A 91,123-nucleotide genomic window follows, 5' to 3' on the forward strand; every position below is an offset into this window, starting at 1 on the left:
CCGCTGCTACAGGGCTGGACGGTCAACGCCCCTTGAACCGCGCCTCGCGCTTGGCGATGAACGCCGCCATGCCCTCTTTCTGGTCCTCGGTGGCAAACGCCGCATGGAACACCCGACGCTCGAAGCGCACGCCTTCGCTGAGGCTGACCTCGAAGGCGCGGTTGACGCTTTCCTTGACCATCATGGCCACCGGCAGCGACTTGGCGGCGATCTGCGCGGCGCAGGCCATGGCTTCCTCCAGCAGCTGCTCGGCCGGCACGATGCGCGCGACGATGCCGGCGCGCTCGGCCTCCACCGCGTCCATCAGCCGGCCGGTGAGGCACAGTTCCATGGCCTTGGCCTTGCCCACGGCGTGGGTCAGACGCTGGGTGCCGCCCATGCCCGGCAGCACCCCGAGCTTGATTTCCGGCTGGCCGAAGCGCGCGGTGTCGGCGGCCAGGATGAAGTCGCACATCAGCGCCAGCTCGCAGCCGCCGCCCAAGGCAAAACCGGCCACCGCGGCGATCATCGGCTTGCGCCGGTTGGCGATGCGGTCGGTCTCGCTGAACAGGTCGTCGAGGTAGATCTGCGGGTAGGTGCGCTCGGCCATTTCCTTGATGTCGGCGCCGGCCGCAAAGGCCTTGGCCGAGCCGGTGATGACGATGCAGCCGATGTCACGGTCCGCGTCCAGCACGTCGAGGGCCTGGTTCAGCTCACTGATCAGCTGGGCGTTGAGGGCGTTCAGCGCCTCGGGCCGGTTGAGGGTGACCAGGCCGACACGGCCACGGGTTTCCAGCAGCAGGGTGTGGTACGCCATCAAGCTATCTCCTTGTTATAAGTTGCGCGCAATGACCATCCGCTGGATGTCGCTGGTGCCTTCGTAGATCTGGCAGATGCGCACGTCGCGGTAGATGCGTTCCAGCGGAAAGTCATTGAGATAACCATACCCACCCAGGGTCTGCAACGCGTCCGAACAGACCTTTTCGGCCATTTCCGAGGCGAAAAGCTTCGCCATCGATGCCTCCACCAGCGCCGGTTGGCCGGCATCGCGCAACGCCGCGGCGTGATAGACCATCTGCCGGGCGACGCTGATCTGGGTGTGCATGTCGGCCAGGCGGAAGGCCACGGCCTGGTGTTCGAGCAGCGGCTTGCCGAAGCTTTCGCGTTCGCGGGCGTAGTCGCGCGCCACCTCGAACGCGGCGCGGGCCATGCCCACCGCCTGGGCGGCGATGCCGATGCGCCCGCCCTCGAGGTTGGCCAGGGCGATCTTGTAGCCCTGCCCTTCGCTGCCCAGCAGGTTCGCCGCCGGTACGCGCAAATCCTCGAACACCAGCTGGCAGGTGTCGGACGCATGCAGGCCGAGCTTCTCTTCCACCCGCACCACCTGGTAGCCGGGGCTGTCGGTGGGCACGATGAAGGCGCTGATGCCGCGCTTGCCCGCCTGCGGGTCGGTGACGGCGAAGACGATGGTCATGCCGGCGTTGCTGCCCGAGGTGATGAACTGCTTGCTGCCGTTGATCACGTAATGGTCGCCGTCGCGGCGCGCGCGGGTGCGCAGGTTGCTGGCATCGGAACCGGCCTGGGCCTCGGTGAGGGCGAAGGCGCCGAGCATGGCGCCACTGGCCAGGGGTTGCAGGTACTGGGCCTTCTGCGCCTGAGTGCCAAAGTTGAGGATCGGCACGCAGCCCACCGAGTTGTGCACGCTCATGATGGTAGAGCAGGCGCCGTCACCGGCGGCGATTTCCTCCAGGGCCATGGCGTAGGCCAGGTAGCCGGTGTCACAGCCGCCCCACTGCTCGGGCACCAGCATGCCGAAGAAGCCCAGCTCGGCCATCTCGGCCAGGGCTTCGCGGGGGAAGGTGTGGTCGCGGTCCCATTGGGCGGCGAACGGCCGCAGGCGCTCCTGGGCGAACTGGCGGGCGGCGTCGCTGATCTGGCGTTGTTCGTCATTGGCTAGCATGGCAATTCCTTAATAGACGCATTCGATGGCCACGGCAGTGGCTTCGCCGCCGCCGATGCAGATGGCAGCAATGCCGCGGTGCAGCTGGCGTTGGCGCAGGGCGTTGAGCAACGTCACCAGGATGCGCGCGCCCGAGGCGCCGATGGGGTGCCCCAGGGCGCAGGCGCCGCCGTGCACGTTGACCTTGGCGTGGGGCAAGTCCAGGGCCTGCATGGTCACCAGGGTGACCACGGCGAAGGCCTCGTTGATCTCGAACAGGTCGACCTCGGCCAGGTCCCAGCCGGTGCGTTTGACCAACTGCTGGATGGCACCGATGGGCGCGGTCGGGAACAACCCCGGGGCGTCGGCGAATGCCGCATGGCCATGGATGATCGCCAGCGGTTGCAAGCCACGACGGCGCGCTTCGCTCTCGCGCATCAACACCAGCGCGGCGGCGCCATCGGAGATGGAGCTGGCGTTGGCAGCGGTCACCGTGCCGCCCTCACGGAACGCCGGCTTGAGGCTGGGGATCTTGTCCAACCGCGCCTTGGGCGGCTGCTCGTCGTCGCTGACCAGCCGGGTGTCCTTGCCCACCCGCACGCTCAGCGGCACGATCTCGTCCTTGAACTGGCCGTTGGCGATGGCCTGCTGGGCGCGGGTCAGCGAGGCGATGGCGAAGTCGTCCTGCTGCTGGCGGCTGAAGCCGTTGGCCTGGGCGCAGTCCTCGGCGAAGGTGCCCATCAGCCGGCCCGGCTCGTAGGCGTCCTCCAGGCCGTCGAGGAACATGTGGTCCAGCACCCGGCCGTGGCCCATGCGGTAGCCGCTGCGGGCCTTGTCCAGCAGGTAGGGGGCGTTGCTCATGCTCTCCATGCCGCCGGCCACCACCACGCTGGCGCTGCCGGCCAGCAGCTGGTCGTGCCCGAGGATGACCGCCTGCATGCCCGAGCCGCACATCTTGTTCAGCGTGGTGCAGGGCGTCGCCTGGGGCAGCCCGCCGCCCAGCGCAGCCTGGCGTGCCGGGGCCTGGCCCAGGCCTGCGGGCAGCACGCAGCCCATCAGCACCTGGTCGACGGCGTCGGGCGCCAGGCTCGCGCGGCTGACAGCGGCGCGGATGACCTCGGCGCCCAGCTGCGGCGCGGTCAGGCTGTGAAGGTCGCCCTGCAGGCCGCCCATGGGCGTGCGCGCGGCGCTGACGATGACGATGGGGTCGTGGTTCATGGTGCTCTCCTTCATGTTGCGGTCCTTCATGTCGCGGCCCTTCATTTAGCGGCCATGCGCAGGGCGCCGTCGAGGCGGATCACCTCGCCGTTGAGCAGGCGGTTTTCAAGGATGTGGCGCACCAGCGCCGCGTATTCGCTCGGCTGGCCCAGGCGCGGCGGGAACGGCACGCCGGCGGCCAGGGAGGCGCGCACCTCGTCGCTCATGCCGGCCATCATCGGCGTCTCGAAGATGCCCGGGGCGATGGTCATCACGCGGATGCCGAAGCGCGCCAGCTCGCGGGCGGCCGGCAGGGTCATGCTGACGATGGCGCCCTTGGAGGCGGCGTAGGCGGCCTGGCCGACCTGGCCGTCGTAGGCGGCGATGGAGGCGGTGTTGATGATCACCCCGCGCTCGCCGTCCTCGCCCGCCTCGGCCTCGGCCATGGCCGCAGCGGCCAGGCGCATCAGGTTGAAGCTGCCGACCACGTTGATGTCCAGCAGGCGGCTGAAGCTGTCGAGGGCGTGGGGGCCCTGCTTGCCGAGGATTTTTTCGCCGGTGACCACGCCGGCGCAGTTGACCAGGCCGTGCAGGCCGCCGTAATGGCTGAGCGCCAGTTGCACGGCGGCCTCGGCCTGGTCTTCGCGGCGGATGTCGGCCACGGCGCAGCGGCTACGGTCGCCCAGTGCCTGGGCCTGGGCGGCCACGGCGTCTGCGTTGAGGTCGACCAGCACCACGTTGGCGCCGGCCTCGACGAGCATGCGCGCAGTGGCGGCGCCGAGCCCCGAGGCGGCGCCGCTGACCAGGAAAGTCCGTTGGGCAAGTTGCATGGAGCGCGTCCTTATTGTTGTTGGCGTCTCCCTGAAATATGGCCCCGCCCTGCCCGCGTGGCAATGGCCAAAGCGCTCAGCCGGGGTGAGCGGTTTGGCCAGTGCCGGCCAGGATCAGGCTGCGGTACTGCCCCGGGCTTGCCCCCGACCATTTGCGGAAGGCCTTGTAGAACGAGCTGGCATCGGCAAAGCCCAGGCGCTCGGCGATGCTCTCGAACGACAGCGGTGCCTCGGCCAGCCAGGCCATGGCCAGCTCGCGGCGCACGCTGTCCTTCAGGCCCTGCCAGGTCTGCCCTTCCTCGGCCAGGCGGCGGCGCAGGGTGGCCGCCGACAGGTGCAGCTGGCGCGCCAGCTCCTCGGCCTCCGGCCAGCTGTGCGGCGGCTGCTCGCGCAGCTGCTGGCGCAGGCGCCGGGCCAGGCTGTCGGGGTCGCGGTACTTGACCAGGATGTTGGCCGGGGCGCGGTTGAGGAAACGCTGCAGCTCCTGCGGCGTGCGCCGCACCGGCAGGTCCAGGCAGTCGGCGGCGAAAATGATGCGCGTGCGCGGCCGCTCGAAACGCAGGTTGTGCGAGAACATCACCCGGTAGTCGTCGCAATAGGCCGGCGCCGGGCCGCGCAGCTCCACCGCCAGGATGGGAATGCGCCGCCCGGCCAGCCAGCAGGCCACGCCGTGGACGATCATCCAATAGGTGAAATAGGTGAACGCGCGGCGCGGTGGCCGCGCGGCGTCGTCGATGACGATGGCCGCCAGGCCGTGCTCGCGCAGCAATCGCGCGGGCAGGTCCTGGAGCATCAGCGACAGGAAGCCCAGGGCGCTGTCCAGCGCCGCCGCCAGGGTCGGCTGGGCCATGGCGCCGCGGCACAGGAACGCCAGGCTGCCGGAGCGCAGTGGGCGTGGGTCCATGCCGAAGAACTCATCGTCCCGGCGCAACGCCAGGTGGCGCCACAGCCGCGCGTAGAGCAGCACCGGCACGCGGGCGTCGGCCTGCTGCAGCAGCGCCGGGTCGATGCCGACTTCCGCCAGCAAGGCCACGGGGTCGACGCCGCTTTGCTGCAAGGCTTCGCGGACCATTTGCATGGAGATGGTGTCTTTTTGCGCCATGGGCGAACTCGTCGGACGGATAACGCATCCTACCCCATCGCGTAGCCGCTGCCGAAGGCTGCGCTGGCCCTGTGCCTCACGGCAGATTTGCAGTGCACATGAGGGCCAGCGCAGCCTGGCGGCAGCGGCTACGGTGCGGTGGTGGTTTCGGACTTGGGGCCCGGCGCGGTAAAGTCCAGCCTACCGCTCCCCTGCAAGGACCACCCATGCTGCGCCTGCCCGCCTTCCTCCTCACCTGCCTGCTCGCCGGCGCCACCCACGCCGCCACCCAGACGCCGGTCTACGGCCCGGAACTGCAAGGCTTCGACTACCCCTACCCGCTCAAGCACTTCGAATTCGACTCCCAGGGCAAGTCCCTGCAGATGGGCTACATGGACGTGCCCGCCAAAGGCCACGCCAACGGCCAGACCGTGCTGCTGATGCACGGCAAAAACTTCTGCGCCGCCACCTGGGGCACCTCGATCAAGGCGCTGACCGAGGCCGGCTACCGGGTGGTGGCCGCCGACCAGATCGGCTTCTGCACCTCCAGCAAGCCCGACTACTACCAGTACAGCTTCCAGCAACTGGCCAACAACACCCACGCGCTGCTGGCGTCTCTGGGTGTGGACAAGGTCACGGTGCTGGGCCACTCCACCGGCGGCATGCTGGCCACCCGCTACGCCCTGCTCTACCCCGACCAGGTGCAGCGCCTGGCCATGGTCAACCCCATCGGCCTGGAGGACTGGAAAGCCCTGGGCGTGCCCTACCGCACTGTCGACCAGTGGTTCGCACGCGAGGCCAAACTCAACGCCGACGGCATCCGCAACTACGAGCGCAGCACCTACTACGCCGGGCGCTGGAAGCCCGAGTTCGAGCAATGGGTGACCATGCTCGCCGGCTTGAACGAGGGCCCGGGGCACAACCTGGTGGCGTGGAACTCGGCGCTGATCTACGACATGATCTTCACCCAGCCGGTGGTCTACGAGTTCAAGGACCTGAAGATGCCGACCCTGCTGCTGATCGGCGACGCCGACACCACCGCCATCGGCAGCGACATCGCGCCGCCCGAAGTGAAGGCGCGCATCGGCCACTACGCGGTGCTGGGCAAACAGGTGAGCCAGGTCATCCCCCACGCCACCCTGGTGGAGTTCCATGGCCTGGGCCACGCCCCGCAGATGGAAGAACCCGAGCAATTCCACAAGGCCCTGTTGGCCTGGCTGTCGAAAAACTGACCTTCAAGGAGCAAACACCGTGCGCATAGCCGTGATTGATGACTGGCAGGACGTGGCCAGTGACGTGGTGGATTGGGCGCCGTTGCAGGCGCTGGGCCAGGTGGATTTCCTGCCGGACTACCCGGCGGACACCCAGACCATGGTGGCGCGCCTGGCGCCCTATGAGGTGATCTGCGTGATGCGCGAGCGCACCCTGTTCGACGCGGCGCTGCTGCGTGGCCTGGGTAACCTCAAGCTGCTGGTGACCGGCGGCATGCGCAACGCCGCCATTGACCTGGCCGCCGCCAAGGCGCTGGGCGTGCAGGTGGTGGGCACCGACAGCTACAAGCACGCCGCGCCCGAGCTGACCTGGGCGCTGATCATGGCCTCGACCCGCAACCTGCTGGCCGAAGCCACCTCGCTGCAGGCCGGCGGCTGGCAGATCGGCCTGGGTGGCGACCTGCACGGCAAGACCCTGGGCATCCTCGGCCTGGGCAGCATCGGCCAGAAGGTGGCGAACTTCGGCAAGGCATTCGGCATGAACGTCGTTGCCTGGAGCCAGAACCTCACCGCCGAGCACGCTGCCAGCGTCGGCGTGCAGTGGGTGAGCAAGCAGGAGCTGTTCGCCCAAGCCGATATCCTCAGCGTGCACCTGGTGCTCAGCGACCGCACCCGCGGCCTGGTGGACCGCGAGGCGCTGGGCTGGATGAAACCCCGGGCGCTGCTGGTGAACACCGCGCGCGGGCCGATCGTCGACGAAGACGCGCTGGTGGAGGCCCTCAAGGCCAACCGCCTGGGCGGCGCCGCGCTGGACGTGTTCAGCGTCGAGCCGCTGCCCGCCGGCCACCCGTTCCGCACCCTGCCCAACGTGTTGGCCACGCCCCACGTGGGCTATGTCAGCGGCAACAACTACCGGCTGTTCTACAGCCAGATGATCGAGGACATCCTCGCCTGGCACGCCGGCGCGCCCATCCGCCTACTGGCCTGACCACACCTGGGCCTCGGTCCAGCCTAGCTCGGCGAAGTCGCGGGCGCGCAGGTGCGCCTCGCCCTCGCAGAAGAATTCGTCGAGCTGCGGCGGCTTGATGTCGGTGTCGGCCAGCATGGCGTGGACCTGGCCGCGATGGTGCACCTGGTGCTCGAACAGGTGCGCCAGCAGGCGCACGCGGGTGTCGCGCTGGGTGCGGTCGGGGCGCAGGATGGTCACGTGGCGGCCCAGGCTGTCGTCCTTGAGCAGCCGGCAATAGGCGATCAGCCGGTGGTCGGCCTGGGCCTGCTCGCGGTGCAGGGCCAGGCAGGTGTTGAACGGCTCCTCGGGCTCGAAGAAGCGCTCGCTGTCCAGCTCCGGGGCATCGCCGCCCTGTTCGCATTCCAGCGCCTGCAGGTAGAACCAGTCCACCGTGAGGATGTGGTTGAGGGTGGCCTTGATCGACGGAAAGAAGCTGCTGCGCGGCGCCAGGAACTCGTCCTGGCTCAGTTGCAGGCAGGCCTTGTACAGGCGGTGGTTGGCCCAGCCGTTGTTGTAGGCCTGGGCCAGCAGGTAATGGGACAAGGGGTCGGCCATCGCGTGCTCCTCCTCAGCTGAAGCGTTGCAACTGCATCTCGCGCAGCCGGCTCAGGGTGCGCCGGAACGGGAATGCCAGGTACCCTTGAGTGTAGAGCGCATCCAGCGCCACCCGCGCCTCGATGTACAGCGGCACCTTGCGGTCGTAGCACTCGTCGACCAGGGCGATGAAGCGACGCACGCCGTCGTCGTTGGGCGACAGCTGCGGCAGCTCGCGGTCGCCGGCCACCACCCGCTCCACGCCGTCCTCGGTGCCGCGGGCGATTTTCGCCGCGCGCTGCTCGGCGCCCAGGGCCGGAACTTCGCCCAGCAGGATGACGCTGAAACGATCGCACAGCTGCATGAAATCCATGGCCGCCCACGGCTGCTCGCACAGCTGCGCGTAGGTGCACCACAGCACGTGTTCACTCGCCCGCACCACCGGCAGCTGGCGATAGCCCACCGCCAGCGGCTGCGGCGAGACCGCCTCCTCGCCCCTCAGCGCCTCGAACGTGCTGGCCAGGGCGCCGGGGTCGTTGACCCAGTAGCGCTGCAACGCGGTGCCGGGGTGCAGGCGGTGGTCCTGGTCGCCGTCCACCGCCACCACCTGCATGTGCGCCTGGATGGCGCGGATGGCTGGCAAGAAGCGCTCGCGGTTGAAGCCGTCGGCGTAGAGCTGTTCGGGCGGCTGGTTGGAGGTGGCGACCACCGTCACCCCGGCGTCGAACAGCGCGGTCATCAGCCCGCCGAGGATGATGGCGTCGGCAATGTCCGTGACGAAAAACTCGTCGAAGCACAGCACGCGGATGTCCTTGGCCAGGCTACCGGCCAGCACCTTCAGCGGGTCGCGCACGCTGTCCAGCTGGAACAGGTGCTGGTGCACCCAGGCCATGAAATGGTGAAAATGCTGGCGCCGCGCGGGCACGGTCAGGCAGCCGTGGAACAGGTCCATGAGCCAGGTCTTGCCGCGCCCCACCGGGCCCCACAGGTACACGCCGGGGCACGGCTGGCCGGCTTCCACGGCGGTGAAGCAGGCCTGCAACGCCTGGGCGGCGCGGGCCTGGGCGGGGTCGTCGGCGTAGCCGCGGGCGCTGAGGGCTTGCTGGTAGGCGGTGAGTGGCTCAAGCATAAAACGTCCTGGTCGAATGCGAAAAACACCGCGCCGTACCCGCTGCCGCAGGCTGCGCTGGCCCTGTGCCTCCCTGGAAATCCACAGTGTACATGAGGGCCAGCGCAGCCTGGCGGCAGCGGCTACGGGCTCATTGTTGCAGCCCTACTTTAAGCAGCTGGCCGTCGTCCGCATCGGTGAGCACGTAGAGGAAGCCGTCCGGGCCCTGGCGCACGTCGCGGATGCGCGCCTTCAGGCCGCCCAGCAGGCGCTCCTCGTGGCTGACCTTGTCGCCGTCGAAGGTCAGGCGGATCAGTTCCTGGTCGGCCAGCGCGCCGATGAACAGGTCATGCTGCCAGGCCTTGAAGCGGTCGGCGTCGTAGAAGGCCATGCCGCTGATGGCCGGGGACTTCTGCCAGACGTGCAGCGGGTCCTTGGCGCCCTTGAGCGTCTTGCCCTGGGCCTCGGGAATCGGCGCCAGGTTGTAGTTGATGCCGTGGGTGGCCAGCGGCCAGCCGTAGTTCTGCCCGCGCTCGATGACGTTGATCTCGTCGCCGCCGCGTGGCCCGTGCTCGTGGGTCCACAGGGTGCCGGTCCAGGGGTTCAGCGCGGCGCCCTGCTGGTTGCGGTGGCCGTAGGACCAGATCTCCGGGCGCGCGCCCTTCTGCCCCACGAAAGGGTTGTCGTCGGGCACGCGGCCGTCGGGGAAGATGCGCACCACCTTGCCCTGCAGCTTGCCCAGGTCCTGGGCGGTGGGCCGCTGGTTGTTCTCGCCCAGGGCGATGAACAGGTAGCCGTCGCGGTCGAACACCAGCCGCGAGCCGAAGTGCTCGCCGGTGGACAGCTTGGGCTGCTGGCGGAAGATCACCTGGAAGTTGTCCAGGCGGGTCAGGTCATCCGACAGCTTGCCGCGGCCCACGGCGGTGCCGGCCTTGCCGTCCGGCCCGGCCTCGACGAAGGACAAATAGACCAGGCGGTCTTCCTTGAACTGCGGCGACAGCGCCACGTCCAGCAGGCCGCCCTGCCCGTGCGCCCACACGCTGGGGCCGCCGCTGATGGGCGCCGACAGCTTGCCCTCGGGGCTAACGACGCGCAGGGTGCCCGGGCGCTCGGTCACCAGGAAGCCTTTGTGGTCGGGCAGGAAGGCCAGGGCCCAGGGGTGGTGCAGGCCCTCGGCCACCGGGGTAACGCTCAAGGGCCCCTGCTCGCTGGGGTAGGTGGCAGGCGCCGTGGCGGCGTGTACGGCGAGGGGCAGGCTTAGCAAGGCACTCAACAGAATCTGACGAAGCATGGGCTATTCCTTTCAGCGGTTGTCATCGCGCGCGGGGCGCTGGCTGTCGAAGTCGGGCTTGGCGGGGGTGCTGCGCAGGTTGTTGCCGTTGCCGATGCCGCCGTTCTGCAGCGTCGGCGGGTTCGGGTTGACCTGCTGGCGCAGGGCCGGCGAGGTGGGCGTGACCGGGCGGGTGCCCTGCATGCTATTGGGGTTGGCGCGGCGCACGGCGCTGTTGTAGGGGTTGCTGGTGTCGGCCCAGGCGCTGGCGGCTGTGGCGGCCAGCAGCAGGGCGAGGATGGGCGGTAATGCTCGCATGGTGCCTTCTCCCGTTGACGAATCCTGACTATAGGCCCATTGGAACCGCTGCCTGGATGAGCGTTCGATGAAACCTGCGTCAGAGTCGTAACATTTTGTGGCCAGCATCGGGCTACTGCGGCGAACGCGGGGCCTTGGCGGTGGTCTGACGCAGACAACAACACCTGTCTCGAGAATGTGAACATGCGTCGATTCGTACTGCCCGCCCTGCGCCACTACCTGCTGCTGATGCTGGTGGTGGGCCTCAGCGCCTGCACCCTGCTGCCACCCCAGGACCCGATCAACATCAACGTGGTGGGCATCGAGCCGTTGCAGGGCCAGGACCTGGAAGTGCGCTTCGCGGTGAAGATCCGCCTGCAGAACCCCAATGAAGACAGCTACACCTACAACGGCGTGGCCCTGAACCTGGACGTCAACGGCCGCCCGCTGGCGTCGGGGGTCAGCAATGAAAGCGGCACCCTGGCGCGGTTCTCCGAGACCATCGTCACCGTGCCGGTCAGCGTCACCGCCTTCAGCGTGCTGCGCCAGACCCTGGGCCTGAGCCAGACCCAGTCGCTGGACAACCTGCCCTACGAGCTGCACGGCAAGCTGGCCAATGGCGTGTTCGGCACCGTGCGCTTCAGCGACCACGGCACCCTGTCGCTGGCGCCGCTGGCGGGTGACAGCGCCCCGCAGCCGTCGCAGAACCCGTACAAGAACAGCCGTTGGCCTGCCGCCACCCCTTGATTACACTGCGGGGACTGACACGGAGTCCCCGCCATGCCCCCCGAACTGCACACCGAACGCCTGCTGCTGACGCCGCTGCAACTGAGCGACGCCGCCGACATCCAGCGCCTGTTTCCCCACTGGGAAGTGGTGCGCTACCTGGACAGCCACGTGCCGTGGCCCTACCCCGCCGATGGCGCCTTGAGCTGGGTGCGTGATTGCGTGCTGCCGGCCGTGGCCGCGGGCAAGCAGTGGGAGTGGGCGATTCGCCTGCGCAGCGCGCCGCAGTCGCTGATCGGCTGTATCGGCCTGATGGATCAAACCGACAACCACCGGGGCTTCTGGCTGGCGCCCGCATGGCAGGGCCAGGGCTACATGAGCGAGGCGTGCAGCGTGGTGACCCGCTACTGGTTCGAGGTGCTGGACCGGCCCGTGCTACGGGTGCCCAAGGCGGTGGCCAACGCCGGCTCGCGACGAGTCTCGGAGCGCGAGGGGATGCGGCTGGTGGGTGAGGCGCAGGGGGAGTTCGTGTGCGGGAGGCTGCAGCGCCAGTTGTGGGAATTGCGCCGTGAGGAGTGGCGACGCGGCCTTGTGGCCGCTGCTACAACAGGTTCATGACGACGACGCGGCCTTCGGCCGCTGCTACGGGACCTGTAGCAGCGGCCAAAGGCCGCGTCCAGCGATCATTGATCGCGGTACGGCATATCTTCTTCCGGCCCCAGGTACACCGGCACGCGCCAGCCCACTTCACGCAGGGAATGCTGCACCTGGTTCTCCACGCCCAGCAGGGTGGCAAAGATGGCCATGCGCACGGCGATGCCGTTGTCGGTCTGCTTGAAGATGGCCAGGCGCGAGTCGTGGTTCAGGTCCACGCTCAGGTCGTTGGCGCCCGGGCGCGAGTCGCGCGGCAGCGGGTGCATGATCAGCGTGTGCGGGCCGCAGGTGGCGTTGACCAGGGCCTGGTTGATCTGGAAATCGGCGCTGTAGCCTTCCAGGGTCTCGTCCTGGGCGAAGCGCTCTTTCTGGATGCGCGTGGCGTACACCACGTCGGCGCCCTTCAGCGCGGTGTGCAGGTCGTGGGACTGCTCCACGTGGTGGCCGTGGCTGGCCAGGTATTCCACCAGGTGGGTCGGCAGCATCAGCGACTGCGGCGACACCAGGGTGATGCGCAGGTTGCGGTACAGCGCCAGCAGCTTGCTCAGCGAGTGCACGGTGCGGCCGTACTTGAGGTCGCCGGCGAAGACGATGTGCGCGCCGTCGATCAGCTTGTCCAGGCGCGAGAACTCGCGCTGGATGGTGTACAGGTCCAGCAGCGCCTGGCTGGGGTGCTCGCCAGGGCCGTCACCGGCGTTGATCACCGGCACATGGGTGGCCTGGGCAAATTCGGCAACTGCGCCCAGGTCGGGGTGGCGCACCACGATGGCGTCGGCGTAGCCGGCGATGACGCGGCTGGTGTCGTGGATCGACTCGCCCTTGGCCATGGACGAGAAGGTGAAGCCGGTGGTGTCGCACACCGAGCCGCCCAGGCGCGCGAACGCCGAGCTGAAGCTCAGGCGCGTGCGGGTGCTGGCCTCGAAGAACAGGTTGGCCAGTACCGCGCCTTCCAGCACGCGGGTGGTCTTCTGGCGGCGGGCGATGGGTTGCATGATATCGGCCACGCGCAGCAGGTCTTCCACCGAGTCGCGGGTGTAGCCGTCCACGGAAAGCAGGTGATGGCCCATTTCGCTGTTGGCGGCGTGAACGTGTACACCCTGTGTATCCAGCGCCACACCTTTCAGAATCTCCAGCATGAAGCGCTGGGCGATGTCGGGCATCTTGCGCATTTCCGGCGACTCGTCCGGTAGCAACCAGCTGTCCAACGCCCGGCGAGACACGCCAATGCGCTGCGCCAAGGCGTCGCGGGTGAAGTTGAGGCGGCGCATGGCATCGCGCAGGAAGACTTGCTGGGACATGGAGGGCGGACTCGGCTGGATATACACGCTGCGGATTATCCGCGCGTGCCTTGGCTGATGCAAGCGGTGTTGCTGGACGCGGCCTTTGGCCGCTGCTACACCCTGCGCCGTTCGTCTCAGGGCCGAGTCGATGACGAAACCACGAGCAGTCGAATTTCATCCTCCACGGGTTGACGCCCCCGCCCGGCATGGGGCACCGTAAGGCCATGAACAACGCCCTGCGCACCACCTCGCCCCGTACCACCACGACCGCCACCGGCGGGCCGTGCGGCGAGGCGTGAGCAACACCTGACACGCAACACCCAAGGCCCCGCCAGCAATGGTCGGGGCCTTTTTTGTGCCGCACCGGCGCTGGTCATTTCAAGGAGCAACACCATGGCTGCATTGAAGCTCAACCGCCCCGCCCTGCTGATCGTCGACGTCCAGGTTGGCTTGATCCACGGCCCGCAAAAGCCCTGGCAAGGCGAACGCCTGCTGGCCACCATCAATCAGGTCATCGCCAAGGCCGTGGACGCCGGCGCGCCGATCCTGGCGGTGCGCCACACGGGTCCCGCCGGTTCACCCATCGCCCAAGGCAGCCCGTTCTGGCAGGTGGCGCCCGAGCTGAACCTGGCCCACGCCAACGTGCGCCTGTTCGACAAGCAGGCCTCCAGCGCCTTCCAGGGCACCGACCTTGAGCAGTGGCTCAAGGCCGAGCAGGTGGAGGACCTGGTGATCGTCGGCCTCAAGACCCAGTACTGCGTCGACAGCGCCTGCCGCGCCGCCTCGCAGCTGGGCTTCAAGCCGGTGCTGGTGGCCGACGGCCACAGCTGCATGGACACCGACCTGCTGGCCGCCGAGGTGATCATCGCCCACCACAACCAGACCCTGCACGGCCCGATCGCCCGCGTGGCAGCGGCAGCCGAGCTGCAGTTCTGAGCCACTGGCGATAAAAAACCTGCTTGCAGGCCATGAAAAAACTGGCCTGCAAGCCCCCCACGGCAGCCCCTGGGGTTGGTATTGTTCCAGCTGGTCTGGAGCCGTGGTACGCGACTTGCTGGTTGCCTGCCACTTGCCAACATCGAGGTCCGCCGTGGCTGCCTACAACCTGCGTCAACTGAAGTACTTCATCACCACCGTCGAATACGGCAGCGTCGCCGAGGCGTCGCGCAAGCTCTACATCGCCCAGCCGTCGATCTCTACCGCCATCAAGGCGCTGGAAGACAGCTTCGGCGTGCAACTGCTGATCCGCCATCACGCCCAGGGCGTGTCCCTCACCCCCAGCGGCGCGCGCTTCTACCGCAAGGCTCAGGAACTGCTGCGCATGGCCCGCGAGTTCGAGCAGAACGCCCTGGCCGACAATGACGTGGTGGCCGGGCAGATCGACATCGGCTGCTTCGAGACCGTGGCGCCGCTGTACCTGCCGCAGCTGATCGCCGGTTTCAGCGCGCTCTACCCCGGCGTCGAGATCCGCATCCGCGACGGTGAACAACAGGAGCTGGTGCAAGGCCTGACCTCGGGCAGCTTCGATTTGGCCATCCTCTACAAGCACGACCTGGACAGCACCATTGAAACCGAACCGCTGATGCCAGCCCAGCGCCCCTACGCCCTGTTGCCCGCCGACCACCGGTTCGCCCAGCAGGCCCAGGTGTCGCTGCGCGACCTGGCCACCGAACCGATGATTTTGCTCGACGTGCAGCCCAGCCGTACCTATTTCGTCAGCCTGTTCGAAGAGCTGGGCCTGACCCCGCGCATCGCCTTCAGCTCGCCGTCCATCGAGATGGTCCGCGGCATGGTCGGCCAGGGCTTCGGCTTCTCGATCCTGGTCACCCGCCCGCACTCGGAATGCACCTACGACGGCAAGAAGGTAGTGTGCGTGGACATCGTCGAGGACGTCACCGGCTCCGGCCTGGTGGCCGCCTGGCTCAAGCGCGGGCAGTTGACCAAGCCGGCACAGCTGTTCGCCGACTACTGCCGCGAACAGCTCACAGCCAAGGCCCCCCCCGCCCCGTAGCAGCTGCCGAAGGCTGCGTCCGCAACACCGCGGTGCCTGGGACGCAGCCTGCGGCAGCTGCTACGTGGGAAAGCGGCTATCATGCTTGGCACCCGGCCCTAAAAGGACTCCAGCCGCCCAATGCCGTTCTTCGCCAAGACCCCGCGCCCGCCCCGCCCCCTGCGCCTGCTCGCCCCCTGGCTGGCCGCCGCGCTGCCGCTGCTGTTGGGCCTGGGCATCCTGTATTGGCAGGCCGAGCGCGACCTTGCGGCCAATGCCCAGGACACCGCCGAGCAGGCCCTGGCGCAGTTCGACCTGATGCTGGACAACGTGGCCGAATCCGCCAACGCGCTGCTGCCCCTGGCTGGCCAACCCTGCGCCGACGCCACCCTGGCCCTGCGCGAGCAGGTCACCCGCAGGCCCTTCGTGCGCTCCACCAACCTGGCGCTCGACGACCACCTGTATTGCAGCTCGTTGTTCGGCGAGTTCAGCGAGCCCATCAACCCCGGCGACTACGTCGACGGCCACCTGTGGCTGATGGACGGCAACCCGGTCACCCCCGGCCACGCGCTGCTGGTGTACCGCGCCTTCGATGACGACCAGACCGCCCTGGCGACCCTGGACGGCTACCACCTGGCCAACGCCCTGCGCATGATCGGCCGCGACCAGCCAGTGCTGCTGCAGGTGGGCAACAGCTGGCTGGCCCCCGACGGCCAGGTGCACGACGCCCCCGTGCCGGCGTTCCCGGTAGCGCCCACGCACCTGGACTCCAGCCGCTACCCGCTGAGCGTGAGCACCGGCTACCCCGCCGGCGAGCCCTGGCGCTGGGTCAGCGCGCAATACCCCTTGCTGCTGGCCCTGCTGGTGCTGCTCGGCGTGCTGGCCGGCGGCCTGTGCCGCTGGCTGCTGAACCGCCCACAGTCGCACCGCGCGGAAATCGCCCGGGCGCTGGAGGCCGACGAGTTCCTGCCCTATTACCAACCGGTGGTGCGCAGCCTCACCGGGCGCTGGTCCGGCGCCGAGGTGCTGATGCGCTGGCAGCACCCGCGCGAAGGCCTGGTGCCGCCGGACCTGTTCATTCCCTTCGCCGAGCACTCGGGGCAGATCGTGCCCATGACCCGCCGCCTGATGCGCCAGGTGGCCGAGGACCTGCGCCCCCACGCCGAGCTGCTGGAAGACGACTTCCACCTGGGCATCAACATCAGCGCCGAGCACTGCCAGGACCTGGCCCTGCTGGACGACTGCCGCGACTTCCTGCAAGGTTTCCCACCGGGGCGCATCACCCTGGTGCTGGAACTGACCGAACGCGAACTGATCCGCCCCAGCGCCGTCACCCACCAGCTGTTCGAGGCTTTGCACAACCTGGGCGTAATGATCGCCATCGACGACTTCGGCACCGGCCACTCCAGCCTGGCCTACCTGCGCGAGTTCAAGGTGGACTACCTGAAGATCGACCAGAGCTTCGTCGCCACCATCGGCAAGGACGCGCTGTCGGGGCATATCGTCGACAGCATCATCGAACTGTCCGGCAAGCTCGACCTGGGCATCGTCGCCGAGGGCGTGGAGGATGAGGTGCAGCGCGAGTACCTGGTGCAGCGACGGGTGGAGTTCCTGCAGGGCTACCTGTTCGGCAGACCAATGCCCATCGACGCCTTCCTGCAAACCCTGGCCGAAACAACGCCTACCGCGTAGCCGCTGCCGCAGGCTGCGCTGGCCCTGAGCCTTGCTGCAGATCTCCAGCGTACTCAGGGGCCAGCGCAGCCTGGCGGCAGCGGCTACGGTCTCGCAACGCCAGCTTTTGCTCCAATATGGACCACTGCGCCCCATTTTGGTGACACGCCCTGCCCCACAATGAGATCATTGCCGGCCTTACCTGCCCGTTCCACCCCGCGCTCCAGAGGCTCTCTTGTCCAAAGGCATCATCTCGTCCGTCACAGCGTCCAGCCTGTTCGCCGTGATGTACTTCTATACCTCGCTGCTCACCCCGCTCACCGGCGAAGAAATCTTCGGCTGGCGCATCCTGCTGACCGTGCCCTGCGTGACGCTGTTCCTGCTGATCACCCGCGACTTCAAGCTGGCCGTGGGCCTGCTCAAGCGCATGCGCGAGCGGCCGATTCTGCTGCTGGGCAGCATCGGCACCGCGTCGCTGCTGGGCGTGCAACTGTGGCTGTTCCTCTGGGCGCCCCTGCATGGCCGCAGCCTGCCCGTGTCGCTGGGCTATTTCCTGCTGCCGCTGACCATGGTGCTGACCGGGCGGCTGGTCTACGGCGAACGGCTGTCGTACCTGCAGAAGGTGGCGGTGGGCTTCGCCCTATGCGGCGTAGGGCATGAACTCTGGGTGCACGGCAGCTTCGCCTGGGAAACCCTGCTGGTGGCGTCCGGCTACCCGGCCTACTTCGTGCTGCGGCGCAAATGCCAGACCGACCACCTGGGCGGCCTGTGGACCGACATGTGCCTGATGATGATCCCGGCCACCTGGTTCGTCACCACCGGCCCCCTGTCGGCTGCCGACATGCTCCAGCACCCTGCCCTGTACGGCTTGATTCCGGTGCTGGGCATGATCAGCGCCCTGGCCCTGGTGTCCTACGTCATGGCCAGCCGCCTGCTGCCGTTCAGCCTGTTCGGCCTGCTCAGCTACGTGGAGCCGGTGCTGCTGGTGGGCGTGGCGCTGCTGCTGGGCGAAAGCATCGCACGTGACCAGTGGTGGACCTATATCCCGATCTGGCTGGCGGTGGTGGTGCTGATCATCGAAGGCTTCAAGCACCTGGTGCGTTCGCGGCGGCGCAGCATGTAATTCAAGGATGCACCAGCAGCAACACCGCGCTGATGCTCAGAAATGACGCCAGCGTGGTCAGCACCAGCGCCGCCGCGCAGCGCCCTTCCAAACCGAAGCGCTGCCCCAGGATGGGGTAGACGCTCATCATCGGCGCGCTGGCGATCACCACGCCGGCCAGCATCATCGGCGCCGGCACGTCGGCCAGCAGCCAGAACATCAGCCCCAGCAGCAGCGGGTGCACCAGCAGCTTGCCGGCGCCGATCAGGCCCAATTCGTTGAGCTGCCCGCGCACCTTGGTGCCGTACAGCACGCCGCCGATCACGAACAGCGCCGCTGGCGCCGAGGCCTGGGCCAGCATGTCGATGACCTTCAGCGGCGCCACCGGGATCTGCACCCGCGCCAGCGACAGCGCGCCGCCGACGATGATCGACACGATCAACGGGTTGCGGCCCAGGCGCTTGAGGGTTTCGACAATTACCCGCCGCGCCGAGCCGCCCTGCTGCTCCCCGGCCTCGGCCATGGCCAGCGCCAGCGGGATCATCACCAGGTTCTCGATGACCATGCCCAGCGCCAGCGCCACCACCGCTGGGGGCCCGGCGACCATCGCGGCGATTGGGTAGCCGATGAAGCCGCTGTTGGACACCGACATGCCCATGCCCGCGATGGCGGCGTTGGCCACGCTGGCCTGGCGCAAGCGGCGGAAGACCAAAAAGCCTGCGGCGAAGCTGCCCAGCGACGCCAGGCCGTAGGCCAGCAGGTAGTGATAGTTGAAGACCTCGCTGATGGGCCGCTGGGCCAACGCGCGGATCACCAGCGCCGGCAGGCAGAAGACGATGACGAAGGTGCCGACGCCGCGCACCTGTTCGCGGCTCAGCAGCTTGAGCGCCGTGGCCAGGTAGCCCAGGGCGATGATGATGAAGATCGGTGCGGTGATGGCAAGCACGTCTAGCAACGACTGGTTTCCTTTTGGACGCGGCCTGCGGCCGCTGCTACGGGAGCCTCGCGATCAATCCTGGCGCACGTCGACCTGCCCATGACTGTGGCACGCCTGGGCGATGGCTTCCACCACCCGCAGGTTCTGCAACCCGTCGCGCACGCTCACCAGCGGCTGCGCCTGGCCGCGGATCACCTGGCAGAAATGCGCCAGTTGGCGCGCCAGCGGGTCGGCGCGGTCCTGGCGCAGCTGCTCGCTGATGAACGGCTTCCACCACGAGCGGTCCTCGGGGCTGCCATAGCGCTTGAGGCGCATGGTGGGCACCGACAGCTGGCCGAAGGTGCCGGTGATCACGTAGCAGTCCTCGTCATCGTAGTGGCTGTAGGTCTTGTTCTCCTGGCTGGTCTGCTCCCAGCTGCGCGGGCTGGCGGCGGTGTCCGAGAGCAGGAAACTGCCCAGCGCGCCGCTGGCGAAGCGCAGGCTGATGGCCACTGTGTCTTCCACCTCGAAGCCACGGGTGGCGTGGGAGGCCATGGCCTGCACCGCGACGATCTCGCCGCATAGCGAGCGCAGGTTGCCGATCTCGTGGATCAGGTTGAGCAAAATCGGCCCGCCGCCCACCTGGGTGCGCCACGGGCCAGCCGCGAAGTATTCATCGGGCTTGTAGAACAGCGCCGTGCCCATCACCGCCACCAGGTTGCCCAGCAGGCCGTCGGCGATCACTTGCCGGGCCTGGGCCAGGATCGGGCTGTGGGCGCGGTGATGGCCCACCAGCAACGGCGTGTCCGCGGCGCGACTGGCCGCGTACAGCCGCTCGCCCTCCTCCAGGGTGTGCGCCAGCGGCTTCTCGATCAGCGCCGGCACCCGCGCGGCCAGGCACTCGAACGCCTGGGGCACGTGCAAGGCGTTGGGCGTGGCGAGAATAACGCCATCAGGACGAAACTCGGCGAACAGCGCCTCCAGCGAGGTGAACAGCGGCACCTGCAGGCGCGCGGCCAGTTCCACCGCGGCGGGCGATGGGTCGACAATGGCCGCCAACTGGCATTCATGGCTGGCCTGGATCTGTTCGATATGGAAGTGGCCGATGGCACCGGCGCCGGCTACGGCAATGCGAAGAAGGGACATAAGGGGCTCTGATTATTTTTGGGGGTTCTGGCTGAGCAATGGCCATAGCTTAATCAATAGCGATCAGGACATAATCGGCCATTATGAAGATTCAGAATGCGCAATTAGCGAACAATGCGCCGTTCCTGCGCGACCTGCAGTTGTTCTGCAGCGTGGCCCGGCATGCCAGTTTTGTCACGGCGGCCCAGGAAAGCGGCATCTCCCCGGCCCACCTGAGCAAGCGCATCGCGCTGCTGGAGGCATCGCTGGGGGTCAAGTTGTTCCAGCGCACCACGCGCCGGGTCAACATCACCGCCGACGGCGAGACCGCCTTCACCTGGGCGCAGACCCTGCTGGGCAACGTCGACGACATGCTGCAGGCGCTGTCCGGGGTGCGCAACGAGCCGCGCGGCGCCCTGCGCATCAGCACCAGCCTGCGCCTGGGCCGCGAGTACATCGCGCCGGTGATGGCACGCCTGCGCCAGCGCTACCCGGCGCTGGAGGTGTGGCTGGAACTGCTGGACCGGCGCGCCGACCTGATCGCCGAGAACTTCGACATCGACATCCGCGTGGGCGAGGTGCTGGAGCAACACCTGATCGCCCACCGCATCACCAGCAGCTACCGCATCCTCTGCGCCGCCCCCGCCTACATCGAACGCATGGGCAGCCCGCGCAGCCTGGCCGAACTGGCCCAGCACGACTGCCTGCTGTTCCGCGAGCGCGACCAGCGCTTCGGCCTGTGGCGCCTGCACGGCAGCGCCGGCGAGGAAAGCGTGAAGGTCACCGGGCCCATGGCCTCCAACCACAGCGACGTGGTGCGCCAGTGGGCCCACGAGGGCTACGGCATCATCATGGCCTCGGTGTGGGACGTGGCCGCCAGCCTCAAGGCCGGCGAGCTGGTGCAGGTGTTGCCCGGCTACCGCCAGCCGGCGGACGTGTGGGCGGTGACCACCGCGCGCGGCGGCGAGTCGGAGAAGATTCGCGTGTGTATCGAATTCCTCAAGGAAGCCCTCACCCAGGGCCCGCAAACCCTGCTGACGCCACAATAACGCCCCGCGAACCCACCGTAGCCGCTGCCGCAGGCTGCGCTGGCCCTTGCCCACGCTGGAGATCTTCAGTGTATTCGAGGGCCAGCGCAGCCTGGCGGCAGCGGCTACGCAGCGGTGTCGCGGCCGTGGGCATCGAAGTATTCCTGACCTTTTATTCAATTCTGGTACGAAGGTGCAACAATTGGCACACTTCTTTCTAATGGTTTTCGACCGCGGTGTCAGGATCCCCTTTTCATTGGATCCGCAGGTGCACACAATGCACCATTTGCTAACAACGGGCAGCTACCCTGTCCATTACCAGTGCAGAAATTCCGCCAAAAGCGGTAGAACAGGAAGTCGGATCTATGTTCGAAGTGCCGTCCTCAATCAGGTTGTTGCTGTCCCGCTTCAGCCAGGCCCACGCGGGCCATTTCCACTCCCTGCGCTACGTCCGCCAGGACAGCCTGGGCCTGTCGGTCACCCGTAACGTCGTCGACCCACCGCGCCGCCACCGCAGCAGCGGCGTGATGCTGTGCGTGCGGGTCAACGGCAACGAGGCGTTCGCCGCCACCAGCGACCTCACCGAAAAAGGCCTGGAGCACGCCTACGACCAGGCGCTGCTGCTGGCCCACGCCATGGGCCAGCGCGCCCTGCTGAGCCTGCCGCCGTTGCAGGGCAACGCCGTGCACACCCGCTACAGCTCGCCGGCCGCCGACCAGCCGCTGCCCGATGCCGGGCACTGGCTGGAGGTGCTGCGCGCCGAATCGGCGCGCGTGCCGCAGCACGAGCGCCTGGTGAACTGGTCGGCCAGCCTGGGCATCACCGACAGCCAGCAGCTGTACGTGGACAGCACCGGCAGCGAGATCGCCAGCCACAAGCGGCTGTTCTTCCCCGAACTGGACGTGACCGCCTTCGACGGCCAGCAAAGCCAGCGCCGCACCTGGGCCATCGCCCGCCAGGGTGGCAGCGAGCTGGTGCATGAGTCGGGCTTCATCGGCCAGATCGAGCAGGTGGCCGACCAGGCCCTGCAACTGCTGGCCGCGCCCAACACCCCGGAAGGCCCGCGCGACCTGCTGCTGATGCCTGACCAGATGATCCTGCAGATCCACGAATCCATCGGCCACCCGCTGGAGCTGGACCGCATCCTGGGCGATGAGCGCAACTACGCCGGCACCAGCTTCGTCACCCAGGACATGTTCGGCAGCTACCAGTACGGCTCGCCGCTGCTCAACGTCAGCTTCGACCCGCAAGTGCCGGACGAGCTGGCCAGCTACAGCCACGACGACGAAGGCACGCCAGCGCACAAGCATTTGCTGATCGAAGCCGGCGTACTCAAGCGCCCCCTGGGCGGCGCCCTGTCCCAGGCCCGCAGCGGCCTGGCCGGGGTGGCCAACAGCCGCGCCTGCGACTGGAACCGCCCGCCCATCGACCGCATGGCCAACCTCAACGTCGAGCCCGGCGACCAGAGCCTGGCGCAGATGATCGGCAACATCGAACACGGAATCCTCATGGCCACCAACCGCTCCTGGTCCATCGACCAGGCCCGCAACAAGTTCCAGTTCGGCTGTGAATGGGCCCAGCTGATCGAGAACGGCGAGCTGGCCGGCGTGGTCAAGAACCCCAACTACCGCGGCATTTCCTCGCAGTTCTGGCGCAACCTCAGCGCGGTCGGCGACCGTTCCACCTTCGAGGTGATGGGCACCCCCAACTGCGGCAAGGGCGAACCCAACCAGGCGGTCACCGTGGGGCACGCGTCACCGCCCTGCGTGTTCAAGCAGATCGACGTGTTCGGGGGGCAAGCGTGATGAACCACACTCTCTACCGCCGCTCCTTCGACATGCTGGAACAATGGCTGCACACCCAACTGGCCGCCGGCGAGCACTTCTCGCTGTGGTTCAGCGCCGAAGACTCGCAGTTCATCCGCTTCAACCACGGCCAGGTGCGCCAGGCCAGCCAGGTGCTGCAGATCGACGCCACCCTGCGCCTGATCCACAACGAGCGCCATGCCAGCGACACCCTCAACCTGACCGGCGACGTGGCCACCGACCGCGAGCGCCTGGGCGAAGCCCTGGCTGGCCTGCGCACGCTGCTGCAAGTGCTGCCGCCCGACCCGTACCTGCAACTGGACAACCAGGTGTTCGCCAGCGACCGCGTGCCCGACGGCAGCCTGCCCAGCGCCGACGCGCTGATCGAGCAAGTGGGCGCGCTCAGCCACGGCCTGGACATGGTCGGCATCTACGCCGGCGGCCCGATGTACCGGGGCTTCGCCAGTTCCTGGGGCGGCCGCGGCTGGCACGTGGCGATCAGCGCCAGTCTGGACTTCAGCCTGTTCCACGACAACGGCGAGGCGGTGAAGATCACCTACGCCGCCAGCGAATGGGACGCCGACGAACTGGCCGCGCAATTCGCCCAGGGCCGCGAGCAACTGGCGCACCTGGGCAAGCCACGCAAGACCCTGGCGCCCGGCCAGTACCGCGCCTACCTGGCACCGGCCGCCGTGGAAGAAATCATCGGCATGCTGCAATGGGACGGTTTCTCCGCCCGCGCCCTGGCCACCCGCCACAGCCCGCTGCAGGCCCTGCAGCTGAAAACCGCCAGCCTGTCGCCCCAGGTCAGCATCAGTGAAATGGCCTCCACTGGCCTTGAGCCACTGTTCAACAGCGAGGGCAGCCTGCGCCAGGACCAGGCGCTGATCGAGCACGGCCACCTGGTGGGCCAGATGGTCAGCTCGCGCTCGGCCCAGGAATACCACCTGGAAGCCAACGGCGCCGACACCTATGAAAAGCCTTCGTCGCTGGTGATGGCCGGCGGCGACCTGCCCAGCGCCGAGGTGCTGCAAGCGCTGGGCACCGGCCTGTACATCGGCAACCTGTGGTACCTGAACTACTCCGACATTGGCCTGGCGCGCATGACCGGCATGACCCGCTTCGCCAGTTTCTGGGTGGAAGACGGCAAGATCGTCGCGCCCATCGACACCATGCGTTTCGATGACAGCGTCTACGACCTGTTCGGCGCCAACCTGCTGGCCCTGACCCGCGAGCAGAGCCTGCGCATCAGCACCAGCACCTACTCGCAACGCGACGCCCAGACCCTGCTGCTGCCGGGCGCGTTGATCGAGCGTTTCACCCTCACGCTGTAGACCGTGCGGTAAACCCCGGGGCCATGCCTGGCCCCAGGGGCTTTTTATTACTGTTATTCGCCTGTGTGCCTGACGCCAACTTGAAAGACTGTTTTCACTAACGGTCGCAGGCCTTTATTTTTTACAACTTCACTTCAGCACAACTCTGGGCCTAACTATTGAATAAATAAACACCTCAAGCACGCACCAAATAAAACCGCACTTGCCGGTTTGGTGCACACCCAATCAATACCCTGCACCGTGCCGATTCGATGTTTAACCCACATCGTGATCACGGCCTCGTGCAGCCCGAAACTTGCCGAGTGATGGCCGCTCGATTGCCCGTCAGGACCCCGTGCGGCCTGGTGCTGGAACAAACGTACAAGAATGCGACATGGTGTGCGTAAATTGGCGCCAAACGCTCTACAGCGCAGCTTATGGCACAGCGGTTGCTCTGTATTAACTCAGCCACAGTCCCGTACAACCTTGTACATACGATAAAAAGGAAGGCGTCATGAAACCGTACACAGCCACCTCTACTTAGTTGCAGAAGACTGAATTCTGACACGTGCTGGCAGACTTCAGTATGACCGCCTACTTGCGCCGCCCACAGTCGAACATTAATTAAATGTTTGAGCGGTACCGCTTTGCCCTTCTTTTTATTCGAGGGAGACTTGATGAATGACGCGGTAAAAAAGAAGCCACCCCAGGTGCCCACTTCAATAGTCCCCGCCACGCCGTGGCCCGGTATTCCATTCCGGCCCAATACGTCGCGCCCGGGCATATTGAAGAAACAACAGGTGCTGATATTGGTGGCGGTGTCCGTGCTGTTGCACGGTGGCGCCTGGTGGCTGATGCAACAGGCCAAGGCGCCCGTGCCGGAAGTTGCCCCGCAAGTACCGGAAATGACCGTGGAGCTCACCAGCCCGACGCCCCCCACGCCCGAGCCGCCACCTCCGGAACCACCACCGCCGCCGCCCCCTCCGCCGCCACCGGCGCCCGAGGAAGACCCGGACGCGGTGAAACCGCCGCCCAAGCCGGTGGAGAAGAAGGTCGAGAAGCCCAAGCCGGTGCCCAAGCCGCAGCCGCTGAAAAAGCCTGCGCCACCGACCCCGCCCGCCCCGGCGCCGACGCCTGCGCAGAGCGCGCCGCCCAGCCCCACCCCGGCACCGGCGGCGCCTGCGGCAGCGCCCGGCCCGGTGAAAGAGTCGGCGGCCATTTCCGGCCTGGCCAGCCTGGGCAACCCGCCGCCCGAATACCCGTCGCTGGCCCTGCGCCGCAACTGGGAAGGCACGGTGGTGCTGCGCATCAAGGTGCTGGCCAACGGCCGCGCCGGCAGCGTCGAGGTGACCAAATCCAGCGGCAAGCCGCAGCTCGATGAAGCGGCGGTGGAAGCGGTGCGCAACTGGAAGTTCATTCCGGCCAAGCGCGGCGACACGCCAATCGAAGGCTTCGCCACCCAGACCATCGACTTCAAGTTGCCGCAGTAAACGAACTCAACCCTATTCACGTTGTGCGAGGTAGAAATCATGAATGCTTCAATGTCCGCAATGATCGTCCCGGGCGTGCTCTGGGCCCTGGTGTTGTTCTCCGTGCTCAGCTGGGGCCTGCTGCTGATCAAGTCGGCCCAGTACCTGCGCCTGAAATCGCAGAACAAGCAGTTCACCCGCGCCTTCTGGGCCGCCCCCGACCTGCTCACCGCCGCCGAGCACTCCACCCAGTACCCCGGCGCCCTGGCGCGCATCGCCAACAGCGGCTTCGAAGCCATGGCCAGCGATGACAACCCGCGCAACGCCCAGCAACTGGCGCACACCATCAACCGCCAGGACCGCCTGGAGCGCAACCTGCGCCAGCAGATCCAGAAGGAACGCCGCGCCCTGGAAGCCGGCCAGGCGATTCTGGCCAGTATCGGCAGCACCGCGCCCTTCATCGGCCTGTTCGGCACCGTGTGGGGCATCATGGAAGCGCTGCAGAGTATCGGCGCCAGCGGTTCGGCGAGCCTGGAAACCGTGGCCGGGCCCATCGGCCATGCGCTGATCGCCACCGGCGTGGGCATCGCCGTCGCCGTGCCGGCGGTGCTGATCTACAACTTTTTCCTGCGCCGCCTGAAGCTGGCCATGGCCGACATGGACGACTTCGCCCATGACTTCGACAGCCTGGCCCAGCGCAGCGCCTTCGCCGTCAGCCGCGAGCCCATCGCCCACAAGCACGCCGCCCGCGTGCAGGAGGCGAGCTGACATGGCCTTCTCTACCCAAGACAGCGACGAAGTACTCAGCGAAATGAACGTCACGCCGCTGGTGGACGTGATGCTGGTGCTGCTGGTGGTGTTCATCGTCACCGCGCCGCTGATGACCAACGCCATCAAGGTCAACCTGCCGAAGACCGACGCCGTGGCCCCCGCCGAGAAGAAGGACCCGGTGGTGGTCAGCGTCGACCAGGACGGCAAGTTCTTCCTGGCCAAGAGCGAAATCGCCCCCGAGCTGCTGGAAAAAAGCCTCTCGGACGTGAAGGCCAAGGACCCCGAAGTCCGGGTGCAGTTGCAGGCCGACACCAGCGTCAACTACGGGCAAGTGGCCAAGGCCATGGCCTCCATCGAGCGCTCGGGCATCACCAAAATCTCGGTGATGACCTCCCGGTGACACGCCGGCCGGGCGGGGGATGAGACAGCCCGGCCAGGCGTTGCGGTAAACGGTCGTTCCACACCTGTGCGGTGCCCCTTTGGGCGCTGCAGGGGAGCGGCTGGCTTGAAGCAGAGGAGTTTCGTCCGGGGCCGGCATAACCCATCCGGAACAAGAGGGCTCACAAGGCCATTTCACTAAACGTCTGAAAAAGTCGGAAATTACCATGTTGATGAGTTTGCAACGTTTTACCCTCAAACCACTGGCGGCCACCCTGCAACGGCGCAGCATGGTGCCGCTGTGCGTGATGGCCATGGGCATGAGCACCGTGCAGGCAGCCGAAACCAGCGATGACGCCGGTACCGCCGCCGCGGCCGTGGTCGCGCCGGCCACCACCCAGTTGCAGAAGGTCGAAGTGACCGGCTCGGCCATCCGCCGGGTCGACGCCGAGACAGCCGTGCCGGTGACCATCCTGCGCGCCGCCGACCTCGAGAAGCAGGGCGTGACCACCACTGCCGAGCTGATGCAGCGGGTGACGGGCAACAACTCCATCAGCAACGCCGCCGGTTCCGTGGGCGCAGCCACCGGCGGTGCCAGCTTCGCCGACATGCGCGGCATCGGCGCCAACAAGACCCTGGTGCTGCTCAACGGCCGGCGCCTGGCCAACAACGCCATGTCCGGCACCAACAGCCAGGGCGGCGCGGTGGACCTGAACATGATTCCGTTCGCCGCCATCGACCGCGTGGAAGTGCTGCGCGACGGCGCCTCGGCGCTGTACGGCACCGACGCCATTGGCGGGGTGATCAACTTCATCACCAAGAAGTCCCTCACCGACGGCACCCTCACCCTGGGCGGCGAAGACCCCACCAACAGCGGTGGCGGCGGCAGCAAGGACATGAGCGGCAGCTGGGGCTACGGCGACCTCGACAAGGACCGCTTCAACGTGATGGGCGTGTTCAACTACCGCACCCAGCAGAACCTGGAAGCCAAGGACCGCAGCTTCGACCAGGACTACGTGCCCGGTCGCGGCCTGGACAACACCTCGGGCACCGCCTTCCCGGCCAACTACAGCCAGAACGGCAACGCCGCCAACCCGCTGGGCAGCGCCTGCAGCGGCGCCAACCTGATCGCCAGCAACGGCGTGTGCCGCTACAGCACGCGCAACTCCATCGACCTGCTGCCGCAGACCGAATCCACCTCGTTCTTCGGCAAGGCCACCGGCAAGCTGGCCGACGACCACAACGTCAACCTCGAATACTTCTGGAGCCGCAACGACAACAGCACCACCGTGGCCCCGGCGCCGCTCACCGGCCTGAGCCTTGCGCCCAGCTCGCCCTACTACCCCGGCAACGGCATCACCCCGCTGCCCACCGGCTTCGCCCTCGACCCCACACAACCGGTGGGCGTGAACTGGCGTGAAACCGCCGCCGGTGACCGCGAATCGAAAGACCAGAACACCAGCCAGCGCCTGCTGCTGAGCTTCGACGGCACCGTCGGCGGCTGGGACTACAACGTCGGCGCCGGCTACAACCAGAACCGGGTGGTCAACAGCGTCACCGGCGGCTACGTCAGCGACTCGGCGCTGACCGCCGGCCTCGACAGCGGCCTGCTCAACCCGTTCGGCGCCCAGAGCGCGGCTGGCCAGCAGTACATCGACGACAACGCCTACCACGGCGCCTACGCCGTCTCCACCGGCCGCGTGGCCTCGCTGGACGGCAAGGTCACCCGCGAGATCGGCGACTGGTTCGGCGCCGGCCCCGTGGGCCTGGCCCTGGGCGGCGAGTACCGCAAGGAGAAATACCACGAGTCGGTGGCCGACTGGGCCGGTGACCTGTCCAGCCTGGGCGTGGACCCCAACAGCTCGGTGTCGGGCGAGCGCAGCATCAGCGCCGAATACGCCGAGATCAACGTGCCGGTGATCGACAGCCTGGAACTGGGCGCCGCGATCCGCCACGACAAGTACAGCGACTTCGGCAGCACCACCAACCCCAAGTACACCTTCCGCTTCCAGCCGTTCAAGGAACTGGTGATGCGCGGCGCCTACAGCGAAGGCTTCCGTGCCCCGTCGCTGTATGAGCTGAACAACCCCACCTACACCACCTTCACCCAGGGCAACTACAACGACCCGACCCTGTGTGCCGGCGGCGTGGTGCGCCCGGGCGGCAACGGTGGCCGCGACTGCAACCAGCAATTCCTCAACAGCACCGGCGGCAACCAGGACCTCAAGCCCGAGACCGCGCGCAACGTCACCCTGGGCTTCGTCTACCAGCCAGTGCGCAACCTGTCCATGGGCCTGGACTTCTGGTGGATCAAGATCGCCGGGCAGATCGAGGAGTTCCCCGAGTCGGAAGTGTTCGCCCACCCCGACGAGTACGCCGACCGCATCGTGCGCGCCGCCGACGGCTCCATCGACCACATCATCACCGGCCTTGCCAACCTGGGTAACGTGAAGACCAGCGGTATCGACGTCAACCTCAACTACCGCTTCCCGCAGACCACCATCGGCCAGTTCGGCCTGGACCTGACCGGCACCTACGTCACCCGCTACGACTACCAGCAGACCATCGGCGGTGCCTACACCGACCGCGTCGGCGACTTCCAGGGCGACCAGGTGGCGCAACGCTGGAAACACAACATCACCGGCAGCTGGAACTTCGGCGCCTACCGCGCCTCGGTCACCAACCGCTTCACCACCGGCTACAACGACTACGACCCCACCACCAACAGCCGCGTCAGCTCGTACTCGCTGTGGGACCTGTCGGCCGGCTACACCTTCAACAAGGTGCTGGACGTGGACCTGGGCGTGAAGAACGTGTTCGACCGCGACCCGCCGTTCTCCAACCAGGCCTACACGTTCCAGAGCGGCTATGACCCGCGCTACACCGATCCGTTGGGGCGCACCCTGTTCGCGCGCATGACCTACCACTTCTGATCGGGATCGACGGGGGCTGAGCTCCGGCCCCCGGCACGATCCGCCTGCGATATCGCACCCCCGGCGTCCCTCCGCGCCGGGGGCTTTTTCCAGGCCTGTGTTAACGCGGTTCGAGGAATTCCAAGCATGTCACAGCCCCTCAAGTTTCTGCTGGCCAGCCTGTTCTGCCTGGCCAGCCTGCCGGCGCACGCGGCACCCGTCGGCGCCATGACCGTGTACGGCGACGCGCCCAGATACCCGGCCAACTTCCAGCATTTCGACTACGTGAACGCCGACGCGCCCAAGGGCGGGTCCCTGAGCCGCTCGTCCATGGAGATCGGCCAGTTCAACTACATCCTGCCCTACGTGGACCAGGGCACCGGCGTGGTCCAGGTCGACACCTGGCTGTACTCGCCGCTGGCCTACCGTTCGCTGGACGAGCCCTACACCGTCTACGGCCTGGTGGCCGAGAAAATGGAACACGACCCCGACGGCCTGTGGATGCGCTTCTACCTCAACCCCAAGGCCACTTTCGCCGACGGCACGGCCATCACCGCCCAGGACGTGGCCTTCACCTTCAACCTGCTGATGACCAAGGCCAGCCTGAGCTTCCGGCTGCTGTACGGCGACGTGCAGGACGTGGTGGTGGAAGGCCCGCGCCAGGTGCGCTTCAACTTCAAGAACAACCTCAACCGCACCCTGCCCCTGGACCTGGCGTCCATGCGCGTGCTGCCCGAGCACTACTGGAAGGACCACGACTTTGCCAGCGGCGGCGGCTTCACCCCGCCCCTGGGCAGCGGCCCCTACCGGGTGACCAAGGTCGACCCGGGCCGCAGCATCACCTTCGAGCGCAACAAGGACTGGTGGGCCCGCGACCTGCCGGTGAGCCGCGGCCTGTACAACTTCGACAGCCTGACGGTGAATTTCTACGCCGACACCGAGATCGCCCGGCAACTGCTGCAGGCCCAGGCCTACGACTACAACCGCGAGTTCTCCTCGGGCGGCTACGTGGTGGGCTACCAGAGCCCGGTGCTGGACGACGGCCGCCTGCAACGGCAGATCCTCGCCCCCGCGCAGCCCAAGGGCGCCCAGGGCTTTGTCTTCAACCTGGAGCGGCCGGTGTTCAAGGACCGCCGGGTGCGCCAGGCGCTGACCCTGCTGTGGGATTTCGACTGGGCCAACCGGCAGATCATGCGCAGCTTCTACACCCGCCAGGACAGCTACTTTCCGAACAGCGACCTGGCCGCCACCCAGCTGCCCGATGCCCAGGAGCTGGCGATCCTGGAACCGCTGCGCGGCAAGGTGCCGGACGAGGTGCTCACCCAGGTCTACCACTCGCCGCGCACCGACGGCAGCGGCAACATCCGCCCGCAGCAGTTGCAGGCGCTGAAGCTGCTGGCCGAGGCCGGCTGGCACCCCGAGCATAACCGCCTGGTCAACGCCCAGGGCGAGCAGCTGAAATTCACCTTCCTCGACGGCCAGGGCGGCTTCGACCGCCTGCTGCTACCGATGAAGCGCAGCCTGGCGCAGATCGGCATCGACCTGGAACTGCGGCGCATCGACCCCGGCCAGTACAACAACCTGATGAACGCCCGCGACTACGACTTCACCGTGGTGCAGTTCCCGCGCAGCGGCGACCCGATCATTTCCCCCGGGCGCGAGCTGTACAGCCTGTACGGCAGCGCCAGCGCCACCCAGCCGGGTAGTTCGAACTTCATGGTGCTGCGCGACCCGGCGGTGGACAGCCTGATCGATGGCCTGGTCAAGGCCACCACCCGCAACGACATGGTCCACTACGCCCGCGCCCTGGACCGGGTGCTGCAGTGGGGTTACTACTCCATCCAGAACTACTACAGCGAAGGCACGCCCACGGTGTTCCTCAACCGCTTCGGCAGGCCCAAGGTGGCGCCCACCTACGACGTCGGCCTGGACACCTGGTGGCAGGTCAGCCCCACGCCCCTCACCACCCTGCAAATGAGCGCGCTGGCGCACAATTCCGAGGAGCACTGAGATGCTGCGCTATATCTGTCGGCGGCTGCTGCTGATCATTCCCACCCTGCTGTGCATCCTGGTGGTCAATTTCGTCATCGTCCAGGCCGCGCCCGGCGGCCCGGTGGAACAGGCCATCGCCCGCCTGCAGGGCGCCGGCGGCCACGGCGTGGGCGGCGGTGGCGGGGAAAGCGCCGGGGGTGGCGGCAGCCGCTCCAGCCGCGGCCTGGACCCGGCGCTGATCGAGGAGATCAAGCACCACTACGGCTTCGACCAGCCCATGCACGCGCGCCTGTGGCTGATGCTGAAGAACTATGCCCACCTGGACTTCGGCACCAGCTTCTTCCGCGGCGCGCCGGTGACCGAGCTGATCGCGCAGAAGCTGCCTACCACCCTGTCCCTGGGGCTGTGGGCGACGCTGATCACCTACCTGATTTCCATTCCCCTGGGCATTCGCAAGGCGGTGCACCACGGCACGCGCTTCGACGTGTGGACCAGCACCGCGATCATCATCGGCTACGCCATGCCGGCGTTTCTGTTCGCCATCCTGCTGATCGTGGTCTTTGCCGGCGGCAGCTACGTCAACTGGTTCCCGGTGCAGGGCCTGGTGTCGAGCAACTTCGACCAGCTGTCCACCCTGGGCAAGGTCGGCGACTACCTGTGGCACCTGGTGCTGCCGGTCAGCGCCCTGGTGATCGGCGGCTTCGCCACGCTCACCATCCTCACCAAGAACAGCTTCCTCAACGAGATCAGCCGCCAGTACGTGACCACGGCGCGAGCCAAGGGCCTCACCGAGCAGCGCATGCTCTACGGCCACGTGTTCCGCAATGCCATGCTGCTGGTGCTGGCGGGCATTCCCCAGGCGCTGATCGACGTGTTCTTCGCCGGCTCGCTGCTGATCGAGACCATCTTCAACCTCGACGGCATCGGCCGCATGAGCTACGACGCCGCCGTGTCGCGCGACTACCCGGTGGTGTTCGGCACGCTGTTCCTGTTCACCCTGTTCGGCCTGTTGATCAAGCTGCTGGGCGACCTGTGCTACACCCTGGTCGACCCGCGCATCGACTTCTCCGCGAGGACTGCCTGATGTTCCGGATCTCCCCTTTGGGCCAGCGCCGCCTGGCCGCGTTCAAGGCCAACCGCCGTGGCTGGTGGTCGCTGTGGCTGTTCATCGCGCTGCTGCTGACGTGCCTGTGCAGCGAGTTGCTGGCCAACGACAAGCCGCTGCTGATCCACTACCAGGGCAAGATGTACTACCCCATCCTCCACGAATACCAGGAAACCGATTTCGGCGGCCAACTGCCGTTCGAGCCCGACTACAGCAGCCAGTACGTGCGCGAGCTGATCAGCGCCAAGGGCGGCTGGATGCTGTTCCCGCCGATTCCCTTCAGCGACCAGTCGGTGAACTATGACCTCAGCCAGCCCTCGCCCAGCCCGCCCACGCGCGACAACTGGCTGGGCACCGACCAGCAGGCCCGCGACGTGCTGGCGCGGGCGCTGTATGGGGCGCGGGTGTCGATTCTGTTTGCGCTGATACTGACCGTGGTCAGCACCCTGATCGGCGTGTGCGCCGGCGCCGTGCAGGGCTTCTATGGCGGCTGGGTGGACCTGATCGGCCAGCGCCTGCAGGAGATCTGGTCGGGGCTGCCGGTGTTGTACCTGCTGATCATCCTCTCCGGCTTCGTCGCCCCCGGCTTCTGGTGGCTGCTGGGGATCATGGCGCTGTTCTCCTGGTTGGCGCTGGTGGACGTGGTGCGCGCCGAATTCCTGCGCGGCCGCAGCCTGGAGTACGTGAAAGCCGCCCGCGCCCTGGGCGTGACCGACGGCGCGCTGATGCGCCGGCACATCCTGCCCAACGCCATGACCAGCACCCTCACCTACCTGCCCTTCATCGTCACCGGCGCCATCTCCACCCTCACCGCCCTGGACTTCCTGGGCTTCGGCATGCCCGCCGGCAGCGCCTCGCTGGGCGAGCTGGTGGGCGAGGCCAAGCAGAACCTCGAGGCGCCCTGGCTGGGCATCACCGCCTTCTGCGCCCTGGCGCTGATTCTTTCGCTGCTGGTGTTCATCGGCGAAGCCTGCCGTGACGCGTTCGACCCAAGGACCTGAGCATGACCGACAACCTGATTGAAATCCGCCACCTGAGCGTGGCTTTCGGCGAGCGCGAAGTGGTGCACGGCATCGACCTGGACATCCGCCGCGGCGAGTGCCTGGCGCTCGTGGGCGAGTCCGGCTCGGGCAAGTCGGTGACGGCCCACTCGATCCTGCGCCTGCTGCCGGGCAAGAGCGTCAACACCGGCGGCAGCATCCGCTTCAACGGCGAGGAACTGGTGGGTGCCAGCGACAAGCAGCTGCGCAACCTGCGCGGCAACCGCATCGCCATGATCTTCCAGGAACCCATGACCTCGCTGAACCCGCTGCACACCGTGGAGAAGCAGATCGGCGAGGTGCTGGCGGTGCACAAGGGCCTGAACGGTCGCGCAGCGCGGGCGCGGGTGCTGGAGCTGCTGGAACTGGTGGGCATCACCGAACCTGCCAAGCGCCTCAAGGCCTACCCGCACCAACTGTCCGGCGGCCAACGCCAGCGCATCATGATTGCCATGGCCCTGGCCAACGAGCCGGACCTGCTGATTGCCGACGAGCCGACTACGGCATTGGACGTGACCGTGCAGCAGAAGATCATGGAGCTTTTGCGCTCGCTGCAGGCGCGCCTGGGCATGTCGCTGCTACTGATCAGCCACGACCTCAACCTGGTGCGGCGCGTGGCCCAGCGGGTGTGCGTGATGCGCGGTGGCGAGATCGTCGAGGAGGCTGACTGCGAGACGCTGTTCGAGCGCCCTGCCCATCCCTACAGCCGCCAGTTGATCGACGCCGAGCCCGACGGCCGGCCGGTGCCGGTGATGTTCGACCAGTACCTGCTGGAAGTGGACGACGTGCGCGTGTGGTTCCCGCTGCCCAAGCCGCTGTTCAGCCGCCAGCGCGACTACATCAAGGCGGTGGACGGGGTGAGTTTCAAGCTGCTCAAGGGCAAGACCCTGGGCATTGTCGGCGAGTCGGGCTCGGGCAAGTCCACCCTGGGCCAGGCGATTCTACGGCTGGTGGAATGCCAGGGCAGCATCCGCCTGGGCAACAAGGAACTGACCCTGCACAGCCAGCGCCTGATGCGGCCATTGCGGCGGCAGATGCAGATCGTCTTCCAGGACCCGTTCGCCAGCCTCAGCCCGCGCATGTCGGTGCAGCAGATCATCGCCGAAGGCCTGGAGACCCATGGCATCGGCACGCCGGCCGAGCAGGAGGCGGCGGTGATCCGCGTGCTGGAGGAAGTGGGCCTGGACCCGGCCACCCGCCACCGCTACCCGCACGAATTCTCCGGCGGCCAGCGCCAGCGCATCGCCATCGCCCGCGCCCTGGTGCTTGAACCTGCGCTGATCCTGCTGGACGAACCCACCTCGGCGCTCGACCGCACCGTGCAGAAACAGATCATCGAACTGCTGCGCAGCCTGCAGCTGCGCCATGGCCTGACCTACCTGTTCATCAGCCACGACCTGGCGGTGGTGCAGGCCCTGGCCCATGACCTGATGGTGATCCGCCACGGCCGCGTGGTAGAGCAAGGCCCGGCCCGACGCGTATTCGCCGACCCGCGGCACGCCTACACCCAGGAGCTGCTGAAGGCCTCCAGCCTTCACAAACGCACACCGCAAATCGCGTAGCCGCGGCCGCAGGCCGCGTCATGGACGCTGCGGTGTGCCTGATGCACCGCATAAAGCAAACGCAGCCTGGCGGCAGCTGCTATGCGAACGTGGATACCCCATGGACCGCGTCGCCTGCATCGCGGCCAAGGCCGGCTCCTACCACGAATAGTGTAGGAGCCGACTTTAGTCGCGATGTAGGCGACGCCATTTCAAGACAGTTGCTGCTACGCGAGTGCGTGTACCACCCGGCCGCGTCATGGACGCTGCGGTGTGCCTGATGCACCGCATAAAGCAGACGCCGCCTGGCGGCAGCTGCTACGCCGAATGCCTTTAAAACCGCGTCAGGCCTTTACGTAGACCCAGGCCGTCAGGCCCGAGGCCAGGGGCACGGCGACGCGCTTGTAGTCGGACACCTCGTAGGCGTCGGCAGCCGCCAGTTCGGCATCGCTGATCTGGAAGACCATGCCCGCCACGCTGTCGCCCGGCGCGGTGCTGGGGCTGACAATGGGGTGGTGGGTCTGGCCGCTGGTGGCCAGCACGGCCGGGTCGGTGATTTCCACCCAGTCCTGGCGGTAGCCTTGCATGTGATCGGCCTGGCCGCTCAACTCGCGGCCGAAGTTGGCCAGTTGCACGGACTTGTCCTGCAGGGTGCCGTAGGAGAACAACAAAACAGGGTGATCAGCAGAAGGGGTCACGAGGCTCGTATCCTTTGACGAGGGAAAGGAGCGCCATTTTACCCCACCGGCAGCAGGTCAAAAAAATGAAAAAGGCCGCCCCTTTTCGGGGGCGGCCTTCGGTTTTGCAGGCTTGACGCCTTACAGCTTGTCGCCCTGCAGCACCAGCGGCGGGTTAGGCAGCCCCTGGTCCTTGCGTAGCTTGGCCACCTGCTTGGCGTCGACGGTCGCCGCCGCCGGGTTGCCGAACTGGGTGAAGACGTAGTTGGTGACCTGGGCCACCTGCTCGTCCGTCAGGTCTTCGGCGAAGGATGGCATCAGGATCTCGCCCTTCTCCATCTTGCGGTTCACCGAACCCAGGATCACCGAAACCACGTTCTTGGCGTCCGCCGCACCGGTGGTGGTGTGGTTGAACAACGCCGGGTAGGCGCCGAAGCCGCTGCCCGCGCCCTGGCCCTTGGCGCCGTGGCAGGTGGCGCAGTTGCCCATGAACAACGCACGGGCCGGGTCCTGGGCGAGGATCGCCGGGCTCTGGCCGCGCAGGTCGACGTAGCCCTCGCTCGGCTTGCCGAAGCTGGACCGCGAACCTGGCTGCTTGTCATCGGCAATGGCCGGCACCGACTGCAGGTAGGTGGCGATGGCCGTCAGGTCAGTGTCAGGCAGGTACTGCAGGCTGTGCTCGATGGCCTCGGCCATGGGCCCGGAAGCGGTGGCACGACCGTCAACGTGGCCGGTCTTGAGGTAGGTGACCAGCTCGGCCTGGGTCCAGTTGCCGATGCCGGCGACCTTGTCCGGGGTAATGTTATAGGCCACGAAGCTGCCCAGGTCGCCACCGGCGAACGGCTTCTTGGTGTCCATGCCCATGGTCAGGTTGCGCGGCGTGTGGCAGGTGCCGCAGTGCGCCAGGGCTTCCACCAGGTAACGGCCCTGGTTCCACTGGGCAGTCTGGCTCGGGTCAGGCTTGAGCTCGCCGGCCTTGAAGTTGAAGAACTTCCAGAACGTCATGCCCCAGCGCTGGTTGAACGGGAACGGCAGGTCGGTCTTGGGCGACGCCTCGGCCACCGGCGGCAGCGACATCAGGTAGGCCTTGATGGCCAGCACGTCGTCGCGCGACATCTTGGTGAACGAGTCGTAGGGCATGGCCGGGTACAGCTGTTCGCCGTCCTTGCCCACGCCGTCACGCACCGCGGCGACGAACTGGTCATCAGTCCAGTTGCCGATGCCGTGCTCCTTGTCCGAGGAGATGTTGGTGCCGTAGATCACGCCGAACGGCGTGCCCACCGGGTAGCCGCCGCCGAACGCCTTGCCCTTGGGCGCGGTGTGGCAGGCGGTGCAGTCGGCGGCGTGGGCCAGGTATTCGCCACGGCTGATCAGCGCCGCGTCGGGGGATTGTTCGGCGGCCTGGGCACCCAGGCTGGCCACCAGCGGCAGTACCGCCATGAGGAATTTTTTCATCGATAGCTCCCGGTTCATGCCAAGCTCTTGAGCACGGTGTCGGCCATGCGCAGCGCCAGCGCGGTGCCGGTCAGGGTCGAGTTGACGATGGCGGCGGTCGGCATCACGCCGGTGCCGGCCATGAACAGGTTCTCGTGCTCGTGGCTGCGCAGGTCGCGGTCCACCACCGACGTAGCCGGGTCTGCGCCCATGCTCAGGGTGCCGGTGATGTGCTGGTTGTTGTCGTACACGCCACGCTTGCTGAACACCACTTCGGTACCGCCCATGGCGCTGGCGATTTCCTTGTAGACGTCGATGGAGTGGTCGTAGCCCTTGTGCACGTATTCCGGGAACTTGTAGTGCACCTCGATGCGCGGCAGGCCCCAGGCGTCCTTCTCGGTCTTGCTGAGCATGACGCGGTTGTCGCGGTCGGGCAGGATTTCCATCATGCCTTTCAGCAGCACGTAGTGGTCGGCCTGGTACTTGAGCTTCTCGTTCAGCGCCTTGCCGTAGTAGCCCTGCTTGATCAGGCGCTCGGTGAGCATGCGCGTCGGGTTGGTGTTGGCAAGGTCGATACGCAGGCCCGAACGGTCGGCGCGGAAGGCGCCGTCGCGGATGTTGTTGATGCTGCTCGGGCGCATCGGGCCACGGCCGAAGTAGATCGGCTCGTCGGCCAGGAACTCTACGGAAGAACCTGGGTGGTCCATCAGGTGGCGGCCGACCATGTCGTTGCTGTTGGCCACGCCGTTGGGCAGGCGGTCGCTGGTGGACATCAGCAGCAGCTTGCTGCTTTCGATGGCGTTGGCGGTCAGCACGAAGCGCTTGCCGGTGACGCGGTGGCTGGCCTTGTTGGCGTCCAGGTAGTGGACGGCGACGATGCGGCCCTTGTCATCGGCCTCGATGCGGTAGACCACGGCGTTGGCGACGATGCGCACGCCGGCGTCCAGGGCTTTGCGCGCGGCGATGCCGCCGTGGTACTGGGCGTCGATCGGGCACACCGGCATGCAGTTGTTGTTGCCGCAGCAGGCCGGGCGGCCGTCGAACGGCACGCTGTTGCGCGCCTGCGGGCCGATGCCCACTTCGTAGCCCAGGCCCTTGAGGCGCTGCTTCATGCGCTCGAAGCCGTACGGCAGCGGAATGCCCGGCAGCGGGTACGGCTGCGAGCGTGGCGAGCCCAGGTCGCTGTCACCGGACACGCCCATCTGGAACTCGGCGTCGCAGTAGTAGGGTTCCAGCTCGTCGTAGCTCAGCGGCCAGTCCACGCCCACGCCGTACAGCGATTGCAGCTTCATGTCGTTGGGCAGGATGCGGAACGCCTGCCCCGCCCAGTGCCAGGTGGTGCCACCCACGCCACGCAGGTACGAGGCCAGGTACGGGTCCGGGCCTTTCTGGATCAGGTAGCCGTTGTCCACCGGCTGGAACTTGGGCTGCGGCGCCCAGGGTTTCGGCGGGTAGGGTTCGGTGAAGTCGCCCTTGAGCGGGCTGTTGCGGAACAGCTCCACGGCCTCGTCACGCTTGATCTCGGGACCCGACTCCAGCATCAGCACCGAAGCACCGGCCTTGGCCATTTTCAGCGCCGACAGGGAACCGGCGATGCCGGCACCAATGACGACTACATCTGCACTGAGGGAATCAGACATGGGCCACGCTCTCGGACTGGGGGGGTTGAATCCAGAAATTCGGTTCGCCGGCGCAGTAGCTCGGCGGGGTGAAGGAGGTGCTCAGCAGCTGGTAGCTGACGATGGTTTCGAAGCCGACGCACACGGGGTTCATCTTGCTGCCCACCACACCCAGGTACCAACCGCCCAGCAGGGCCTGGTACAGCGCGGCCACCGGGGCCGGCTGCGTTGCCAGCTGCGCCTGGAAGGCATCCGGGGCCAGGCCCTGGTGCGCGTCCAGCAGGCCGTTGAGGCTGGCCATGTTGGCGGCCAGCTGCGGGTCGGCGTGCTTGAGCCAGTCATGCAGGCGCTGGCCCAGTTGCAGGTCGGGCTTGTCGATGCCGGTCAGGCGCATGGACAAGGCGAGGAAGTCTGCGGGCAAGGTCAGGTTGTTGACCAGCGGGGCGCTGGCGAACGCGTTGGAAACCAGCAAGGTCTTGCCCAGGGCACCCGCAGCCAGGAGGCTGGTGGCGCCGAAGACCAGATGGCGTCGGCTTAGATTTATCATGGTTGATCGTCCGATGTGATCACATCCCCGATAGCCAGGCTCCGGGGCTTTTAATGGTGTGCACAGTGGGGCGCCGCGACGGGCATGAGCCTGTCGCGGGACCGGTTGCAACGGTTACAGCAAGGGGTGTTACTTGAGGGCTTGCGCCGCGGTCTCGCTGGCCTGGTTGTCCAGGGCCTGCACCGGGGTGCTGACGCCGACGGCGCCGACCACTTCACCGTTGAGGGTCAGCGGGTAGCCGCCACCCAGGGCCACGGCGTGAGGGATTTCGAGCACGGTGGACTCGCCTTTCTGCAGGCGTTCCATGAATTTCACCGACGGCGCGCGGTACAGCGCCGAGGTGCGGGCCTTGCCGATGGAGGCATCGACGCAGCCCAGCGGCGCGCCGTCCAGGCGTTCAAAGGCCAGCAGGGTGCCGGAGACGTCCACCACCGCTACGCAACCAAAGCTTTTCTGCGCGGCGAGGCTGGCCTTGACGCTGCTGATGACCTGCAGGGCCTGGGCGTTATCCAGTTGCTGGTGGGTCGCGGCGAAGGCGCTGGAGGATGCCAAAGCCAGAATGCTGGCACCGAAGAAAAAAGACAGGGTTTTCATGAAGTTGCCATTCCTATGAGCAGTAACCAATTTTAACCAACTGGTTAGTCCACTAACCATCCGCATTTGCGCAAATGATCGTTACAAAAAAGCGAACAATTGCCGCATTGACATTTCACGCAAGGCCCTGGCATGGCGTGCACGACCGCGTTGATGCGTCCAAAATCCCGTAGCCGCTGCCGCAGGCTGCGCTGGCCCTGGTGGTCACCGAAGATCTCCAGCGAGGCACAGGGCCAGCGCCGCCGGCGGCACCGGGGCCGGTGGGATATGGGACGCAATTTGCGTAAACTAGGTGCCCCGATTTCACAGGCACCCTCGATGAGCAACGAACTACTGGTCGAAGACCTGCAACCTGGCACCGGCAAGGCCGTGGTCAAGGGCGCGCTGATCACCACCCATTACCGCGGCACGCTGGCGGACGGCACCGAGTTCGACTCGTCCTGGTCGCGCGGCAAGCCCTTCCAGTGCGTGATCGGCACCGGCCGCGTGATCAAGGGCTGGGACCAGGGCCTGATGGGCATGCAGGTAGGCGGCAAGCGCAAGCTGTTCGTGCCCGCGCACCTGGCCTACGGCGAGCGCAGCATGGGCGCGCATATCAAGCCGGGCAGCGACCTGTATTTCGAGATCGAGCTGCTGGAAGTGCTGACTCGCGACGATTGAGCCTGCAACCGCTAAAACGCCTTGACCTGCCAGCGGCGATGGTTATAAAGGTCAGGTCATTTTCGACATGAAGCCCTCTGAACAATAAGGCACCTATGGATACCGGAACACGACTGAAGTTGGTGCGCGAACGGTTTCAACTGTCCCAACGCGAACTGGCGCGCCGCAGCGGCGTGACCAACTCGACCATTTCCAACATCGAGCAGAACCGCGTCAGCCCCTCGGTCAGCTCGCTGAAGAAGCTGCTGCAAAGCATTCCCATGAGCCTGGCCGACTTCTTCACCTTCGACGAGCCGCCCAAGCAGGAGCGCTATGTGTTCCGCTCCGACGAACAGCCGGACCTGGGCCGCGAAGGCCTGCGCCTGCTGCTGGTGGGCGCCACCCTGCCCGGCCGTGACATGCGCATGCTGCGCGAGCTGTACGCCCCCGGCGCGCACTCGGGCGACGAGTTCATCGTGCACAACGAAGGCGAGGAATGTGGCGTGGTCACCCGCGGCACCATCGAGCTGACCATCGACGGCCAGACCAGCATCCTCAATGCCGGCGACGGCTACTACATCCCCACCACCCTGCCCCACCGGTTCCGCAACATCGGCCAGGACGAGGCGGAAGTGATCAGCGCCAACACGCCTGCAAACTTCTAAACGAGCAAGACTCGGAGTGTTTCGCCGGCCCCCGCAGGGCTAAGCTGGGGCCACGTTCAACTGCCAGGCCACGCCCATGAGACCCACCACCCACGATGCCCACGCCGCCCTGGTCACCCGTGCCTGCGCGGTGCTGGACGCCGCCGCCAGCCCGCCGTCGCTGGCGCAGCTGGCGGCCGAGGTGGGGCTGAGCCCCTACCACCTTCATCGGCTATTCAAGCGCTTCACCGGCCTGACGCCCAAGGCCTACGCCGACGCACGCCGCGCCCAGCGCGTGCGCGAGCAGCTCAAGCCCGGCGGCACGGTGACCGAGGCGGTGTACGAGGCCGGCTTCAATTCCAACAGCCGCTTCTACGAGTCCAGCAACCAGCGCCTGGGCATGAAACCGGTGCAGTTCCGCAACGGCGGCGCCCGCGCCACCCTGCGCTTCGCCCTGGGCCGCTGTTCGCTGGGCGATATTCTGGTGGCAGCCAGCGAGCGCGGCGTCTGCGCCATCCTGCTGGGCGACGACCCCGAGCAACTGCTGCAAGAGCTGCAGGACAGCTTTCGCAACGCCGAGTTGATTGGCGCCGATGCCGAGTTCGAGCAATGGGTGGCCCAGGTGGTGGGCTTCGTCGAGGCGCCCGGCATTGGCCTGGACCTGCCGCTGGACGTGCGTGGCACGGCGTTCCAGGAGCGGGTGTGGCAAGCGCTGCGGGCGATACCGGTGGGCAGCACCGCCAGTTACGCCGAGGTGGCACGGCAGATCGGCGCACCCACGGCCACCCGTGCGGTGGCCCAGGCCTGCGGCGCCAACCGCCTGGCCGTGGCCATTCCCTGCCACCGGGTGGTGCGTAGCGACGGCGCGCTGTCGGGCTACCGCTGGGGTGTGGAGCGCAAGCGCCAGCTCCTTGCGCGCGAGGCGCGCTGATCAGCCCTGTTCGGCCTGCAGCACGCGGCGCACCATCGCGGTCAGCGCGTCGGGGCCATAAGGCTTGCGCAGCAGGTGCTGGTGCGGCGCCAGCTCATAATTGCGCGAGATGATGTCGCGGGTGTGGCCCGAGGCGAACAGCACCGGCAACGGTGGCGTGCGTGCCTGGGCCCAGGTGGCCAGGTCGGCGCTCTTGACCTGGCCGGGCATGACCACGTCGGTGAAGATCAGGTCCACCCGCAGGCCGTCGAGCAGGAAGCGCATGGCCACGTCGCCGTTTTCCGCGGTGATCACCCGGTAGCCTGCCTGCTCCAGTAGCTCGGCGGCGGTGGCGCGCACCTGCTCGTCGTCCTCGACCACGAGGATGGTCTCCTCGCCATCGATCATGACCGCCGCCCCCGGCACTTCCTCGACGCTCTCGGCCGCGTGGCTGCGCGGGAAGTACATCTGCACCGTGGTGCACTGGCCTTCAACGCTGCAGATTTCCACGTGCCCGGCGCTCTGGCGGACAAAGCCGAACACCATGCTCAGGCCCAGCCCGGTGCCGTGGCCATCGGGCTTGGTGGTGAAGAACGGCTCGAAGGCCTGGGCCAGGGTGGCCGGCGCCATGCCCACGCCGTCATCACTGACCGACAGCCGCACGTAGTCGCCGGGGCTCAGCTCCTTGCCGGTGCAGAACTCATGGCCCAGCACCACGTTGTCGGCTCTGATCACCAGCTCGCCCTCGCCGCCCATGGCGTCGCGGGCGTTGAGGGCCAGGTTGAGCACGGCGTTTTCCAGCTGGTTGCGGTCGACGTGAATGCTCCACGGTTGCTCGGGCGTGTGCATGCGCACCTGGACGGTTTCACCCATGGCGCGCAGCAGCAATTCGCCCAGGCCGTCGTACAGCCGGCGCAGGTTATAGACGCCTGGGGACAGCGGCTGGCGACGGGCGAAGGCCAGCAGCTGCGCCGACAGCTTGGCACCGCGCTCCACTGCGGCCAGGGCGGCGGCCACCCGGCGCTGGATCGGCGCGTTGTCCTGCTGCTGGCGGCCGAGCAGGTGCAGGTTGCCGGCGATCACCTGCAGCACGTTGTTGAAGTCATGGGCCACCCCACCGGTGAGGCCGCCCAAGGCTTCGAGCTTTTGGGACTGGCGCAGCTTTTCCTCGGCCTCGGAGCGGGCGCGCACCTCCTGCTCCACCCGCTGTTCGAGGTTGCGCGTAAGCTGCAGCAGGGAGTCTTCGGCGATCTTGCGCTCGTGAATGTCGATCAGCACCCCCGGGAACCGCGAAGGCGCCCCCTGGGCGTCGTAGTCACAGCGGCCGCTGGCCTGCACCCAGCGATAACTGCCATCGGCACGCCGCAAGCGGTATTCGGCGTTGTAGCCCGAGTGCTGCTGGATAGCGGCGTCGATGGCCGCCTGCACGCGTTGGCGGTCATCGTCGTGGATGGCCGCCAGCGCCTGCTCGGCGGGCAAGTGCTCCAGCGGCGTGCCCGGTGGGTAGAGGAAGGTACGCGCAAAACGCTCGTCACCCGAGAGCTGTCCGCCCTTGATGTCCCACACGAACGAACCCAGCACCGCGCCGGTGTTGAGGGCCATCTGCAGGCGTTCGCTGGTGGCCCGGTGCGCGCGCTCGGCGGCTTCACGGGCGCGCTCGGAGAGCACGTGGGCGGTGGTTTCCACGACGATGGCCATGACCCCGGCGGGGCTGCCGTCGTCGCCCGGCACCGGGCTGTAGTAGAGGTCCATCCATACATCTTCGGGCACGCCGTTGCGCAGCAGCACCAGCTCCTTGCTGTGGTAGCTCAGGGTGCCACCGGCCAGACAGGTGTCGACCACGTTGCGGTTGAAATCGGCGACCTCCGGCCAGCCCATTTCCACGGGCGAGCCCAGCAGGTACGGGTGGCGGCCACCGGCGAACAGCGAATAGGCGTCGTTGTAGATCATGTAGCCGGGGCGGCCCCAGAGCATCACCAGCGGCACTGGCGACGCCAGCAGAAACTGCGTGGCCATGCGCAGGGCGGGCGACCAGAGGTCGAATGGGCCGAGTTCGGTCAGCGACCAGTCGAAGCCGCGAATACGCGCAGCCATTTCACCACGCCAGCCTTCGCAGCCGTGGTCTTTGGAAAGGAATTGCATCGCGGGGCTCGGACTCCGTGGGCGGGGTTGCGCCCTACGAGTCTAACGCTGGGGAGAGGGAAAGCACATAGGCGGCGCGACGCTCCCGTAGCCGCTGCCGAAGGCTGCGCTGGCCCGCGTGCACCCTGGAGATCTTCGGTGCATGGGAAGGCCAGCGCAGCCTGGCGGCAGCGGCTACGGGTTGCGTGGCGTGGCTGGCATCAGTGGCCGGTGACGTCGCCGTTGCGGCTGGTCTCGAACAGGAACCAGGTGCGCTGTTCGGTTTCGTCGATCCAATTCTCGATCAGGCTGGCGGTGGCGATGTCGTTGTACTTGTCGCACAGTTCGTGGACTTCGCGCATGTAGGCGGCCAGGCCCTTGTTGTCACCCTGCAGCTCGGCCAGCATGTCCAGCGGCTGGACGAATTCGGCGTCGTTGTCGAGCACCGATTTCAGGCGCGCGATGTGGCCGATGGAGCGCAGCGAGTTGCCACCGATTTTACGGGTGCGCTCGGCGATGGCGTCGACCATGGCGAAAATCTCGGTGGCATGGTCGTCCAGCAGCAGGTGGTAGTCGCGGAAGTGCGGGCCGCTGACGTGCCAGTGGAAGTTCTTGGTCTTCAGGTACAGCGCGAACACGTCGGCCAGCAGGCGGTTCAGCGCGCCGCTGAGGTCACGGGTGGCGTCGCTGCCCAGGTCGGTGGGAGTGGCCAGCGCGCGGGCGCGGGTCTTCAGGGCGGCAGGCTTGTCGAGTGCAGCCTTGGCAGCGGCAGGCGCTTTTGCCGAGGCAGGCTTGGCGGCGGGCTTTTTCGCCACTGCAGGTTTCTTCGCGGCGGCGGGCTTCTTGGTCGGGGTAGCCATTGCGGTAGTTCTCCTTCGGTCTTGGAGCGGAAGATTCATGCAGCGGCCGAATGTCTCGACGACGCGCTGATCCCCCAGCCTAACAGGTCGCTTTCCAGCAACTCAATCTGATCATTACCTTGGGCTTTGGTTTCGTCATTTCAAGAGGTGTTCGCGGCAGATCGCCTCGACCTGCCAATCTTCATTCATCGGTGAAACGTTTCATGGCACTTAAGCGGGACTATGCTGTTCCAAGCTTTTTTCCCCCACCAAGGTGAGTGTCATGATCAAGACATACAGCTACGCCGCCCAGAGCGCCAGCGACGCCCTCAAGCCCTACCGGTTCGAACGCCGCTCCCCCGGCGCCGACGATGTGCAGATCGACATTCTCTACTGTGGCGTGTGCCACTCCGACCTGCACACGGTGCGCAACGAGTGGCACAACACCCTGTACCCGTCGGTGCCGGGCCACGAGATCGTCGGCAAGGTCACGGCGGTGGGCGCCAACGTGAAGCACTTCAAGGTCGGCGACCTGGCCGGCGTCGGCTGCATGGTCGACAGCTGCCAGCACTGCGGGTCCTGCGCCGAAGGCGAGGAGCAGTACTGCGAGAACGGCTTCACCGGCACCTACAACGGCCCGGTGTTCGGCGGCGAGAACACCTTCGGCGGCTACTCCGACACCATCGTGGTGAAGGAGAAATTCGTCTTGCGCATCCCCCACAAGGACAACCTGGCGGCCGTGGCGCCGCTGCTGTGCGCGGGCATCACCACCTACTCGCCGCTGAGCCACTGGAAGGTCGGCCCGGGCAAGAAGGTGGGCGTGGTGGGCCTGGGCGGCCTGGGCCACATGGCGGTGAAAATCGCCCACGCCATGGGTGCCCACGTGGTGCTGTTCACCACCTCGCCCAGCAAGCGCGAGGACGGCCTGCGCCTGGGCGCCGACGAGGTCATCGTGTCGAAGAACGAAGCCGAGATGGCCACCCAGGCCAACCAGCTGGACTTCATCCTCAACACCGTGGCCGCGCCGCACAACCTCGACCCGTTCCTGGCGTTGCTCAAGCGCGACGGCACCATGACCCTGGTGGGCGCGCCGGACTCGCCGCACCCCTCGCCTACCGTGTTCAACCTGATCTTCAAGCGCCGCAGCCTGGCCGGTTCGTTGATTGGTGGCATCCAGGAAACCCAGGAGATGCTCGACTTCTGCGCCAAGCACAACATCGTCTCGGACATCGAGATGATCGCCATGAAGGACATCAACCAGGCCTACGAGCGCATGCTCAAGGGCGACGTGAAATACCGCTTCGTGATCGACATGGCCACCCTGAAACAGGAAAACGCCGCCTGACCCCGTAGCAGCGGCCCCAGGCCACGTCCCGGGAATACGCGGTGTTTTCGGACGCGGCCTGTGGCCGCTGCTACGGTTTAGAGCATGTTGCCTTTTACTGGGGCGCCGATGGCCATGAAATGACCGCCCGCCACGTGGTGCAGCGTGCGCAATTGATCATGCCCTTCGAAATGCCAATGCCCTTCGCTGAACACCCGCGCGTCCGCCTGGGCGCTGATGACTTCGCCCAGGAACAGGTCGTAGGCGCCCTGGTTGTGCGGTTCGGGCAGCAGGCGGCACTCCAGCCAGGCCACGCAGCCTTCCAGCAACGGCGCGTCCAGCTGTTCGCCGGCGAAGGTCTGCAGGCCGTAGGTGGCAAACTTGTCCAGGGTCTGCCCGGCGGTGTTGCCTACGGTCTGGACGATGTCGGCCTGGGCCACGCAGGGCACCTGCAGCACGAAGGTGCCGCTGGCCTCCAGCAATTGCCGGGTCCAGGTGGACTTGTCCAGCACCACCGCCACTTTTGGCGGCTCGAAGTCCAGGGGCATGGCCCAGGCGGCGGCCATGATGTTGCGCTGGCCCTGGTGGGCGGCGCTGACCAGTACGGTGGGGCCGTGGTTGAGCAGGCGGTAGGCCTTGTCCAGCGGCACGGGCAGGCGGTGGTGGGCGGTCATGGCATGGGCTCCGGCAAAAGCACGCAGTGTACCAAGTTGCCGCCCGCAGGCGTCAGGCCGGGATTGGCGTGGGTAGCGGCCGGCCGGCGAAATGCGCCGCCAGGTTGGCCAGGGTGAGGTCGGCCATGGCCTGGCGCGTGGCCCAGGTGGCGCTGGCCATGTGCGGGGTCAGCAGCACGTTGTCCAGGCCCAGCAACCCTGGGTGCGGGCGCGGTTCATCCTCGAACACGTCCAGCGCCGCGCCCGCCAGTTGTTGGGTAGCCAGGGCCTGGAACAGCGCCGCCTCGTCCACCACGCTGCCGCGGCCGACGTTGATCAGGTAACCCTCGGGCCCCAGCGCCTGCAACACCTGGGCGTCGACCAGGTGGAAGGTCTGGGCGCCACCGCCCACCGCCACCACCAGGAAGTCCACCGCCGCGGCCAGGCTCTGCGCATCGGGATAGAAGCGGTAATCCACCGGCTGGCGATTACGCCCGCAGTAGGCGATGTGCATGCCAAAGCCCTCGGCACGACGGGCAATGGCCTGGCCAATGCGGCCCAGGCCGATGATGCCCAGGCGCGCGCCGCTGACCTTGCGGGTCCAGGCGATGGGGCCGTCGGCCCAGCGGCCCTGGCGCACGAAACGGTCGGCCGGGCCGGTGCCACGGGCGATGCCCAGCAGCAGCGCCATGGCGAAGTCGGCGACGTCGTCGGTGAGCACGTCGGGCGTGTGGGTCACGGCGATACCGCGCTCGCGTGCCGCCGCCACGTCGACGCCGTCGTAGCCCACGCCAAACACCACGATGACCTCCAGCGCCGGCAGGCGCTCAATGAGCGCGCGGCTGACCCGCGACTCGCCGTTGGCCACCAGCGCGCGAATGTGCGCGGCGCCCTGCCCCAACTGGCTGCCCTGCTCGTCGCCCTCTAGCACGGCGAAATCGGCCAGCAGGCGTTCGGTGAGCTTTTCCGGCAGGCGGGCGATCTTAAGCACGTTTGCGTTCATTGACGGTTCCTTGCAGGTGAGCCTGGCCACGGGCGCGCTCGGCGCCCAGGTAAAGCCCCAGCACGCCGCCGGCCAGCAAGGCGCAGGCGACCAGCAACAGGGCGTAGTCATAGGTGTGGGTGACGTCCTTGATCCAGCCCATCACCGGCGGCAGGCCCAGGCCGGCCAGGTTGGCGATGGAGTTGATCAGGGCGATGGACACGGCCGCGGCCGGGCCCGACAGGTATTCGGTGGTGGTGGCCCAGAACACCGGCGTAGCCGCCCAGTTCAGCGCCACGGCCACCACCAGCAGGCAGTAGGCCAGGCCATGGTTGCCGCAGAACACCGCCACGCCCAGCACAATGCCAGCCGCCAGCAGCGGGCCGCCCAGGTGCAGGGCGCGCTCGCCGTGCCGGTCGGAATGCCGGCCGTTGGCGTACATGAACACGCAGGCCAGCAGGAACGGCAGCGCCGACATCAGGCTGACCACGAACGAGCCCTGCCCCGACACCGACTGCACGATCAGCGGCAGGAACAGGGTGATGCCGATGGTGCCGAACGCCTGCAGCAGCCAGAACAGGCTCAGCAGCCACACCACCGGGCTGCGGAACGCCTTGTGCCAGGCGTCGTTATGGGAGATCAGCGTGGTGCTCTGCTCGGCGGCGATGGTGCTGGCCAGCCAGGTCTTCTGCCGTGCGTCCAGCCAGTGGGTGGTCTGCGGCGAGTCCGGCAGGTAGCGCAGCACCACCACGCCCAGCACCGCGGCGGGAATACCTTCGAGCAGGAACAGCCAGCGCCAGCCGCTCACCGAGGCCATGCCGTCCAGGTGCAGGAACGCGCCGGACAGCGGCAGGCCGATCACCGAGGCCAACGCCGCGCCAATGTAGAAGAACGACATGGCCTTGGCGCGGTCGCTGCGCGGGTACCACTGCGACAGGTAATAGATGATGCCCGGCGTGAAGCCAGCCTCGGCGGCGCCCAGCAACAGGCGCATCACGTACAGCTGATTGGCGGTCTGCACCAGGCTCATGCCGGCGGCGACGATGCCCCAGGTGATCATGATGCGGGCGATCCAGCGCCGCGCGCCGACCTTGGTGAGGATCAGGCTGCTGGGCACTTCCAGCAGGATGTAGGTGAGAAAGAACAGCCCCACGCCCAGCCCATACATCGCCGCCGACAGGCCCAGGTCGGCGTTCATCTGCAGCGCCGCCACCGAGATGTTCGACTTGTCGATGTACGCCACCATGTACAGCAGCATCAGGAAGGGGATCAGCTTGAGATTGAGCTTGGCCAGGGTGCTGGCGTGCAAGCCGTCGTTCAGCGTGGGCTGGGTCATAACGGGTCTCTCTATTGTTGTCGTTATGGAGGTGCAATGAGCGAGACCATAAACCAGCACAGAGCCAGATTCAATATATGAATTATCATCCCCATATATGGGATAAAAACTGAAACGTTACAGTCCCGCAGACAGCCACGTAGCAGCTGCCGCAGGCTGCGTCCTACATTCTCAAGCCAGGAAATGCCACAACAGCAACGTCCCCACCAACCCCACCACCGAGACAATGGTCTGCAACACCGACCACACCCAGATGGTCTGCTTCAGCTGCAGCCCGAAGTACTCGCGCACCATCCAGAAGCCCGCATCGTTCACATGGCAGAAGAACACCGAGCCAGCCCCGATGGCCAGGGCCACCAGCGAACTCTGGGTCGCGGCCAGCCCGGCCATCATCGGCGCCAGGATACCCGCGGTGGTGGTGGTGGCGACGGTGGCGGAGCCGGTGGCCTGGCGCAGGGCCACGGCGATCAGCCACGCCAGCAGCAGGTAAGGCAGGTGCGCGCCCTCGGCGGCCTTGCTGATGGTCTGGCTGACGCCGGCGTCCAGCAGAGTCTGCTTGAGGCCGCCGCCGGCACCGATGGTCAACAGCAGCACGGCGATCGGCGCCAGCGCCTTGCGCAGGGTGTTGCCGACCTGCTCGCGCGGCAGGCCGTTGGCCCAGCCCAGGCACACCACGGCGGCCAGCACGGCGATGCCCAGGGCGATCAGCGGCTCGCCAAGGAACTTCAGGGTCAGCGCCAGGGTGGTCTCGGGGGCCAGGGCCACCTTGGCCAGGGTGCTGCCGAGCATCAGCAACACCGGCAGCAGGATGATCAACAGCGAAATGCCGAAGCCGGGCTGGCGCTGGGCCTGGGGCTTGGCGCTGAACAGCGCGCCCAGCTCGGCCGGCTCCTGCACGTCCATGCGCCGCGACAGCCAGTTGCCGTACAGCGGGCCGGCGAGGATCACCGCCGGCAAGGCGATGCTGAAGCCCAGCAGCATGGTCAGGCCCAGGTCAGCGTGCAACGCGCTGACCGCGATCAGCGGCCCCGGGTGCGGGGGCATCAGCGCATGCAGGGTGGTCATGCCGGCCAGCGCCGGGATGGCGATTTTCAGCAGCGGCTGGTTGGACTGGCGAGCCATGACGAAGATGATCGGCACCATCATCACCAGGCCCACTTCGAAGAACAGCGGCAGGCCGATCACCAGCGCCACCAGGGCCATCACCCACGGCAGGCTGCGGCCCTTGCCCAGCCCCAGCAGGGTGCTGGCGATGCGGTCGGCGGCGCCGGACTCGGCCATCAACGCGCCAAGCATCGAGCCCAGCGCAATGATGATGCCCGCCTCGCCCAGAATGCCGCCAGCGCCCTTGCTGAACGCCTTCGCCACCTCCTCCGGCCCCAGCCCGGCACCGACGCCGGCAATGAAGGTGCCGACCAGAATGGACAGGAAAGGCGGTAACTTGGTGGCGCTGATCAACACGATGATGGTGGCGATGGCCACCGCGCAGCAGACGATGAGGCGGGTGTCGTGGGCAAGCCAGGCGAGGTTGTTCGGGTCCACCGGGTACTCCTTATTGTTGGCAGATACAACTGCAACATTTGGTTGCAATTTGCCAACAGAATACCCCATTGCACCGTAGCAGCGGCCACCAGGCCGCGTCCTGTCACACCGTAGCCGCTGCCGAAGGCTGCGCTGGCCCTGTGCCCCACTGGAGATCTCCAGGGTTCACCCCGGCCAGCGCAGCCTGGCGGCAGCGGCTACAAGGTTGAGCCCAGGTAGATGGCGACGGCCACGCACAAGCCCGCGAACCCTACCTGCAACACCCGCGCGGGGATGCGCGGCGACAGCAGCCGCCCTGCCACCATGCCCGCCACGCTGGCAGCAATGAACACCCCGCCCTGCAGCGGGATGCGCACCCCGGCGTGCAGCGCACCGACCACCGCCATGCCCGACACCAGGGCAATCACCATCAGCGAGGTGGCGATGATGCCGTGCACGCGGATGTCGGTCAGCTGCCGGAACGCCGGCACCAGCAGGAAGCCGCCGCCCACGCCGAGCAGCCCGGTGAGGAAGCCGCAGCAGGAGCCCACCAGCGACAGGGTGATGCTGCAGCGCAGGGTCCATTTCAGGCGCCCGGTCTGGTCGTTGAGCATGCAGTTTTTCTGCTCCCAGCCGTGGTCGATGCCCGACCCCGCGCACTTGGCCTCGCGCGCCTGGCTGAACATGCGCCAGGCGACGATCAGCAGCACGCCGCAGAACAGGCCCACCAGCAGGTGATCCGGCAAGCGGTGCGCGACCAGCAGCCCCAACGGCGTAAACAGCGTGCCCAGCGCCGCCATCAACAACGCCGCACGCCAGCGCACGATGCCCTTGCGCAGGCCGTCGATGGCGCCCACCGCTGCTGCAGCGCCCACGGCCAGCAGCGCCACCGGCGCTGCCTGGGTCATGGGCCAGCCCAAGCCAAGCACCAACGCCGGCACCGCGAGAATGCCACCGCCGGCGCCAGTGAGGCCCAGCACGATGCCGATCAAGCCACCCAATACCAGTGCGAGCATGCCCCGCCCTCCTATTCAGCAGCGCTGCAGCGGGTCAGCCATTCGCGGCCCTTGAGCATGCCGTTCCAGTAGAACCACGGCAGGAAGCTGGCCTTCAACCACCAGGCCGAGCGCCGCGCCACGGTGGAGTCCCAGGGGAAGCTGGGCAGCAGCTTGCCGCCGTAGCCGAACTCGGCCAGCACCACCCGGCCCTTCTCCACCGTCAACGGGCAGGAGCCGTAGCCGTCATAGCGCAGCGGCAAGGCGCGGCCGGCACGCAGGGCCAACAGGTTCTCGGCCACCACCACGATCTGCTTGCGCGCCGCGGCGGCGGTCTTGGCGTTGCTGGTGGAACACACGTCGCCCAGGCCGAACACGTTGGCGTAACGCACGTGCTGCAGGGTGCCGGGGTCTACCTCGCACCAGCCGCCCGCGTTGGCCAGGCGGCTTTCACGCACGCAATCGGGCGCCACCTGCGGCGGCACCACGTGCAGCAGGTCAAAAGGCTTGGCCTGGCGAACCAGGGTGCCGTTGGCGTCCTGGCTTTCGAACCAGGCCGTGCGGGACGGGCCATCGACCTTGACCAATTGCGAACCGAACGCCAGCTGCGCCCGGTACTTCTCGATGTACTTCATCAGCGCCGGCACATACGTGGCGACGCCGAACAGTGCCGGGCCGGCGAGGTTGAACTCCACGTCGATGTGCTTGAGCACGCCGCTGCGCCGCCAATGGTCGCACGACAGGTACAGGGCCTTCTGCGGCGCCCCGGCGCACTTGATCGGCATGCCAGGCTGGGTGAACAACGCCTTGCCCTGGCGCAACTGCTGCACCAGTTGCCAGGTGTAGGGCGCCAGGTCGTAACGGTAGTTGGACGTCACCCCGTGCTGGCCCAACGTCTGCTCCAGGCCCTCGATCTGCTCCCAGGCCAGGCGCAGGCCGGGGCACACGACCAGCTGCCGGTAGCCCACGTGACGGCCGTCGGCCAGGGTCACCCGCTGGCCATCGGCATCGATGCCCTGCACCGCCGCCTGCAGCCACTGCACGCCCTTGGGCATCACCTGGGCCATGGGCCGGGCGGTGTTGCCGACGTCGTAGGCGCCGCCGCCCACCAGGGTCCACGCCGGCTGGTAGTAGTGGGTGTCGCTGGGTTCGATGAGGGTAATGGCCAGGCCCGGCTGGCGCTTGAGCAGGCTGGCGGCAAGGCCGATGCCGGCAGCACCGCCGCCGATGATCAGGATGTCCGCGTTGCTGGCGGTCGCACCCTGTTGCTGCGCATTATCGTGCATGGGGTCCACACTTATTGAGGAAGAAGGGACGAACCGAGGCTGGCCAGCACCGTGCCGCAATACAGGCCCGACAGGGTCTTCATGACCTGGATGACTTCATGGCTGGCAAGCCCGTAGTAGATGTACTTGCCCTCGCGGCGGGTGGCCACCAGGCCTTCGTCGCGCAACACGCCCAGCTGCTGGGACAACGTCGGCTGGCGCACGCCGGTGCCGGCTTCCAGCTCGCCGACGTTGCGCTCGCCCTGGGTGAGTTGGCACAGAATCAGCAAGCGGTCTTCGTTGGCCAGCGCTTTCAACAGCGCACAGGCCTTGGAGGCACTGGCGCGCAGGCGCACGACGTCGTCGGTGGTCAGGCAGGTTTCCATGGCGGGGTCGCTCTCGATCACTTTCTGTGATTACATTATGTTTAAATATAGATTATTGAACAATAGAGTGTGGAGCAATTCATGACCCCACGTATCCAGCCCTTCTTCGACAGCGGCTCGTCGACCTTCAGCTATGTGGTGTATGAAGCGCCGGGCAGCGCCTGCGCGGTCATCGACTCGGTGCTGGACTACGACCACAAGGCCGGCCGCACCGGCACCGAACAGGCCGACGCCATCATCGCCTTCGTCCGCGCCCAGGCCCTGCAGGTGCAGTGGCTGCTGGAGACCCACGCCCACGCCGACCACCTGTCTGCCGCGCCCTACCTGCGCGCGCAACTGGGCGGGCGCATCGCCATCGGCGAGGGCATTCGCCAGGTGCAGAAGGTGTTCAAGACAGTGTTCAACCTGGAACCCGGCTTCCGCCTCGACGGCTCGCAGTTCGACCAGTTGCTCACGCCCGACCAGGCCTTCAGCATCGGCAACCTGCCAGTGCGCGCCCTGCACGTGCCCGGCCACACCCCGGCGGACATGGCGTTCCTGATCGGTGAGCACGACCTGTTCGTCGGCGACACCCTGTTCATGCCCGACGTCGGCACCGCCCGTTGCGATTTCCCCGGTGGTGACGCCGAAGAGCTGTACCAGTCCATCCAGACGCTGCTGGCCTTCCCCGCCGACACCCGCCTGCACCTGTGCCACGACTACCCGCCCGAGGGCCGCGAGGCGCAATCGCAGACCACCGTCGCCGCCCAGCGCCAGGGCAACATTCACGTGCGCGACGGCATCGACCAGGCGCAGTTCGTGGCCATGCGCACCGCCCGCGACGCCACACTGCCCATGCCGGTGCTGCTGATGCCGGCGGTGCAGGTGAACATCCGCGCCGGGCAATTGCCGCCCGCCGAGGACAACGGCGTGCGCTACATCAAGATCCCGCTTGACCGGCTGTAACGCAATCGGGCGGAACTTGTAGGGCCCAGGCTTGCCCATTCCTGCATGGCGCCGGTATTTCACCGGCCGGTCTTGCAGGAGTCATGACATGCCTGATGCACACGGCAAGGTTCGCTACGCAGTCGTCGCCGGCGGCTGGATTTCCCAGGGGGCGTTCATGCCCGGCGTCGGCCAGACCGACAACTCGGTGATGACCGCGCTGGTCACCGGCGACCCCATCAAGGCCCGCGACCTGGCGGCCGAGTACCAGCTCAAGAGCTACCACTACGACGAGTTCGCCACGCTGCTGGAAAGCGGCGAAATCGACGCGGTGTACATCGCCACGCCCAACTTCCGCCACCGCGAATTCGCCGTGCCGGCCCTGGAAGCCGGCATCCACGTGCTGCTGGAAAAACCCATGGCCACCAGCGAGGCCGACTGCCTGGCGATCAACGCCGCGGCCGAGCGCAGCAACGCGCTGCTGATGGTCGCCTACCGGCTGCACTGCGAGCCGGCCACGGTGGAGATGATCGGCAAGGTGCGCGCCGGCGCCATCGGCGAGCCGCGGCTGTTCACCTCGACCTTCACCCAGCACACCAAGGAATCCAACCACCGCGCCCACAGCGGCTACTGGGCCGGCCCCGTGGCCGACATGGGCCCCTACCCGCTCAACGCGGTGCGCAACCTGTTTGGCGAGGAACCGCTGGAAGTCTCCGCAGTGGGCATCCACACCCCCGGCCGGCATTTCGACAGCCATGACACCGTCACCGTCACCCTGCGCTTCAGCCAGGAGCGCCTGGCGCAGTTCATCGTCAGCTACAGCCTGCCCGGCAGCCAGCGCTTCCAGTTGCTGGGCAGCGAAGGCGAGATCGAGGCCTCGCCGTGCTTCGGCTTCGGCGAAGGCGTGGCCATCGGCTACCGCCTGATCAAGGACGGCGAACCTCACGAACATGAGCACCCGGTGGTGGACCAGTTCGGCGGCGAGACCCAGTACTTCTCCGACTGCATTCTCAAGGGTGAGCAACCCGAGCCCGACGGCGACGAAGCCTGGCGCGACGTGCGCGTGCTGGCGGCCATCGAAAAAGCCCTGGCCAGCGGTACGCCGCAACGCCTGGAGCCACTGGCGCCGCGCCGCGGCATCCAACCCGGGCAGGCCCGGCAGCTGCCGTTGGCCAAGGTGCCGCCGTACATCAACACCGCCGAACCGAACGACTGAGCCAGGGGGCCGAACGCTTGAGCCGAATCATCACGTCACGCTTGCCGCACGACACCGACGAAGCCCGCGAAGCACAAATGTTCGGCAGCCCCAAAGACCGCCTGGACTTCTACCGCCGCGAGATCCAGTACGAAACGGCGATCCTCTCCAACCGCACCAACGCCTACCTCTCGGCGCAGGCGTTCCTGGTGATCGCCTACGCCTCGTCCATGGCCAACCTCAACCCTGAATGGGGCAAGCTGTTCACCCTGGTGGTGCCGCCGGTGCTGGCGCTGCTGGGGGTGTTGTGCTCGCTCAACGCCTGGCCGGGCATTCGCGCGGCCTACGACATCATCGACCACTGGCACTTCAAGCAAAGCGGCCTGCTGCGCGACACCCCGGCCATGGGCCTGGCCTATGACGACGAGCCGCTGTTCAGCGAAATGGAGTCCAGCCACAAGGGTTACCGCAAGTCGCTGATGTTCTCGATGCGCGCGCCGTGGCTGTTTGCGGTGTTCTGGATAGGCCTGGGGGCGTTCGCCCTGGCGATCCAGCTGGGCTAGATGAAATCGCATCTGTAACAAAGAATTTCGACGCAGCGCCGGGGTCTATCCCTTAACCCCCTTCAGGACCCCACTGCCATGAAATTCGCATTGTTTTCCAACGCCTTGTCCAAGGCCTGCGGCAGCCCGCGGACGTTTATCATCGCGGTGTTGCTGATTGTGGTCTGGGCCGTGACCGGGCCGTTCTTTCATTACAACGACACCTGGCAGCTGATCATCAACACCTCGACCACCATCATCACCTTCCTGATGGTGTTCGTGATCCAGAACACCCAGAACCGCGACAACGACATCCTGCACATCAAGATCGACGAACTGCTGCGCGCCACCAAGGACGCACAAAACGCAGCGCTGGACCTGGACGACCTGGACGCCAAGGAGCTGACCACCATTCGCAAGCAGTACCGGTCGATGGGCACCAACGAGACCATCGAGGTGACGGAATCCAAGACCACCCTCAAGGACGACCCGGCAGCCTGACGCGGCGCCTGGGACGCGGCATTTGAAGCCCCTGTAGCAGCGGCCACAGGCCGCGTCCGGAAACGCCGCGGTGTGCCTGCCCTTACGCGGTGCCTGGGACGCGGCCTTCGGCCGCTGCTACGGATGCCCTGGGCCGCTTCCGGAAACGCCATGGTGTGGGTTCAAGCCCAGATCGCCCCACCCACCACCGGGTCCTGCGCCGGCAGCGCCAGCTTGGCGATGCGCGTGCGCGAGGCGTGGTGGGTGGCGGCCTTGGGGCGCTGGATGTCGTAGTCTTCCTGGCCTTGGGGGTAGGCGCCCACCACCAGGAAATCGTCGCTGTGGGACAGCGCGCAATGGCCGGTGCCCGCCGGCAGCACCAGCACGTCACCCTGCACCAGGCTGATGATCTGCCCCTGCTCGCCGCCCAGCATCACCCGCGCACTGCCGCCGGCCACGCCTAGCACTTCGTGGGCGTTGGAGTGGTAATGGTGGTAGTCGAAAATCCCGTCACGCCACAGCGGCACCCACTGGTGCCGCGCGAACAGCTGCTCGAACGCCGCCGCGTCGCCGGCCACCTGGCGGTACACCAGGGCCGGCAACGGGTTGTTGGGCACGCGCCCGTCATCGCGAAAAAACAGCTGTTCTGCTGGGGTCATGGGGGGAGGCTCCCGGTGGCTGTGCATGTGCGTTGGAAACCCTGAAGCCCGGGATTGTTCCCCTCAGACCTCCACCAGCACTTCGCTGATCTGCACCACCGGCACCAGGTCGGTGTAGTTGGGGATGTCGCCATTGAGCACGGCGGCGTGGGGCACGAAGGCCTGCTGGAAGGTCTCCAGCGACTCGCAGTAGAAATGGCACAGGCCCAGGTACGGCGGCGTGGAACCCGGCAGGCCGCCGGCAAGGCCCTTCTCCACCGAATACTTCAGGCAGGCCGCGCCCATCAGTTCCTTGAGCAGCGGCATGTGCTTGTCGCGGTAGTAGTCGAAGTCGAACCGCGCGTCCGGCTGGTAGGGGTACATCACGCTGACTTTGATCATCACGGTCTCCTGGGGGAATGAATTGACCGCTCGATAGTAACGCCAATTCAACTAACCGGTCGCGGCAAAGTCACAGTTAGTACCTGCCACGCACCAAGACGTTGAGGAATCAATGAGTTTCATTCTGTGGATGTCGGTGCTCGGCGCCCTGCTGCTGTTGCTGGCACTGACCTCGTCCTACCTGCGCTGGCTGCCGATGACCACCTCGGCGGTGTGCCTGGCCTTCGGCATGGCGCTGGGGCCGGTGGGGCTGGGCCTGGTGAACATGGACTTCGCCCGCGCCGCCAGCTGGCTGCAACGCCTCACCGAGATGGCCGTGCTGTTCTCGCTGTTCGGCACCGGCATCAAGCTGCGCCTGGGCCTGCGCCGCACCGCCTGGCGCGCCGCCTACCTGCTGGCCGGGCCGGTGATGCTGCTGTCGATCGCCGGCGTGGCGCTGCTGGCCCATTACGGCCTGCACCTGTCCTGGGGCCTGTCGGCGTTGCTGGGGGCGATGCTCGCGCCCACCGACCCGGTGCTGGCCGCCATGGTCCAGGTCAGCAGCGCCCACGACTTCGACAAGGTGCGCTACGGGCTGTCCGGCGAAGCGGGCCTCAACGACGGCGTGGCCTTTCCGTTCGTGATCTTTGCCTTGATGCTGATCGACCACGTGGAACTGGGCCTGCCCGACATCGGCGCCTGGGCCCTGAAGAACCTGGTGTGGGGCGTGCCGGCGGGGCTGGCCATCGGCTACGGCCTGGGCCGCCTGCTGGGGCAGATGATGATTGCCCTGCGAGTGCGCCACGCCGACAGCGCCGAATCACCCAACGACTTCGTTGCCCTGGCGCTGATCGCCATCAGCTACGTGGTGGCCTATGGCGTGAACGCGTTCGGCTTCCTCGCGGTGTTCGCCGCCGGCGTCGGCCTGCGCCAGGCCGAAGCGCGCGCGTCGCACACCGACATTCCCGCCGAGCACCTGGCCCGGCCGCTGGACCCGCACACCCGCCCCACGCCCCAGGAGGAGCAGGACGACAGCCAGTTGGCCGCCGGCACGATGATGGCCGACATCCTCACCTTCGGCGACCTGGTGGAGCGTTCCATGGAGGTGCTGCTGATCACCCTGCTGGGCGCGGCCCTGTCGCTGTACTGGGACTGGCGCGCCATCGGCCTGGGGCTGGCGCTGTTCTGCGTGATCCGCCCGCTGAGCGTGTGGCTGCTGGTGCGCGGCCGGTATCTGGACGGCCACCAGCGGGCGCTGCTGGGCTGGTTCGGCATCCGCGGCATCGGCTCGCTGTATTACCTGTGCTTCGCCATCGCCCACGGCCTGCCGGCGTCCATCCAGCACAGCGCCATCAGCCTGACGCTGTCGGTGGTGGCGCTGAGCATCCTGCTCCATGGCGTCAGCACCCAGCCGCTGCTGGCGCACTATGAACGCCGCCACCGCACGACCAGCTAGAGGCTGGCGAGCAAGGCCTTCAGCGCCTGGTAGTCCGGCACGTGATGGAAGCCGGGCTGGCCGTCGAACTGGGCGAAATCGGTATCGCCATAGCCGGCGACTCGGGCGCCGGCGGCCAGGCCTGCCTGCACGCCGGGAATGCTGTCATCCACCAGCAGGCACTCATCGGGCGCCAGCTTCAACAGCTGGGCGGCGGCCACGATCAGCTCCGGCGACGGCTTCCAGGCGTTGACCTCATAGGCGCTGACGATGTTGCCGTCGAAGGCGTCCCACAGGCCCGCGGTCTTCAGGCAGGTCTCGATCTTGGTGCGCGGGCCGTTGGAGGCCACGCACTTGGGCAGTTTCAGTTCACGGACAAAATCCAGGGCGCCGGGCATGGCTTCCAGGCCGGCAGCGAACAGCTCCAGGCTGCGGCTGCGGAAGTCGCGCATGAAGGGCTCGGCGTCCAGGTGCGCGTGTTCTTCGCACAGCTCGCCAACGAAGATGGCGAACTGCACACCGCGAAAGCGCCGCAGCACTTCCTCGTGGGGCAGGTGAATGTCGCGTTCGGCCAGCAGCTGGCGCAACAGCCCGGCCGCCATGCGTTCACTGTCGACCAGAGTGCCGTCGCTGTCGAAAATAACGCCTTTGATGGTCAATGAGTGGCTCCTGTGGTGGCGTGGGATCAGGCAAAGCCTGCCCCGTGGGCGACACTTTGTCCACCCTGGCGCCCGGGACGCCGCCTGGCGGCAGCTGCTACAGTGCAACTGAGCAAAGCTTCATTTGTCCAAAGCCGGCAAAGCGATTCTCATAGCCCATTTGCTCCGCCCGAGACCTTACCCATGAACCACCGCACAACCCTGCAACTGGGCCTGGCCCTGCTGATCGCCACCACCGGCACCGCCTTCGCCGCGCCCAACGCCTTCGTCACCAAGGCCATGACCGGCGCCGCCACCCAGGTGCTGCTGGCCCGGCAAGGCGCCGGCAAGTTCCAGCAGCCCGACATGCAGACCTACACCGGCGTGATGGTGAAGGACAACACCATCATCAGCGAGCAGCTGACCGACGTGGCGAAGAAGCTCGACATCGACCTGCCGCCAGCCCCGACCAAGGCCGCCCCCGCCCCTGGCGTGGCCGGCAAGACCGCCGAAGCCAGCTTCGCCCTGTACCAGGTCAAGGTCACCCAGGACCTGGCCAGCCTCTATGAAGCCGAGGTCAACAGCAACGACGCCCCCGAGCTCAAGGCCTTCGCCCTGGCGCAGCTCAAAGACGTGCAACGCCACGGCAAGATGGCCCAGCGCCTGTCCAAGACCTACAAAAAGTAACCCCAGCCCCCGTAGCAGCTGCCGCAGGCGGCGTCCCCAGCCACCGCGAACCCCGGACGCAGCCTGCGGCAGCTGCTACACGCGCTCGGCGGCTGCGTCATAGACTTCGCTGTCGCGCCGGGCTCCCACGGCAATGATCAGCACGATGATCGACTGGCCGTCCACCCGGTAGACAATCCGCGTGTCCCCCGTCCTGATTCGTCGGCAGCCAGCAAGGCTGCCCCTCAGCGGCTTCCCGACCTTGTCGGGCTCGCCATTGACGATGCGCTCCTCAATCACGTCGAGTATGCGGTTGGCCGCGTAGGCGCCAAGCTGATCGAAGTCGTCCGTGACTTCCGGATGGTAAATAACCGCCCAAGTCATTGGGCCTCCTTGTCATTGATCGTTGTTGGCGTAGCGCGCACGCATGTCCGAATGAGAGATGACCTTGGCGGCGTCGAACGTCGCCAGCCGGTCGCGCGCAGCCGCTTCGATGCGCAGGTTCTCCAGCTCATCCTGCATATCCTGGTAAGCCTGGACGTTCAAAATGACCGCCGCAGGCTCGTTATCCTTGAACACCACCAGCCGATCGGTTGCCCGGCTGGTCACTTCCTTGAGCTTGGCACTGAAGCCCCGCACCAGGGCCGTGACCGAAACAGCCTGTTCAGCACGGTCAAGCAATGAAGCCATGACGCCCTCCTTAACAGATAATTACACATACTTTTGTGCATGCTTTAAAGCATACAGCATTACAGTGGGCGGAATGAGAAGCCAAGGCTGCCGCCGGTCGTCACATCCACCCCATCACCTCGCCCAACGATTGTCCCGCCCCTGTCACCATTGAGTGCTACCTTGATGTGATCCTCGCAAAACCGCCTCAAGGAGCGATCATGGCCCATCAGATGTTTTCCAGTGTCATTGCCTACTCGCAGCACTGCGAACGGGTGATCAAGGAGATGTTGCATGCCCGCCCCAGCCTCGACCGGCAGAAGGTGATGACTTGGGTGGACGAGCAGAGCCACGCCCATTCCGAAGGGGAACCGCTGGAGTACCTGAAGGCGCTGAGCGCCAAGGTGCGCGCCGGCCTGCCCATGCCCTGGGACAAGTGAGGGAACGCCATGCGCCTGATCTGTACGGCAATGTGTGTACTGCTGGTCAGTGGTTGTTCGTCCTACCGCAGCGACCACCCCGACCCCGTGCCCAAGGAACGCCTGCTGGGCCTGCAGGCGCCGCTGGACAACGCCAGCACCCTGGTGGTGCGCCGTGACATCGGCATGCTCGGTGGCGGCTGCTACGTGGCGGTGAAGGTCGACCGCACCGTGGTGGCACGCATCGGCATCGGCGAGATCGCCACCTTCAACGTGCCCGCCGGCGACCGCATCGTCGGCATCGCCACCGACACCGCCGACGACACCCTGTGCGGCAAGGGCAGCCTGAACCGCGAGATCCTCGTGCAGGCCAGCGCCGGGCAGGCGGAAAACGTGCGCATCGTCAGCGAAAACAAGCAGGGCTTCGCGATTTTGCAGGATAAAAAGCCGTAGACTTCGCAGGTCATTCACTCGCGTATTGGCAGGACCTGCATGCAAGCACTCGAAGGCCCGCGCATTCTGTTGCGGCCGCTGCAACCCGACGACGCCACCGCCCTGGTGGCCGCCGCCAGCGATGGCGAACTGTGGAACCTGCCCTTCACCGTGGTGCCCTCGGCCGCCACGGTGCAGGGCTATATCGAGGCGGCGCTCAAGGGCCGCGACGCCGGCACGGTGCTGCCCTACGTGACGGTGCTCAAGGACACCGGCGAGGTCATTGGCAGCACGCGTTTCTGGAAAGTCGACCGGGTGAACCGCAAGCTGGAAATCGGCAGCACCTGGATCGCCGCGCGCTGGCAGCGCAGCTTCGTCAACACCGAGGCCAAGTACCTGATGCTGCGCTATGCCTTCGAGACGCTGAATTGCGTGCGGGTGCAGTTCACCACCGACGAGATCAACGCCAGGTCACGGGCGGCGATCCTGCGCCTGGGGGCAAAACAGGAAGGGATTGTGCGCAACGAACGGATCATGCCCGATGGGCGCAAGCGCAATTCGGTGCGGTTCAGTGTGATTGATGAGGAATGGCCGCAGGTGCGGGCGCAGCTGGAAGCGCGATTGTAGCCACACCGCCCGTAGCCGCTGCCGCAGGCTGCGCTGGCCCTATGCCTCGCTGAACATCTCCAGCGGACGCCAGGGCCAGCGCAGCCGGGCGGCAGCGGCTACAGGTAGGGGGGCCGGCCGCTTATTCCCCGGTCCACGACCCACCCAACGCCGCCTGCAGCTGCACGCTGGTGACCAACTGCGTCGCCACCAGGCTCAGCAGCGTCTGCCGCTCGCTAAGACTCGTTGCCTGGGTGGTCGCCACGTCCAGGTAGTCGATCACCCCCGCCTCATACTGATCGCGGCTCACCGAGGCCGACTCTTCCGCCGACTGCGCCGAGGCGCGGCGCGCCACCAGCTCCGGCTCCAGGGTACGCAGTTCCACCAAGTAGTCCTCGACCTCGCCCAGACCGGTCAGCACCGTCTGCCGGTAAGTCGCCACCTTGGCGTCGTAGGCAAACTTCGCCTGCTCCACCGCGGCCTTGGTCGCGCCAAAGTCGAGGATGGTGCCGGTCAGGCTCGGGCCGATGGACCAGAAGCGGTTGGGCACCGAGAACAGGTTGCTGATGGTCGAGCCCTGGTAGCCGCCGCTGGCGCTCAGGGTCAGGTCGGGGTAATACGCGGCGGTTGCCACGCCCACGGCGGCATTGGCGGCAGCCATCTGGCGTTCGGCGGCGGCGATGTCCGGGCGGCGTTCCAGCAGGCGGCTCGGCACGCCCAGGGGCACGGTGGGCACGTGGTACTGCCAGCCCGCGTCCACCGCCAGGGCGAAGTCGGCCGGCGCCTTGCCAATCAGCAGCGCAATGGCGTGCTCGTACTGGGCGCGCTGCCATTGCAGGTCGAGCATCGACGCCTGGGCGCTTTGCAGCTGGGTCTTGCCGGTGGCCAGGTCGGCGCGCGAGGAGATCTGCTCGTCGTACTTGTTCTGGATCACCTGCAGGTAGCGCTCGTAGCCCTTGATGGTCTCGCCGTACAGGGCAATGCGCTGGTCGAGGATGCGCAGCTGGAAGTAGTCCTGGGCCAGGGTCGACTGGGCGCTGAGGGTGGCGTTGGCCAGGTCCGCGGCGCTGGCCTGGGCGCTGGCGCGGTCTTCCTCGACGGTGCGGCGCAGCTTGCCCCAGATGTCGGCTTCCCAGCTCAGGCTGAGGCTGGCCGAGTGTTCGTTCTTCGGCGAGGCGGCGCTGGAGGTGCTGGTGCTGCTGCTCGACGAGCCGGTGCCGGTTTCGCTGCGGGTGCTGGACGCCGTGCCGGTCAGGGTGGGGAACAGGTCGGCGCGCGACTCGCGCACCAGTGCCAGGGCCTGGCGGTACTGGGCGGCGTACAGCGCCACGTTCTGGTTATTAACCTGCACCTGGGCCACCAGCGCGTTCAGCTGCGGGTCCTGGTACAGCTCCCACCAGGGCCCCTTGGGCAGCTCGTCCTGGGGGCTCGCCGCTTTCCAGCCCTCGGCCTCCTTGAAGGTGGTGGAGATGGGCGCGGTGGGCTTCTTGTAGTCCGGGCCGACCATGCAGCCGCCCAGCAGGGTGCTGGCCAGCAGCACGGCAACGCAGAGACGGGAAGGCAGTGGAGCGTTCATTCATTAACCCTTGTCAGTCAGCCGGGCACGTGGGTGCGGCGGATACGCGTGTGCCAGAAGTGCCGGGTGGCGCGGCTGGCACGGTCGAGATAGAGGTACACCACCGGGGTGGTGAACAGCGTCAACAATTGGCTCAACGCCAGGCCGCCAGCGATGGCCACGCCCAGCGGCTTGCGCAGGTCGGCGTCGCCGCCGCTGCCCAGGGCCAGCGGCAAGGCGCCGAAGAATGCCGCCAGGGTGGTCATCATGATCGGCCGGAAACGCATGCGACAGGCTTCGATGATCGCCTGTTCGGGCGGCAACTTACGCTCGCGCTCGGCCACCAGGGCGAAGTCGATCATCATGATGGCGTTCTTCTTGACGATGCCGATCAGCAGCAGGATGCCGATCAACGCGATCACCGTCAGCTGCATGTTCACCGCCTTGAGCAGCAACAACGCCCCTACCCCCGCCGACGGCAGCGTCGACAGGATGGTCAGCGGGTGGATGTAGCTTTCGTACAGCACGCCCAGCACGATGTACACCGCCAGCAAGGCCGCGGCGATCAGCCACGGCATGCTCGCCGCCAGCGCCGCGTAGGCCTGGGCGGTGCCGGCAAAGCCGGCCTGGATGTCCCGTGGCAGGCCGACCTTATCGACGGCGGCGTTGATGGCTGCGGTGGCCTGTTCCAGCGACACGCCGTCCTGCAGGTTGAAGGCGATGGTGCTGGTGGCCGACTGGCCCTGGTGCGCCACCGCCAGCGGCGCGTTGTCGGGGCTGAAGGTGGCGAACGCGGTCAGCGGCACCTGCTGGTTGTCACTGTTGATCACGTACATGCGTTGGAGCATGGTCGAGTCGCTGGTGTACACCGGGTCCAGGCCCATCACCACGTGGTACTGGTTGAGGGTCTTGTACAGGGTGGCCACCTGGCGCTGGCTGTACGAGTTGTTCAGCAGGTTGTCGATGTCACTGACGCTGACGCCCAGGCGGCTGGCCGCCGCGCGGTCGATGTGCAGCTTGAGCTCCTGGCCGCCGGTCTGGCTGTCGGAGTCGATGCCGGTCAGCTCGGGCAAGGCGCGCAACGCCGCCTCCACCTTGGGCTCCCACACCCGCAGCAGGTCGAGATCGTCGGCCTGCAGGCTGAACTGGTAGGTGGCGTTGGCGCTGCGGCCGCCCACGCGGATGTCCTCGGCGGGCATCAGGAACAGCTGGATGCCGGCGACCTTGTTGTTGGCCTTGGTCAACCGGTTGGCGATGGCCGCGGCGCTGCTGGTGCGCTGCTTGTAGTCCTTGAGGCGGATGAAGAAGTCGCCGGTGTTGCGCGAGCCGGCGCGGCCGCTGCCGGTGGACGACATCACTGCCTCCACGTCGGGGTCGGCGGCCAGGTCGTGGGCGATCTGCATCAGGTGCGGCTTGAGCGCCTGGAACGAGATGTTCTGGTCGGCGCGCACGGCGCCCATCAGCACCCCGGTGTCCTGAGCCGGGAAGAAGCCCTTCTGCACCGTGGCGTACAGGTAGACGTTGAGGCCCACGGTCAGCAGCAGGCTGAACATGGTCAGCAGCCGGTGGCGCATCACCCAGCCCAGCGCGGCGATGTAGGCACCCTGCAGGCGTGCCAGCGCGGCCTCGATCCACTGGTAGATGCGCGGTTCCTGGGCGTCATGCGCCGGCTGGCGCAGCAGCATCACGCACAGCACCGGGGTCAGGCTCAGGGACACCACCATGGACAGCGCCAGGGCGATGCTCAGGGTCACGGCGAACTCGCGGAACAGCCGGCCAACGATGCTGCCCATCAGCAGGATGGGGATGAACACGGCGATCAGCGACAGAGTCATGGACAGCACCGTGAAGCCCACCTCGCGGGTGCCCATCAGCGCCGCCCGCAGCGGGCGCATGCCCATCTCCTGGTAGCGGGCGATGTTCTCCAGCACCACGATGGCGTCATCCACCACGAAGCCGGTGCAGATGATCAGCGCCATCAGCGACAGGTTGTCGAGGCTGTAGCCCAGCAGGTACATGATCGAGCAGGTGCCGATCAGCGAAACCGGCAGCACCACCGCCGGAATCAGCGTGGCGCGCAGGTTGCGCAGGAACACGAAGACCACGGCGATCACCAGCAGGGTGGCGATCAGCAGGGTTTCCTCGGTGTCGTGCAGCGAGGCACTGACCGTGGGGCCACGGTCGATCACCGGGATCAGCTGCACGTCGCCGGGAATCTCGCGTTGCAGCTCGGGGATCAGCGCCTTGATGCTGTCGATGGTCTGCAGCATGTTGGCGCCGGCCTGGCGGGTGACGCCCAGGGTTACCGACGGCTGGCCGTTGTAGTAGCCGCCGACGAAGGCGTCTTCCACCGAGTCGTAGACGTTGGCCACGTCACTCAGGCGCACGGCGGTGCCGTTCTGGTAGGTGATCACCAACTGCTGGTAATCCACCGCCTTGTCGATCTGGTCGTTGCCGTCGATCACCCAGCTCTGCCCGTCGCCCTGGAGGATGCCCTTGGGCTTGGCCTTGGTGGCGTTGTCGATGGCTTCGCGCACGGTCTCAAGCGAAATGCCGGCGTTGGCCAGCAGGTTGGGCTGGATATCGATGCGCACCGCCGGCAATGCGCCGCCGCGCACCGACACCTCGCCCACGCCGTTGACCTGGGAGATCTTCTGCTGCAGCTTGCTGTAGGCCAGGTCGTAGAGTTCGCCCGGGCTGCGCGTGGACGAGGTCAGCGCCAGCATCAGCACCGGCGCCTCCGAGGGGTTGGCCTTGCGGTAGGTGGGCAGCGACGGCATGGAGCTGGGCAGCAGGCTGCGCGAGGCGTTGATGGCCGCCTGCACGTCGCGGGCGGCGCCGTTGATGTCGCGGTCCAGTTCGAACTGCAGAATCAGCGTGGTCGAGCCCTGGCTGCTGGTGGACGTCATCTCGGTGATGCCGGCGATCTGCCCCAGGCTGCGCTCCAGCGGCGTGGCCACCGTGGCGGCCATGGTCTCGGGGCTGGCGCCGGCCAGCGAGGCGCTGACCATGATGGTGGGGAAATCCACCTGGGGCAGCGGCGCCACCGGCAGCAGCTTGTAGCCCAGGATGCCGGCCAGGGTGATGCTCAGGCTCAGCAGCAGCGTGGCTACCGGCTTGCGGATGAACAGCCGCGACAGGTTCATGCCTGCGCCCTGCCACGGTTGAAGCGGGCCTTGGCGCGCTCGCTGATGCGGTCAAACATCAGGTAGATCACCGGCGTGGTGAACAGCGTCAGCACCTGGCTCAGCAGCAGGCCGCCGACGATCACCAGGCCCAGCGGCCGGCGCAGCTCGGCGCCGGCACCGGTGGCGAGCATCAGCGGCAAGGCGCCGAACAGCGCCGCCAGGGTAGTCATCAGGATCGGCCGCAAGCGCAGCAGCGCCGCCCGGTGGATGGCGTCGCGCGCGTTCAGGCGCTGGTGCTGGCGGCCCTCCAGGGCGAAGTCGATCATCATGATGGCGTTCTTCTTGACGATACCGATCAGCAGAATCACCCCGATCAGGGCGATCAGGCTGAACTCGGTGCCGGTCAGCAGCAGCGCCAGCAAGGCGCCGATGGCTGCCGAGGGCAGCGTCGAGAGGATGGTCACCGGGTGGATGAAGCTCTCATAGAGCATGCCCAGCACGATGTACATGGTGATCAACGCCGCCAGGATCAGCCACAGGGTGTTGCCGGTGGCGGTCTGGAACGCGTCGGCGGCGCCCTGGTAGCGCAGGGTGATGCTGCTGGGCGCCTGCAATTCGGTCATCACTTCGCTGATGGCCTGCTGCGCCTGCTCCAGGGAATAACCATCGGCCAGGTTGAACGACAGGGTCACGGCCGGGAACTGGTCCAGGCGGCTCAGCGACAGCGAACCGGTGCGCTGGCCGACCTTGGCGATGTCGGTCAGGCGCACCATCTGCGCGGCGGTGGTGGTGGTCGACGAGCTGGTGGTCGAGGCACTGCTGCCGGTGGTCGTACCCGTGGTGGTGGTCACCGTGCTGCTGTTGCTGCCGGTGGTGCTGGTGGTGGCCGCCGCCAGGTAGATGTTATCGAACGCCGCCAGGTTCTGCTGGAACTTGCCCGGCACCTGCAGCACCACGCGGTACTGGTTGGACTGGGTGAAGATGGTCGAAATCAGGCGCTGGCCGAAGGCGTTGTACAGCGCGGTGTCGACGTCGGAGGCGGTGATGCCGTAGCGCATGGCCGCGGCGCGGTCCAGTTCCACGTAGGCCACCAGGCCCTGGTCCTGCAGGTTGTCGATGACGTCGCGCATTTCCTTGCGGTGCTGCAGCTTCTCCATCAGTTTGGGGATCAGCGCCGACAGGTTGGCGCTTTCCGAGTCGTCCAGGGTGAACTGGTACTGGCTGGGCGTCAGCTGGTCGTCGACGGTGAGGTCCTGGGAGCTGACCAGGTTCAACTGCAGGCCGGGCACGTCCTTGGCGGCCTTTTCCAGGCGGGTGATGACCTGGGTGGCGGTGTCGTCGCGGTCCTCGAACGGCTTGAGTTCGATCTGCAGGCGGCCGTTGTTCAGCGAGCCGTTATTGCCGTCCACGCCAATGGTGGACGACACCGATTCCACTGCCGGGTCCTGGCGCACCACCTCGACCATGGCCTGCTGGCGCCGCTCCATTTCACCGAAGGAGACGTCCTGCGAGGCGCGGGTGAAGCCCTGGATCAGGCCGGTGTCCTGGGTGGGGAAGAAGCCCTTGGGCACCACCAGGTAGAGGAAGCCGGTAAGCGCCACGGTGCCCACCGCCACCAGCAGGGTCAGGCGCTGGTGGTCCAGCACCCACACCAGGCCGCGGTCGTAGGCGTTCAGCACTTTGTGGTACTGGCGGTCGCCCCATTGCGCGAAGCGGCTCTGGCCGCCTTCGGGCACGTGGCGCAGCAGGTGCGCGCAGAGCATGGGCGTCAGGGTCAGGGAAATGACCATCGACACCAGGATCGCCACCGCCAAGGTGATGGCGAACTCGCGGAACAGGCGGCCGACCACGTCGCCCATGAACAGCAGCGGAATCAGCACGGCGATCAGCGAGAAGGTCAGCGAGATAATCGTGAAGCCGATTTCCTGCGAGCCTTTCAACGCCGCGGCCATGGGCTCCTCGCCCTCCTCCAGGTGCCGGGAGATGTTCTCCACCACCACGATGGCGTCGTCGATGACGAAGCCGGTGGCGATGGTCAGGGCCATCAGCGTCAGGTTGTTCACGCTGAAGCCGGCCAGGTACATCACGCCAAAGGTGCCGATCAGCGACAGCGGCACCGCCAGGCTGGGGATCAGGGTGGCAGTGAAGTTGCCGAGGAAGGCGAAGGTCACCAGCACCACCAGGCCGATGGACAGCAGCAGCTCGATCTGCACGTCCTTGATGGAGGCGCGGATGGTCTGGGTGCGGTCACTGATGACGGTGAGCTTGACCGAGTCGGGCAACGCCGACTGCAGGGTGGGCAGCTTCTGCTTGATGCTGTCCACCACCTCGATGACGTTGGCGCCGGGCTGGCGCTGCACGTTGATGACGATGGCCGGCTTGCCGTTGGCGCTGGCCGACAGGTACTGGTCCTGGGGCGCCTCGGCGGTGGTGGCGACGTCTTTCAAGCGCAGGGCCGCGCCGTTTTCATAGGCCAGCACCAGCTCGCCGTATTCCACGGCGTCGCGCAGCTGGTCGTTGGCGTCGATGGTGATGGAGTGCGAGGGGCCGTCGAAGCCGCCCTTGGAGCCGTTGACGTTGGCGGCGTTGACCTTGTCGTAGACGTCTTCAAGCGTCAGGCCGTGGGCTGCCAGGCTGGTGGGGTTGACCTCGATCTTCACCGCCGGCTGCTGGCCGCCCGCCAGGCTGACCATACCCACGCCGGAAATCTGCGAGAGCTTGAGCGCCACGCGGGTGTTGATCAGGTCCTGCACGCGGGTCAGCGGCAGGCTGTCCGAGGTGGCGGACAGGGTCAGCACCGCCGTGTCGGCCGGGTTCACCTTCTTGTAGGTGGGCGGGTTCGGTAGGTCGCTGGGCAGCAGGCTGTCGGCGGCGTTGATGGCCGCCTGCACTTCCTGCTCGGCCACGTCCAGGGACAGGTCCAGGGAGAACTTCAGGGTAATCACCGAGGCACCGGCCGAACTGGTCGAGTACATCTGCGACAGGCCCGACATCTGCCCCAGCTGGCGCTCCAGCGGCGCGGTAACCGCCGAGGCCAGCACGTTGGAGCTGGCGCCGGGGTACAGGGTGCTGACCTGGATGGTGGGGTAATCCACTTCGGGCAGGGCCGAGGTGGACAGCAGCCGGTAGGCGAAGATGCCCGCCAGCATCACCGCCAGCATCAGCAGCACGGTGGCGACCGGGCGCTGGATAAAGAGTCTGGACGGGTTCATTCGGTTTGCGCGCCAGCTGCGGGCTTGGCGGTTTTAGCCGGCTTGGCGCTGGCGCCGGTGTCGGGTTTCTCCACCTCGACCTTGCTGCCATCGCGCAGGTGGTCGATGCCGCGGGTCACCACCTGCTCGCCGGCGGCCACGCCCTGGGTGATCACGGTCTGTTCGCCGAACACCGGGCCGACCTTGATGGTGCGGCGCTGCACCTTGCCGTCCTTCACCGCGTAGAGAAACTCGCCGTCGCTGCTCAACTGCACGGCCGCCGAAGGCACCACCACGGCGTTGTGCAGGGTGTCGGTGGTCAGCTTCACGTTGACGAACTGGTTGGGGTAGAGCTTTTCGTCCGGGTTGTCGAACAGCGCCTTGAGCTTGATGCTGCCGGTGCTGGTGTCGATCTCGTTGCTGATGAACTTCAGCGTGCCGTTGGCCAGTGGCGTGGTGCCCAGCTGGTCCAGCGCCTGCACGCCCAGCACTTCACCCTTGCGCACCTTGGGCAGCAGGGTTGCCAGCTGCGCCTGGGGAATGCTGAAGGTCACGGCGATGGGGTTGGTCTGGGTCACGGTGACGATGCCGGTGGTGCTGCTGGACGCGACGATGTTGCCCGGGTCCACCAGGCGCAGGCCGACGAAGCCATCGATGGGCGAGACGATCTTGGCGTAGATCAGGTTCAGCTTGGCGGCGTCGATCTGCGCCAGGTCGGCCTTCACCGCGCCCTGGTACTGGCCGACGGTGGCCATTTGCGTGTCCAGGTCCTGCTTGGCGATGGAGTCCTTGGCGAACAGGCGCTGGTAGCGCGCGGCGGTTAGCTGGGCGCTTTTCAGCAACGCCTGGTTCTGCGCCAGGTCGCCCTGGTACTGGTCCAGGGTGGCCTGGTAGGCCCGCGGGTCGATCTGCGCCAGCAGCTGGCCCTTCTTCACGAACTGGCCTTCGGTGAAGTACACCGCCATCAGCTCGCCGTCGACGCGGCTAGTGACTGTCACCGAATAATTGGGAATCACCGTGCCCAGCGCCTGCTGGATCACCGGCACGTCGGCGGTGCCGGCAGTGCCGACCGCAACGCTGACCGTGGCGTTGGCGTCCATGCCCGGCCCACCGTGCCGGCCACCCGGGCCTGCGGCACGCGCGGCACCGGCTTCAGGGGTTTCGCTGGACGACGGGGTGTGCCGAACGTAGATAAAGGCCGCACCAATGGCTGCGGCTATCAGGAGCACAAGCACGAGGCGCTTGCGAGAGCGGGCTGCCGGGATCTGGGTCATTGAAAGCTTCTGCGTGGGCAATGGACAAGGGAGGTAACGGGCGTCAGGTCTGCTTTGGGCAAATCACTTGGCAGCATAGCCAGTAAATGTGCAGGGAATGTGCAGACATCGCCTGCGAGGCGAGCCGCAGGGTAAGAGCAGTGAGGGGCCGGTAAGTTCATTGGGGCATTTGACCCTGCCCCGCCCCCCATGCCAACCCTGACGAACGGGCTTTGCCATTTATTTACAAAATGTTGACGAAGCGCCCACGCCCCCGTAGCAGCCGCAGCAGGCGGCGTCCGGTCCCACCGCGGTATCCCGGAAAAACCGCAGCGCCCTGGACGCGGCCTGTGGCCGCTGCTACGGCATCCGCGTTACGCCGAGCGTGGTAGGAGCCGGCCTTGGCCGCGAGGCAAACGACGCGATCAGCGGGTCGCACGCCCCCGTAGCAGCTGCCGCAGGCGGCGTCCGGTCTCGCCGCGGTATTCCGGGAAAACCGCAGCGCCTTGGACGCGGCCTGCGGCCGCTGCTACGGGGTTGCAGTTACGCGCGGATGGAGGCTTCCAGGTGCGCCAGGTAGCCATCGAACCGCGCCACCAGGTCCAACTGCTCCGGGAACCGCAGCCATTGCAGCTGCAACCCGTCCATCATCGCCAGGCACTCCTGCACCACCCCGCCCAGGTCGACGTCGGCGCGCACCTCGCCCAGCGCCACCAGCTCCTGCAACTGCCCCACCATGCGCGCATGGATGGTGCTGTAGCGCCCCTGGAACCAGGCCCAGGCCGGGTGGCCTTCCACCAGGCTTTCGGCGTTGAGCATGCTGAAGGCGCGGATCACCCCCGGCGCCGTGGCATTGGAACGGTTGATGGCGCTGAGGCTGCCCAGCAGCCCGCTGAGGGTAGGTTCGCCGCGCACCTCGTCGGCGATTTTCTGGCTGACCGCGTCGCGGCGGTCCAGCACGCCCATCAGCAGCGCAGTCTTGTTGGGGAAATGGTGCAGCACCCCGGCCACGGAAATGCCGACGATTTCGGCGATGCGCGCAATGGAGGCGCCGCCGTAGCCTTCCAGGGAAAACATCTGCAAGGCCGCGTCCAGCAGCTCTTCGCGGCGTTTCTCGCCCTTGGGCGCACGGCGCTGGCGCGGCGCGGGTTTGGCAGGTTGGGAATCAACAGTCATGAACAGCGTCTTTTATTATCCAGGCCCCACCCTAGCGCGATCCGCCCGGCCACGGCAAATCTCAGCCCTTGAGCAGCGGGTACAACGACAGCACCAGCATCAGCGCCATGCCCCAGTTGAACAGGCGCAACCAGCGCGGCTGGCTCAGCACCGTGCGCAGCGCGCTGCCACAGCTGACCCACAGCGCCACGCTGGGCAGGTTGATGAGCGCGAACAGCGAGGCAATCACGAACACGTTCACCAGGTAGCCCTGGGCCGGCGCGTAGGTGGTGATGGCGCCAATGGCCATGATCCAGGCCTTGGGGTTAACCCATTGGAACGCCGCCGCGCCCAGGAAGCTCATGGGCTTGCGGGTATCTTCCACGGCGGCGGACGGCGGCCCGGAGCGAGCAATTTTCCACGCCAGGTACAGCAAGTAACTGGCACCGGCCCAGCGCAGCACCGTGTAGGCCCAGGGCAGCACCTTGAACACCTCGCCCAGGCCCAGCCCCACGGCAATCACCATCACCATGAAGCCCAGGCTCACCCCCAGCGCGTGGGGCATGGAGCGGCGGAAACCGAAGTTCACCCCCGAGGCCAGCAGCATGGTGTTGTTGGGGCCCGGGGTGATGGACGACACCAGGGCGAACAGGGCGAAGGCGTACAGCAGGTCGAGGGAGGACAGCATGGGAAGAACTCCGGGGGGCAGGCTGGGAACACTACGGCATCACCCTGCAGGGCAGCAGATACAGCTAGGCAAAATTGGACCAGTACAATTTTTAAAATTCCAAAACAGCACCAATACAGATTGCCGTGCGATGCCGCTCCTTAACCATTCGCTCAAACCCGATGATGTTTTTCTCAATGGACGCAGCCCCTCCCCTACCCCCACCTTGAGTCACGCTAAAATGGCCGAGGTACACACTGTGAAGCATCTCGACTGGTATCTGCAGATCAACCTGAAGGCGCGGCACTTGCGCCTGCTCGTGGCGATCGACACCTACCGCAATCTCACGCAAGTGGCCGAGGTCACCCATGTCACCGTGCCTGCCGTGTCGAAGTCGCTGGCGGAACTGGAGCGCGGGCTCGGCCTGGCGTTGTTTTCACGCACGGCACGGGGCTTGATGCCCACGCCGTACGGCGACTGCCTCATTCGCCACGCGCGCACCATGCTGGGAATCCTGCACCAGGCCCGCGACGAACTGAAAGCCCTGAGCTCGGGCGCCGAAGGCAAGGTGCGCATCGGCATGTTGCCGGCTTCGGCGTCGGTGCTGGTGCCGCAGGCGTTGAGCCTGCTCAAGGAGCAATCGCCGGGTACCAACGTGACGGTGATCGAAGGCACCACCGAATCGCTGCTGCCCGAGCTGTGGCAGGGCCGCCTTGACCTGGTGGTGGGCCGCCTGCCGCCCCCCGATACCCTCGGCAGCTTCGAGGAACAGGAACTGCTCGAAGAACCCGTGGTGCTGATGACCGGCCGCCACCACCCGCTTGCCCGCAGGAAAACCCTGGAATGGTCGGACCTGTGCGCCTACCCCTGGATCCTGCCGCCACCGGGCTCGATCCTGCGCGACCCGCTGGAGCGGGCGCTCGAAGCGAATGACGTGCCCCTGAGCAACAACTACATCGAGACCCTGTCGATTCACGTTGTCCGCGCCCACCTGCAAGTCTCGGACTTCATTGCGGTCATGGCCGAGTCGCTGGCCAATGACGCGGTACAACCGTTCCATAAGCTGCCACTGAACCTGCCCCGGCTGCTGCGCCCGACCGGGGTGCTGTGGAACCGCAACCGCGGCCTCACACCCAGTGCCGAGCTCATGGTGGCCTGCCTGCAAGGGGCCGCCGAGCAACTCCTCACAGGCTTTACCCCCACTCCCTCCCCGGCCAAGGCCAGGCGCACCCGCCCATCAACGGATGCGCGCTGATCCGGTTACTGCAGATCGTTCGGCAGGACGCTGTCCGGCAGGTTCTGGTAGCAGACCGGACGCAACCAGCGGCGAATGGACAGCGTGCCCACCGAGGTGGCGCCAAAGTTGGTGGACGCCGGGTAAGGCCCGCCATGGACCATTGCGTCGCAGACTTCCACGCCAGTGGGGAAGCCATTGACCAGCACGCGCCCGGCCTTGCGTTCAAGGATCGGCAGCAGGTCGTTGGCGATGGCGCAATCCGCCTCATCCATGTGCAGGGTGGCGGTCAATTGCCCGCCGAGGGACTGGGCGACTTCGCGCATTTGCGCCAGGTTGTCCACGGTGACGATCATCCCCAGCGGGCCGAAGACTTCTTCGCCGAGCAGGTGATTGGCCAGCCAGTCCCGGCCGCTCACGCAGAACAGATCAGGCGAGGCGTCACGCACGTCGCAGGACGAAGCCAGCAGCGAGCGCACGCTGGCGTGCGCGGCAATGCGGTCGCGCCCGCCGCGGTAGGCCGCCGCGATGCCGGCGGTGAGCATGGCCTGCGGCGGGGTCTGGGCCAGGGCGGCACGCGCGGCTTCGGCAAAATTGACGCCGTCGGTGCCTTGCATCACCACGGCGATGCCCGGGTTGGTGCAGAACTGCCCCGCGCCCAAGGTCAGCGACGCGGCCCAGCCGGCACCGATTTCCGCACTGCGCGCCGCCAGCGCGGCCGGCAGCAAGAACATCGGGTTGACCGACCCCAGCTCACCGAAAAACGGGATGGGCTCGGGCCGCGCCATGCACAGGTCGAACAGCGCCCGGCCACCGCCGAGCGAGCCGGTGAAGCCTACGGCGCGGATCAACGGGTGCTGCACCAGCGCTTCGCCCACGTCGCGCCGGCCGCCTTGAATCAGCGAGAACACGCCGGGGTGGATACCACAGCGCGTGGCGGCGGCAACCACCGCCTGCGCAACGATTTCGCTGGTGCCCGGGTGCGCGGAATGCCCCTTGACCACCACCGGGCAGCCCGCCGCGAGCGCCGACGCGGTGTCGCCGCCTGCCACCGAAAACGCCAGCGGGAAGTTCGAGGCGCCGAAGACCGCGACCGGCCAATCGGCCGTTGCATCAGGCGCAGCCTGGGGCTCGACGCGGATTGTGGGTGGGTCAGGTCGGTGTCGGTGCGGCGGTCCAGGTAGTCACCCTGGCGGATATGGGCGGCGAACAGACGCAGCTGCATCACGGTGCGCCCGCGCTCGCCGATCAGCCGGGCCACGGGCAAGCCGGTTTCCTGGCTGCCGATCTCGGTAATCAGGTCGGCGCGCGCCTCGATTTCATCGGCAATGGCCTCCAGGAACACCGCGCGCGCCTCCCGGGAGCTGTAGCCAAAGGAGCAGAACGCCGCTTCCGCAGCCCGGCAGGCCTCATCGACCAGCGCGGGCGTACCCACCGAGAACGAGTGCGCAGGCCCGTGGACCGGGGCAGAGCTGAACCGGGCTGGCGTTGCAACCTGCACCCCCGCGATAAAGTGTTGCCCGTGGGGGACGAAAGTAGACACGACGCTCATGGGGCATCCTTCAGGTAGGTCAGTAGGGGACTGGAGCGCGCCGGACAGGCGCACCCAGACAGGCACCGCGATAGTGTCGATGCCCCCCTTCAGGGTCCATTGAGAAAACCCACCCACGGTTTAAGCGTATGGTTAACCCCTGGCCCCATTGCCTGCGCGCGACTACGCGGGTGACAGCTTGCCCAGGCGCGCCGACTGGTGCCGGGCAGCCTCTTCCAGGCACTCGACCATCAGCTCGGCACTGGGTGTCAGACCACGGTCGCGGTTCCACAACACGCCCACCGGCCGCACCAGCCTGGGCATTCTCAAGGGCAGCACATGCAGGGGCTGCACGGGGTCGCTGGCGATCGACACCGCCATGATCGCAATGGCATCGGACACGCGCAGGTGCGCGCGGACGACGTGAATCGAAAGCGTCTCGATGTAATCGCTGCTCAGCGGTACGTCATTGGCTTCCAGCACCCGCTCCAGCGGGTCGCGCAGCAGCGAGCCGGGCGGCGGCAGTATCCAGGCGTAGGGGCTCAAGTCCGACCACTCCACGGTCTTCCTGCGGGCCAGCGGGTGATGCAGGCCGGTCATCAGTACCACCGGTTCTTCCAGCAATTCCTTCTCTTCGAAGCTGCCGAGGGTGCCCGGCGGTGGCATGCGGCCGACCACCAGGTCGAGGCGGCCCTGCCAGAGCTCGGGCAGCAGCGACTCCATGGTGCCCTCGATGATCGTCACATTGGTGCTGGCCGAGCGTTGCTTGAGCAGGCCAAGCGCCTGGGGCAGCAGCACCGAGGCCGAGGCCGGCAGCATGCCGATGCGGATCTTGCCCTCCGCCCCCGAACTCAAGGCCTTGAGCTGGTCGCGGGCGTCATGCAGCACCGTCAACATGGAGCGCGCATGCCGAATCAGGCACTCGCCATAGGGTGTGGGCATCAGGCCCTGGGTAGTGCGCGAGAACAACGCCAGCCCCAGGCCGCGCTCCAGTTCGCTCAATGACTTCGACACCGCCGGCACGGTCACGTGCGTAACCTCGGCCACCTGGGTCAGGTTGCGGTACGTGTCGATGGCCACCAGCAGGCGCAGGTGGCGCGCCTTCAGGTTGACCTGCAGGTACCAGTCGAACTCTGCCATGCGGTGCTCCTCAGCGTCTTTACCATTTCGTTAAGCCTAACCCATTTTTACTCAATCGACCGGCACGCCACTCGCGAGCACCATAGGTCCACACGTAGCCGTTTGACAAAAATCACCCCTCAGGAAAGATCAATGTCAGTTCATCTCAAGATTGCCATCGCCGATCATCCCCATACTGCTGCGATCCGCAGCGGCGCCATCAAGATCGAAGGCGTGGAAGCCGAATTCGTCACGGTGAAGCCGCAGATCGCCGCGTTCCGCCGCATGGTCCGCGATGTCGAATTCGATGTCTGCGAAATTGCCCCCACCACCTACATCATCGCCCGTGCCTATGGCGCCCCCTTCGTGGCCCTGCCGATTTTCGTCGTGCGGCGCTTCCACCATTCAGGCCTGCTGGTGCGCCCGGATGCCGGCATCAAGACCCCGAAAGACCTTGAAGGCAAGAAGGTCGGCGTGCGCGCCTACTCGGTGACCACGGGCGTGTGGACCCGCCAGGTGCTGATGGACGAGTTCGGCCTCGATTCGAGCAAGGTCACCTGGGTGGTCGACGACGAAGAACACGTGACGCAGCTCAAGCTGCCCGCCAACGTGATCCACGCCACCCGCCCACTGGCCGAGATGATGGCTGACGGCGAACTGGCCGCAGGCTTTGGCGGCGCCGCCGGCATCGGCCGCACCGGCAACCCTGTCGACGGCTGGAAAGAAGTGGCGGCCGACTACCCCGACCTGTTCCCGAACGCAGCGCAAGTCGAAGCCGAGTACTACGCACGCACCGGCGTCTACCCCATGCACGGCACCATCGTCGTCAAGGACTCGATCCTGGCCGAGCACCCATGGGTGGCCAAGGCCATCTACGACGCCTTCGAGCAGGCCAAGCAGGACTACCTGGCCCGGCTTGATAGCGGCGATGCCACCAGCGAGACCGATAGAAAATACCTCGAACTGCGCGACGTCGTCGGCCACGACCCCCTGCCCTACGGCATCGAAGCCAACCGCAAGACCATCGAGGCACTGGAATCGACAGCGTTCAAGCAGGGCCTGACGCCGCGGCGCATGGCCATGGACGAGCTGTTCGTGGATCCCCAGGCCTGAATTTTCCGGAGCACATGATGATTATTGATTGCCACGGTCATTTCACCACCGTACCCGCGTCGTTCCGAGAGTGGCGCGCCAAGCAGATCGAGTTCGCCGACGACCCGCTCAACGCGCCGGCGCGGTCCGGCGCCCATGTAACCGACGAACAGATTCGCGAGGGCGTCGGCAACGGCCAGTTGCGCCTGCAAAAGGAACGCGGCGGCGACCTCACCCTGTTCTCGCCGATCGCCGGCCTGATGAGCCACCACCTGGGCAACGAACGCACCAGCCAGGAATGGGCGGAAATCTCCAACGACCTCGTGCGCCGGGTCTGCGACATCTACCCCGACAACTTCGTGCCGGTGTGCCAGCTGCCCCAGTCGCCCCTGGCGCCGCCGAAGAACTCCGTCGCCGAGCTGCGCCGCTGCGTGGAGCAGATGGGCTTCGTGGGCTGCAACCTCAACCCCGACCCCAGCGGCGGCTACTGGACCGGCACGCCGATTACCGACCGCGAGTGGTACCCGCTGTACGAGGCCATGTGCGACCTGGACGTGCCGGCCATGGTCCACGTCGCCGCGTCGTGCAACCCCTGCCACCACGGCACCGGGGCGCACTACCTGAACGCCGACACCTCGGTGTTCATGCAACTGCTGCAAAGCGACCTGTTCAAGGACTTCCCTACCCTGCGCCTGGTCATCCCCCACGGTGGCGGCGCCGTGCCCTACCACTGGGGGCGCTACCGCGGCATGTCGCTGGAGATGGCCAAGCGCCCGCTCGAAGGGCTGCTGGACAACATCTTCTTCGACACCTGCGTCTACCACCACCCCGGCGTCGAGCTGCTGACCAAAGTGGTGCCCACCAGCAACGTGCTGTTCGGCTCGGAAATGGTCGGCGCCGTACGCGGCCGGGACCCGGACACCGACCATTACTTCGACGACACCAAGCGCTACCTGGACGCCTGCACCGCGCTGACCGATGCCGACCGCCACGCCATCTTCGAAGGCAACGTGCGCCGCGTCTACCCGCGTCTCGACAAGCATCTGAAGGCCAAAGGCAAGTAAGCCAGGGACAGACCATGAACATTATCGATATCCACCCGCACATCATCTCCGACGACGACAAGCGCTACCCGCCGGCACCGCTGTTCGGCAAGCGTTCGGACTGGTCGCAAGAGCGCCCCAACACCGTCGAGGCGCTGGTGCAGGCCATGGACGAAGCCGGCGTCGCCAAGGCCGCCATCGTCCACTCCTCGACCACCTACGGCTTCGACAACCGCTACGTCGTCGATGGCTGCAACCAGTATAAGGATCGGCTCGTCGCCGTTGGCTCGGTGGACATGCTGGCTGACGACGTGCCCGCGGTGATCAAGGCCTGGGTCGACCAGGGCCTCGCCGGTCTGCGCATTTTCACCGGCGGTTCGACCAAGGACTTCGACCCCAGCGAGCTGGATAACCCCAAGTCGTTCAAGGCCTGGGAAATGCTCGCCGAGCTGAACCTGCCGATGTGCATCCAGACCGGCCCGACCGGCTTGCCCTACGTGCGCATGCTGGCCGAGAAATTCCCCGGGGTGAACATCATCCTCGACCACCTGGGCCGCCCGGACGTGCTCGACGGCCCGCCCTACGCCAACGCCGCCAGCCTGTTCGCGCTCGCCGACCTGCCCAACCTCTACCTGAAGCTGACGCCGCGCATCTTCGGCGACGTGGCAAAGGACAAGGCCAGCGCCGAGACCTTCTTCCCCCTGGTCGTCAAGGCGTTCGGCGCCCGGCGCATGGCCTGGGGCTCCAATTTCCCCACCTCGCCCGGCACCCTCAAGGAAATCCTGGCGACCGCCGAGCAGGGCCTGGCCTGCCTCACCGATGAAGACCGCCAGTGGATCTTCGGCAAGACCGCGCAAGCGCTGTACCCGGCACTGCGCTGAGGCTGCCCCCCCTTTCATGAGGAAATGAACATGAGCAACACCCGTCTCAACAGCATCATCCGCGCCTTCGAGTCCGGCAACCCTGCCTACATGGCCTTCGCCAAGCTGGACAAGCAGACCGCCATCGAAATGAGCGACTCCCCGTACGACGGCATCGTCTACGAGATGGAGCACAACCCGTACGATGTCAGCGCCCTGGGCGACTCCTTGCAGTACATGCTCAGCCGCAAGCAGATCGCCGAATCGGGCTCGGTGGCGCCACGGGTGACGCCGATCGCGCGCATCCCGGCCAACGGCATCGAGATGAACCAGAGCTTCGCCAAGCAGGTGCTGGACCGCGGCTGCTACGGCGTGATCTGGCCGCACGTGGCCACCGTCGAGCAGGCCTACAACGCCGTCGCCTCCTGCCGCTATGCCCGCCCCAAAGGCGCGGCGCTGTACGAGCCCAAGGGCGTGCGCGGCGACGGCCCGGCCAACGCCGCGCGCTACTGGGGCCTGACCATGGGCGAGTACTACCAGAAGGCTGACGTCTGGCCGCTGGCGCCACAGGGTGAAATCCTGGTGGGCCTGATGTGCGAGAGCACCCAGGCCATCGACAACCTGGACGACATGCTCGCCAACGTCCCCGGCATCGGTTTCATCCTGATCGGCGAAGGCGACCTCAGCCAGGAACTGGGCCTGCCACGCCAGTACGAGCACCCGGAAGTCCAGGACGCCATGCGCCGTATCGTCGAGACCTGCCGCAAGCACGACGTCATCGTCGGTAACCCCCATGTGACCGCCAACAACCATCGCCGCCTGTTGGACGAGGGCTACCGCGTGCTGCTGTCGGCGCCCAAGCGCTCCTACGGCGTGGTTGGCCAGGCGCGTGAACTGGCGGGGTACTGACCGATGAACGGCGCAGAAAGTCTCGTCTCGACCCTGGTCGACCAGGACGTGGACATTTGCTTTGCCAACCCGGGCACCTCGGAGATGCATTTCCTCGCAGCGCTGGGCGGCAACCCGCGGATGCGCAGCGTGCTGTGCCTGTTCGAAGGTGTCGCCACCGGCGCGGCCGACGGCTGGTACCGCATGAAGGACACGCCTGCCTCCACGCTCCTGCACCTGGGGCCGGGCCTGGCCAACGGCCTGGCGAACATCCACAACGCCAAGCGCGCCTCGTCGGGCATGGTCAACATCATCGGCGAACATTCGGCGTCACACCTCAAGTATGACCCGCCGCTGACCTCCGACATCGAAGGGCTGGCGCGCCCGCTGAGCCACTGGGTACGCCGCGCGGAATCGGCCGACTCCATCGCCTGGGACACCGCCCAGGCGGTGGCCAAGGCCAGCGAGCACCCCGGCCAGATCGCCACCTTGATCCTGCCGGGCGACGCGTCCTGGCAGCAGGCCAGCGCCGCCCCGGTGCTACCGCCGCCGGTGGCCGCCCGGCGCAAGGCTCCCAGCGCAGAGCGCGTCGAGCATGTGGCGCGGGTGCTGCGCTCGGGTGAGCCGACGCTGATCGTCCTCGCCAACAAGGCAACCCGCGGCGCGGCGCTGGAGAAGGCCGGCCGCGTCGCCGCGGCCACCGGGGCGCAATTGGGCTCGCAGTTCTTCACCGCCCGCATCGAGCGCGGCGCAGGTTTCGTGCCCCTTTCGCGCATCCCCTACGCCGTGCCACAGGCCATGGCCTTCCTCAAGGACTTCAAGCACATCATCACCGTGGAGACGCGCGAGCCCGTAGCGTTCTTCGCCTACCCGGACAAGCCGAGCCTGCTCAAGGCCGAGGGCACCCTGGTGCATGCGCTCGTCGAGGCGGACGAGGACAGCGAACTGGCCTTTGACATGTTGCTGCAGGCGCTGGGGGCCACCGCTGCGCGCGCGATTGTGCAGCCGCGCATCCAGACTGCCGTGCCCACCGGCGCGCTCAACCCCACCAGCATTGCCCACGCACTGGCAGCCGCCATGCCCGAGCATTGCATCCTGGTGGACGAGTCGCTGACCACCGGCCGCGAGTCCATCGGGCTGACCATCGGCGCGCAGCCCCACGACCTCATCAACAACATGGGCGGTTCCATCGGCTACGCCACGCCCGTGGCCACCGGCGCGGCGCTGGCCTGCCCGGAGCGCCGGGTGTTCTGCATGGTCGGCGATGGCAGCGCCATGTACACCATCCAGTCGCTGTGGACCCAGGCGCGCGAAAACCTCAACGTCACGACGATCATCTTCGCCAACAACACCTACGCCATCCTCAAGGCCGAGTACGCCAACATGGGGGCCGGCACGCCGGGGGAGCGCGCGCTATCGATGATCGACATCGACCGCCCGAGCATCGACTGGCAGGCCATGGCGAAAAGCATGGGGGTGCCCAGCGTCGCCGTGGATACCGCCGAGGGTTTCTACCGGGCCATGGCCAATTCGGCCCGCGAGCCCGGCCCTTGCCTGATCGAAGTCAAACTCTGAACCCGTCGCACATTCCAAGGAGCTTCCCATGGCGCTGACCCTGCGCACCAACCTGGCTGATTATCCGGTCACCAAGGCGATGAAGGACGGGCGCGTGACGTCCGACCTCGTCACGCTCGACTACTGCGGCCCCACGCCTGCGCACAACGGCTTCAAGGCCATGGTGCGCGAGAACCAGTTCGATGCCGGCGAACTGGCCATCGTCACCTTCCTGCAGGCCAAGGCCTACGGCAAACCCTACGTCCTGCTGCCTGCGCCGATTTCGGGGCGCTTCCAGCACCACTGCGCCGGCTTCAACCTTGACCTGGGGCACCTTGACCCCAAGGACCTGGAAGGCAAGCGCGTGGGCGTGCGCACCTATTCGCAGACCACCGCGCTGTGGATTCGCGGCGTGTTGCGCCATGAGTACGGGGTCAACCTCGACAAGGTCACCTGGATGACCCTCGGCGACGGCCACCTGGCCGAATACCATGACCCGGCCAACTGCGTGCGCCTGCCCGCAGGCTCCAATATCCCGCAGATGATGCTCGACGGTGAACTCGACGCGGCGCTGCTCGGCGAAGACATGCCCAAGGACCCACGCGTGCGCACCGTGGTGCCCGATGCGCACAACGCCGCCAAGGCCTGGTACGCGCGCGAAGGTTTCGTGCCCATCAACCACATGTTCGCCATTCACCAGGATATCTCCCGGCAACACCCCGAGGTGGTGAAGGAGATCTACCGCATGATCGCCGAAAGCCGCGCGCTCACCGAAGGCGGTGTGCCGGCCGTCTTCCCGCCCCTGGGGCTCGAGGCCAACCGCAAGGGGCTCAAGACCGCGATCGACTGGGCGTTCGACCAGAAGATCATCCCGCGCGCCATGTCGGTAGACGAACTGTTCGACGACGTGACCGGCAACCTCGGCTAACCGCAGCCGAACCACCCCTCCATCGTTAGACCCCAGCGCAGTGCCGGATGGCTGCGCCCCTACACGCCTTGGCCAAGGGCGCACGGGGGGCGCAGTCATCGGCATGCCTTTTGTTCAGCCCCCCAGCCTGGCGCCATGCCAAGGGAAACCGCAATGACCGTAGTAACCGAAGGTGCCGTACACATCAACCCGAGCCGCGCCCGGCTGATTGAACGCGCGATTGAGCGTGGCGAAGGCCAGCTCGCCGACTCCGGCGCCCTGGTCGTGACCACCGGCGAGCGCACCGGGCGTTCGCCCCAGGACCGTTTCATCGTCGACGAACCGGGCACGCGCCATGCCATCGACTGGGGCAAGGTCAACCGCCCTTTTGATGCAGGCAAGTTTGACGCCCTGTGGGAGCGGGTCGAGGGCTACCTGGCCGGCTGCGAGCAGTTCGTCTCGCGGGTTCACGTGGGCGCCGATCAACACCACTACCTGCCGGTGGTCATGACCACGCAGACGGCCTGGCAGCAGCTGTTTGGCCAGAACCTGTTCATTCGCCCGGAGGTTTACAACCCCAGGGGCAAGGACGAGTGGCAGATCCTCAACGCCGCCGGTTTCCACTGCGTTCCCGAGCGCGACGGCACCCGCAGCGAAGGGTGTGTCATCTTGAACTTTGCCCAGCGCAAGGTGCTGATCGCCGGCATGCAGTACGCCGGCGAAATGAAGAAGGCCATGTTCTCGGTGCAGAAATTCCTGCTGCCGCACCATGAAGTGCTGCCGATGCATTGCTCCGCCAACGTCGGTGACGATGGCAGCACCACGCTGTTCTTCGGTTTGTCCGGCACCGGCAAGACCACGCTGTCCGCAGACCCCGAGCGCTACCTGATCGGTGACGACGAGCACGGCTGGGGCGAAGGCGTGGTGTTCAACCTGGAAGGTGGCTGCTACGCCAAGACCATTGACCTGAGCCAGAAGCACGAGCCGATCATCTGGGACGCGATCCGCTTCGGCGCCCTGGTCGAGAACGTCGTCCTCAATGAGGCGCGAACCGCCGATTATGCCGACACTCGCCTGACCGAGAACGGCCGGTGCGCGTACCCGCTTGAGCACGTGGAAAAACGTACCAGGGACAACCTGGCTGGCGAGCCGCAGGCGATCATCTTCCTGACCTGCGACCTGGCCGGCGTGCTGCCCCCGGTGTCGATCCTGAGCAAGGACGCGGCGGCCTACCACTACCTGTCGGGTTACACGGCGCTGGTGGGTTCCACCGAGATGGGTTCAGGCGCGGGTATCAAGGCGACGTTCTCCACCTGCTTCGGCGCCGCCTTCCTGCCGCGCCCAGCGCGTGAATACGCCGACCTGCTGGTCAAGCGCATTGAAGCGTTTGGCTCGCAGGTCTACCTGGTCAACACGGGCTGGACCGGCGGCCCCTACGGCACGGGCGAGCGCTTCAGCATCCCGACGACGCGCCGAATCATCGCCGCGATCCAGAGTGGCGCCCTCGCAGGCGTTGAGACCGAGCACCTGGCCGTCCTTAACCTGTGGGTGCCCACCGCGGTGCCGGGTGTCGAGACCCGGCTGCTGAACCCGCGCAACACCTGGGCGGACCAGCACGCGTATGACGCCACCGCCCGGCAGCTGGCCGGGCAGTTCATCGCTAACTTCGCCCAGTTCAGCGGGGTTGATCAACGGATCATTGCGGCAGGGCCACGCCGGTAAAGTGGGCAAACACCGGCTGCGGGATGCTCGCCTCGAAACCGCTCGGGGTGAGCATCCCGGATTGGGGGTCGATCTTGAAGGAGGTCACACTGTCGGATTTCAGGTTGGCGACCACCAGCCAATGACCGGCAGCCCCGATAGCCAATTCCCACGGGTAGCTGCCGCCCGAGCTGATCCGCTGGATCGGCTCCAGGCACGCACCCTGGGCGATGCGGTAGACCACCAGGGTATCGGTGCTTCGATCGGCGACGTAGAGGAATTTCTCCCCGGGGCCGATCTTCATCGACGAGGCGCTTTTTGGCCCGGTGAACCCTGCCGGGAAGGTATCCACCGAGGCGCCGTAGCGGAGGGTTTGCGTTGCGGGTTCCCAGGTCACGCAGCGCACCTGTGCCGAGAGCTCGGACAGCAGGAACCCGTGCCGGCCATCCTGCTGGAATTCGATGCCTCGCGGCCCGGTGCCCGGTGCCATTTGCACGAATGGCGTGGGGCCTTCGGCCAACTGATTACCCTTGCCCTTCAGCTGGTACATGAACACCCTGTCTGCGCCGAGGTCGGGCACCAGCAGCTCGTGTGTGCCTTTGACCAGGGTAATGCTGTGGGCATGGGCCTGGGTCTGCCTGGCAGTCGGCCCCGTGCCGAAGTCCGCGAGCATCGAGCTGACTGGCTGAACCTTGCCGTCGGCTGCCAGCGGTAGCACCGCCACCTGGCCGCCGCCGTAATTGGCCACCACGAGGCTGTGATGCAACCCGTCATAAAGCATATGGGTAGGGCCACTGCCACCCGACCCGACGCGGTTGAGTTCCGTCAATGCACCAGACGCTCGGTCCATACTGAAGGCTACAACTTCGCCATTGGCCTCGCCGCTGTTGCCAACTTCACTGACGCTATAGAGAAAGTGGCCGCCAGGGTCTTGTACAAACCAAGTGGGGCGAAGCACTTTTGCGGTTTTCTGGACGTTCGAGAAACTGCCATTATCGAGATTGAAAACAGCGTTATAAATATAATCCCCATGGGTGCCAAAGTAGACTCTGGTTGCGCTGTTGTTTTCAGACGCTGCAGACGCCAGGGAACCACAGAGCGCAACGAATAACGCGCCGAGCTTCATGCTTTTTAGAACGTCCATACCCATGACCTTAGTCTCCTGCCCGGCAGTGAATTTATAATTCGACGTTATCCAGCGGTCTCTACGCCTGGCTACTGTTCAAGGCGGTGCTGGCCATGGGTGCGCTTGCCACCTGGGGCCCATTGATCTTCGGCGCCCAGGCACGTCTCATCAGCACCACGGTGCTGGTGATGCCCAAGAACAGGAAAACGAAGATCGCGATCATCGGCAGCGTATAACTGTGGCCGACATGCAACAGCCAGCCCGACAGGCTGGCCGACACACCCCCCGCAAGACTCGTCGCCACTTGTTGAAGCCCGGTGTTCAAGCCGGTCGCCTGCTTGGGAATCAGCGTCAGCTTCACCAGCGCTAGGTTGTTGGTGGTGACCAGGCCCAGCAGCGTCAAGGACAGCACGTTCCAGCACAGGGCCACCGCCACGCTCGACGCATAAGCGCCGAACAACACGGTCATGCCGCCAGTAAAACCGGCCACCATGAAGGCTTTGCGCACCGCCACCGCGTCGTGCCCGCGCAGGATCAATCGGTCTGCCGCCCAGCCGCTGACCGCGGCCCCGAGCGCTACGCCACAAAAGCTCAGTGCCGTGTAAAAGCCCGCCTGCGTCAACGACAGCCCCCGTTGCTCGACGAGGTAGGCCGGCATCCAGGTCATGCAGAAGAACACGAAGTAGGCGTAACAGAAGTTGGTGATCAACCCGCCCCACACCACCGGGCTCGCCAGCAGATTGCGCAGCGGCACGGTCGCCGCGTGCTGCTGTCGTTTGGCTAACTCGGCGCGGTCCGGGAAGTCGTTGCGCACCATCAGGAACCAGGGCAGCAGCCACACCAAGCCGGCCAGGCCGGTCACCATGAACATGACTTTCCAGGAGGTGCCTGCAATCAGCCAGGCCGCCAGGGGCGCGCCCAGGGCCGGCCCCATCTTGCCGCCAATCGCGTAGATGGCCAGCGCGGAGCCCTTCTGGGTTTCTTCGAAGCAGTTGGCGATGTACCGATAGGTCGCCGGCACCACGACGGCTTCGGCCGCACCAATGATGACGCGCACCACCAGCAGCGCGCCGAGGGAATTCACCAGGCCGGTGGCCGCCGCCGCTACGCACCAGAGGAAGAAGCAGATCGCGTACGGCCACTTGACGCCGTAGCGGTCCACCAGCCAGCCCATGGGCAGTTGTAACACGCCGTACGCCCAGAAGACCGATGAACCTAGCCAGCCTCTTTCGACGTGCGTCAGGGCAAATTCCCGAATGAATTGAGGATCGGCCATGGCGGCCGACATGCTGGAGCGGTCTGTCCACGCAATCATCAAGCCGAATGCGAGCAGGACGATGACGCCCCAACGGTTTTCGAGGCGTACGGCTTTCTGGATACTCTCCACTGCTTCCTCTCAGACCTGTTTTTTTAATTGTTGTCAGTCAAGACGTCCGTCGTTTCCGCGAACCCCACCGGGTGGTTGCCTGGACGCTCGGTGACGATCATCAACCGGGGCCAGCGGGCGGGTCCAGTGAGTTTTGTGGAGTGCCTGTTAACCAAACGGTATACCCCGTCTCAGCACGCCAACTGCCCCTCGCAGCGGCCAACGAGACAGGGTTTACATTCTGCGCAAGGCTGTGATTTGCTAAATGGCATGCACCGGGTCGGCACGTTGACCGTTGCCAAGGAGCCGTTATGACGCACAGTTCGAAAACAACCTATCGACACGAGTCAGACACCAAGGTCACGCTCAAGACGGTGCCCAAGGTCCGCTTGTATGTGGAGCGGCGCGAGGAAGAAGAGCATTGGTTCGTCAACATCGGCCACGTCACCGAACGCGGCCGCTGGCGCACCGAACCTCATGCGCATCCCGGGTACGGCCAGATTATCTTCGTCCGCAGCGGCAACGGTGTGATGAATCTCGAGGGTTCGAGCATCCCGTTCGAAGGGCCGTGTGTGTTGTTGCTGCCGACCGAATGCGTGCATGGGCTCGATTATGAAAACGACGTGGACCGCTGGGTGGTGACCATCGAGGTGTCCTACCTGGCCCAGCTCTACGCCCGCCTCCACGCGTTCATCCAACTGTGGTCCCTGCCGCGGATGATTGCGGTGCCATCAACGACCGGCATGGCAAGCGAACTCTTCGACCTTATCACGCGGCTGGCGCAGGAACTGGACGCCAAACTGTTCGGTCACGTGGTAGGCGCCGAAGCCCTGCTGACCCAGATGTTCCTGCTGCTGGTTCGCCAGGCCCGCCTCGATCAGCCGGACGATGGCGGCGCCTCTGGCAATGAGACCCGCCTGGCAGAACGCTACCGTGAACTCATCGATCAGCATTACCGGCAAAACCTGCCATTGCAGGACTACGCGTCGATGATGGGCGTGTCGGTGGTGCAGTTGCGCGCCGCTTGCGCGGCAGCCACCGGGCACAGCCCGACGAAGATGATCCACGCGCGCATCATCACCGAAGCGAAACGGAACCTGATTTTTGGCGAGATGGCCATCGAACAGATTGCCTTCGGCCTGGGCTTTTCCGACGCCGCGTACTTCACGCGCTTTTTCCGCCGGGAGGTGGGTGAGGCCCCCAGCCAATTCCGGCTGACGGCGCGGGAACAGTCGCAACGAGCGAAATAAGTCGCGTCGCACCTTGCTTCCTTTTCCATGAATCGTGGCGCCAGCCGTGCGCGCGGGCCACTTGCGCCCGCCTTCCCCACCGTCCCGCAAAAAATGCCAGCGAATCTCACTTTTGTGTAAAGGCATAGGCCTGGCCGCCCAATAACATTCCCTCCAAGCACCGTAAAAAATACCCAGTGCCCACTTTCATCAGCCAGTTGACTTCGGTGCGACCGAATCAAGTGTGGCGAACAACCACGCCTGGCTGATGAATATAAGTCCCATGCAACGTGTTTTATAAAAACAACAAAATCAATACGGATGGAAACATGAGAAAAACTTTCAAACCTTTGCCCAGGTTGCTGCTCGGCACGGCGATTCTCTGTTGTTTAAGCGAGTATGTTTTCGCTGAAGAGATCATTGATGCACCGACGACGTCCGCTTCGCCACAGGCCACACTAATCCAGCAAACGCCAGACACTACCAACGCGCCGCACGCGTTTCCGGACCTTGCGAAGTTGGACGAACAGGTTGGCAAGCCGCCGGTGTCGTGGAACGACACTTTTATCGGCTATCGCGTCGGCAATGATTTCCACTTCCCGGGTGTTGCCGACAAGATCAAGCAGAACATTGGTTACCTGACATCCACCGGCGGCTTCAAGTACGGCAGCTATGCCTTTAACGTCGATTACCGGGTGTCAGACTCGGCGAACCCGGAGGCTGGCGGGCCGAACAATGGGGGGGCGCAGGAGGTGTACAGCGTGGGCCGTGTCACGGCGAGCGCCAGCAAGATTTTTGGCCGGCAAATCGGCATTGGCGTGATCCGCGACGTCGGCCTGACCGGGGGGTATGAATTCGGCACGAAGAACGATGCCTACGCCCAGCGAGCCCGCATGCTGGTGCTGGGTGGAACAGTCGAGTTCGCCCTGCCGCGCGGCTTCTGGAACCTGACCGTCGGTGCGCGCACCGAGAGCAACCATAACGGCATTGTCGGCACGGACGTGGACTACGACACCGCCGCGCACCTCGAAAGTACCTGGCTCTATCCGTTCCGCGCAGGCCCGGTGCCCTTGATCTTCCGTGGTTTTGTCAGCATCACGGGGCCAAAGGGCAAAGATGGTTTTGGCGTTAAAACGACAACCGAATACCTCACCCGCGCTGCGTTGCTGGCCGACATCGGCTCATTCGCCGGTCAACCGCGCACGCTGTATGCGGGTGTCGGTTACGAGTACTGGAAGAACATGTTCGGCACGCCGAGTGATGAAGCGGTCAACACCAGGACGTCGACCCCGATGCTCCAGGTTGAAGTGCATTTCTAATCGATTGCCCGCAAGCCCTGTAGCAGCGGCCATTGGGCCGCGTCCCGGCCCACGCGGTGCCCGGGACGCGGCCTGCGGCCGCTGCTACGGGGGCGGTGCGTGAAAAAACCGCAGCCCTGTAGCAGCGGCCATGGGCCGCGTCCTGGCCCGCACGGTGCCCGGGACGCGGCCTGCGGCCGCTGCTACGAGTGCAGCGCGTGAAAAAACGCACCCCTGTAGCAGCGGCCATGGGCCGCGTCCTGGCCCCACGCGGTGCCCGGGACGCGGCCTGCGGCCGCTGCTACGGGGCGGCGCGTGAAAAAACCGCAGCCCTGTAGCAGCGGCCATGGGCCGCGTCCTGGCCCGCGCGGTGCCCGGGACGCGGCCTGCGGCCGCTGCTACGGGGGCGGCGCGGGAAAAAACCGTAGCCCTGGAGCCGCGG

General features: G+C 66.4%; 82 protein-coding genes and 1 pseudogene. 42 read left to right on the top strand and 41 right to left on the bottom strand.

Annotated elements, in window-relative coordinates; translation table 11 throughout:
* Nucleotides 1-22 precede the first annotated feature (22 nt).
* The 5 genes from AC0Z2B_RS22950 to AC0Z2B_RS22970 form a co-directional block, all read right to left on the bottom strand.
* A complete protein-coding gene (locus AC0Z2B_RS22950) occupies nucleotides 23-796 on the bottom strand; it encodes an enoyl-CoA hydratase (protein ID WP_416423580.1) in 774 nt (257 codons plus the stop codon).
* Nucleotides 797-811: 15 nt separating this feature from the next.
* Nucleotides 812-1,939 carry an acyl-CoA dehydrogenase gene (locus AC0Z2B_RS22955; RefSeq protein WP_476299633.1) on the bottom strand — a complete coding sequence of 376 codons (1,128 nt, stop codon included), beginning with the start codon at nucleotides 1,937-1,939 and terminating at the stop codon, nucleotides 812-814.
* Between the two features lie 9 nt (nucleotides 1,940-1,948).
* The gene (locus AC0Z2B_RS22960) at nucleotides 1,949-3,136 is read right to left on the bottom strand and encodes an acetyl-CoA C-acyltransferase (protein ID WP_476299743.1); all 1,188 of its coding nucleotides are present in this window, start codon (nucleotides 3,134-3,136) and stop codon (nucleotides 1,949-1,951) included.
* Nucleotides 3,137-3,177: 41 nt separating this feature from the next.
* A complete protein-coding gene (locus AC0Z2B_RS22965; protein ID WP_473006142.1) occupies nucleotides 3,178-3,945 on the bottom strand; it encodes an SDR family NAD(P)-dependent oxidoreductase in 768 nt (255 codons plus the stop codon).
* 76 nt (nucleotides 3,946-4,021) lie between these two features.
* Nucleotides 4,022-5,047, bottom strand: a complete 1,026-nt coding sequence (locus tag AC0Z2B_RS22970) for an AraC family transcriptional regulator (protein ID WP_476299635.1) — start codon at nucleotides 5,045-5,047, stop codon at nucleotides 4,022-4,024.
* Between the two features lie 206 nt (nucleotides 5,048-5,253).
* On the opposite strand from AC0Z2B_RS22970, the gene AC0Z2B_RS22975 reads away from it, so the two are divergent.
* Both AC0Z2B_RS22975 and AC0Z2B_RS22980 read left to right on the top strand, forming a co-directional pair.
* Entirely contained in the window at nucleotides 5,254-6,258 is a 1,005-nt protein-coding gene (locus AC0Z2B_RS22975; protein ID WP_476299637.1) for an alpha/beta fold hydrolase, read from the top strand.
* A gap of 19 nt (nucleotides 6,259-6,277) precedes the next feature.
* A complete protein-coding gene (locus AC0Z2B_RS22980) occupies nucleotides 6,278-7,225 on the top strand; it encodes a D-2-hydroxyacid dehydrogenase family protein (protein WP_476299639.1) in 948 nt (315 codons plus the stop codon).
* Here AC0Z2B_RS22980 and AC0Z2B_RS22985 read toward each other — a convergent pair.
* The 4 genes from AC0Z2B_RS22985 to AC0Z2B_RS23000 form a co-directional block, all read right to left on the bottom strand.
* Entirely contained in the window at nucleotides 7,214-7,801 is a 588-nt protein-coding gene (locus AC0Z2B_RS22985; RefSeq protein ID WP_473006138.1) for a DinB family protein, read from the bottom strand. The genes AC0Z2B_RS22980 and AC0Z2B_RS22985 overlap by 12 nt on opposite strands.
* A 13-nt stretch (nucleotides 7,802-7,814) precedes the next feature.
* Entirely contained in the window at nucleotides 7,815-8,909 is a 1,095-nt protein-coding gene (zapE, locus tag AC0Z2B_RS22990; protein WP_476299641.1) for a cell division protein ZapE, read from the bottom strand.
* Between the two features lie 130 nt (nucleotides 8,910-9,039).
* Nucleotides 9,040-10,179 carry a PQQ-dependent sugar dehydrogenase gene (locus AC0Z2B_RS22995; RefSeq protein WP_476299643.1) on the bottom strand — a complete coding sequence of 380 codons (1,140 nt, stop codon included), beginning with the start codon at nucleotides 10,177-10,179 and terminating at the stop codon, nucleotides 9,040-9,042.
* Between the two features lie 12 nt (nucleotides 10,180-10,191).
* Nucleotides 10,192-10,476: a hypothetical protein gene (locus AC0Z2B_RS23000; RefSeq protein WP_416423570.1), complete on the bottom strand. Its 285-nt coding sequence runs from the start codon at nucleotides 10,474-10,476 to the stop codon at nucleotides 10,192-10,194.
* 183 nt (nucleotides 10,477-10,659) lie between these two features.
* On the opposite strand from AC0Z2B_RS23000, the gene AC0Z2B_RS23005 reads away from it, so the two are divergent.
* The gene (locus AC0Z2B_RS23005) at nucleotides 10,660-11,202 is read left to right on the top strand and encodes an LEA/WHy family protein (protein ID WP_476299646.1); all 543 of its coding nucleotides are present in this window, start codon (nucleotides 10,660-10,662) and stop codon (nucleotides 11,200-11,202) included.
* Nucleotides 11,203-11,235: 33 nt separating this feature from the next.
* The gene (locus AC0Z2B_RS23010) at nucleotides 11,236-11,799 is read left to right on the top strand and encodes a GNAT family N-acetyltransferase (protein ID WP_476299648.1); all 564 of its coding nucleotides are present in this window, start codon (nucleotides 11,236-11,238) and stop codon (nucleotides 11,797-11,799) included.
* Nucleotides 11,800-11,864: 65 nt separating this feature from the next.
* On the opposite strand, the gene AC0Z2B_RS23015 is transcribed toward AC0Z2B_RS23010, so the two are convergent.
* Entirely contained in the window at nucleotides 11,865-13,133 is a 1,269-nt protein-coding gene (locus tag AC0Z2B_RS23015) for an aspartate carbamoyltransferase (protein WP_416423567.1), read from the bottom strand.
* Between the two features lie 375 nt (nucleotides 13,134-13,508).
* Between AC0Z2B_RS23015 and AC0Z2B_RS23020 the strand changes: the two genes are divergently transcribed.
* From AC0Z2B_RS23020 to rarD, 4 genes are all read left to right on the top strand, one after another.
* On the top strand, nucleotides 13,509-14,051 hold the full coding sequence (locus AC0Z2B_RS23020; RefSeq protein WP_476299650.1) for a cysteine hydrolase family protein: 543 nt from the start codon (nucleotides 13,509-13,511) through the stop codon (nucleotides 14,049-14,051).
* A gap of 154 nt (nucleotides 14,052-14,205) precedes the next feature.
* On the top strand, nucleotides 14,206-15,126 hold the full coding sequence (locus AC0Z2B_RS23025) for a LysR family transcriptional regulator (RefSeq protein WP_476299652.1): 921 nt from the start codon (nucleotides 14,206-14,208) through the stop codon (nucleotides 15,124-15,126).
* A gap of 120 nt (nucleotides 15,127-15,246) precedes the next feature.
* A complete protein-coding gene (locus AC0Z2B_RS23030) occupies nucleotides 15,247-16,797 on the top strand; it encodes an EAL domain-containing protein (protein WP_476299654.1) in 1,551 nt (516 codons plus the stop codon).
* Nucleotides 16,798-17,011: 214 nt separating this feature from the next.
* Nucleotides 17,012-17,899: an EamA family transporter RarD gene (gene rarD / locus AC0Z2B_RS23035; protein ID WP_473006132.1), complete on the top strand. Its 888-nt coding sequence runs from the start codon at nucleotides 17,012-17,014 to the stop codon at nucleotides 17,897-17,899.
* 1 nt (nucleotide 17,900) lies between these two features.
* Here the strand turns inward: rarD and AC0Z2B_RS23040 are convergent, their stop codons facing one another.
* Together AC0Z2B_RS23040 and AC0Z2B_RS23045 are read right to left on the bottom strand one after the other, a co-directional pair.
* Nucleotides 17,901-18,833: an AEC family transporter gene (locus AC0Z2B_RS23040; RefSeq protein ID WP_476299657.1), complete on the bottom strand. Its 933-nt coding sequence runs from the start codon at nucleotides 18,831-18,833 to the stop codon at nucleotides 17,901-17,903.
* Between the two features lie 54 nt (nucleotides 18,834-18,887).
* Nucleotides 18,888-19,940, bottom strand: a complete 1,053-nt coding sequence (locus AC0Z2B_RS23045; RefSeq protein ID WP_476299659.1) for a Gfo/Idh/MocA family protein — start codon at nucleotides 19,938-19,940, stop codon at nucleotides 18,888-18,890.
* A gap of 83 nt (nucleotides 19,941-20,023) precedes the next feature.
* On the opposite strand from AC0Z2B_RS23045, the gene AC0Z2B_RS23050 reads away from it, so the two are divergent.
* The 11 genes from AC0Z2B_RS23050 (at nucleotide 20,024) to AC0Z2B_RS23100 (ending at nucleotide 35,294) form a co-directional block, all read left to right on the top strand.
* Nucleotides 20,024-20,968, top strand: coding sequence for a LysR family transcriptional regulator (locus tag AC0Z2B_RS23050; RefSeq protein WP_476299662.1), 945 nt, complete (start codon nucleotides 20,024-20,026; stop codon nucleotides 20,966-20,968).
* Nucleotides 20,969-21,312: 344 nt separating this feature from the next.
* Nucleotides 21,313-22,752, top strand: coding sequence for a TldD/PmbA family protein (locus AC0Z2B_RS23055; protein ID WP_416423558.1), 1,440 nt, complete (start codon nucleotides 21,313-21,315; stop codon nucleotides 22,750-22,752).
* Nucleotides 22,752-24,086, top strand: coding sequence for a TldD/PmbA family protein (locus AC0Z2B_RS23060; protein WP_476299664.1), 1,335 nt, complete (start codon nucleotides 22,752-22,754; stop codon nucleotides 24,084-24,086). Before AC0Z2B_RS23055 ends, AC0Z2B_RS23060 begins: the two co-directional genes overlap by 1 nt.
* A gap of 656 nt (nucleotides 24,087-24,742) precedes the next feature.
* Nucleotides 24,743-25,555: an energy transducer TonB gene (locus AC0Z2B_RS23065; RefSeq protein ID WP_476299665.1), complete on the top strand. Its 813-nt coding sequence runs from the start codon at nucleotides 24,743-24,745 to the stop codon at nucleotides 25,553-25,555.
* 60 nt (nucleotides 25,556-25,615) lie between these two features.
* Nucleotides 25,616-26,302 (top strand): MotA/TolQ/ExbB proton channel family protein, encoded by a 687-nt coding sequence (locus tag AC0Z2B_RS23070; RefSeq protein WP_416427576.1) that lies wholly within the window; start codon nucleotides 25,616-25,618, stop codon nucleotides 26,300-26,302.
* A 1-nt stretch (nucleotide 26,303) separates the two neighbouring features.
* Nucleotides 26,304-26,705: an ExbD/TolR family protein gene (locus AC0Z2B_RS23075; RefSeq protein ID WP_416423555.1), complete on the top strand. Its 402-nt coding sequence runs from the start codon at nucleotides 26,304-26,306 to the stop codon at nucleotides 26,703-26,705.
* Nucleotides 26,706-26,910: 205 nt separating this feature from the next.
* Entirely contained in the window at nucleotides 26,911-29,616 is a 2,706-nt protein-coding gene (locus tag AC0Z2B_RS23080; protein WP_476299667.1) for a TonB-dependent receptor, read from the top strand.
* Nucleotides 29,617-29,742: 126 nt separating this feature from the next.
* Nucleotides 29,743-31,605 carry an extracellular solute-binding protein gene (locus tag AC0Z2B_RS23085; RefSeq protein ID WP_476299669.1) on the top strand — a complete coding sequence of 621 codons (1,863 nt, stop codon included), beginning with the start codon at nucleotides 29,743-29,745 and terminating at the stop codon, nucleotides 31,603-31,605.
* Nucleotide 31,606: 1 nt separating this feature from the next.
* Nucleotides 31,607-32,671 carry a microcin C ABC transporter permease YejB gene (locus tag AC0Z2B_RS23090; protein ID WP_416423552.1) on the top strand — a complete coding sequence of 355 codons (1,065 nt, stop codon included), beginning with the start codon at nucleotides 31,607-31,609 and terminating at the stop codon, nucleotides 32,669-32,671.
* Nucleotides 32,671-33,693: an ABC transporter permease gene (locus AC0Z2B_RS23095; protein WP_476299671.1), complete on the top strand. Its 1,023-nt coding sequence runs from the start codon at nucleotides 32,671-32,673 to the stop codon at nucleotides 33,691-33,693. The genes AC0Z2B_RS23090 and AC0Z2B_RS23095 overlap by 1 nt, the downstream gene beginning before the upstream one ends.
* A 2-nt stretch (nucleotides 33,694-33,695) precedes the next feature.
* Nucleotides 33,696-35,294, top strand: coding sequence for an ABC transporter ATP-binding protein (locus AC0Z2B_RS23100; RefSeq protein ID WP_476299673.1), 1,599 nt, complete (start codon nucleotides 33,696-33,698; stop codon nucleotides 35,292-35,294).
* Between the two features lie 323 nt (nucleotides 35,295-35,617).
* On the opposite strand, the gene AC0Z2B_RS23105 is transcribed toward AC0Z2B_RS23100, so the two are convergent.
* The 5 genes from AC0Z2B_RS23105 to AC0Z2B_RS23125 all read right to left on the bottom strand — a co-directional run bounded on the left by AC0Z2B_RS23105 (nucleotide 35,618) and on the right by AC0Z2B_RS23125 (nucleotide 40,144).
* On the bottom strand, nucleotides 35,618-35,971 hold the full coding sequence (locus AC0Z2B_RS23105; RefSeq protein ID WP_476299675.1) for a gamma-glutamylcyclotransferase family protein: 354 nt from the start codon (nucleotides 35,969-35,971) through the stop codon (nucleotides 35,618-35,620).
* A gap of 120 nt (nucleotides 35,972-36,091) precedes the next feature.
* Nucleotides 36,092-37,405 (bottom strand): c-type cytochrome, encoded by a 1,314-nt coding sequence (locus AC0Z2B_RS23110; RefSeq protein ID WP_416423549.1) that lies wholly within the window; start codon nucleotides 37,403-37,405, stop codon nucleotides 36,092-36,094.
* A gap of 14 nt (nucleotides 37,406-37,419) precedes the next feature.
* A complete protein-coding gene (locus AC0Z2B_RS23115) occupies nucleotides 37,420-39,024 on the bottom strand; it encodes a GMC family oxidoreductase (protein ID WP_476299678.1) in 1,605 nt (534 codons plus the stop codon).
* Complete coding sequence (locus AC0Z2B_RS23120; RefSeq protein ID WP_476299681.1) at nucleotides 39,017-39,550, bottom strand: sugar dehydrogenase complex small subunit; 534 nt, start codon at nucleotides 39,548-39,550, stop codon at nucleotides 39,017-39,019. The genes AC0Z2B_RS23115 and AC0Z2B_RS23120 overlap by 8 nt, the downstream gene beginning before the upstream one ends.
* A 129-nt stretch (nucleotides 39,551-39,679) precedes the next feature.
* Nucleotides 39,680-40,144, bottom strand: coding sequence for a GlcG/HbpS family heme-binding protein (locus AC0Z2B_RS23125; protein ID WP_416423546.1), 465 nt, complete (start codon nucleotides 40,142-40,144; stop codon nucleotides 39,680-39,682).
* A gap of 318 nt (nucleotides 40,145-40,462) precedes the next feature.
* Here AC0Z2B_RS23125 and AC0Z2B_RS23130 point away from each other — a divergent pair, with 318 nt between their 5' ends.
* The 3 genes from AC0Z2B_RS23130 to ada all read left to right on the top strand — a co-directional run bounded on the left by AC0Z2B_RS23130 (nucleotide 40,463) and on the right by ada (nucleotide 42,358).
* Nucleotides 40,463-40,804: an FKBP-type peptidyl-prolyl cis-trans isomerase gene (locus tag AC0Z2B_RS23130; RefSeq protein WP_416423545.1), complete on the top strand. Its 342-nt coding sequence runs from the start codon at nucleotides 40,463-40,465 to the stop codon at nucleotides 40,802-40,804.
* A 95-nt stretch (nucleotides 40,805-40,899) separates the two neighbouring features.
* Entirely contained in the window at nucleotides 40,900-41,448 is a 549-nt protein-coding gene (locus tag AC0Z2B_RS23135) for a cupin domain-containing protein (protein ID WP_277961032.1), read from the top strand.
* A 76-nt stretch (nucleotides 41,449-41,524) separates the two neighbouring features.
* The gene (gene ada / locus AC0Z2B_RS23140; RefSeq protein WP_476299685.1) at nucleotides 41,525-42,358 is read left to right on the top strand and encodes a bifunctional DNA-binding transcriptional regulator/O6-methylguanine-DNA methyltransferase Ada; all 834 of its coding nucleotides are present in this window, start codon (nucleotides 41,525-41,527) and stop codon (nucleotides 42,356-42,358) included.
* Here the strand turns inward: ada and AC0Z2B_RS23145 are convergent, their stop codons facing one another.
* Both AC0Z2B_RS23145 and AC0Z2B_RS23150 read right to left on the bottom strand, forming a co-directional pair.
* Nucleotides 42,359-44,479 (bottom strand): hybrid sensor histidine kinase/response regulator, encoded by a 2,121-nt coding sequence (locus tag AC0Z2B_RS23145; RefSeq protein ID WP_476299687.1) that lies wholly within the window; start codon nucleotides 44,477-44,479, stop codon nucleotides 42,359-42,361.
* A 200-nt stretch (nucleotides 44,480-44,679) separates the two neighbouring features.
* The gene (locus AC0Z2B_RS23150; RefSeq protein ID WP_416423541.1) at nucleotides 44,680-45,318 is read right to left on the bottom strand and encodes a Dps family protein; all 639 of its coding nucleotides are present in this window, start codon (nucleotides 45,316-45,318) and stop codon (nucleotides 44,680-44,682) included.
* A 262-nt stretch (nucleotides 45,319-45,580) separates the two neighbouring features.
* Between AC0Z2B_RS23150 and AC0Z2B_RS23155 the strand changes: the two genes are divergently transcribed.
* Nucleotides 45,581-46,642, top strand: coding sequence for an NAD(P)-dependent alcohol dehydrogenase (locus AC0Z2B_RS23155; protein ID WP_476299689.1), 1,062 nt, complete (start codon nucleotides 45,581-45,583; stop codon nucleotides 46,640-46,642).
* Nucleotides 46,643-46,719: 77 nt separating this feature from the next.
* On the opposite strand, the gene AC0Z2B_RS23160 is transcribed toward AC0Z2B_RS23155, so the two are convergent.
* From AC0Z2B_RS23160 to AC0Z2B_RS23190, 7 genes are all read right to left on the bottom strand, one after another.
* On the bottom strand, nucleotides 46,720-47,295 hold the full coding sequence (locus AC0Z2B_RS23160) for a flavin reductase family protein (protein ID WP_476299691.1): 576 nt from the start codon (nucleotides 47,293-47,295) through the stop codon (nucleotides 46,720-46,722).
* A gap of 52 nt (nucleotides 47,296-47,347) precedes the next feature.
* Nucleotides 47,348-48,277 (bottom strand): 2-hydroxyacid dehydrogenase, encoded by a 930-nt coding sequence (locus AC0Z2B_RS23165; protein WP_475506675.1) that lies wholly within the window; start codon nucleotides 48,275-48,277, stop codon nucleotides 47,348-47,350.
* Nucleotides 48,258-49,592, bottom strand: coding sequence for an MFS transporter (locus tag AC0Z2B_RS23170; RefSeq protein ID WP_476299693.1), 1,335 nt, complete (start codon nucleotides 49,590-49,592; stop codon nucleotides 48,258-48,260). The genes AC0Z2B_RS23165 and AC0Z2B_RS23170 overlap by 20 nt, the downstream gene beginning before the upstream one ends.
* 171 nt (nucleotides 49,593-49,763) lie before the next feature.
* Nucleotides 49,764-51,134 (bottom strand): GntT/GntP/DsdX family permease, encoded by a 1,371-nt coding sequence (locus AC0Z2B_RS23175; protein WP_473006108.1) that lies wholly within the window; start codon nucleotides 51,132-51,134, stop codon nucleotides 49,764-49,766.
* Between the two features lie 197 nt (nucleotides 51,135-51,331).
* Nucleotides 51,332-52,129: a sulfite exporter TauE/SafE family protein gene (locus tag AC0Z2B_RS23180; RefSeq protein WP_416423535.1), complete on the bottom strand. Its 798-nt coding sequence runs from the start codon at nucleotides 52,127-52,129 to the stop codon at nucleotides 51,332-51,334.
* A gap of 11 nt (nucleotides 52,130-52,140) precedes the next feature.
* Nucleotides 52,141-53,394, bottom strand: coding sequence for an NAD(P)/FAD-dependent oxidoreductase (locus tag AC0Z2B_RS23185; protein WP_476299696.1), 1,254 nt, complete (start codon nucleotides 53,392-53,394; stop codon nucleotides 52,141-52,143).
* Between the two features lie 11 nt (nucleotides 53,395-53,405).
* Nucleotides 53,406-53,759, bottom strand: coding sequence for a metalloregulator ArsR/SmtB family transcription factor (locus AC0Z2B_RS23190; protein WP_473006105.1), 354 nt, complete (start codon nucleotides 53,757-53,759; stop codon nucleotides 53,406-53,408).
* Between the two features lie 81 nt (nucleotides 53,760-53,840).
* On the opposite strand from AC0Z2B_RS23190, the gene AC0Z2B_RS23195 reads away from it, so the two are divergent.
* The 4 genes from AC0Z2B_RS23195 to AC0Z2B_RS23210 all read left to right on the top strand — a co-directional run bounded on the left by AC0Z2B_RS23195 (nucleotide 53,841) and on the right by AC0Z2B_RS23210 (nucleotide 56,921).
* A complete protein-coding gene (locus AC0Z2B_RS23195) occupies nucleotides 53,841-54,704 on the top strand; it encodes an MBL fold metallo-hydrolase (protein WP_476299698.1) in 864 nt (287 codons plus the stop codon).
* A gap of 88 nt (nucleotides 54,705-54,792) precedes the next feature.
* Complete coding sequence (locus AC0Z2B_RS23200) at nucleotides 54,793-55,899, top strand: Gfo/Idh/MocA family protein (protein WP_476299699.1); 1,107 nt, start codon at nucleotides 54,793-54,795, stop codon at nucleotides 55,897-55,899.
* Between the two features lie 17 nt (nucleotides 55,900-55,916).
* On the top strand, nucleotides 55,917-56,441 hold the full coding sequence (locus AC0Z2B_RS23205; protein WP_416423530.1) for a hypothetical protein: 525 nt from the start codon (nucleotides 55,917-55,919) through the stop codon (nucleotides 56,439-56,441).
* A 78-nt stretch (nucleotides 56,442-56,519) separates the two neighbouring features.
* The gene (locus AC0Z2B_RS23210; RefSeq protein WP_476299701.1) at nucleotides 56,520-56,921 is read left to right on the top strand and encodes a low affinity iron permease family protein; all 402 of its coding nucleotides are present in this window, start codon (nucleotides 56,520-56,522) and stop codon (nucleotides 56,919-56,921) included.
* A 161-nt stretch (nucleotides 56,922-57,082) separates the two neighbouring features.
* Here the strand turns inward: AC0Z2B_RS23210 and AC0Z2B_RS23215 are convergent, their stop codons facing one another.
* Nucleotides 57,083-57,559 carry a cupin domain-containing protein gene (locus tag AC0Z2B_RS23215; RefSeq protein ID WP_476299703.1) on the bottom strand — a complete coding sequence of 159 codons (477 nt, stop codon included), beginning with the start codon at nucleotides 57,557-57,559 and terminating at the stop codon, nucleotides 57,083-57,085.
* 63 nt (nucleotides 57,560-57,622) lie between these two features.
* The gene (locus tag AC0Z2B_RS23220; protein ID WP_416423527.1) at nucleotides 57,623-57,940 is read right to left on the bottom strand and encodes an EthD family reductase; all 318 of its coding nucleotides are present in this window, start codon (nucleotides 57,938-57,940) and stop codon (nucleotides 57,623-57,625) included.
* 112 nt (nucleotides 57,941-58,052) lie between these two features.
* Here AC0Z2B_RS23220 and AC0Z2B_RS23225 point away from each other — a divergent pair, with 112 nt between their 5' ends.
* Entirely contained in the window at nucleotides 58,053-59,375 is a 1,323-nt protein-coding gene (locus AC0Z2B_RS23225) for a cation:proton antiporter (protein ID WP_476299706.1), read from the top strand.
* On the opposite strand, the gene AC0Z2B_RS23230 is transcribed toward AC0Z2B_RS23225, so the two are convergent.
* Entirely contained in the window at nucleotides 59,372-60,013 is a 642-nt protein-coding gene (locus AC0Z2B_RS23230) for an HAD family hydrolase (RefSeq protein WP_416423525.1), read from the bottom strand. The two genes, AC0Z2B_RS23225 and AC0Z2B_RS23230, sit on opposite strands and share 4 nt — an antisense overlap.
* A 183-nt stretch (nucleotides 60,014-60,196) precedes the next feature.
* Here AC0Z2B_RS23230 and AC0Z2B_RS23235 point away from each other — a divergent pair, with 183 nt between their 5' ends.
* A complete protein-coding gene (locus AC0Z2B_RS23235) occupies nucleotides 60,197-60,679 on the top strand; it encodes a DUF4142 domain-containing protein (RefSeq protein ID WP_476299709.1) in 483 nt (160 codons plus the stop codon).
* 75 nt (nucleotides 60,680-60,754) lie between these two features.
* On the opposite strand, the gene AC0Z2B_RS23240 is transcribed toward AC0Z2B_RS23235, so the two are convergent.
* Nucleotides 60,755-61,042, bottom strand: a complete 288-nt coding sequence (locus AC0Z2B_RS23240) for a type II toxin-antitoxin system RelE family toxin (protein WP_416423523.1) — start codon at nucleotides 61,040-61,042, stop codon at nucleotides 60,755-60,757.
* Between the two features lie 12 nt (nucleotides 61,043-61,054).
* Nucleotides 61,055-61,348 carry a type II toxin-antitoxin system Phd/YefM family antitoxin gene (locus tag AC0Z2B_RS23245; RefSeq protein ID WP_416423522.1) on the bottom strand — a complete coding sequence of 98 codons (294 nt, stop codon included), beginning with the start codon at nucleotides 61,346-61,348 and terminating at the stop codon, nucleotides 61,055-61,057.
* A 200-nt stretch (nucleotides 61,349-61,548) separates the two neighbouring features.
* Here AC0Z2B_RS23245 and AC0Z2B_RS23250 point away from each other — a divergent pair, with 200 nt between their 5' ends.
* From AC0Z2B_RS23250 to AC0Z2B_RS23260, 3 genes are read left to right on the top strand one after another with little or no spacing between them, the layout of a single operon-like run.
* A complete protein-coding gene (locus AC0Z2B_RS23250; RefSeq protein WP_008368335.1) occupies nucleotides 61,549-61,767 on the top strand; it encodes a hypothetical protein in 219 nt (72 codons plus the stop codon).
* Nucleotides 61,768-61,776: 9 nt separating this feature from the next.
* A complete protein-coding gene (locus AC0Z2B_RS23255; protein WP_476299710.1) occupies nucleotides 61,777-62,199 on the top strand; it encodes a 3-isopropylmalate dehydratase in 423 nt (140 codons plus the stop codon).
* Between the two features lie 39 nt (nucleotides 62,200-62,238).
* Nucleotides 62,239-62,805 (top strand): GNAT family N-acetyltransferase, encoded by a 567-nt coding sequence (locus AC0Z2B_RS23260; RefSeq protein WP_476299712.1) that lies wholly within the window; start codon nucleotides 62,239-62,241, stop codon nucleotides 62,803-62,805.
* A 121-nt stretch (nucleotides 62,806-62,926) separates the two neighbouring features.
* On the opposite strand, the gene AC0Z2B_RS23265 is transcribed toward AC0Z2B_RS23260, so the two are convergent.
* The 6 genes from AC0Z2B_RS23265 to AC0Z2B_RS23290 all read right to left on the bottom strand — a co-directional run bounded on the left by AC0Z2B_RS23265 (nucleotide 62,927) and on the right by AC0Z2B_RS23290 (nucleotide 73,754).
* Entirely contained in the window at nucleotides 62,927-64,360 is a 1,434-nt protein-coding gene (locus AC0Z2B_RS23265) for an efflux transporter outer membrane subunit (protein WP_476299714.1), read from the bottom strand.
* Nucleotides 64,361-64,377: 17 nt separating this feature from the next.
* Nucleotides 64,378-67,485, bottom strand: a complete 3,108-nt coding sequence (locus tag AC0Z2B_RS23270) for an efflux RND transporter permease subunit (protein WP_476299716.1) — start codon at nucleotides 67,483-67,485, stop codon at nucleotides 64,378-64,380.
* Nucleotides 67,482-70,679, bottom strand: a complete 3,198-nt coding sequence (locus tag AC0Z2B_RS23275; RefSeq protein ID WP_476299717.1) for an efflux RND transporter permease subunit — start codon at nucleotides 70,677-70,679, stop codon at nucleotides 67,482-67,484. The genes AC0Z2B_RS23270 and AC0Z2B_RS23275 overlap by 4 nt, the downstream gene beginning before the upstream one ends.
* Entirely contained in the window at nucleotides 70,676-71,758 is a 1,083-nt protein-coding gene (locus AC0Z2B_RS23280; protein WP_416423516.1) for an efflux RND transporter periplasmic adaptor subunit, read from the bottom strand. Before AC0Z2B_RS23280 ends, AC0Z2B_RS23275 begins: the two co-directional genes overlap by 4 nt.
* A 696-nt stretch (nucleotides 71,759-72,454) precedes the next feature.
* The gene (locus tag AC0Z2B_RS23285) at nucleotides 72,455-73,087 is read right to left on the bottom strand and encodes a TetR/AcrR family transcriptional regulator (protein ID WP_476299719.1); all 633 of its coding nucleotides are present in this window, start codon (nucleotides 73,085-73,087) and stop codon (nucleotides 72,455-72,457) included.
* Between the two features lie 61 nt (nucleotides 73,088-73,148).
* Nucleotides 73,149-73,754: a LysE family translocator gene (locus AC0Z2B_RS23290; RefSeq protein ID WP_476299720.1), complete on the bottom strand. Its 606-nt coding sequence runs from the start codon at nucleotides 73,752-73,754 to the stop codon at nucleotides 73,149-73,151.
* Between the two features lie 238 nt (nucleotides 73,755-73,992).
* On the opposite strand from AC0Z2B_RS23290, the gene AC0Z2B_RS23295 reads away from it, so the two are divergent.
* Complete coding sequence (locus tag AC0Z2B_RS23295) at nucleotides 73,993-74,988, top strand: LysR substrate-binding domain-containing protein (RefSeq protein ID WP_476299722.1); 996 nt, start codon at nucleotides 73,993-73,995, stop codon at nucleotides 74,986-74,988.
* Between the two features lie 5 nt (nucleotides 74,989-74,993).
* Here AC0Z2B_RS23295 and AC0Z2B_RS23300 read toward each other — a convergent pair.
* Nucleotides 74,994-76,519: pseudogene (locus AC0Z2B_RS23300) on the bottom strand (aldehyde dehydrogenase (NADP(+))).
* 162 nt (nucleotides 76,520-76,681) lie between these two features.
* A complete protein-coding gene (locus tag AC0Z2B_RS23305; protein WP_476299724.1) occupies nucleotides 76,682-77,638 on the bottom strand; it encodes a LysR substrate-binding domain-containing protein in 957 nt (318 codons plus the stop codon).
* Between the two features lie 132 nt (nucleotides 77,639-77,770).
* Between AC0Z2B_RS23305 and AC0Z2B_RS23310 the strand changes: the two genes are divergently transcribed.
* The 7 genes from AC0Z2B_RS23310 to AC0Z2B_RS23340 all read left to right on the top strand — a co-directional run bounded on the left by AC0Z2B_RS23310 (nucleotide 77,771) and on the right by AC0Z2B_RS23340 (nucleotide 85,683).
* Entirely contained in the window at nucleotides 77,771-78,730 is a 960-nt protein-coding gene (locus AC0Z2B_RS23310) for an ABC transporter substrate-binding protein (protein ID WP_476299726.1), read from the top strand.
* A 14-nt stretch (nucleotides 78,731-78,744) separates the two neighbouring features.
* A complete protein-coding gene (locus AC0Z2B_RS23315) occupies nucleotides 78,745-79,773 on the top strand; it encodes an amidohydrolase family protein (RefSeq protein ID WP_416423509.1) in 1,029 nt (342 codons plus the stop codon).
* A gap of 14 nt (nucleotides 79,774-79,787) precedes the next feature.
* On the top strand, nucleotides 79,788-80,633 hold the full coding sequence (locus tag AC0Z2B_RS23320; protein WP_416423508.1) for an amidohydrolase family protein: 846 nt from the start codon (nucleotides 79,788-79,790) through the stop codon (nucleotides 80,631-80,633).
* A gap of 30 nt (nucleotides 80,634-80,663) precedes the next feature.
* Entirely contained in the window at nucleotides 80,664-81,521 is an 858-nt protein-coding gene (locus AC0Z2B_RS23325) for an HpcH/HpaI aldolase family protein (RefSeq protein WP_476299728.1), read from the top strand.
* A 3-nt stretch (nucleotides 81,522-81,524) separates the two neighbouring features.
* Nucleotides 81,525-83,075 carry an acetolactate synthase large subunit gene (locus AC0Z2B_RS23330; RefSeq protein ID WP_476299730.1) on the top strand — a complete coding sequence of 517 codons (1,551 nt, stop codon included), beginning with the start codon at nucleotides 81,525-81,527 and terminating at the stop codon, nucleotides 83,073-83,075.
* Nucleotides 83,076-83,103: 28 nt separating this feature from the next.
* On the top strand, nucleotides 83,104-83,982 hold the full coding sequence (locus AC0Z2B_RS23335; protein WP_416423505.1) for a substrate-binding domain-containing protein: 879 nt from the start codon (nucleotides 83,104-83,106) through the stop codon (nucleotides 83,980-83,982).
* Between the two features lie 153 nt (nucleotides 83,983-84,135).
* On the top strand, nucleotides 84,136-85,683 hold the full coding sequence (locus AC0Z2B_RS23340; RefSeq protein ID WP_476299733.1) for a phosphoenolpyruvate carboxykinase: 1,548 nt from the start codon (nucleotides 84,136-84,138) through the stop codon (nucleotides 85,681-85,683).
* Here AC0Z2B_RS23340 and AC0Z2B_RS23345 read toward each other — a convergent pair.
* The gene (locus tag AC0Z2B_RS23345) at nucleotides 85,658-86,812 is read right to left on the bottom strand and encodes a lactonase family protein (protein WP_476299735.1); all 1,155 of its coding nucleotides are present in this window, start codon (nucleotides 86,810-86,812) and stop codon (nucleotides 85,658-85,660) included. The two genes, AC0Z2B_RS23340 and AC0Z2B_RS23345, sit on opposite strands and share 26 nt — an antisense overlap.
* A 55-nt stretch (nucleotides 86,813-86,867) precedes the next feature.
* The gene (locus AC0Z2B_RS23350) at nucleotides 86,868-88,175 is read right to left on the bottom strand and encodes an MFS transporter (RefSeq protein WP_476299736.1); all 1,308 of its coding nucleotides are present in this window, start codon (nucleotides 88,173-88,175) and stop codon (nucleotides 86,868-86,870) included.
* A gap of 290 nt (nucleotides 88,176-88,465) precedes the next feature.
* Here AC0Z2B_RS23350 and AC0Z2B_RS23355 point away from each other — a divergent pair, with 290 nt between their 5' ends.
* Nucleotides 88,466-89,404, top strand: coding sequence for a helix-turn-helix domain-containing protein (locus AC0Z2B_RS23355; RefSeq protein ID WP_476299738.1), 939 nt, complete (start codon nucleotides 88,466-88,468; stop codon nucleotides 89,402-89,404).
* Nucleotides 89,405-89,712: 308 nt separating this feature from the next.
* Nucleotides 89,713-90,702, top strand: a complete 990-nt coding sequence (locus tag AC0Z2B_RS23360) for a hypothetical protein (RefSeq protein ID WP_476299740.1) — start codon at nucleotides 89,713-89,715, stop codon at nucleotides 90,700-90,702.
* Nucleotides 90,703-91,123 lie beyond the last annotated feature (421 nt).

The sequence above is a fragment of the Pseudomonas sp. GYB4201 genome, from assembly GCF_056312595.1.

Bases quoted from the DNA above. Each gene is read 5' to 3' on its own strand.
- AC0Z2B_RS22950 (WP_416423580.1), bottom strand. From the start codon at position 796: ATGGCGTACCACACCCTGCTGCTGGAAACCCGTGGCCGTGTCGGCCTG.
- AC0Z2B_RS22955 (WP_476299633.1), bottom strand. From the start codon at position 1,939: ATGCTAGCCAATGACGAACAACGCCAGATCAGCGACGCCGCCCGCCAG.
- AC0Z2B_RS22960 (WP_476299743.1), bottom strand. From the start codon at position 3,136: ATGAACCACGACCCCATCGTCATCGTCAGCGCCGCGCGCACGCCCATG.
- AC0Z2B_RS22965 (WP_473006142.1), bottom strand. From the start codon at position 3,945: ATGCAACTTGCCCAACGGACTTTCCTGGTCAGCGGCGCCGCCTCGGGG.
- AC0Z2B_RS22970 (WP_476299635.1), bottom strand. From the start codon at position 5,047: ATGGCGCAAAAAGACACCATCTCCATGCAAATGGTCCGCGAAGCCTTG.
- AC0Z2B_RS22975 (WP_476299637.1), top strand. From the start codon at position 5,254: ATGCTGCGCCTGCCCGCCTTCCTCCTCACCTGCCTGCTCGCCGGCGCC.
- AC0Z2B_RS22985 (WP_473006138.1), bottom strand. From the start codon at position 7,801: ATGGCCGACCCCTTGTCCCATTACCTGCTGGCCCAGGCCTACAACAAC.
- zapE (WP_476299641.1), bottom strand. From the start codon at position 8,909: ATGCTTGAGCCACTCACCGCCTACCAGCAAGCCCTCAGCGCCCGCGGC.
- AC0Z2B_RS22995 (WP_476299643.1), bottom strand. From the start codon at position 10,179: ATGCTTCGTCAGATTCTGTTGAGTGCCTTGCTAAGCCTGCCCCTCGCC.
- AC0Z2B_RS23000 (WP_416423570.1), bottom strand. From the start codon at position 10,476: ATGCGAGCATTACCGCCCATCCTCGCCCTGCTGCTGGCCGCCACAGCC.
- AC0Z2B_RS23005 (WP_476299646.1), top strand. From the start codon at position 10,660: ATGCGTCGATTCGTACTGCCCGCCCTGCGCCACTACCTGCTGCTGATG.
- AC0Z2B_RS23010 (WP_476299648.1), top strand. From the start codon at position 11,236: ATGCCCCCCGAACTGCACACCGAACGCCTGCTGCTGACGCCGCTGCAA.
- AC0Z2B_RS23015 (WP_416423567.1), bottom strand. From the start codon at position 13,133: ATGTCCCAGCAAGTCTTCCTGCGCGATGCCATGCGCCGCCTCAACTTC.
- AC0Z2B_RS23020 (WP_476299650.1), top strand. From the start codon at position 13,509: ATGGCTGCATTGAAGCTCAACCGCCCCGCCCTGCTGATCGTCGACGTC.
- AC0Z2B_RS23030 (WP_476299654.1), top strand. From the start codon at position 15,247: ATGCCGTTCTTCGCCAAGACCCCGCGCCCGCCCCGCCCCCTGCGCCTG.
- AC0Z2B_RS23045 (WP_476299659.1), bottom strand. From the start codon at position 19,940: ATGTCCCTTCTTCGCATTGCCGTAGCCGGCGCCGGTGCCATCGGCCAC.
- AC0Z2B_RS23050 (WP_476299662.1), top strand. From the start codon at position 20,024: ATGAAGATTCAGAATGCGCAATTAGCGAACAATGCGCCGTTCCTGCGC.
- AC0Z2B_RS23055 (WP_416423558.1), top strand. From the start codon at position 21,313: ATGTTCGAAGTGCCGTCCTCAATCAGGTTGTTGCTGTCCCGCTTCAGC.
- AC0Z2B_RS23060 (WP_476299664.1), top strand. From the start codon at position 22,752: ATGAACCACACTCTCTACCGCCGCTCCTTCGACATGCTGGAACAATGG.
- AC0Z2B_RS23065 (WP_476299665.1), top strand. From the start codon at position 24,743: ATGAATGACGCGGTAAAAAAGAAGCCACCCCAGGTGCCCACTTCAATA.
- AC0Z2B_RS23070 (WP_416427576.1), top strand. From the start codon at position 25,616: ATGATCGTCCCGGGCGTGCTCTGGGCCCTGGTGTTGTTCTCCGTGCTC.
- AC0Z2B_RS23075 (WP_416423555.1), top strand. From the start codon at position 26,304: ATGGCCTTCTCTACCCAAGACAGCGACGAAGTACTCAGCGAAATGAAC.
- AC0Z2B_RS23080 (WP_476299667.1), top strand. From the start codon at position 26,911: ATGTTGATGAGTTTGCAACGTTTTACCCTCAAACCACTGGCGGCCACC.
- AC0Z2B_RS23085 (WP_476299669.1), top strand. From the start codon at position 29,743: ATGTCACAGCCCCTCAAGTTTCTGCTGGCCAGCCTGTTCTGCCTGGCC.
- AC0Z2B_RS23090 (WP_416423552.1), top strand. From the start codon at position 31,607: ATGCTGCGCTATATCTGTCGGCGGCTGCTGCTGATCATTCCCACCCTG.
- AC0Z2B_RS23095 (WP_476299671.1), top strand. From the start codon at position 32,671: ATGTTCCGGATCTCCCCTTTGGGCCAGCGCCGCCTGGCCGCGTTCAAG.
- AC0Z2B_RS23100 (WP_476299673.1), top strand. From the start codon at position 33,696: ATGACCGACAACCTGATTGAAATCCGCCACCTGAGCGTGGCTTTCGGC.
- AC0Z2B_RS23110 (WP_416423549.1), bottom strand. From the start codon at position 37,405: ATGAAAAAATTCCTCATGGCGGTACTGCCGCTGGTGGCCAGCCTGGGT.
- AC0Z2B_RS23115 (WP_476299678.1), bottom strand. From the start codon at position 39,024: ATGTCTGATTCCCTCAGTGCAGATGTAGTCGTCATTGGTGCCGGCATC.
- AC0Z2B_RS23120 (WP_476299681.1), bottom strand. From the start codon at position 39,550: ATGATAAATCTAAGCCGACGCCATCTGGTCTTCGGCGCCACCAGCCTC.
- AC0Z2B_RS23125 (WP_416423546.1), bottom strand. From the start codon at position 40,144: ATGAAAACCCTGTCTTTTTTCTTCGGTGCCAGCATTCTGGCTTTGGCA.
- AC0Z2B_RS23130 (WP_416423545.1), top strand. From the start codon at position 40,463: ATGAGCAACGAACTACTGGTCGAAGACCTGCAACCTGGCACCGGCAAG.
- AC0Z2B_RS23135 (WP_277961032.1), top strand. From the start codon at position 40,900: ATGGATACCGGAACACGACTGAAGTTGGTGCGCGAACGGTTTCAACTG.
- ada (WP_476299685.1), top strand. From the start codon at position 41,525: ATGAGACCCACCACCCACGATGCCCACGCCGCCCTGGTCACCCGTGCC.
- AC0Z2B_RS23145 (WP_476299687.1), bottom strand. From the start codon at position 44,479: ATGCAATTCCTTTCCAAAGACCACGGCTGCGAAGGCTGGCGTGGTGAA.
- AC0Z2B_RS23150 (WP_416423541.1), bottom strand. From the start codon at position 45,318: ATGGCTACCCCGACCAAGAAGCCCGCCGCCGCGAAGAAACCTGCAGTG.
- AC0Z2B_RS23155 (WP_476299689.1), top strand. From the start codon at position 45,581: ATGATCAAGACATACAGCTACGCCGCCCAGAGCGCCAGCGACGCCCTC.
- AC0Z2B_RS23160 (WP_476299691.1), bottom strand. From the start codon at position 47,295: ATGACCGCCCACCACCGCCTGCCCGTGCCGCTGGACAAGGCCTACCGC.
- AC0Z2B_RS23165 (WP_475506675.1), bottom strand. From the start codon at position 48,277: ATGAACGCAAACGTGCTTAAGATCGCCCGCCTGCCGGAAAAGCTCACC.
- AC0Z2B_RS23170 (WP_476299693.1), bottom strand. From the start codon at position 49,592: ATGACCCAGCCCACGCTGAACGACGGCTTGCACGCCAGCACCCTGGCC.
- AC0Z2B_RS23180 (WP_416423535.1), bottom strand. From the start codon at position 52,129: ATGCTCGCACTGGTATTGGGTGGCTTGATCGGCATCGTGCTGGGCCTC.
- AC0Z2B_RS23185 (WP_476299696.1), bottom strand. From the start codon at position 53,394: ATGCACGATAATGCGCAGCAACAGGGTGCGACCGCCAGCAACGCGGAC.
- AC0Z2B_RS23190 (WP_473006105.1), bottom strand. From the start codon at position 53,759: ATGGAAACCTGCCTGACCACCGACGACGTCGTGCGCCTGCGCGCCAGT.
- AC0Z2B_RS23195 (WP_476299698.1), top strand. From the start codon at position 53,841: ATGACCCCACGTATCCAGCCCTTCTTCGACAGCGGCTCGTCGACCTTC.
- AC0Z2B_RS23200 (WP_476299699.1), top strand. From the start codon at position 54,793: ATGCCTGATGCACACGGCAAGGTTCGCTACGCAGTCGTCGCCGGCGGC.
- AC0Z2B_RS23210 (WP_476299701.1), top strand. From the start codon at position 56,520: ATGAAATTCGCATTGTTTTCCAACGCCTTGTCCAAGGCCTGCGGCAGC.
- AC0Z2B_RS23215 (WP_476299703.1), bottom strand. From the start codon at position 57,559: ATGACCCCAGCAGAACAGCTGTTTTTTCGCGATGACGGGCGCGTGCCC.
- AC0Z2B_RS23220 (WP_416423527.1), bottom strand. From the start codon at position 57,940: ATGATCAAAGTCAGCGTGATGTACCCCTACCAGCCGGACGCGCGGTTC.
- AC0Z2B_RS23225 (WP_476299706.1), top strand. From the start codon at position 58,053: ATGAGTTTCATTCTGTGGATGTCGGTGCTCGGCGCCCTGCTGCTGTTG.
- AC0Z2B_RS23235 (WP_476299709.1), top strand. From the start codon at position 60,197: ATGAACCACCGCACAACCCTGCAACTGGGCCTGGCCCTGCTGATCGCC.
- AC0Z2B_RS23240 (WP_416423523.1), bottom strand. From the start codon at position 61,042: ATGACTTGGGCGGTTATTTACCATCCGGAAGTCACGGACGACTTCGAT.
- AC0Z2B_RS23245 (WP_416423522.1), bottom strand. From the start codon at position 61,348: ATGGCTTCATTGCTTGACCGTGCTGAACAGGCTGTTTCGGTCACGGCC.
- AC0Z2B_RS23250 (WP_008368335.1), top strand. From the start codon at position 61,549: ATGGCCCATCAGATGTTTTCCAGTGTCATTGCCTACTCGCAGCACTGC.
- AC0Z2B_RS23255 (WP_476299710.1), top strand. From the start codon at position 61,777: ATGCGCCTGATCTGTACGGCAATGTGTGTACTGCTGGTCAGTGGTTGT.
- AC0Z2B_RS23260 (WP_476299712.1), top strand. From the start codon at position 62,239: ATGCAAGCACTCGAAGGCCCGCGCATTCTGTTGCGGCCGCTGCAACCC.
- AC0Z2B_RS23265 (WP_476299714.1), bottom strand. From the start codon at position 64,360: ATGAACGCTCCACTGCCTTCCCGTCTCTGCGTTGCCGTGCTGCTGGCC.
- AC0Z2B_RS23270 (WP_476299716.1), bottom strand. From the start codon at position 67,485: ATGAACCTGTCGCGGCTGTTCATCCGCAAGCCGGTAGCCACGCTGCTG.
- AC0Z2B_RS23275 (WP_476299717.1), bottom strand. From the start codon at position 70,679: ATGAACCCGTCCAGACTCTTTATCCAGCGCCCGGTCGCCACCGTGCTG.
- AC0Z2B_RS23280 (WP_416423516.1), bottom strand. From the start codon at position 71,758: ATGGACGCCAACGCCACGGTCAGCGTTGCGGTCGGCACTGCCGGCACC.
- AC0Z2B_RS23285 (WP_476299719.1), bottom strand. From the start codon at position 73,087: ATGACTGTTGATTCCCAACCTGCCAAACCCGCGCCGCGCCAGCGCCGT.
- AC0Z2B_RS23290 (WP_476299720.1), bottom strand. From the start codon at position 73,754: ATGCTGTCCTCCCTCGACCTGCTGTACGCCTTCGCCCTGTTCGCCCTG.
- AC0Z2B_RS23305 (WP_476299724.1), bottom strand. From the start codon at position 77,638: ATGGCAGAGTTCGACTGGTACCTGCAGGTCAACCTGAAGGCGCGCCAC.
- AC0Z2B_RS23310 (WP_476299726.1), top strand. From the start codon at position 77,771: ATGTCAGTTCATCTCAAGATTGCCATCGCCGATCATCCCCATACTGCT.
- AC0Z2B_RS23315 (WP_416423509.1), top strand. From the start codon at position 78,745: ATGATGATTATTGATTGCCACGGTCATTTCACCACCGTACCCGCGTCG.
- AC0Z2B_RS23320 (WP_416423508.1), top strand. From the start codon at position 79,788: ATGAACATTATCGATATCCACCCGCACATCATCTCCGACGACGACAAG.
- AC0Z2B_RS23325 (WP_476299728.1), top strand. From the start codon at position 80,664: ATGAGCAACACCCGTCTCAACAGCATCATCCGCGCCTTCGAGTCCGGC.
- AC0Z2B_RS23330 (WP_476299730.1), top strand. From the start codon at position 81,525: ATGAACGGCGCAGAAAGTCTCGTCTCGACCCTGGTCGACCAGGACGTG.
- AC0Z2B_RS23335 (WP_416423505.1), top strand. From the start codon at position 83,104: ATGGCGCTGACCCTGCGCACCAACCTGGCTGATTATCCGGTCACCAAG.
- AC0Z2B_RS23340 (WP_476299733.1), top strand. From the start codon at position 84,136: ATGACCGTAGTAACCGAAGGTGCCGTACACATCAACCCGAGCCGCGCC.
- AC0Z2B_RS23345 (WP_476299735.1), bottom strand. From the start codon at position 86,812: ATGGGTATGGACGTTCTAAAAAGCATGAAGCTCGGCGCGTTATTCGTT.
- AC0Z2B_RS23355 (WP_476299738.1), top strand. From the start codon at position 88,466: ATGACGCACAGTTCGAAAACAACCTATCGACACGAGTCAGACACCAAG.
- AC0Z2B_RS23360 (WP_476299740.1), top strand. From the start codon at position 89,713: ATGAGAAAAACTTTCAAACCTTTGCCCAGGTTGCTGCTCGGCACGGCG.